The sequence below is a fragment of the Streptomyces sp. MA5143a genome (assembly GCF_900290235.1).
Lineage (GTDB): Bacteria > Actinomycetota > Actinomycetes > Streptomycetales > Streptomycetaceae > Streptomyces.
This window is the reverse complement of the sequence record NZ_OLMK01000034.1, coordinates 171,818-287,160: the sequence shown is the minus strand read 5'-3', so window position 1 is coordinate 287,160 and position 115,343 is coordinate 171,818. Positions and strand designations below refer to the sequence as shown.

Here is a 115,343-nt window from a genome sequence, read left to right as displayed (position 1 = left end):
CCGCGGGAGTTCCGGCGGAGGTATCCGGTCGCCGCGCGGAGCGTGTCGTGGGCGGTCACGGCGCTGGCCGCGGTCCTCGTGCTGTTCGCCCTGCTGATGCCGGGCAGCGTCGAGTACTTCACGGCCGCGCAGTTCCTGCGGATCCCGGTGGAGCCCATCCTCGGCGCCGCCCTGTTGATGGCGCTGCCGCGCCGGCCGCGCCTGGTGCTCGCGGTCCTCGTCGGTGGGGGCCTGGCCGCGCTGATCGTCGTGAAGTCCCTGGACATCGGCTTCAACCAGTTCCTCGGCCGCGGCTTCAACATCGTCCTCGACTGGGGGCTCCTCGACGACGCCGAGTCGTACGTGGAGGACACCCTCGGCCGCTCCGGTGCGCTCGCCGCCGTCATCGGCCTCGTGACCGTGGTCGTCGCGCTGTTCGCCGTCATGGCGCTGGCGGTGGTCCGGCTCGCGAACCTCCTGGTCGGGCACCGGGAGCGGGCCATGCGCGGCACGGTCGTCGCGGGAACCGTGTGGATCACCTGCGCGGCCCTCGGCCTGACACCCCTTCAGGACACGCCGGTCGCCTCCCGGAACACGATCGGGTTCGTGCAGGACCGCTGGGCCCGCGCGCGGGAGACCCTCGCGGACGAGGCGGCGTTCGCCGAGGAGGCCAAGAAGGACGCCTTCGCCGACGTGCCCGCCGACCGGCTGCTGACCGGGCTGCGCGGCAAGGACGTCATGATCACCTTCATCGAGAGCTACGGCCGCGCCGCCCTGGAGGACCCGGCGATCGCGCCGGGGGTGACGGCGACGCTCGACGAGCGGAACGAGGCGCTGCGCAAGGCAGGGTTCGCGGCGAGGAGCGGCTGGCTCACCTCGGCGACCTACGGCGGCAGCAGCTGGCTCGGCCACTCCACCTTCCTGACGGGGCTGTGGATCGACAACCAGAACCGCTACCGCACGGTCACCGCTGGCGAGCGCCTCACCCTGCCCGGCGCCTTCCACAAGTCGGGTGCCTGGCGGACGGTCGGGGTGGTGCCCGGCGTCCAGTACAACTGGCCCGAGGGCGACTTCTACGGCTTCGACAAGGTCTACGACTCCCGCGACCTCGGCTACCGCGGCCCGAAGTTCAGCTGGTCCACGATGCCCGACCAGTACGCCCTGACCGCGTTCGAGCGCCTGGAGGCGGCCAAGCGGGGCGCCAAGCCGCTGATGTCGGAGATCATCCTGACCTCCAGCCACCAGCCGTGGGCGCCCCTGCCGAGGATGGTCGGCTGGGACGAGGTCGGTGACGGCTCCGTCTACCGGGCCGTCGAGAAGGCCGGCAAGGACCCGGCGGACGTCTTCACCGACCCCGTCAAGGTGAAGGAGGAGTACGGCAAGTCCGTCCAGTACTCCCTGCGGAGCCTCCTCGAGTACGTCGAGAAGTACGGCGACGAGAACACCGTCCTCGTCTTCCTCGGCGACCACCAGCCCATGGCCAGCGTCAGCGGCAACGGCGCCGACCACGACGTACCGGTCACCCTCGTCGCCCACGACCCGAAGGTCCTCGACCGCATCGACGACTGGGGCTGGTCCGACGGCCTGAAACCCGGCGCCGACGCCCCTGTCTGGCGCATGGACACCTTCCGCGACCGCTTCCTCACCGCCTACGGCACCGGCGGTCAGCCGCCGAGTTCGAAGATCCCGTAGCCGAAGCCCTCCGCGGTGATTCCGTCGGCGGTGAGCTGCACGCCCCGCGCCTCCAGGGGCCGGGGTGTGCCGACGTGCGGCTTGTGCGGGCAACTCGTCTCGTTGCGCTGTGGGTTGATCACGACGAGGTGCCGTCCCCCGCGCAGGTACACGAACGGGTACCCGAGGTGCAGCACCTCCGTCGAGCCGCCGGGGCCCAGGTCGGGGGTGTGGCGGCGGAGGGCGATCAGACGGCGGACGAGGTGGAGCAGGGACGTGTCGTCGGCGCGTTGGGCGGCGACGGTCGGGCGGTCGGGGGACGGGTCGACCGGCAGGTAGAGGTGGTCGGCCGGCGCGGTGGAGAACCCCGCGTTCGGGCTGCCGTCCCACTGCATGGGGGTGCGGGACCCGGCCCGGTTGTAGCGGGGGCCGAGGACGCTGCCCTCCTTGTCCGGCAGGCCGGGCACGTAGCGCATGCCGATCTCGTCGCCGTAGTAGATCGCCGGAAGCGTCGGCCAGGTCAGCTGGAAGGCGAAGGCGGCGGGGAGCTGCTCGGCCGTGCGGGGACCGCAGTTGAGGCGGGAGAAGTCGTGGTTGGCGGTGGGCAGGGAGATCGTGCCCGCGCCGTCGACGGCCGTGGTCGCCTGCTGCCACGCCTCGACGAAGGGGCGGGGCGAGCCCTTGCCGCCGGCGTCGAAGAAGCAGTCGAGTGGGTCCCATGTGTCGTTGACGGTGCCCTCGCCGTTGCTCCACAGCGAGCGGAGGGCCAGGCCGTCGGTGGGGCCGCCGAAGTGGAGGAAGAAGTCGGCGTGGAAGCCCGCCGGGATCGACACCTCCGGCTCGCCCCACTCGGCCAGGAGCACGGCGTCCGGGTGGGCCGTGTCCAGCCAGTGCCGCAGTTCCGTCCAGACCTGCGCGGTCTCGGTCCTGCCGGGGTCGTCCTTCACCAGGGACGCGGCCATGTCGACGCGGAAGCCCGAGACGCCGAGGCCCAGCCAGTGGTCCATGATCGTGCGCAGGGCGGCACGGTTGGCGCGCGGGCCGTCGGCGTCGACCGGCAGCCGCCACGGCTCGGCCGGGTCCTCGCGGGCGTAGCCGAAGTTGAGGGCGGGCTGGGAGTCGAAGAAGTTGGGCAGGTACGCGCCGGGCCGGGTGCCGGGGGAGTCGACGAAGCCGTCGGGCCGGCCCTCGGCCGTCCAGATGTAGCGGTGGTCGTCCGGGTCGTCCGCGGACGCCCGGAACCAGGGGTGATCGACGGAGGTGTGCCCCGCGACCAGGTCCAGCAGGACGCGGATGCCCCTGCGGCGGGCCGCGTCGACGAGCGCCGCCAGGTCGTCGTTCGAGCCGTAGCGGGGGGCGACGTTCAGATAGTCGGCGACGTCGTACCCGGCGTCGCGGAACGGCGAGACGAAGCAGGGGTTCAGCCAGACGGTGTCGACGCCCAGCCAGGCCAGATGATCGAGTTTCGCGGTGATGCCGGCGAAGTCCCCGATGCCGTCTCCGTCGGAGTCGGCGAAGGACTGCGGGTAGATCTGGTAGAAGACGGCGTCGGCCAGCCAGGTCGGGGCAGGACGGAACGAAGTCATACCGTCGACCCTAGGCGAGGGCGCTCGCCGTCCGCTGCCCCGAGCCAAGGGCCTGTCGTTTGGAACATGCCGGCTTCGAGCCAGGGCACTTTGACGGCTGCCGGTGAGCGGGGTTTGGTGCGTGCGGCTGCAAGGCGGAGGAGGGAGTCGACGCGATGGGGGTCCCCCCCCGCGCGAGGTTGTTCGAGCGTGGGGGAGTTGGCGACCGACGACAACGCGGCAGATGTGCGTGCCAAACCCCGCGGCCCAGGCGTGATCCAAACGACAGGACCTGGGCCTAAGCTGAGCCGATGTTCACCCCGCAAGGCCCCAGCCTCCGCGAACTCGCCGTTCAGGCACTCTCCTCCGTCGAACACGGCTACGACCTGCTCGCGCCGAAGTTCGACCACACCCCGTTCCGTACGCCGGACAGCATCCTCGACGCGGTGGAACGGGCCCTGACCGCGCTGGGCCCCTTCGAGCACGGCCTCGATCTGTGCTGTGGCACGGGAGCGGGTATGGAGGTGCTGCGCGAGCTGTGCCGGGAGAGCGCCACCGGCGTCGACATCAGCGCCGGGATGCTGGCGGTGGGCAGGGACCGGCTCACCGCGGGGGCCCGCGACCGGGACCGGGACCGGGACGGTGACGCCGCCGGGGCTCCCCGCCTCTCGTGGGTGCGCGGCGACGCCCTCGCGTTGCCCTTCGGGTCCGTCTTCGACCTGGCCGTGAGCTTCGGGGCGTTCGGGCACTTCCTGCCGGAACAGCTTCCGGGCCTGTTCGCGCAGGTCCACTCCGTGCTGCGGCCGGGCGGCCGCTTCGCGTTCCCGCTCCCGGCGCCCGCCCCGCCCCGCTCGCCCTGGTACTGGGCGGCCCTCGGCTTCGACACGGCGATGCGGGTCCGCAACGCCGTCTGGCGGCCACCGTTCGTCATGTACTACCGGCCGTTCCGTCTCGGTGTCGTACGGCACGAGCTGGAACGGGCCGGGTTCGACGTCGAGCTGTTCGCCCTGTCCGAGTTCGGGCCGCGCCCCGACGGCAGCCCGCGCTGCCGGATGGTCGTGGCCACCCGCCCGGACACCCTGGACCCCGGGGCCGGGCGGTAGCGGCTGCGGCGGCCGGTCAGAGGGCGCTGTACAGGGCGTCGACGAGCGCCATCTTGCGCGGGTCGTCGGCGATGTGCGGGCCCATCCGGTTCATGACATAGCCGAGGGAGACGCCCGCCTCCGGGTCGGCGAGGCCGCAGGAACCGCCGTAGCCGTCGTGGCCGAAGGCCCTGGGGTTCGGGCCGTACGAGCCGTGCGCCCCGCTCAGCCACACCCCGAGCGCCACCTCCGTGTCCCGGCCGAAACCGGCGCCGAGCACCAGGTCACGGCAGCTGCCCTGCCCCTCGCGGACCCGCTCGGCGGCCTCCGGCGACAGCACCCGGTGCCCGCCCCAGCCGCCGCCCAGCGCCAGGATCCCGTAGAGCGCGGCGACCGCGCGAGCGGTGCCGTGACCGTTGGCGGCGGGAACCTCGGCGGCCCGCCACGCGGCGCTGTTGGCCTCGGTGGCGCCGACCGGCGGGTTGGCGAGGGCGGCCAGCGCGGTCGGCGTCAACTGCGCGAAGACGGCCGCCTGCTCACTCGTCGTCGCGGCCGGCGGATGCACCAGCTCGGCGGCCCGACCGGCCTCCTTCTCCGGCAGCCCGATCGTGAAGTCGATCCCGAGGGGCCCGGTGACCTCCCGCTCGAGGAACGCGCCCGGCAGCAGCCCCGACACCCGCCGGACCACCTCACCGACGAGGAAACCGAACGTCATCGCGTGGTACCCCGACCGCGTACCGGGCTCCCACCAGGGCTCCTGCGCAGCCAGCCGCGCCGCGGTCACGTCCCAGTCGCACAGCTCGGCGAACGAGAGCGGCTCACGCGGCCCGGCCAGGCCCGACCGGTGCGACAGCAGATGACGTACGAGGACGCCGTCCTTGCCCGCCGCCGCGAACTCGGGCCAGTACGCGGCCACCGGGGCGTCCAGGTCGAGCAGCCCCCGGTCGGCGAGGAGGTGCGCGCACAGGGCGGTCGGGCCCTTGGTCGTCGACCACACGTTGACCACGGTGTCCCGCTCCCAGGGCCGGGTGCGGGCCCCGTCGGCCCATCCGCCCCACAGGTCCACCACGGTCTCCCCGCGCAGCGTCACCGTGACCGCCGCCCCCAGCTCGTCGCGCTTCCCGAAGTTCTCCTCGAACGCGGTCCGCACGGCAGCGAACCGAGCGTCGCAGTGACCTCGCACCTGGGACATGAACCCACCCACCCCTTCCACCGCCGGCACGGCTCCCGGGCGTCACCCGTGGCCCCCTGGACATACCGCTGAACATACCGACTGGTCGGACCGGGTGGAACCCGTGAAACCGCCCGGATCCAGCAAGGAGACGGTGCCGCGTCACGCCGAACCGGGCGGGGGCCGCCGGAGCTCACGCCGCGTCGAGGACCGACACGCGAGGCGTGTTCACGCCGCGCCGAAGAGGTGTGCCGCGGCAGGTCTGCCGGCGTCGGCACCGGTGCACCGGGAAAGGCGCAGGTGGGCGGTGATCTGCTTTCCCCGACCGTGCGGTGTCACCGCGACGTGGTCGCTGACCGTGTGGACGAGGCGGAGTCCGTGGCCGCCGACGCGGTACCGGTCGCCGTTTCTGACCGTGGGGTGGGCGGGCGAGGTGTCCCACACGGTGATGGCCAGCGCGTCCCCGCTGAGCCGAAGGACGAGCCCGCAGGGGCCGGGCGCGTGCCGCAGGGCGTTGGTGACCAGTTCGCTGACGACGAGTTCGGCGTCCCGCGCCAGGGGCGCCGGGACGGGGGTGCGGCCGGTGTGCGGGGCATGGGCGAGGAGCGTGCGCAGCAGACGCCGGGCATCGGCCGCGTGGGCCGCGCCAGTGGCCCAGGTCGCGCCGGAGCGCAGCGTGAGGTGCTCGTCCGTGACCCGCTCATCTGCCGCCTGCTTCCTAAGCGGGATGACCATACGGGGCTCTTTCGTTGTGATCGCCGTTCTTCGGCGGCTTCCGCCAAGCGGGTACCCGTGATCCGGACCGCGCATTCAGGGGTACCCGGTCGGCGCACGCACCTCGTCGGCCCCGACGGGACCGCGGGCCCTCAGAGGCGTGAGGCCAGCCAGCGCAGCTTGGTCGCCTCCTGGTAGGGGCCGCCGCCCTCGTGGTCGTTGAACTCGTAGACCTCGATCTGCTTGTCGTCCTCGGCCCACGCGTTGAACGCGGCGAACACCGTGGACGGCGGGCACGTCAGGTCCTCCAGGGCCGCCGAGAACAGGGCCGGTGCCCGGCCGCGCGCGGCGAAGTGCACACCGTCGAAGTAGGCGAGGGTCCGCTGGACGTCCGCCGCGCGACCGCGGTGCGTCTTCAGGTACTTGCCGATCTCGCGGTACGGGTCCCGGTCGGTGATCGTCGTGGAGCGCGGGAAGTCGCACAGGAACGGCACGTCGGGAGCGATCCCGACCAGGTCGGAGACCAGTCCGCCGACCGCTATGGAGATTCCGCCACCCTGGCTGGTCCCGAGGACGGCGGTGCGCGAGGCGTCGGTCAGCGGGTGGGAGCGGGCGGCCTCCACCGCGCGGACGCCGTCCGTGTAGACCCGCCGGTAGTAGTAGTTCTCCGGGGCGTCGATGCCGCGGGTCATGAAGCCGGGGAAGGCGGGCGCGCCGCCGACCGGGTCCGGGGTGTCGCCGCCCCCACCCCAGGCGCTGCCCTGGCCGCGGGTGTCCATGACGAAGTGCGCGTAGCCGGCCGAGGCCCACAGCAGATGGGTGTGGGGCAGCCCCCGGCCGCCGCCGTACCCGATGAACTCCACGACCGTGGGCAGCGGCGCGGTCGCCCCGGCGGGCAACACCAGCCAGCCCTTGACGCGGTGGCCGCCGAAACCGGCGAAGGACACGTCGTACACGTCGACGGTGGTCAGGTGGGTGTCGACCGGCTCGAAACGCGCGTCGAGGTCGTGTTCGCGGGACTCCTGGAGCGTCTTCGCCCAGAAGGCGTCGAAGTCCTCGGGCTCCGTTGAAGCGCTTCGATAACCACGAAGCTCGTCCAACGGCAGGTCGAACAGGGCCATGAAGGACCACCTTTTGAGTTCTCGGCGCGGATGATCACACCGTACGTGCGCCGCCGCGGACCGCCAAGAGCCCCTCGGCTCCCGGCAGTCAGCGGCGGCCACGGTGTCGGAACCCGGTGGCGTGCGGTCAGCGCTGGTCGGTGCCGATCAGCGCCCTGACCGCGAAGTCCTCGCGAACCCGCGCCAGAAGAGCTGTGGACGAGGGTCGGCAGGAGGGTGGACGCGGCGATCGATCGGTCCGGCCCCGTAGCGCGGCCAGCCCCGGTGTTCGCGTTCAGGCCCGGTGGTGTCCCCAGTCGGGGCCCGTGCGCGCCCACTCCTGTTCCCATTCGGCCATCCGGCGCCGGATCATGACGCGGCGCGCGGTGAAGTGCCCGGCCAGCACGATGCCGGCGACGCCGGCCGTGGCGCACGTCCCCAGGGACAGGGTGTGCTGCCAGATGGCGGTGTTCGTCGGCGGGGCCGGCACGCTGTGGCCCGCCGCGTCCAGCCACACGTCGGCGCGGTCGCCGCGCTTCGTGCCGGCCGGGACCCGCGCCTCACCCGTCCGCGAACCCCCGTCGGGCTCCGTCCAGCGGGCCCGCACCCAGTGCATGGACGGCTTCTCGCCGTGCGCCGAGGGCGTCACGGCCGGGGCGTTCTCGACGACCACCGCCGTGACCAGGTCCCGCTCGGCTCGCTGCGCCGCGGCGTGCGCCCGCGCGTCCCCGTGCGCCCACCGGCCCACCAGGAAGCCGGCCGCCGGGGCGCCGACGACCAGCAGGATCAGGACGATCAGCATCGTCCATCCCTCGACGACGTCCGAGCGTCGACGCAGCGGATTGCGCCGCCATCGCCACCCGAACAACCGGCCTCGCATCTCACCCTCCCTCACCGGTACGGCCTCATGTACGAGAACCCCGGTTAGGACTGGTCCGCACTTCCGGTGTACCCGATAGAAGCCGTGATGGCATGGTTTGCGCCAGAAATCATGGCGCCGGGACCGGGCCGAGGACCGGTACGGAGGGGTGGGAGCCGGGTGGAGGTGGGCGAGAGCCGGGGCGGAGGTGGGCGAGAGTCGGGGCGAAGGTGGGTGGGGCCCGGGATGGAGGTGGGCGGAGGGCGTGGCCGGCGGGCCCGGCCACCGCGCCGGGCCCGGGCCGCGGCCCCGGGACCGTTCATTCGCCGTCGGGCGGTGTCGGGTCGGCCCGGCGACGGTGGTCCGGGGTCAGCCGAAGCGTTCGATGCGGATGTGGTCCACCGGCTGGCCCTCCTGGACCAGGAGCCGTGACGCGTGCTCCGCGAACGCGTTCGAGCCGCACACGTACGCCTCCCAGCCGTCCGCCGGCCGCTCCGCCAGCAGCGGTGCCAGATGGGCGGCTGACAGCCTGCCCACCGGCACGCCCTCGGGCGCCCGGCGCGTGAACACGGGCGTAGTCTCCGTGCCGTACTCCCGCGCGTAGATCAGCTCCTCCGGCGCCCGCGCGGACACCAGCAGCCGCAGGGGCACATCGAGGCCGCGCGCCCGGTGGTGGCGGATCATCGACATCAGCGGTACGACACCCGAGCCGGCGCCGATCAGCAGCGCGGGCCGGTCACCGGGCCAGGCGAAGAACCCGCTGAGCGGGCCGCGCACCTCCACCTCGTCGCCGGGCCGGGCCTCGGTGTGGAACCACCCGGAGACCTCGCCGCCCTCCACGTGGTCCAGGGTCAGCTCGATGTGCCCCGTGTCGTCCGGCGGCGACGCCAGCGAGTAGTGGCGCTGGGCCCGGTATCCGTCCTCGGCGGTCAGCCGCAGCATCAGATGCTGGCCCGGGAGGTGCCCCGCCCAGCCCGGCACCGCGAACCGGAACGTGGCGACCCGTGCCGTCTCGCGCCGGATCTCCGTCAACGTCGCCGTCTGCCAGAGCGTCGCCGTCCCGCTGCTCACGGCGATCCGCCCGGGCACGGCGAACCGCGTGGGCGGCGTGAACCCGGGCGCGGACGTCCCGCCGGCCTCCGCGACCGTCGCGGACGTCCCCGGCTGTGTCGCCGTCGCTGTCTCAGTCACCGGAGTACCGCTGCTCCTCCCACGGGTTGCCCCGCGCGTGATAGCCGTTCTGCTCCCAGAAGCCGGGCTCGTCGTGGTCGAGGAGCCGGATGCCCGCGATCCACTTGGCGCTCTTCCAGAAGTACAGGTGCGGTACCAGCAGCCGGGCCGGGCCGCCGTGTTCGGCGGGCAGCGGCTCACCCCCGTACTCCCAGGCGATCCACGCGCGCCCGCCGGTGAGGTCGGCGAGCGGCAGGTTCGTGGTGTAGCCGCTGTGGGAGTACGCGACCGCGTGCGTGGCACAGGCATCGGGCCGCACCGCGTCCAGGAACACGTCCAGTGAGACACCCCCGAAGCGCACCCCGAACTTCGACCAGCTCGTCACACAGTGGATGGCACCCTCGTACACCGACCCGGGCAGCGTGTGCGCCGCGTCCCAGTCCCAGGTGTGCGGCCGCTCCACCAGCCCGTCGATCCGGAACGTCCAGTCGGCGGGCGTCAGGTCGGGCGTGACCTCGGCGGACAGTACCGGCCAGTCGTCGCCCGCGTCGTACTGGCCGGGCGGCAGCCCCGGATCGCTGACGCGGGGGCGCCCGGTGAAACCTCGGGTGACGTTCATTCGAGTCCAACACGACGACGGCGGTGACAGCTGAGCCATCCAACCGTACGCGTCCGGAGCGGGTGCTCGATCATCGGGGCGGGCCGTGATCATTGCGGCCGTATGAACTCTTCCCCGCGCCGGGAATAGCGGCTCCGCGATCCCCCTTGCCGCTATCGGCCGGCCCGGTCGCGAACGCGCCGACGGCCGGATGACAGCGGAGGAGAACGGAGAGCGCATGACCGAGTACGCGAGCGACCTCAGGGGCGCGGACACCGTGCCGCACGTCGGGGACGCCGTGCCCGATGTCGCGGACACCCTGCCGCACGTCGCGGACACCGTGCCCCACGTCCTCGACAACCCCGCCCTCGCCTCCCTCACCGGGCCGCACGCCCGTTTCGCCGAGCGGTCCGGCCGGGTGCTTCGCTACCCCGTCGACGTCTCGCCGTGGCTCGCCCTGCCCCACCACCCCGACGCCCGCGACTGGGCCGACCTGGCCGCCCTGGCCGGTCCCGGCTCGGAGGTCGCGGTCCCCGCCTACAGCGGGCGTTTCCCGGCCGACTGGGAGGTCACCTTCGACCTGGAGGGCGTCCAGTTCGTGGACGACGGGATCGCCGCCGCCCCGGACGCCGAGGCCGTACCGCTCGGCCCGGCCGACGTGCCCGAGATGCTCGACCTCGTGGAACGCACCCAGCCGGGCCCCTTCCTCCCTCGCACGATCGAACTCGGCACCTACCTCGGCATCCGCCGGGGCGGCGCGCTGATCGCGATGGCCGGCGAGCGGCTGCACCCGCCGGGCTGGACCGAGATCAGCGCGGTCTGCACCGACCCGGCCTTCCGGGGCGAAGGGCTCGCCACCCGGCTGATCCACGCCGTCGCCCACGGCATCCGCGAGCGGGGCGAGACCCCGTTCCTGCACACCGCCGCGATCAACACCACCGCCATCCGCCTCTATGAGTCCCTCGGCTTCCGGCTGCGCCGCACGACCCGGTTCATGGCGGCCCGCGTGCCCGTGGTGGAGGCGGGGGAGGAGCGCGTCGGTGTGTGACGGCAGCGGTCGAGGGCCGGGCTCGTGCGGGGGCGCGGCGCTCCGGACGGCCCGTCGTGACCATGGGGTAGGGTGACCGGGCCAGTCGCCACGGGACCGAGGAGGTGAGACCCATCACCGCTGTGTCAGGTCGGGTGCTCTCACCTCAACACCGCGCGGTGAACGGCCGGTAGGCCACCGCGGGAGCGCCCTTCGGCCCACCGAAAGGCTCTCGGCTGTCATGCCACCTCTCTCCACCGCCTCCGTCGTCGCGGCCCTGCGTGCCGCGGGCTGCGTCTTCGCCGAAGAAGAGGCGGAGTTGATCCTCGCCACCGCACGGACCCCGGACGACGCCACCGCCATGGTCGACCGCCGTGTCCTGGGCGTCCCCCTCGAAGTCGTTCTCGGCTGGGCCGAGTTCGCCGGCCTGCGCATCGCCGTCGACCCCGGTGTGTTCGTGCCCCGCCGCCGCACCGAGTTCCTCGTCGAGCGGGCCCTCGCCGCCGTCCCCCATGCCTCGGTCGTCGTCGACCTGTGCTGCGGTTCGGGGGCGCTGGGCGCCGCCCTGGCCGCGTCGCTCGACGGCGCCGAACTCCACGCCGCCGACATCGACCCGGCGGCGGTGCGCTGCGCCCGCCGCAACATCGCCCCGTACGGCGGCCACGCCCACGAGGGCGACCTGTTCACGGCGCTCCCCGCCGGGCTGCGGGGGCGCGTCGACATCCTCGCGGCGAACGTGCCGTACGTCCCCACCGGCGACGTACCGCTGCTGCCCGGCGAGGCCCGCGACCACGAGCCGCTCGTCGCCCTCGACGGCGGCGCGGACGGCCTCGACGTCCTGCGCCGGGTCGCCGCCGAAGCACCGAGGTGGCTCGCCCCCGGCGGCTGTCTGCTCGTCGAGACCAGCGAACGCCAGGAGGCGCACGCCGTCGAGGTCCTCCGAGGCGCCGGCCTCCTCGCCGGGACGGCCGTCTCGGAGGAGAGAGCCGCCCACGTGGTGACCGGCACCAGACCCACGGGCAGCTGACCGGCACCGACTCACGGGCAACTGACCGCCACCAGCCGCGGACCTACGGGCGGCTGACCGGCTCCACACCGACGGGCACCTCGTGTGGTCTTGCCCTCAGCCATTGTGCAACTAGTTGCACAAACAGCGTGGCGTCGTCTACAACCTTGGTGACGACGCCACGCATGGAGGCCCCGATGAGCCGTTACCCCCACCTGCTGAGCCCTCTCGACCTGGGCTTCACCACGCTCCCCAACCGTGTGCTCATGGGCTCCATGCACGTCGGCCTGGAGGAGGCGGAGCGCGGCTTCGAGCGGATGGCGGAGTTCTACGCGGCGCGGGCGCGCGGGGGAGTGGGCCTCATCGTCACCGGCGGCATCGCGCCCAACGAGGCCGGCCGCCCCTACGAGGGCGGTGCCAAGCTCACCACCGACGCCGAGGCCGACCAGCACCGCGAGATCACCGACGCCGTCCACCGCGAGGGCGGCCGTATCGCGATGCAGATCCTGCACTTCGGGCGGTACGCCTACCACGCCGACCTGGTCGCCCCGAGTGCCCTCCAGGCCCCGATCAGCCCGTTCGTGCCGCACGCCCTCACCGACGCCGAGGTCGAGCAGACCATCGACGACTACGCTCGGGCGGCCCGACTCGCCCGGCAGGCCGGGTACGACGGTGTCGAGATCATGGGCTCCGAGGGCTATCTGATCAACGAGTTCATCGCCGCCGGGACCAACCACCGCGACGACCGCTGGGGCGGCTCGTACGAGAACCGCATGCGCTTCCCCGTGGAGATCGTGCGCCGGGTGCGCGAGGCGGTCGGCGAGGACTTCATCGTCGTCTACCGGCTGTCGATGCTCGACCTGGTGCCCGGCGGCTCCAGCCTCGACGAGGTGGTCACCCTGGCGAAGGCCGTCGAGGCCGCGGGCGCCACCATCATCAACACCGGTATCGGCTGGCACGAGGCCCGCATCCCCACCATCGCGACCTCGGTGCCGCGCGGCGCGTACACCTGGGTCACCAAGAAGCTCATGGGCGAGGTGTCCGTCCCCCTCGTCACCACCAACCGCATCAACACCCCGGAACTGGCCGAGGAGTTGCTGGCCGACGGATACGCCGACATGGTGTCCATGGCCCGCCCGATGCTCGCCGACCCGGACTTCGTCAACAAGGCCGTCGAGGGCCGGCCGGAGGCCATCAACACCTGCATCGGTTGCAACCAGGCCTGCCTCGACCACACGTTCAGCGGCAAGATCACCTCCTGCCTGGTCAACCCGCGCGCCTGCCACGAGACCGAGCTGGTGCTGTCGCCGACCCGGCTGCGCAAGCGGATCGCGGTCGTCGGCGCCGGCCCGGCGGGCCTCGCCTGCGCCGTGAGCGCCGCCGAACGCGGCCACGACGTCACCCTCTTCGACGCCGCGAGCGAGATCGGCGGCCAGCTCAACGTGGCCCGCAAGGTCCCCGGCAAGCAGGAGTTCGACGAGACCCTGCGCTACTTCCGCCACCAGCTCGACACCCACGGCGTCGACGTACGGCTGGACACCCGGGTCGCAGCCGACGACCTCACGGCCTACGACGAGGTTGTCGTCGCCACCGGGGTGACCCCCCGCACCCCCGAACTGCCCGGCGTCGACCACCCCAAGGTCGTCGGCTACCTCGACGTCCTGCGCGACGGCGTCGCCGTCGGTGACCGGGTGGCGATCCTCGGCGCGGGCGGTATCGGGTTCGACGTCGCCGAGTACCTGACCGACGGCGGGGAGAAGACCAGCGAGGACCCGGCCGCGTACTTCCGGCAGTGGGGTGTCGACATGGACTACCGCGCCCCCGGCGGCCTCGCCGCCCCCGAGCGCCCTGCCCCGCCGCGCTCGGTCCACCTCCTCCAGCGCAAGACCTCCAAGGTCGGCGCGGGCCTCGGCAAGACCACCGGCTGGATCCACCGGACCGAGCTGAAGCACCGGGGTGTCGTCATGGTCCCCGGCGTGCAGTACGACCTGATCGACGACGCCGGGCTGCACGTCACAGTCGACGGCGTCCGCCAGGTCCTGGAGGTCGACACGGTCGTGCTCTGCACCGGCCAGGAACCGCGCCGCGACCTCTACGACACCCTCGTCGCCGCCGGACGGACCGCGCACCTCATCGGCGGCGCGGACGTGGCCGCCGAACTGGACGCCAAGCGCGCGATCAAGCAGGGGACGGAACTGGCGGCGCGGCTGTAACCCCTTCCTAGGATGAGCGCATGTCACTCCCGCACGCGATCCTCACCGCCCTGCTCGAAAAGCCCTCGTCGGGCCTGGAGCTGACCCGGCGGTTTGACAGGTCGATCGGCTACTTCTGGTCGGCGACGCACCAGCAGATTTATCGCGAGCTGGGGAAACTGGAGGGCGAGGGCTACATCCGCGCCCTGCCCGCCGAACGGCCCGCCCGGGGGCAGAAGAAGAGCTACGAGGTCCTCCCGGCGGGCCGTGAGGAACTGGCCCGCTGGACCTCCGCCCCCCAGGAGCCCAGGCCGTGGCGTGACGCCCTGTTCGTCCGGCTGCGGGCCGCGGCGGTCGTCGGCACCACCGGCCTCGAGGACGATCTGCGGCGCCATCTCACCCTGCACGAGAGGAAGTTGGCGGAGTACGGGGAGATCGAGAAGCGGGACTTCGGGCCGGGCAGGGACTCCGCCCAGGACCGCCTCCAGCATCTGATCCTTCGGGCCGGCATCGACCTGGAGACGTTCTGGACCCAGTGGCTGCGGAACGCCCTGACGGAGTTCGAGCGCCTCCCGGACGGCGGAACTTCGGATGGCGGCGCTTCGGAAGGCGGCGCTTCGAAAGGCGGAGTGTCGGACAGCGGTGGGGGAGCGGCGGACGGCGGTGGGGGAGCCGCGGCCGAGCTGGCGTAACCCGGCCCGGCTCGTCGGAGCGGGAGCAGGCGGTCGTCCGTTGTCGCCCGGCGACCGCCCGCCCGGTCCTCACAGCCGGTGCGGCTTGGCCCGGCGGCGCAGGTACCAGACCGCGGCCACCGTCCCGGCGGCCATCAGCGCGCCACCGCCCACCAGGGTGACGGTGCCGTACTCCTCGCTGGCCCCGCCCATACCGCCCATGACGCCCCGGGAGGGCGAGGCGGTCGCGGAGATCGTGGGCGTGGCGGCGGTGACGATGACGGACTGGGTGCCCGCCGTGGTCCCGTCCCGGCACACCACGATCACGGTGTAGGTCCCCGGGGTCACATTGGTCCACGAGGCCGACTGGCTGGTGCTCGTGCCCACGAGGGTCGCCTGGCGCCCCTGGGAGAAGTTCGCCTGCCCGCTCGCGAGCAGGGAGGCCGTACCGAACGCGCCGTTGGCGCTGTTCGGGCAATCGCTGGTGGTGACGGTGACCGAGGACCCGGTGGTGCTCACCGAGATCCCCGTGGGGACGGCGGCCGACGGCGTGGCCAGGGCGATCGGCAGCGCGGCGGCCGCCATGGTCAGGCCGGAGCGGAGGAGTAGCTGAGACATACGCATGGGTCTGCCCTCCGGCGGCACGGTCGGCGGCACATCCCTTGCGCCGCCGGTGAACGGAGGACCCGTGCTGCCTCAGGGCGAGCCAACGTGCCGCACGCCGTGTCCGCATGCGGACAGCCACCGGGCAGGTGACGGATTCCGCCGTGCGGGGGACGCCCTTCACCCTCCGGTGGTCACCGTCCGCTCCCCCGAGAACCCGCCCCAGGTGCCGTCCGGCAGCTTCGCCCGGATCCGCACCCGGTGGGTCACCCCGGCCTCCCGGCCCGCGTAGAAGCTGTACGTGGCCCGGCCCCGCGGCGGGTTCCCGCCCCAGACGAGTGTGGTGGCCGGCCGCCCGTCGAGCTGGATCTCGTACTCCGTGACCACCCCGTCGGCGCGCGGCGGCACCCATGACAGTTCGATGGAGTACGCCCCGTCGCTGAGGCGCGTGCCGGCGCGGAAGGCGGTCGGCGCGGTGCCCGCCTCCTCGCCCGGCCGGCCCTCCTCCTGCCCGTCCCTCCGCTCGGTGGTGAGCGGCACGGCCCCGCTCACGGGTGAGAGGTTGTCCGCCGCGTCCCGCGCCCGCACGGTGAACGAGTAGCGGGTGCCGGGCCGCAACCCCGTGACCACGGCCGCGGTCTGATCTCCGCCCACGCTGTGGATCTTCGAGTCGCCTTGCAGGATGTCGTACGACACCACGTCCCGGTCGTCGGTCGACGGCTCCCAGGACAGCTGGACCGCCGTGCTTCCGAGCACCCGGCCGTCGAGGCGGGCGGGGCGACCGGGGGGCCGCCGGTCTGCGGTGCCGCCGGCGGGAGTGGTGGCCCGCACCTCGGCGCTGGGCGGCCCGAGGTCCCCCGCGGTACTGCGGGCCCGGACCGTGAACACATACGTGGTGGAGGGTCGCAACCGGGTGACGTCCACCATGTGTGCGTCGCCGGGCACGTTCCTCACCTTCCGCTCGCCGCGGTACACCTCGTACCGGGCGACCTGCGGCTCGCCGGACACCCGGTTCCACATGACGTGCACGCTGGTCGCGCTGCCCGCGGCGGCGGTGACCCCCGGGGGAGCGGGCGGCATCCGGCGACCGGGGCTCTCCCGCATCCCGCAGGAGACGGTGAGGAGCAACGAGCAGCAGACGGCCAGAACCGGCAACGACACCGGCAACGACACCAGCACGGGTACGCGTCGCACGATCCAGCCCCTTCGATCGTCGGTCGGCTCCTCGGAGGAAGGAGCACCGGCGGGACGGGTGAGCAGGTGTCATGACGCACCCCGGCCACCGGATTGGTCTGTACCTATCCTCCGTATGTATGCCACGCCGACGCGCCCACATCAAGAGGGTGGGGGTGAGGTGAAGGGGTGGTCGCTCGGTTCACGGCGCGGCCCGGGGCTACGTATGCTGGTGTTCTGACGCGGCATGAACTCGCCCGCACGGCTGGGGAGTTCACGCCGTACGGCGCGGGCCGCTGTCGTCGCCCACCCCGCGCCGGCCAGGGCGGCCGAGCGGCCGGGGCCGAGACCGGACCAGGCCCTCGGCCGCGTCCTCGTGCGGAGGACGGTGTGCACCGTCCGGCCCCCTCCCAGTGGCCTTCCTCTCCCGCCCCCTCCACCTTGGGGTGGTGAATGACCGTCAGTGTCCCCCAGGAGAGGGTCCCTTATCGTGCGTGTCCGGTCGTTGACGCTGGCCGCCGCCGGCGCCGTCCTGCTGGCCCCCGCCACCCTGCCCGCCCTGGCCCATCAGCAGCGGTCCATAGAGGGTGAGGGGGCCGTGACGGCCGCGGAGCTGCTGGCGAAGGTCCGCGGCTGCGTCCGGGTGTCGACGGGGCTCTACCGCAGCGACGCCGGTGCTCCCGCCGACATCCCGGTCTGCGGCATCGACGGCGCGGTGTTCTGGAAGGCCGACATGGACATCGACTGCGACGGCCGCCCGAGCGCGCGCTGCAACCGGGCCACCGACCCGTGGTTCCAGCCCACGACCTCCTACCACCAGTCCGACGGCCGCTACCTCAACGCCGCGGCTCTGCCATTCATCGTCCTCCCCGCCCCGAGCTCCCTGTGGGACTACCGCAAGCACGACATCAAGGGGGGTTCGGTCGCCGCCGTCGTCCACGGGGACCGCGTCCAGTACGCCGTCGTCGGCGACAACGGCCCGCGGAACATCATCGGCGAGGCCTCGTACGCCACTGCCGAGGGCCTGGGCATCCGACCCGACCCCACCACCGGCGGCGTCCCCTCCGGGGTCACCTACATCGTCTTCGAGGGCACCAAGGTCTCCCCGATCGAGGACCACAAGGCGGCGGTGGAACAGGGGGAGGCGCTGGCACACGAGTTCGTACAACCCTGACGGCGGGGACCGGACGCGGCCGTACGGGGGAGAGCGCGCGGAGAGGTGTGAGCCTACGTCAGGGGCCTCGCCCGCCCTGGAGTGAGCGAGCGGGCGGGCGGGCCCCGGCGCTGTCATTCCTTCCGGTACGCGTACGCCTCCGTCGCGGCTGCGGCGACCGCCGCGAGGTCGGCACCGGTGGAGGCGGTGACGACCGCGGCGACGGCGCCCTCGACGAACGGCGCGTCGACCAGTCGGGTGCCCTCGGGGAGTTCGTCGCCCTCGGCGAGCAGAGCCTTCACGGTGAGGACGGCGCTGCCGAGGTCCGTGAGGACGGCGACCCCGGCGCCCCGGTCCACGGCCGCGGCAGCCGCCGCGATCAACTCGGCGCTGGTGCCGAGCCCGCCGTCCGCGGTGCCGCCCGCCGGGGCGACCGGTACATCGGCGCCCGCGCCCGCGAGCCGCCGTGCCAGCTCGGCCACGGAGGAGGCCACGGCGGCGCTGTGCGAGACCAGTACGATGCCGACCGACTTCTCGTCAGCCACGGGTGCCCTCCGCTGTGTCGGCGAGCGCCGCTACGAGCAGTGCGGCGGACGTGGCGCCGGGGTCCTGGTGCCCGATGCTCCGCTCACCGAGATAGCTGGCACGCCCCTTGCGGGCCTGCAACGGTGTGGTCGCCAGGGCGCCCTCCTCGGCGGCGGTCCGTGCCGCGGCGAAGGACCGGTCGAGCGCGTCGACGGCCGGGACCAGCGCGTCGATCATCGTCTTGTCGCCCGGTGCGGCCCCGCCGAGCGTCATCACCGCGTCCACACCCGCCCGCAGCGCGGCCGCGAGGTCGGCGTCGCTCACCTCGGCCGCGTCGCCGAGCGCCTTGCCGGTGCGCCGCAGCAGCGTGCCGTACAGCGGACCGGACGCCCCGCCCACCGTGGAGATCAGCTGACGCCCGGCCAGCACGAGCACAGCTCCGGGCGTGTCCGGGGCCTCCTTCTCCAGGGCGGACCGCACGGCGGCGAACCCGCGGTGCAGATTGCTGCCGTGGTCGGCGTCCCCGATCGGTGAGTCGAGCGCTGTGAGCCGCTCGGCCTCGCGTTCCACCGAGGCCGCTGTGGCCGTCATCCAACGACGGAAGAAGTCGGCGTCGAGCACGGAATCTCCTTGCGTGGTACGAGAGTCAGTGGACTGAGCCTTGAGCCGTACCCCCCGCACGTAACCGTACGGGGGCCGACGGGTCACATCCCCCAGCGCAGCCCCGGCGTTTTCACCGGCGCGTCGTACAGCCGGAGCGTCTCCTCGTCGATCTGGCACAGCGTCACCGAGGCGCCGGCCATGTCGAGGGAGGTGACGTAGTTGCCGACGAGCGTGCGGGCGACGGCGACACCGCGCTCGGTGAGCGCGCGCTGCACCTCGGCGTTGAAGCCGTACAGCTCCAGCAGCGGTGTGGCGCCCATGCCGTTGACGAGGAGCAGGACAGGGTTGCGGGGGCTCATGTCGTCCAGGAGGGCGTTCACGGCGAAGTCGGCGATCTCGCGCGAGGTCATCATGGCGCGCCGTTCACGCCCCGGCTCGCCGTGGATGCCGACCCCCAGTTCCAGCTCGCCGGCCGGCAGATCGAAGGTGGGGCTGCCCTTGGCCGGGGTCGTACAGGCGCTGAGCGCCACGCCGAAGCTGCGGGAGTTCTCGTTGACCTGCCGGGCCAGGGTCGCGACCCGTTCCAGGGGCTGCCCCTCCTCGGCGGCGGCGCCGGCGATCTTCTCCACGAAGAGGGTGGCACCGGTGCCGCGCCGCCCGGCGGTGTAGAGGCTGTCGGTCACGGCGACGTCGTCGTTGACGAGCACCTTGGCGACCTGGATGCCCTCGTCCTCGGCGAGCTCGGCCGCCATGTCGAAGTTGAGCACGTCACCGGTGTAGTTCTTCACGATGAACAGCACACCGGCGCCGCTGTCCACGGCCGCCGCGGCCCGCACCATCTGGTCCGGCACGGGCGAGGTGAACACTTCCCCCGGGCAGGCCGCCGACAGCATGCCCGGCCCCACGAACCCGCCGTGCAGCGGCTCGTGCCCCGAACCGCCCCCGGAGACCAGCGCCACCTTCCCGGCGACCGGCGCGTCCCGCCGCACGACCACCCGGTTCTCCACATCCACCGTCAACTCGGGATGAGCAGCAGCCATACCCCGCAACGCGTCCGCGACGACGGTCTCCGCGACGTTGATGAGCATCTTCATAGGTGCCTCCTGGAGAGGATGGGTCAGGCTCAGGACCTGCGTTGACGCCGACTTCAGTGATGGCCCGTCAGGTCCAGCGGGTGATTGGTCGTATGGCGATTGCAGCTCCTGTTGACGGCAGTATCGGCCTTGCGGCAGCGAAGGTCACGCAGCCGGTGCACCGAGCGGCGACGGATGGGCCCTCGACAGCCGTCCGTCCTCGCGCGTTGTTCCTGATCGAGGTGCCCAAGTCCTTGATGTCTGGCCGAAATCGCTGCCGGGCAGTGGCCAGATCTCCGACGGTGAGACAATCCGGGCCGAACGGCCCCCGCCGGACGAGCGTCCCGGCGAGCGCGACAGCCGGCACAGTGCGAGGAGCCGAGGTACATCCGGCGATGCTCACCGCCCGCCGGTCGGCGGCTCACACGGCGACGATCTGCCACTCCTGGTTGGAACCGGTGTTGGCGGGCCACTGGATAATCCGGGTGCGGTCGGCGGTGGCGCCGTTCTCCGCGTCCGCGCACAGACCGCTCTTGACGTTGAGGAGGCGGTGGTAGCCGCTGGTCGCGGGGACGAGCTTCCACCACTGGTGGGCTTCCGCCTTGTCCGTCCACTGCTCGAGCACCTGGCCCTGGACGGTCGACCCGCCGGGCGAACCGAGCACCTTTCCGCTCTTGACACAGACCAGGCGGAAGGAGCCGTCATGGTTCGGCTCGAACCTCCACTGCTGGTTGGGTCCGCCGGTCCACGGCCACAGAATCGCCGTGGCGCCGTCGAGGGGCGACCCGTCCGTGATGTCGAGCACCTTGCCGCTTCTGCGGTTGACCAGGCGGAAGACGCCGGTGAGCAGGCCGACGGTGATGGTGGTCCGGCTGCCGGCGGTGAGCGGCACCACCCGGGCGTGATTGCCGAGCGAGGAGGCGGCGACGGTCGCGGCGGTGCTCACCGAGGTCATGCCGCGGCGGCAGACGAGGGTGATGTCCTGGGTGATGTCCGAGGTGAGGACAACGGTGGCGGTACGGGCGGCGGTGTCCCAGGTCAGGCTCTCGACCAGGATCCGGTTGCGGCCCCGTACCCCCTTGATGGTGCCCTTGGCGAGCTGGTCGGGCAGGGCGGGGAGCAGTTCCAGCAGACCGGGGCGGCTGTACACCAGCGCTTCGGAGAGCATCGCGGGCAGGGCGTGGGCCGCGTCCGCGTTGTAGGTCGTCAGATCGGGGTTGTGGGCGGTCATCAGCGACGTGAAGACCATGTTGTTGCCGAGGATCTTCCTGATGTTGCTGTAGACGCCGGCTCCGTCTTTCAAACGGGCGCGGGCGAAGGCCCGGTGGATGGCGCCATGGGCGGCCTTGGTCTCGTCGCCGCGCAGGTCGAGCGCCTTGCGGGCGTTGAGGACGAGGTCGGGCTTGTCCTCGGGGTTGATCTCGTGCAGCGGCCAGGCGCCGTACATGTGCTGGGCGTGGTTGTTGTTGTAGTGGTCGCTCAGGCCGGGCCAGGCCCATTCCGCCAGGGCGCCGTCGCTGTTGACGCGGTAGGAGGGCAGTTTGCCCAGCAGCGCGGTCCAGCGGGCCACACCCTGCCCGCTGCCCTGCTCGGCACCCAGCGTGTTCGCCGCGTCGATGGCCGCTTGGAGGGCGTGCCTGCCCGCGGCGATTTCGCCGGTGGCGTTGACCGAGAGGTACTGGTTGGTGTTGCCGGGCTTGTTCTCGACGGAGAAGCACGGTACGAAGACGACCTTGCCGCCTGCATCCGTGCGGGTGAGGAAGTCCTCGTAGAACAGGGCCAGTTCCATCAGGGCGGGGGCCAGCTTGGTGCGGTAGAAGTCGTCGTCCCCGGTGACCTGGTAGTACTCCAGGAGCGGGTAGAGCAGCCAGTCGGCGCCCCCGGTCCATGTCTGCCCCGGGAAGCCTCCGTCGAAGTGGAGCATGTGGCCGGACTCGCCGTCGGTCCGTATGGGGGCGAGGAAACCTCGCGTGCCGTAGATGTTCCTGGCGTTGGTTCTCCAGTCGCCGAGCTGCCCGAGGACCAGGTCGAAGTAGCCCTGCATGGCGTCGGTGAGGTCGAGGATGTTGCCGCCGGCGACCTGGAAGTTGACGTTGGCGTCGGTGGTGAAGTCGTCCGCCCAGGCACCGTTCCAGGTGCCGGTCCAGATGCCGGTCAGCCGGGGTGGCAGGATGCCGCTGGAGCTGACGAAGAAGTAGCGGCCGGAGTCGTAGAGCCGTTCTAGCAGGGCCATGTCGATGACCGTCCGGTCACTGTTCTGCCGGGCTGTCAGTTCGCTGGTGGACAGCTGCCGGTCCGCGGCGGAGACGTTCAAGTCCAGGCTGGAGCGGTCGTACATCGCCGAGTGCAGTGCCCTGTGGCGGGACAGCAGGGTGGCGTAGTCCGCGGTGAGGGCGGCCAACGCAGTGTGCAGCGGCTTGGAGTCCCAGCCGGTGGCGGTGTCGTAGCGGCCCAGCTTGGTCAGCAGCAGCACCTTGGTGGCCCGGGCGACTACCAGGGTGGAGCCGCTGACGGTGACCGAGGCGTTCGCGCCGGTGACGACGACTCGGGTGACGCCCTCGTAGCCGTACGCGCCCTGACCGGAGGGGTAGGTGCCGCGCAGGTTCAGATAGCCGTCGCCGCCGCTGACCGTGGCCGTGGTGGCGAACGTGACGCTGGTCGGGGTGCCTTCGAGCGCGGTGTTGACGCTGAGGGTGGTGTCCACGGTCCGCGCGGTCGCCGGCAGCAGTTCATGGACGATGACCTTGTCGGCGCGGGAGGCGAAGGCGTGGCGCTTCCAGGTGCCGTACTGGTCGGTCCAGGTGTGGGTGACCTCTCCGCTGCGGAAGTCGGTGATCCGGGCGTAGTCGTTCACCGTGGTCATGCCCGGTGTGCTCAGCTGCAGCTCGTACCCGGGGTGGTACGTCTGCGTCCAGCGCAGGTTCCAGCCCGAGGCGAAGCTCGACTGCGCCCCGGCGTAGTCCCCGGCCAGCGCCTTGTCCCGTACGGACGCCAGACGGCCCGAGATCACCGGTGGCAGTGTGTCGCGGGTACCGTTGGGCAGCACGAACCGGTGGTGGTTGACGATGACCTTCTCCAACGTGGGCGCCCCATACAGGACGGCGCCGTACTCGCCGTTGCCGGTCACGAAACCGTCGGTCCACGCCGACGCGGTCCTCGTGTCGTAGGTGCCCCGCTCGGGGAGGTTGACCTGGGGCGGCACAGCCGCGGCAGCCCGCCCGGGCAAGAGCCCGGGAAGCGTGACGGCCCCGGCTGTGAGTGCGGCGGCGGTCAGGAACCGTCTGCGGTCGAGAGGCTCGTCGGACAGGCCCATGGCGTTGACTCCGGATGCGTTTCAGGGAGAGGGGGCGGGGACGCACCGCACCGCGGCGCGCCCCCGATTGGCGCCGTTACAGCGCGACGATCTGCCAGTCCTGGTTGGCCCCGTCGGTGGGGGGCCATTGGATGATCGGGACGTTGTCCTGGGTGGAGGCGTCCTTGACGTCGGCGCACCAGCCGTTGCGGACGTTGACGAGCCGGTAGTAACCGCTGGTCGGGGAGGGGACCAGCTTCCACCACTGGTTGTCGCCGTCGTCGTCGGTGGCCTGCTCCAGGGGCGCGCCCTGGGCGGAGCCGTCCGGGCTGCCGAGGACCTTTCCGCTGCGGACGTTGGACAGCCGGTAGGAGCCGTCGCTGTTCGGTTGCAGTTTCCACTTCTGGTTGGGGCCGTCGGTCGCGGGCCACTGGATGATGGCGGCGCCGTCGAGGGTCGAGGCGTCCTTGACCTCCAGGACCTTGCCGCTCTTGCGGTTCACGAGCCGGACGGTGCCGATGTCCGCGGCGAAGGGCCGGTCGAAGACCTCCAGGCCGCGGATCGAGGCCCAGACACTGCTGGGCAGTCCGGTGACGGTCACCCGCACATACCGTGCCTGTGCACGGAAGGCGGAGATCTGCACCTGGCTGGTGCTGGTGGTGGCGGTGTGGTCGGCCAGGGTGGTCCAGTTGGTGTTGTCGGTGGACCCCTCGATCTTGTACCGGTAGTTCTTGCCGTCGAGTTCCCAGGCGATACGGGTGCCCGTGAGGGACTTGGTCGTGCCCAGGTCCACCTTCAGCCAGTGGCCGGTGTTGCCGTTGCTCGCGCACCAGCGGGTGGCGGTTGACCCGTCGACGGCCTTGGCCGCGGTGTTGCCCTTGGAGGTCTCCTCGCTGCTGGCGGTGGACGTCTTGCCCGCGGCGATGTTCGCCGGCTGCACGGAGCGGTCCAGCGTGACGCCGACGATGCTGTCCTCGGGGAAGCGGGTGCGGTTGATGCCGGTGACGGCCACCCTGCCGTCCGCGCCGGCGGTGTACGGCAGGTCGGTCCCCGTGGCCACGTCGAATACGCGGGTGACCTGCGCGTCACCGACGGAGGGCGTGGTGAAGGAGGTGCCACTGTAACCAGGCAGCAGATGGACGTAGAAGGTGTCGTCCTTGTAGGTGAAGCCGTACTGGCCGTCCACCGGTTCCCACGGTCCGCTGCGCGTGCTGTAGACGGCCTGGCCGCAGGTGGACAGGAAGGAGCCGACCCTGCGCACTGTGGCGGCCTGGTCGGCGGGGATCACTCCTGTGCGGTCGGGGCCGACGTTGAGCAGGACGGTCATGTTGCGCACCCAGGAGTTGACCAGGATGTTCATGATGTTGCCGTAGCTCATCACGGGTGCGCCGGCCTTGTAGCCCCAGGTGCCGCATATGGTGAAGTTCTTCTCCACCACCCGCCCGGTACGCATGGCGCCGGTGGGGATCGAGCCGCCTTCCTCGCTGAGGTAGTCGCCCATCCAGCCGGAGCGAAGGTTGACCACGATCTCGGGCTGGTGCTTGCGGACGACACCCATCACGCCGAGGGGTTGGCCGGTGGCGGGGTCGGTCTCGCTGAAGGCGGTGTCCACCGGCCACTGGTTCGTGCTGTCGCGGAGCTTGCCGGGTTCCCAGAAGAAGGCGGCGTCCGCGTCCGAGCCGCGCTGACCCAGCCAGCCGCCGTCCCAGTAGATGTCGTCGATCTTGCCGTACTGGGTCATCAGCTCCTTGACCTGCTGGTACACCTCGTTCTTCATGATCCGCGCGTTCTCCTTGTGCGCGGGATCGGTGGTGTAACCCCACTTGTTGGGCAGGCAGTTGGTGCCGGTGACGTCGTAGTAGCCGGGGTAGCGCCAGCTCATCGGGGAGTAGTAGAGACCGACCTTGAGGCCGGCGTTGCGCACGGCGGTGACGTACTCACCGACCAGGTCCCGCTGCATCGGTGCCTGGCCGGCGTGGAAGGCGTTGGGGTGGGTGGACGGCCACAGGGCGAAGCCGTCGTGGTGACGGGTCGTGAGCACGGTGTACTTCGCGCCCATGTCCTTGGCCAACTGGGCCCAGTCGGCCGGTTCGTAGGCGCTCGCCGTGAACTGCTCGCTGGTCGCGTCGGTGAAGTACTTCTTGTAGTTCTCGGGCGTGACGGCGGCGTTCTCCATGTACCACTCGCCCTTGGCGGGCCCCGAGTAGACGCCCCAGTGGAGGAACATCCCCAGCTTGGCGTCCTGCAGCCACTGGATCCTCTCGTCGGACTGCTGCTCGATGCCCAGGTCCACTTTGGGGATTCGCAGCGGGAGGAGGGGCAGCGGCGGGGCGGTGGTGGCGGCGTGGGCGGGCGTCGCCAGCGTTGGTGAGACGGCCGCGGCAACCGTCATGGCGGCCATGCCGGTCAGCACTCTTCGGCGACTGATCGGTTCGTACATGTTCTCTCCTGACCTTTCACAGAACAGCACGGGCGGGTGATGCGACTCAGGGGTAGGGCGAGTAGGCCGAGGCGCTATGACGGTGCGACAGATGCCGCCACCCGTCAGCGATGGGATGAATTAAGAGGCAACCAGAGTGCTCTTGTCCATAGTTGAGACAGATGAGCCTGGGAGTTTGGTTGCCATCTCGGGATGGCGGGCGCCTGACATCGGATGTCTACCTTGGGGTAGCCATTGACGGGGTCGCACCCGGAACCTACCGTCCTGCGACAGATCCGAACAGGCTTCAACATCGAACGGGCTGTCACTTGAAGCGGAGTGCCGATGCTCAGACATGCGTTCACACCTCTCCTCGCCCTCCTCCAACGGGACGCAGTTCACCGACACCGCGGGGCCGGCGACGCCGACCTGTAGATCTGGAAGGTCACCGCCGACTACACCGGCTACGACAGCCTGGCCGCCAACCCGTGGGCGGGCACCTTCCGCGAGGCACCGGCGCCCTCCATGGGCGGCAGTCGACACCGCAGCCGGCACGGTCACCGGCGTGGGCGGCGGCCCTTACTACAACCTGGTCGCCCGGCACAGCGGCAAGTGCCTGGACGTCAAGGACGCCTCCACAGTCAACGGCGCACTTCCTGCGACGACGGAGTCCGGTGCGGAGCTTGGCTTCGCGCGCCTTCCCACCAGCGCGCCGACGGATCCAGGCCCCTGGGCCGTCGCCCGCCCAGAGCAACACACCCACCCACACAGGAGAATGCAATGCGCGTACCGCGTGTCCTCCCCGTCCCAGAAAGAACCGAACGGGCCGCCCGCGCTCGGGGCCAGGGTCTGCGAACCTCCACCGCTGTAGCCGCACTGTTCGCGTCGCTCGCGGCCGTCGCCGTGCCCGTGGGTACGGCGCAGGCGGTCGACACCAGCGTCACCGTCGACTTCGCCACCGCCGGGGGCGCTCCGACCTACCGTGCCTCGGGCACGATCTACGGGATGATCGAGGACGGCTCGCTGCCGCAGGAGCACTTCTACAAGGACATCAAGTGGAAGTTCATGCGGGCCGGAGGCGCCCAGCTGGACAACCCCGGCGGCTGGGTCGCCGGCAAGTACGACCGCCGGTGGAACTCCACCCGGGCTCAGTACCAGCGCACCAAGTCGCTGGGAGGGACGTTCGTCATCCTGCCGCACGATCTGTGGGGCGCCGACGGCACCACCAGTCCCACGTTCCCGGGTGACAACGGCGACTGGTCCCAGTTCGACGCCTTCTACGATCGCCTCCTCGCCGACGCGAAGGCGGCCGGCATGACCGACGTCATGTGGGACATCTGGAATGAACCCGATATCACTAGCTTCTGGGGACGGTCGCAGGCCCAGTACCACGAGATGTGGAAGCGGTCCTACCAGCGGATCCGCGCGGCCTTCCCCAACGCGGTGATCGTCGGCGCCAGCACGTCCGGTAAGCCGGGGTCGACCGGCTCCACCTGGTGGAACACGTACCTGGACTATGTCAAGGCCAACAACGTCGAGCCGAACGTCTACAGCTGGCACGACCTGCCCGGTGACCCGGTCGCGGACTCCAACGCGGTCAAGTCGAAGTTGGCTGCCCGGTCGATGACCACCAGTCGTCCGTTCCAGGTGAATGAGTACGCCAACACCGGCGAGCAGACGCCGGGCCGTGGTGGCTGGTACATCTCTCGTCTGGAGCGGGCCGGGGCGGACGGGCTGCGGGCGAACTGGGCCATGGGGGCCGGTCTGCACGACTTCCAGGCGAACCTGCTCACCAAGACCGGCACCCAGTACCTGCCGCTGGGCGAGTGGTTCCTCTACCGCTACTACGGTTCCCAGACCGGCAACGTCGTCAACTTCGTGCCCGGTGCGAACACCGACGGTCTGGCGACGAAGGACAACGCCGCCAGGAACGCCAAGATCCTGCTGGGCAGCAACGGCAACACGGGCAACGTCACGGTCAGTCTCAACCGCCTCGACACCACGAGCGTGGTGGAGAACGGCCGGGTCCGGGCCGTCGTGCAGCGCATCCCGAACAACAACGGCGGCGCTGTGAGCGGCCCGGTGACGGTTTCCGACCAGGCCCTGACCGTGAGCGGCAACTCCGCCTCGGTCACGGTCCCGTGGACGGACTCCAGGGAGGGCTACACGGTGACTCTGCTGCCGCCGTCGAACACGACGGTCTCCACCGTCGCGGTGGCTCAGCACAGTGGGCAGTGCCTGGACGACACCAACCTGTCCACCGCCAACGGTACGCAGTACCAGCAGTACCACTGCGAGGGCGGCTACCAGCAGATGCTCGACCTCAAGCCGGTCGCCGGCAAGGTCGACACCTACACCATCGTCAACCAGCACAGCGGCAAGTGCCTGGATGTCGCCCATGCCTCCACCGCCAACGAAGCCGCCGTCATCCAGTACACCTGCACCAACAACACCAACCAGCAGTTCACCCTGCGCCCGGTGACCGCACTGGGCAACAGCAGGGACTACCAGCTCGTCGCCGTCCACAGTGGCAAGTGCGTAGATGTCACTGAGATCTCGACGACCCCCGGCGCCAAGCTCCACCAGTGGACCTGTGACCCCGCAGGCGCCCTCACCAACAAGCGCAACCAGATCTGGCGTTTGCAGGGCATGAGCTGACCTGAATTGCCAGACCCATGTGTTCCGGCCCCACCGCGTCGTCGGTGGGGCCGGAACAGTCATGTGACTGTCGGAGACGTCGATTCGTACGCGGGTCTCGACGGGGGTGTACGCCCCTGCCTCGTTCGCGGGCGGGCGGCCGACCCGGTGCCTCGGGCCTGCGAGACGGCACCTTCTTCGAGAGCCCCGACGGCCTCGACGCTGCGTCCCCCGACTCCCTCCTTCGGAGTGTGAACCCATCGAGACTCTCTTCCGTGCTCATGATAGATCGGATCTCTTGTTTGGTGCATGGAGTGGGAGGAGGGCTTCTGTTCGGCAGTCTCGCGCGGGCTGCCACGCGGAGCGGGTCGGCTGCCCTGCTCTGTCAGAAGCGTTGACGCCGAACAAAATCGCCCATACCTTCGGCGCCCGAGGCCATGATGATTGCCTGGACGCTCGGCAACTTGACTGGCTGGACGGCCAGTTCGGCATGTCAGACGCTGGTTGCGCCAAGGTGTCGCTCATCCACCACCTTCTCTCTTCAACGAAATCCGTCATAAACAAACGACTGAGGAGAACGGATGCTGACCCACGGACACTCGCCCACTGGGCGCGACCTAGGCCGCCGCCTACCGCGGACACTCGCCCTCGTGTGCGCGCTCGTCATCGCAATGATCGGATCCATGCTCACCGCCGCCCCGGCTCAGGCCGCGACGTCGATCACCCTCGACGGCACCTCGGGCGGGCGTACCTTCGACGGCATCGGTGCCATCAGCGGTGGCGGGGGAAACAGCAGACTGCTGATCGATTACCCGGAGCCGCAGCGCAGCCAGATCCTGGACTACCTCTTCAAGCCCAACTACGGCGCCAATCTGCAGATCCTCAAGACGGAGATCGGCGGCGACACCAACTCGACCAGCGGCGCCGAGCCGAGCATCGAGCACACCAGGGGCACGATCAACTGCAACGTCGGCTATGAGTTCTGGCTGATGGAGCAGGCGGTCACCCGCAACCCCGACATCAAGCTTGCCGGCCTCGCCTGGGGTGCGCCGGGGTGGATCGGCGGCGGTAACTTCTGGACCGCCGACATGATCGACTATCTGATCTCCTGGCTGGGCTGCGCCAAGTCGCACGGTCTGAACATCAGCTACCTGGGCGGCTGGAACGAGCGCGGCTACAACATCGGCTGGTACAAGAACCTGCGTTCGGCGCTCAACTCGAAGGGCTACTCCTCGGTCAAGATCGTGGGTTCGGACGACCACAGCTGGGAGATCGCCGACGACATACTCGCGGACCCCACGTTCGCCTCTGCCGTGGACATCATCGGCGCCCACTACCCGTGCGGCTGGCTCTCCCCCCAGACCTCCTGCCCGAGCTCCGCCAACGCCAAGGCAACCGGCAAACAGCTGTGGGCCAGTGAGAACGGCTCGCACGACTACAACAGCGGCGCCGCACCCATGGCTCGCGCGAACAACCGGGACTACATCGACGGCAGGATGACCGCGACCATCAACTGGCCGCTCATCGGCGCCATGACGCCCAACCTGCCCTACGCGACGACGGGCCTGATGGTCGCCAACCAGCCCTGGTCCGGCTGGTACTCCACGGGCCAGAGCCTGTGGGTCACCGCTCAGACCACCCAGTTCACCTCGCCGGGCTGGAAGTACCTCGACGGCTCCACCGGCTACATCGGAGGCAGCGCCTCCAACGGCAGCCACGTAACCCTCAAGTCCACCAACAACCGCGACTACAGCACCATCATCGAGACCACCCAGGCCTCCGCGGCGCAGACGCTCGACTTCACGGTGACCGGCGGCCTGTCCACCGGGACCGTCCATGTGTGGTCGACCAACGTCAACTCCACCGACTCCTCGACCGCGATGGTGCGCCGCAGCGACATCACCCCCTCCGGGGGCACCTACTCGCTCACCGTCCAGCCGGGGTACGTCTACACCATCACCACCACGACAGGGCAGGGCAAGGGCACCGCCGCCAGTCCGGCGAAGGGCTCGCTGGCACTGCCGTACGCCGACTCCTACGACAGCTACGCGACCGGCACCCAGGCGAAGTACGTCCAGGACCAGCAGGGCGCCTACGAGGTCGTCGGCTGCGGGGGCGGACGCTCCGGGAAGTGCGTCCGCCAGATGTCGGCCCAGGCGCCGATCACCTGGGCGCCCCTGTCACACCCCTACGCACTCTTCGGCGACCTGGGCTGGAAGGACTACCAGGTCTCCAGCGACGTGCTGCTGGAAAGCTCGGGCTTCACCGAGCTGATAGGCCGCGCCACCTGGCAGCACTCCTTCGGTCCGGAGGGGCTGAACGGCTACTACCTGCGGGTCAGCAACACCGGCGCCTGGTCCATTTCGCGCAACGACACCGACAACAACTTCGTCACGCTGGCCAACGGTACGGTCGCCGCGCTGGGCACCAACTCCTGGCACAACCTGAGGCTGGGCTTCTACGGCAACAGGATCACCGCCTGGATCGACGGCGTGAAGGTGGGGTCGGTCAACGACAGCACCTACGCCGACGGGCAGGCCGGCTACGGCAACAGCCAGGGACAGACGGGCCAGTTCGACAACCTGTCGATCGGGTCGACCACGAAGGTCGTCGGCGTCGGGTCCGGCCGCTGCCTGGATGTGCCGGGCTACAACGAGACCAACGGCACCCTCATGCACCTGTGGGACTGCCATGCCGGTGACAACCAGCAGTGGACCTTGACCTCGGCCAAAGAGCTGCGGGTCTTCGGCGACAAGTGCCTGGACGCGAAGGACCATGGCACCTACAACGGCACACCCGTGGAGATCTGGTCCTGCAACGGCGGCGGCAACCAGCAGTGGACCGTCAATGCGAACGGCACCGTGATGGGAGTCGAGTCCGGGCTCTGTCTCGACGCCGTCGAGGGGCGCATCGCGAACGGCACCGGCATCCAGCTCTGGTCGTGCCACGGCGATACCAACCAGCGGTGGACGCGGAGCTGATCCGAGCCACACACCGGCTGCCGCCGGCGCGACCGCGGCCTTAGCGCCTTGCGGGGAAGGTCGCCTTCGGTCGGGCCCCGAGGCCCGAAGTCCACCCCGATGTCCACCCCGGCGACGCGGCAGTTGCCCCATCCGGCAAGACCGAGGTTCCGCCCGAGCCGGCCTTTCCGGCGGCTCGGGCGGGTTCCCCTGGCGCGCCCCCTCCACACAACAGGGAAGCAGGACTATGAGAACGTTTCGGAACAGGACGGCCTCCATGGGAGCCGCGGCTCTCGGCGTCGTAGGGCTGGTGCTCGTCCCGGCCGACGCGGCCACCGCCGCCACCGGACCGCAGGACGGCCATGTGTACGCGCTGACCGCAGCACACAGCGGCAAGAGCGCACAGGTCCAGTCGGCTTCGACGTCCGACCAGGCTGCCGTGGTGCAGAACACCCCCTCCGGCGGCCCGAGCCAGCTGTGGCAGGCGGTTGCCCACGGCGGAGACGGGTCGTTCTCGCTGGTGAACATCAACAGTGGTAAGTGCATGGACGTGAGCGGAGCGTCCACCGCGGCGGAAGCGCGAGTCATCCAGTGGTCGTGCACCGGCAACAGCAACCAGCGCTGGACCTTCAGCGGCTCCGCGATCGTTTCCGTCAACAGCGGAATGTGCCTCGACGTTCCCGGCAACTCCACGGCCGACGGCACGGCGCTCATCCAGTGGCCGTGCTCAGGAAACCCCAACCAGCAGTGGAACCTCACCGAACGCCCCCGGGTCGTGGCCTTCGGCCCCAGCATGACCGCCGGCGGTGAGACCTTCTCCGAGCAGACGCTGCGGATGGTCGTCCACACCGGTGTCGCCGGTTCCGGGGTGCGGATCCGTCTGTCCAACCTGCGCAGCACCACGCCGCTGTCCGTCGGCGCCGTCGATGTGGCCGTGCGCTCCAGCGGCGCGGCCGCGGTACCCGGCACCCACCACACCGTGACCTTCGGTAGATCAGGCAACCCGACCGTCCCCGCCGGGGCGGAACTCACCAGCGACGTCATCCCGATGACGGTCACCGCGGGGCAGGACCTCCTGGTGAGCGTGTACCTGCGGGGCAACACCGGCGCCTCCACCTTCCACCGTGACGCCTACCAGACCTCCTACCGGTCGGTGGCCGGTTCCGGCAACCACGCCGACGAGGACACCGCCACCAACTTCACGACCTCCATGTGGAGCTGGCACTACCTGTCGGGCGTGGACGTTGTTCCGGCCGCAGTGACCACCGGAACCGTGGTGGCCTTCGGCGACTCCATCACCGACGGATACGACACCACCTTCGACGCCAACCGGCGCTGGCCGGACCGCCTGGCCGACCGGCTGCGGGCGGAGAGCGGCGGCCAGCGGTTCGCAGTCGCCAACGCGGGCATCGGCGGCAACATGGTGCGCGCCGATGCCGGTTGGGCTCCCCAAGGCCTGGCCGCCAGGGTCCGTTTCGCACACGACGCCCTCGGCCAGCCGGGCGTACGAAACGTGATCTTCATGGAGGGCATCAACGACATCAACAACAACCCCTCCCTTACCGCCGACCAGCTGATCGCCGGTTACCAGGACATCATCGCGCAGGCACACGCCGCCGGCGTGAGGATCATCGGCGGCACCATGCTGCCCCACTCCTCGCAGAACAGTGCACAGGCCGGCATCCGGACAACAGTGAACAACTGGATCCGCACCAGTGGCGCGTTCGACGCCGTCGTCGACTTCGACGCCGTCATCCGGGACCCGAACAACCATGCCCGGATGTTGCCCGCTTACGACAGCGGCGACCATCTGCACCCCAACGACGCCGGAATGGCGGCCATGGCGAATGCCATCGATCTGTCCATGCTGCGCTAGGGGTTCCAGTGGGAATCGGTGAGAGGTCAGTCCTGCGGCAGCGGCTGCTCGGCCCAGATCGTCTTGCCTCGCCCCGTCTGCCGGCTCCCCCAGCGATGGGTGAGCTGGGCGACCAGCAGCAGTCCGCGGCCACCCTCGTCGAAGGCGTGGGCCCGGCGCAGATGCGGGGAGGTGGAACTGCCGTCGGAGACCTCGCAGATGAGGGTGCGGTCCCTGATCAGCCGCAGTTGGATGGGCGGTTCGCCGTACCGGATGGCGTTGGTGACCAGTTCACTGACGACCAGTTCGGTGACGAATGCCGCCTCCTCCAGACCCCAGGCGGTCAGCTGCTCGGTGGCGGCCTGGCGGGCCGCGGCCACGCGTTCGGGGTCCGGTGCGATGTCCCACGTTGCGACCTGGTCTGTGCCCAGCGCCCGGGTGCGGGCCAGCAGCAGTGCGACGTCGTCGCTCGGCTCCTCCGGCAGGACCGCCTTGAGCACCGTATCGCAGAGCATGTCGAGCGTGCCCGCCGGCGCGGACAGCGCCCGGCACAGCTCGGCGGTGGCGTGATCGACGTCGCGGTCGCGGTCCTCGATCAGGCCGTCGGTGTAGAGGGCGAGCACCGAGCCCTCGGGCAGCTCCAGCTCGGTCGCCTCGAAGGGCAGGCCGCCGACGCCGAGCGGCGGGCCGGCAGTCATCTCCACCAGGGCCGCGCTGCCGTCGGTCTGTAGCACCGCGGGCGGCGGATGGCCGGCCGCCGCGAGGTTCAGCCGCCGCGAGACCGGGTCGTAGACGGCGTACAGGCAGGTCGAGCCGAGCTCCGCGACCTCGCCGTTCTCGTCGGAGGCGAGGTGGGTGACCAGGTCGTCGAGGTGGGTGAGGAGCTCGTCGGGCGGCAGGTCGACGTCGGCCAGGGTGCGCACTGCCGTGCACAGGCGGCCCATCGTCGCCGTCGAGGGGATGCCGTGGCCGACGACGTCGCCGACGACGAGGGCGACGCGGCTGCCGGAGAGCGGGATGACGTCGAACCAGTCGCCGCCGATGCCCGCGAGTGAATCCGATGGCAGATAGCGGTGGGCCACCTCGACGGCGGCCTGTCCGGGCAGCCCCCGTGGCAGGAGACTGTGCTGGAGGGCCAGGGCCGTGGCGCGCTCCCGGGCGAACCGCCTGGCGTTGTCGATGCACACGGCAGCCCGGCTGGCGACCTCTTCGGCGAGGACGATGTCGTCCTCACCGAAGTCGTCCGGGTTGGCGATCCGCATCCCTACCACCACGCCCAGGGTGGTACCGCGGGCCCGCAGCGGTGCAGCGAGCATCGAGTGTGCGCCCTTGCGGTACGCCCTGCCCGCAGGGCCACGCGCGTTGCGCTCGGCGACCCAGCGCACGAAGTCCGGCTCGCCGGCCTGACTGAGCACGGCCCGCCCGGCCCTCAGGGCTTTCGCCGGCGGAGAAGACGGTGGATAGGTGTTGGTGTCACCCACGGGTACCTCGGCCTCTGGTGTTCCCTTCATGCCTGACCCGTGTGCGACCCTGCGCAGGACGATGTCCCGCAACGGGATGTCGGGCAGCCCCTTGGCTTCGAAAACCCAGTCCAGCAGGTCGACGCTGGCGAAGTCGGCGTATCGGGGCACCAGCAACTCGATCAGTTCCTCGGCAGTGCGCACCACGTCCAGGGTCGTGCCGATCGAGGCCGCGGCCTCGTTGAGCAGGGCAAGGCGTTGCCGGGCCCAGTACTGCTCGGTACTGTCGAATGACGCGATGCCCACAGCCTGGAGCTCACCGTCAGCGTTCCGCAGCGGCCACATGTCGGTGGTCCAGGAGTGCTCCCGGTTCAGTGCGGGGGCCCCGGTGAAGCTCTCGTAGCGGACCGGACGGCCTGTGGCGACGACTTGACGCAGATGATCAAGCCAGCCGCGGTGCGCTGAACGATCCTCGACGCTTTCCGGAAAGTGCTGTCCCACCAGCGCCTCCTCGGGCACGCCCATGATCCGGCAGGCCACCTCGTTCAGTCGCATGTAGCGCTGTGTGGTGTCGAACACGGACATGGGCAACGATGCCTGCTGGAAGGCTTGGCCCGCCGCGGTCGGCTCCGGCCCGCCGGGGGGATCGACGTTGATCACGTACCCGCACCGCTCTCCTTTCTCACCGAGCACGGCGTGAGCGGTGAGTACGAGGGGAACGGACGAGCCGTCCCGATGGCGCAGCACGACGATGCCCGACAGGTTCGCGACGGTGTCGGTCCTGATCTCCTCAGCCAGCAGTTCGTGGGCCGGACGGTTCACCACCTCGTCGGCTGCGTATCCCACCAGGTCGCGTGCACCGTCACTCCAGGCTGTGACCACACCCTGCATATCGACGATCGCCGCGGTATAGCCCTGTCCCATGAGTTCAGCATTGTTCCTCTGTCCGGCCAGTTCAACTCAGACAGAAACACGGCCGTGGGTCGACTGACTGCCGTCACTCGTGCTCACGCGGGTCCCTGGGATCACCCAGCGACGTCGCCGCGCCGGTGGGCGAGGCGGCTCCCTGCCCGCTCGACGCCGGTGGTGCAGCTGAGCGCCCGCGGCGCCACTGTCGGCGTCGCGCGGTTCTGCCGTCACAGCGACCCGGTTGCCTTCGACGACGAGGACCTGATCCTCGCCCAGGAGATCGCGGCCAGGGCGGCCGTGGCCATCGACCGTGCCCGCCGCTACGCACGCCGGAGCCACGGCGTACGGCGGAACGGTCCGCCGTACGCCGTCTCGTGCCGCTACCTGCCCGCCGGTGCCCAGGCTGGTGTCGGCGGCGACTGGTACGACGTGATCCCGCTGTCCGGGGCCGGGTCGCCCTGGCCGTGGGCGACGTGGTCGACCACGGCATCCACGCCGCCGCCACGACGGGGCGCCTGCGGACCGCGGTCCGCACCCTCGCCGAGAGTGAGCGGCGACGGAACCGTTGATCGTTTCGACCCGCCGCTGGGCCTGGGCGGTCTGCCGTTCGAGGCGGCGGAGGCCGACCTGCCCGAAGGCGGTCTGCCGGCCCTGTGACGTGGCCCTGCGAGGTGGCCGGGCACGGAAACCGGTCCGCAGCCCGATATGGCATCAGCATATGGTCGTAGTTCCATTTGCTGATGTGAGCCCAGGATGTCCCCTGTTAGCGTTCATCAAGAACTACCGAAACTCGGCGGCAAAAGGCGAGTAAAGGGAGCGACGAGATGGACCTGGCGCAACTGGCCGCGGAAATGCAGCACTCGATCGGCGTGGATTCGGATTTCTTCTATGCCAACTCCCACCCGGACCTGGTGGTGGAGCTGCCGTACGCGCCGTGGGTCGGCCGCGGCGAGCGGGTGGTCGGACGCGAGATGTGCAAGGCGCACATGGAGGAAGTCGGGCGCAGCCTTCCGGGCCTCCGTTTCCTCGACCTTCGCGTGACGCCGCTGGCGGAGGCAGATACCTTCCTGCTGGAATACATTGGTTTTTGCCCATCACTGGATGGCTACCGGCTGCCGTACATCTGCATCTACCGCTTCAAGGACGACAAGCTCATCCTGTTCCGCGAGTACTGGGACACCAGCGAGGGCCTTCGCGTGTTCGGCGGAAAAGGAAACATTCCGGAGTCCGTGACCCGTTGATCTATCCAAGGAAGTCAGTGCAGGGCGAACCGACAGCCCGGTCACGCACTCACGAGCGCTGAAGAACCAAGGTTGAACAGCTGGCGAGTTGGACTTCCCGGACACCGACTTGCCCGCATAGTCAGAAGACCCGGAGAAAAGGAAGCGATGATGATCCATCACTTATCGATTTCGGCTGCGAACCCCGAGAAGGTCGCCAGGGTACTGGCCGAACTCATGGGCGGAGCCGTTCTGCCGTTCCCGCCGCACCCAGGCGCTTTCATGGCCTTCGCCTGCGACGACAACGGAACCGAGGTGGAAGTCTACCCGGCCGAAACCGTGCTGGTGCCTGGGGCCGACGGTACCGCGTTCGAGAAGGCGCCGCCCCCCGATCGAACCGTGACGCATTTCGCGCTGAGCGTCGCGATTACACGCGAGCAAGTCTTCAAGATCGCAGAGAAAGAGGGCTGGCGTTGTCAGTCGGTGAACCGCGTCGAATCGTTCCCGCTCATCGAGGTGTGGATCGAGAACCGGACGCTGGTTGAGGTACTCGTGCCCGAGGAGGCGGAGATCTACCTCGAGGTCACCGGCAGGATGGCTGAACGACTGTCGCAGATGCGAAGCGAGGCCGACGGCACCCGCTGATGGTGAACCTGGCGCTGACCGCGTGCGTGACGCTGGTGGTCGGGGGCCACTCGATCGCGACGACCCGGCAGCGGGTGGCCCGCGCCCCGCAGACGAAGCCGGCCCGTGTCGGTGCCCGGTACGACCCGCTGACCGGCCGATACCTCGTACCCAACGAGCGGACCTTCCCCGTGTGCCTCCAAGGCGTACTCGGCCACGTTCCCCTTGCCGAGCACGAAGCCGCCCACTACTCAGGTCGAACAGCCCGACTCGTCTGCCGCTAACGGGTGGTGGTGCCCGTGGGGGGATTCATTGCCTGTTCCCAGTCCTTGTCCGGGATCTTGGAGCGCAGGTATTGCAAGGACCCGTCGACGAGTCGGCGGGCGCGGTCCCGGTCCGCGCCGATGAGGGTGCCGCGGTGTTTGAGGACGCGTCCGTTGACCAGCACGGTGTCGACGTCGCCGCGGCCGGACTGGAAGACGATGTGCCCGATCGGGTTGCTCATGAGGGTCATCGCCGGGGTGTCGGTGCGCAGCATCACGAGGTCCGCGCGTTTGCCCGGGGTGATCGAGCCGATGAGGCGGTCCAGGCCGAGCACCCGCGCGCCACCCAGGGTGGCGTACTCGAGGACGTCGTGGGCGCGCAGCGCGTTGTAGGCCACCGACTTGCCGGCTTCGTGCGCGCGCAGGTGGGCCAGTCCTCGGTCGGCGTTCAGGGTGGCGCGCATGGCGGAGAACATGTCGCCGCTCCACCAGACCACGGTGTCCATCGACAGTGAGACGGGGATGCCGTACTGCCGTGCCTTCGCGGTGGACGGGTAACCCTGCCCCGCGTTCAGCTCGCTCTCCGCGGAGACGGACAGCTGGGCGCCGCTGTCGGCGATGATCCGGTAGGCGTCGTCGCTCAACGAGGACGCGTGGACGAGGGTGTACGACGGTGACAGCGAGCCGGTCTCGTCGATGAACTTGATCTGTTCGTCGCCGACGATCCCGAAGAGGCCGGCGTGGGTGGTGACCGGCAGATCGCGGTCACGGGCGAACTTCAGGGCCTGGCGGGCGTCGTCGGTGTCGCCGCCGATGTCGAGCGCCATCTGCATGGTGACGAGTTGGTCCGGCCGGCCGCTGAACCGTGTCTTGAGCATCCGGTCGACGCGCCCGTCGACCACCCAGCCGAGGTTCGGGGCGAAGGCGTTGCCGTAGGCGAACCGGGCGCGTCCGGGCACGGCGGACAGGGCGTCCACGGCGGCGTCGGCGTGGTCGGGGGTGCGCAGTCCGTGGGACCAGTCGGTGACGGTGGTGACCCCGTCGTCGACGGCCTCGACCATGCCGAGGTAGTTGGCCGCGTAGATGTCCTCCGGCCGGAAGAGGTACCCCCACTTCTGGATGATCCATGCGAAGTAGTTGCCCAGGGTCCAGTCCGCTCCCACCCCGCGCAGCGCGGACTGCCACATGTGCCGGTGGGTGTCGACGAAGCCGGGCAGCAGCAGGGCTCCGGCGGCGTCGATGACGGTGGCGTGCGGGGGCGCCGGCAGCCTCTTGCCCACCGCCTCGATGTCGGTGCCGCGGACCAGGACATCGGTGTCGGGCAGCACGCCGCGGCGGGGATCCATGGTGACCACGGTCGCCCGGCGGAAGAGGACGGGCCGGCCGGACTCGAAGGCGAGCGCCCCGGCCTCTGGGGGCCTGGATGCCGCGGCCGCGGGGGATGCCGTGAAGGCGCCGGTCCCTGTCGCGGCCCCGACGGCGAGGGCTCCCGCGAGGACGTGCCGACGGCTGGCGGCCCTCGCCTCGCGGTCGGCGGGCCCGGCGACTGTAGACGCGGCCGGTGCGGTGTCCGGCGCTCCGGCGGTCGGCGCTGGGTCGGTCACATCCGCTGTGTTGTCCATCGGACACTCCTCGCTGTGCGGTGGTCTGGCTCTTGAGGTCAGGGTTGGTTCTGATGCTTGAACCGTGTGCGGAAGCGGAGGTCAGGCGGCCGTCGTGACGGCCGGGTCGCGGAGGCCCGCCAGGGCGGTGCTCCAGGCGACGACCTCGTCGAACAGCGCGTTCAGGTGGGATTCCTGGTGGCTGCCGGGCCTGAAGAGGGAGTAGTTCTCGAAGTCGGCGGCGAGAGTGAGTGAGACCTGCCGGCGGACGTCGGCCAGCTTCAACTGACCGGCGATCTGGCGCAGGTGTTCCACGGCCCGGACACCGCCGGCCGCGCCGTAGGAGACGAACCCGACAGCCTTGTCCTGCCACTCGGCGTACACGTAGTCGAGGGCGTTCTTGAGCACCCCCGGGATGCTGTGGTTGTACTCGGGCGTGACGATGACGTACCCGTCGAAAGACGCGACCTCTGCCGCCCACCGACGGGTGTGCTCGTTCTGGTACTGACCCGACGAAGCGGGCAGCGGTTCGTCGAGGTGGGGCAGCGGGTGGTCGCGCAGATCGACGAGTTCGTAGTCGGCGTCGCCGCGCCGGCCGGCGATGCCGTGTACCCACAGGGCGACCTCTTCGCCCCTTCGGTTGGGGCGGGTGGTGCCCAGGATGATGCCGATCCGGGTCATCGGAAGACTCCTTCAGGGAAGGGAGGCGGGAGCGCCGGGTCCTGCGGGGTGAACCACATGCTCTTGTCGTCGACCTGTGCATCCGGGCCCAGGTGCGGCTTGTTCTGAACCCGGACGACGGATGGGCGCGCGGTGCGCTGCCGGGTGTGCATGGTCTGCCTTCACCCCATCGAGTTGATGTGTCATCCCGAACCTAGATCTCGGCGAGGTGACACGTCAACTCGATCCGGTATGCTGTACGCCGTGACACAGGAGCAGGAGCAGAAACGGCAGGAACAGCGAGGACTCAGCGAGCGCGAGGTCAGCACCTGGCAGACGTTCTTCCGGATGCAGGAGGTCCTGCGCGGACGCATCGAGCAGCAACTGCAGGCGTGCAGCGGACTCTCGACCGCGGACTACACCGTCCTCGTCGTGCTCTCCGGCGCCGACGACGGCCGCCTGCGTGCCTGTCACCTCGGCGTGCTGACGGGCTGGGAGAAGAGCCGTCTGCACCACCAGCTCACCCGCATGTCCAAACGGGGCCTCGTCGAACGTCAGAGCGGCGAGGGCCGTGCCGCCTATGTCGCAGTCACACAGAGAGGGCGGGAGGCGTTGATCGAGGCAGCCCCACAGCACAGCGACCACGTACGCCGACTGTTCATCGACTGCCTCAGCCCGCAGCAACTGGACCAGCTCGCCGACATCTCCACCACTGTCCTGGCCAACCTTCAGAAGCCCGAAAACGCTGGGGGCGGCTGCCCCGACGAGGAGTGAAGGCCGTCAGCAGCCGACGCGCCCGATGCGTCGGGTGAGCAAGGGAGGCGCGCTGTTGTCGCCAGGTGCTGGTGGTGCAGCCAGGCGGGGAGGGTGGGACGTCGACGGCGATGATCGTGGTTGCCCCCGCCACCCGTGCGGCCATCACCGCGCTGAGGCCGACCGCGCCGGCGCCCGTCACGGCGAAGGTGGAACCCACCCCGACGCCCAGCGCACGCAGTACCGTTCCGGCGCCGGTCTGGATGCCGCGGCCGAGGGGTCCGAGAAGTGCCAGTGGGGCGTCGGGCCGCACCTTGACGGTGTTGCGTTCGTTGGTGACGGCGTGGGTGGCGAAGGACGACTGGCCGAAGAACCGGTCGTGGAGGTGCCGTCGCCGTCGGCGGGCCGCAAGGCGTGGGAACCGTCGGGGCGTTGGCCTGCGAAGTTGACGGCGTTGAAGTGGGCGCAGCTCGCCGGTGATCCGTCGAGGCATGGGCGGCAGCGGCCGCACGGCAGGAAGCTGACAGCGACGTGGTCCCCGGGCGTGACCTTCTCCACAGCCGTGCCGACCGCTTCCACGACGCCGGCACCCTCGTGCCCCAGGACGACCTTTCAACCGTGATGCGCGGTTCCGTATGTATTTCCGGTTCCTTTCCCGCGCTACTCGGCCTGCGTCCTGCGCATCGGAATCACCAGGCAACGCGTTGTCAGGCCGGCCAGGCGACGAAGCCTCCGACGAGGCTTCCGTAGGCGAGGTGTGCCGCCAGGGTGACGGCTGGGGTGCTGGGGCCGTAGTTGAGCATGAGGAATCCGGGTGGCTCCAGCAGGGCGACGTCGGGGGCGCTGGTCTGGGACGTGCCCATGCGGGGGTGGACGAGGGGCAGCAGGATGTTGACCAGTGCGGTGGCGGCGAACAGGCCGTGGACGAGGCCGAAGACACATCCCAGCCACCAACTGCTGTAGCCGATGGCGGCGAAGACCGCGTAGTACAGCAGGGCGAAGATCTGTCCGTTGATGAAGTGGGCGCCGTAGCCGAGGGCCTTGGCGCGAGTCCGGTCGCTGGTGAAAGCGGTCCCCAGCAGGAACGGCAGGTCAATGCGGGTCAGATTGAGTGCGTTGGCTGCGCGCAGACCCGTGGTCAGGATCAGGGTGCCGGCGAACCCGCCCGCCAGGGCCGCCCAGATGCTCATCGCGCCGCCTCCCCGATCGCGCAGGCCGCGCTGATCAGGGCCAGGTGAGTCAGGCCCTGGGGCATGTTGCCCAGGAAGGCACCGGTCGGCGGGTCGATCTCCTCGCTGTAGAGGCCCACGTCGTTACCGAGCGCCACGAGCTGCTCCATGAGGGACACGGCCTCGTCGGCACGGTCACAGCGGGCGAGGGCTTCGGCGAGCCAGAAGGAGCAGGCGAGGAAGGCGCCCTCGCTGCCGGGGACGCCGTCAGCGCCGAGGTAGCGGTGGACGTAGGGGCCGTCCCGCAACGCCTGCTGGACGGCGGTGAGGGTTCTGCGCATGCGCGGGTCGCCAGGCGGACGGTAGCCGTGCAGCAGCCCGAGCAGCAGACTGGCGTCCACGTCGTCACTGTCGGCGGAGCGTACGTAGCTGTTCAGCCGCGCAGAGAAGCAGCGATCGTCGACGAACTCGGCGATCGCCTGTCGCGCGCGGTGCCACCGGGCCGCGTGCCGGTCCGGGATCAGCTGTCGGCGGGCGAGGTCGAGGGCGCGGTCGAGGGCGATCCAGCACATCATCTTGGACTGAGTGAAGTGTTCAGGGGCGCTGCGTACCTCCCAGATGCCCGCGTCCGGCATCTGCCAGACCGCGCAGACGAAGTCGGCGGTCTCGGCCAGCCGGCGGGCGATGTCGGCGTCGAGCCGATGGCCCGCGGCGGTGTACAGCCAGGCGGTCTGCAGCAATTCCCCGTAGGTGTCCAGTTGGAGCTGGTCGGCGGCGGCGTTGCCGACGCGTACGGGCGCCGAGCCGCGGTAGCCCGCCAGGGGAAGCGTCTTCTCCGGTGCGTGGGAGCCGCCGTCGAGGCGGTACAGGACGCGCAGCCGGGGGTGGGTGAGCTGGGAGGCGTGCATCAGCCACCAGAAGTAGCCGGTCGCCTCCGGTGCGCAGCCCAGCTCGAGGAAGGCGTTCAGGGTGAAGGCGGAGTCGCGGATCCAGCTGAAGCGGTAGTCCCAGTTGCGTTCTCCTCCGAGCTCCTCGGGCAGAGAGCACGTCGCGGCGGCGGCGACCGCGGCGGAGGGGGCGAAGACCAGGAGCTTGAGGGCGAGGGCGCTGCGCAGCACCGCCTCGCGCCAGGGGCCCGCGTATGAGCGCTTGTCCGCCCAGCGCCGCCAGGCGGCCATGGTGAGGTCCAGACGGGCCTCGCAGTCGGCGCGCGGGGGAAGGACCAGGGGCTCCTGGTGCGCGTACGGCAGCGCGAGCAAGGCCCGGGTACCGGCTTCGGCCCGGAACCTGGATGCGACGGCCCCGCCGGTGAGCTGCGGCTGTCCCGCGTTCCAGGCGCAGACCGCGACGGCATCGGGTCCGAAGGTGGCCACCGGGACGCCGGCACGGTAGGTCACGTGCGGCGTCCGGGCACCGTAGCCGAAGCGCGGCTGGACGCTCCAACGCATCGGGACGCTGCCCGCCAGGCCCTCGATCCGCCGGACCAGCTCCCGTCCGGGCGCCAGGGCGTCGGGTGTGGAGATGGTCAGCGCGTCGGTGACCCTGACCGTGCCGCCCGCAGTGGTGAACGTCGTCTCCAGGACGTTGGTGCCGGGCAGATACCGGCGGGCGGCGCCGCAGGGAACGTCGGGCCGGAGGAGGAACCTGCCGCCGCGGACGGGGTCGAGGACGGCGGCGAACAGGGTCGGCGAGTCAAGATCCGGCCAGGCCAGCCAGTCCACCGAGCCGTCCCGTGCGATGAGCGCGACGCAACGGCCGTCGCCGATCACCGCGTAGTCCCGCAGCGGCGCGTACCCGTCCAGGCGTACCGGCCGCCCGGCCGCGGCCCCTGACAGGTCTGGCGGGCCCGCCAGACCTGTCAGGGGCCGACTCCAGGGCTTGTCCGGCGGCGGCGACGCAGGCCCAGAAGCGGACGGTGTGGATGTCACGACTACACCCTCCCGGTAGGGAGTGCGGCGGCCTCAGGCGCCGGGTGACGCCAGCGGCGCGTCTGGTGGACGGGTCCGTCCGTTCGGCTTCGCCGAGGGCGGCCTGCCTGAACCTGATCGTAACTGGACAGGTGGTTGGTCGGCTTGGCTCGTTCGGCTCTGTGGCGGCTGCCGGGACCCTGTACCGCCCCTGTGGCTGGATCGGCTCGCTCCACCTGCCCGTCCGCGTCCCCGGCATTGGTGAACGGTGCGGCTGTCGGCCTGGCCGGTGTGCGGATGCGGGCCACTCGCCTGCCAGAGACGATGGAGCGACAGGCAGGCTCTGGTGCGGGCCGCGGATGAGCAGCAGCAGGACGCCCGTCCGCTTGGCGCGCGGGAGGAGCGGCAGCGTCATGGGCCCGTTGAACACACTGAGTGATGCCGGAGTGTCGATCTGGCTGGACGATCTCAGCCGGGAGCGGCTGGTGTCCGGGAGTCTGGCAGACCTGGTCGCGCGGGACCGGGTGGTGGGGGTGACCACCAATCCGACGATCTTCGCCAACGCCATCACGAGCGGCGACGCGTATGACGAACAGATCCGTGACCTGGCCGCCCGCGGAGTCGGGGTCGGTGAGGCGCTGCGGGCGCTGACCACAACCGACGTCCGGTGGGCATGCGACGTGCTGCGCCCGGTCTACGACGCGACGGACGGCGTCGACGGACGGGTCTCCATCGAGGTCGACCCCCGGCTCGCGCACGACACCGCGGCGACGATCGCTGAGGCGCGGGCGCTGTGGTGGCTGGTCGACCGGCCCAACCTGTTCGTGAAGATCCCGGCCGCCCGGCAGGGCCTGCCGGCGATCGCCGCGTGCCTGGCCGAGGGAATCAGCATCAATGTCACGTTGATCTTCTCCCTGACCCGCTACGACGAGGTCGTGGACGCCTTCCTCGACGGGATGGAGCGCGCCCGCGACGCGGGCCGGGACCTCTCCGGCACCGGTTCGGTGGCTTCGTTCTTCGTCTCCCGCGTCGACATCGAGGCAGACGCACGCCTGGACAAGATTGGCACGACGCAGGCAGCCGAGCTCCGCGGCCGTTTGGCGATCGCCAACGCACGGCTGGCCTACCAGCACTACGAGCGGATTCTCTCCTCACCCCGCTGGCAAGCCCTTCGGGCGGCCGGGGCCCGTCCGCAGCGTCCGCTGTGGGCTTCGACCTCCGTCAAGGACCCCGCCTACCCCGACACCCGCTACGTGTCCGAACTCGTCGCACCCGGCGTGGTCAACACCATGCCGGAGGCCACCCTGCGCGCGGTTGCCGACCACGGCCGAGTACCGGCCGACTCGGTCCGCGCCCACTACGACGACGCTGAGCAGGTTCTCACCGGTCTGCGAGCCGTCGGCGTGGACTATGGCGACCTCGTGCAGACCCTTGAGGACGAGGGCGTGTCGAAGTTCGACGCCAGCTGGGAGCAGCTCTCCGAGCAGCTCGCGGAAACGTTGCGGCACCGACCCGCAGCCCGGGAAGAGAACTGACGATAGGCGACGCCGTATGCGAACGAGCCGCGGGCGCTGGCTGCGGGGGAGGCGCGTCTGGTGTCCGAGGCGCTCGCCGTCCACCGGGAGAACTACCCGGGCGTGAACGTGAAGCGCGAGGTTGTCCAGGGTGGGACGCGGGAAGCGTTGATCGAGGCGAGTCGCGCAGCCCAGCTGCTGGTGGTCGGTGCGCGCGGACGCGGTGGTTTCGCCGGACTGCTGCTGGGGTCGGTGAGCCAGGCCACGCTGCATCACGCACACTGCCCGGTCGCGGTGGTCCGCGGCGCCGCCGACAGCCCCTGATGCAGTGCTTCGGGTGAGGCACAAAGAAGTGAGCGGTCGGCGTGCGGCCTGGGCAGCCTGATCGAACTGACCCGGTGGCTCAAGCCCGCACATTCGCACCGAACCCGACGTCGAAGCGGGCAGAACGCAGGCCATCGAAGTGGGCCGTCGCCAGTACGGAGCCGTCCCCGGCCAGCAGCCGGGCACCGGACACCGTATCCGGGTCGACACGCGTGGGCGCTCCCCAGTACCCCCGGCCGGTGTCGTCGAGGGAGAACTCCCCGATGTGGACCGACGTACCGTCCGTGCGTTCCAGTCGGCAGCTGACCTTTTCGGCCGCCGGGTATCCGTCGCGCGAGCCGGTGGTTTCGGAGTCGTCTCCGGCCTCGGGGTCGGATGCGGTCCCGGCCCGGTCGAGGTGGACCGACATGTAGACCCAGCCCGGAGATGCGGCATAGGCGAAGATCCGGCCCACCGGGCGGTGGTCGGGGGTCAGCAGAGGCGCTGTGAGCAGGTCGTGCTCCGAGCCGGACGGCTGCGAACTCCGCGAGGAGGGAGCCGACGCTCCCTCGATGGCCGTTCCCACGGCCCAGCCACCGAAGCCGAACCCGAGGGCGATCGCGGCGGCGGCCGCGACCGCCATACCGGCCCGTGGTCGCCGCCGTCGCGCCGACCGGTTCAGGCCCAGCCCGTCCGTCACCCGTGTCTCGAAGCCGGCGGGCGGCTCGCTGCCCGGAAGGAGGGAGAGCAGTCCGTCTCCGACGAGCGTCAGCTGCTCGACGTACTCCCGGCAGGTGTGGCAGCGGTCCAGGTGGGCGATGGCCTCGGCGCGTTCCTGACCGGGAAGGATACCCAGCGCCACTTCGTCGGCGACGGCCCTCAGCCACTCGCAGTCCCTGTCAGTCATGATCGGCTCGCTCGGATCCCAGAACCGTCCGCAGGTTCCCCATCGCCGACCTGATCCGTGTCTTCGCCGTGCCCAGAGGGATCCCTTCGAACTCGGAGACCTGTCGTGCGGTCATCCCGTAAATCCCGGCCATGACCACGGCACGCGCCTGCTCGAGCGGCAGGTCCGCCACCGCGGCGCGTACCCGGGATGCCGCCTCGTCGGCCAGTGCCCACTCTTCGGGTGTCCGGGTCACGATGCCGAGCAGAGCGTCGAGGTCCTCGGGGGAGACGGGCGTCGCCTTGCGCGCGCGGACGGCGTCGATCGCCAAGTTGTGCGTGATGGCCCCCAGCCAGGTCTTCACCGATCCGCGCCGGGTGTCGTAGACCTGCGCATGACGCCAAGCCCTCTCGAAGGCCTGCTGGGCGATGTCCTCGGCGAGCTGGAGGTCGCCGACGACAGCAATGGCGATGCCGAAGACCATGCGCTGGAACCGGCGGACGAACGCGAGGGTGATCTCCGGGTCGCCGGTCGCCATTCCCGCCAGCAGCGCCTCGTCCGAGAGCCGCCCGAGTGGTAGGCCCAATCTCCGCATACCAGTGGATACGGCGAACCTCGCCGAACGGATTCCCCCAGTTCCACCCGGGACCACGGCCCCATTCTCCCGCTCGGTCCCGCCTGCCGGAAATCCCCTGGTGGTGGTCCGTCCGTATACCTGGACAGGAACGACCTCTCATGGAGGGCCGAGACATGACGGCGACTCTCATGACGCTCATGACCTTCGCGCGCAGGACGGTCGGGCCCGGGCTGGCCGCCGGGGCACTGGCGGGCGTCCTCGTGGCGTGCGGGGGTGGATACGGCAACGGTGGCGGCTCGTCACCCTCAGCTCCCGGGAGAAGTGGCAAGCCGGGAACCACCCAGGTGGACGTGAAGCTGGTCGACTTCAAGATGCGGCTGTCCGCGAAGACGTTGAAGGCGGGGGCCTACACGTTCGTCGTCAAGAACGACGGCCATCACGACCACGCCATGGAGATCGAGGGCTCCGGGACGGAACAGAAGACGCGGACGCTGGCCCCCGGGGAGTCGGCGAATCTCACCGTCTCGCTGAAGGACGGCACGTACGAGGTCTACTGCCCTGTCGACGGACACAAGGACCTGGGCATGAAGACCGAGCTCACCGTGGGCGGCAGCGCCTCAACGGGCACCGGCACCCACACGACCGACGGCCATGGCTACTGAGCGCACGGTCGCGCTCCTCGCCCTCCGGCTGGTCGCGGCGGGAACGGTCGTGGCCATGGGCGCGATCCACCTCCACCCCTGGTACGGCGGCTACCGGCATCCGGCACACCGGTGGCCCTGATCGTCAGCCTCACCTCCGGTACGCAGTACGAGTGAATGAACCGACGGTTTCGTTCGGGGCCGGTGCCGGGTCATTACGGTTGCCGAAACGGACCCTGGGGCTGAGCGGGATGCCCCGGGGGCGGCAGACGGATGAAAGGGCGCGCCCGATGCCGGGGTTGGGGAAGGCTCTGAGTGCGCTCAGGCCCCGGTCGGGCCGCCGCCGTCGGACCTGGGACGCGGTCGGCGTGGCATGCCTCGTGGGAACGGCGCTGACGTTCGGCGGGTTGTGGGCCGCCGCGAACGGGACGGTGCGGATGCTGACTTTCGGGCCATCTCTCGGGTGCTGGGGGTTGGCAGCCTCCATGGTGCTCCGCGCGAGGGGAACGGGCGGACGGGTGCGAACGCGTCTGCTGTTGTTGGCGGGTTCCGCCGTCGCCGCGGGCATGTACCGGGGAGCGGTCGCCGTGCTGTCGTCCCAGCCCTCGGCTTCGGGATGGGACGCGCGATCGCTCCTGGGTTCGGTGGTCGTCATCGGAGTGACGCTGACGGTCGGCCTGGGGATGGCGGGCATGGTGGTCGCGGCCGACGCCGGCACAGGCCGGCACGTACTGCTGCGCCGCGTGCTCGACGGGGTCGTCACAGCCGGAGCCGTCTTCATGACGGGATGGGTGCTGTTGCGCGGGGCCGGCGACGGCTGGCGACTGGGGACGGGGCTGGTCGGTGTCCTGTGGACCGCGGAGGTCGTCTTCCTCAGCTTCCTGTTCGCCCTGCGCCGTCTCGTGCGGAGCGACCGGAGAGCCACCTTGTGGGTCTCCATCGCCGGGTTGTCCCTCACCCTGGCCGGCGACACCCTGCGCCTGTGGGCCGGCGGTCCGGGCGGCAGCGGGCTGATGTCCGGACCGCTGGTCGACGCCTGCGTCACCGCGGGACTGCTGGTGGTCGCCGTCGGCCCGTGGGTGCCTGGCGGGTCGAGCGCTCTCGGAACCGCCGAGCCCGCGCTGCGCTGGGGGATGGAGGGAGCGGCGGCGTTCGTTCCCCTGACGGTGTGCACGGCCACAGCGCTGGGATATGTGCTGGCTCCGCTTGCCCGGGACCCGGTGCCGCTGCTGGCCGGCGGCACGGCACTGCTGTGCCTCTGGGCTCGTCAGAGGTTCCTGCCGAGCGAGAACGCCAGAAACGACGACTGACCTGTCGTACCCCGCCGCACGCGGTCCTCGGGATTCAGCCACCCAGTGGCGTGATTTATTTCTCTAACTTCTCGGGTTACGTCAACTGAGTAATTCGAGCCAAGAGGCGGAGTGGAGGCGCATTTCTCAAATCGCGTCCTTTACCTACGCTATGTGTTCCGATGGGGCGGGATCACTTACCGAGCGTGGTTGCGGCGCCGGTCTCCTCGCATGTGACGCAAGCCATAGCTAGGGTCAAAAACCCCATTCTGAAAGGTGCATGGATGTACATAGGGGGCGTCGATGTTCTCCCATGTGAACGGAGTCAGATATTCCGCCGCCTTATCCGCGTGATGCTCAATTGACTCCCCTCTAACCATCTCTTGACCTTTATTGGCCGATACTCATAGCCTTCACGTCACCATCGGCGCCGCCGACCATGCGCGCTGGAAACGGGCCCGAGTGTCTTTCGGGTGACTGATCTGAATCATGGGGGATCGCGTGTACGACGTCATTGTTGTGGGTGCCCGCTGCGCCGGCTCACCGGTCGCCATGCTGCTGGCACGCCTCGGCCACCGGGTCCTCGTGGTGGACCGGTCCTCTTTCCCCAGCGACACCGTCTCGACCCACTACATCCATCAGGCGGGGCTGCTGAAGCTCCGGGAGTGGGGACTGCTCGACGAGATCGTCGAGGCGAAGACCCCGGCGATCCGCACGATGCACTACAGCTACCGGGGCATCGAGCTCAACGGCTTCGCCGACCCCGTCGACGGCCTCGACGCCATCTACTGCCCGCGCCGCACCGTGCTCGACGAGATCCTGGTCAACGCCGCCCGCAGAGCCGGCGCCGAGGTGCTGGAGGGCTTCACCGTCTCCGACGTCATCGCCTCCGAAGGCCGGGTGACCGGCATCCGGGGACGCGAGGGCGACGGACCGGAGCGCGAGTTCCGGGCCTCGGTGGTCATCGGCGCGGACGGCTTCCACTCCACGGTCGCCAAGAAGGTCGGCGCCGAGCTGTACAACGTCCGCCCCGCGGCCGGATTCATCTACTACTCGTACTACAGCGGCCTCGACTGGGGCCTGCACCACAAGACCGGCTTCAACGAGCGCTGGTTCGGCAGCTGGCCCACCAACGACGGGCTGAACATGCTGGCCGTCATCTGCACCCGGGCCCAGCTGAAGGACTTCCGCACCGACGTGGAGGCCCGCTTCCAGGCCGTCTTCGACGACGTCCACCCGGAGATGGGCGCCCAACTGCGCGACAGCGGGCGGCGCGAGGAGGACTTCCGTCCCATGCGCTACCCGGACAACTACTACCGCCGCGCCCACGGCCCCGGCTGGGCTCTCGTGGGCGACGCCGGCTACCACAAGGACCCCTACACCGGGTGGGGCATCACGGACGCCTTCCTCCACGGCGAACTGCTCGCCGAACGCATCCACCAGGGACTGTCCGGCGAGCGGCCGATGGACGAGGCGCTGGCCGAGTACAACAAGGTGCGAGACGAGGAGAGCGCCGGCGTCTACGACTTCACCACCACGCTCGGCGAACTCACCGAACTCCCGCCGTTCTTCAAGGCGACGATGAGCGCGATGAGCGCCAGCCAGGAGTGGACCAACAAGATGCTCGGCCTGATCGGCGGCGTCGTCCCCGACTACGAGATCTACGCGCCGGACGCCCTGGAGCGTCTCTACGACGCCGCGGGCGTACCCGAGGAGGAGCGGGTCTACGACCCGGCCGCCTGACCGGGCGGGCGGCGACCGCCCCAGCGGCGACCTCCCCGGTGTCCGTCGCCGGGGAGCGGCCACCCCCACCGGGTGATCGGGCCCACCACCGCGTCCGGTTCGACCACGGTGTCCGGGCCCCGGCAGCGCCGCACCGCAGTCCCGGAGCCATGGCACCCGGCGCGCCGCACCGGCCTCCGTCGCCCGCCCCTCGCACCCGCGGCCGCACGGCCCGTGCGCTGTGCCGCACATGCCGAAGGAGCCCGGGGAGGCCGCGTCACGCCGACGCGGTGGCGGGATCGGCGCCGTCAACCGCCGATCGCCGTACCGCCGCCCCCACCCCGACCATTCCGCCCTTCCCGGGCTCCGAGCCGCCCCGGCCCGCCGCCTCGCGCGCAGTCGCGCCACCGACCACCACCGGCCGGAGCGGGCGCACTCCTGGGGGCCGTCGCACCCCCGTGCGTACACCCCGTGGGCCGGGCCCGGCGCCCTCCTCCACCGCCTTCCCGCACCTCACCCCGAGGGAGCCCAGCAGATGACGCGCGCGTCCAGCATGTTCGACCTCATCAGCGAGCAGACCGAGCAGAGGCCGTACTTCGAGTCCGGTGGCATCGGCCGGTCGCACGAGTTCTACACCGGCGAGGAGCAGTTCCAGCGGGAGATGTCCCGCATCTACGGCCGGCACTGGCTCCCGGTCGACCATGTCTCCCGCCTGAAGGAGAAGGGCGCCTACAGCACCCTGAACATCGGCAGCGGCTCCGTCCTCCTCCTCCACGGCGACGATGGCATCCAGGCGTACCACAACTACTGCCGACACCGGGGCTACAAGCTCGTGGAGGAACCCAGCGGCAAGCGGCAGAGCCTCGTCTGCCTGTACCACTGCTGGGTCTACGACCGGAACGGCCGGCTCAAGAGCCTCAACGGCACCTACTTCGACCACTTCTTCGAGAAGGAGAAGAACGGTCTGCTGCCCATCCGCACCGAGATCCGCCACGGCGTCGTCTTCGTCACCTTCTCCGACGACGCCCCCGACCTCGACGAAGTCCTCGGCGAGTTCGGGGAGTTCGCACGGGTCTACGAACTCGCGGACCTGGAGTGCGTCCAGGCCAAGGACTACCCCGTCGCCTCCAACTGGAAGCTCGTCGCGCACAACGTCAACGAGAGCCTGCACTTCCCGACCGCCCACAAGGACCTGCACCGCATCACCGACTTCGACGACGCCGGCACCTACGACCTCAGGGGCGACATCGTCGGGGCGTGGCAGTCCATCCGCAGCGGCTTCAACTCCGTGTCCATGACGGGGCACAGCCGGCGCACCCCCCTGCCGCTCGTGCCCGAGGCGGACCGGCAGCGGATCAACTGGATCACCATCCTTCCCAACCTCCTGTTCGGGTTCACCGCCGACTACGTGATGATGCAGTGGGTCTGGCCCGAGAGCCCCGGCACCTGCTTCGTACGGCACTTCTGGCTGTTCCACCCCTCCGAGACCGCCAAGGGCGACTTCTCCCACGAAGCCGTGTTCGCCCTGTGGGACAAGGCGAACTACGAGGACTGGGAGATGTGCGAGCGCACCCACCGCGGCCTGTCGAACCCGCTGTGGAGGCCGGGGCAGCTCTCCCTCGACGAGGAGGTCGTCTCCCAGATCGACGCCTGGGTCGCCGCCCGCACCGCGGACCACACGCGGGGCACGGAGGCCACCGAACCCGCCCGCCCCGCCGCCGTGGCAGAGGGGGGAGCATGACGACCACCTGCTACGTCATAGGCGGCACCAGGGTCCTCACCCGGTGCACGGAGAAGCTGCTCGACGCGGGCGTACACGTCGAGGGAGTCCTCAGCGACGACCCCGCGGTCGTGGCCTGGGCCGGCGCACACGACGTGCCCGTGCTCGACCCGCACGGCGACCTCGCGGCGACCCTGTCCCGCCGGCCGTTCGACTACCTGCTCAGCATCGTCAACTTCCGCATCCTGACCGGGGACGTCCTGGACCTTCCCCGGGTCGCCGCCGTCAACTTCCACGACGGCCCCCTGCCCCGCTACTCCGGCAGCCACGTCCCGGCCTGGGCCCTGTACGAGGGCGCCACCCGGCACGCGGCGACCTGGCACCGGATGACGGAGGCCGTGGACGCCGGCGGCGTCCTCCTCGAACGCTGGTTCCCGGTGCGCGACCACTCCACCGCGCTGTCCCTGACGTACGAGACCGCCGAGATCGGCATCGACCTGTTCGACGCCCTCGTCCCGCACATCGTGGCGGGCACCCTGCCCGACCCCGTCGACACCTCTGACCGGGAACGCCGCTTCTACCGGCGGTCCGCGCGCATGGCCTCCGGCGGCCTCGTCCACGCCGGCACCCCGGCCGCGGAGGCCGCCCGTATCTCCAAGGCCCTGGACTACGGCAGCTTCCCCAACCCGCTCGGCATCCCCACCCTCGTCACCGAACAGGGCGCCGTCCTCACCCGGCAGATCAGACTGATCCCCCGCGAAGAGCCCCGCACGGACACCGTGGTGCAGTCCGTGACCACCTCGGCGCTCACCCTGTCCGCCCCGGACGCCGACCTCGTCCTCAGCGACTTCGCCGCCGTGGACGGCAGCGCCCTCAGCGGCCAGGCCGCCGCACAGCGACTCGGCGCCGTCGAAGGCGCCTCCCTGCCGCCCGTGAGCGAGGAACGGCTCGCCGCCGTCGCCGCCGCCCAGCAGGCACTGCGCCCCCACGAACCCTGGTGGCGGGCCCGGCTGCTGGACGTGCGCCCGGCCCGACTGCCCGTCGACGACTTCAGCGCCGGCGCGGCCCACTACGGCCGCTACGAACTCGCGTTCGTCCCGGGCTCCCGCGAGGAGACCATCAGCGTCGTCCGTGCCTTCCTCGACACCGTGGCCGAACGCGCCGACGAACCGGTCTTCGACTTCGCCTGGTCGCCGTCGGCCGCCCGCGCACGCGCCGAGGACACCCACGGCATCGCCGCCGCGCGATTCCCCGTCCGGTACGACGGCGACAGCGCGGGCGCCCTGCGCGCCAAGCTCGACGAGGCCGCGGCCCGGAACGGCTACACCGCCGACCTGGAGGTCCGGCTCGGCCTCGCCGGGCGGCCCCTGGGGAGCGGGGAGCCCACGTTCACCGACGTGATGGTCCTCGAACGCGGCGCGGGCGAGGAGGCGTCCGCCGAACCGCACACCGAGATCGCGCTCCTCTGCCTCAGGGACGGCCCGCCCACGGTCTTCGTCCGGGACACCGCCATGGCACGGGAGGAGGCACTCGCCCTCACCGAGCGGATCGAGGACCTCGCCCTCGCGGCCCTCCTCCACGGCGACGACACCCCGCCCGCCTCCCGGACCGGCGCCACCGTGCCGCCCTCCCGGACCGGCGCCACCGTGCCGCCCTCCCGGACCGGCGCCACCCTGCCGCCCTCCCGGACCGGCGCCACCGTGCCGCCCTCCCGGACCGGCGCCACCCTGCCGGCCCCCCGGACCGGCGCCACCTCGCCCGCCGCCGTGTCCGACGGCGACGTCCCGGCGCCCGCCGAGAAGACGACGGAGCGCGGTGGCACGACCGTACTCGACCTGTTCGCCGCCACCGTCGCCGCCCGGCCCACGGCCACCGCCGTCCGCAGCGGCGCCCGCACCCTCGACTACGCGGCCCTCGACGCCTGGGCCGACGCGATCGCCGCCCGTCTGCACGACCAGGGCATCGAGTCCGGGTCGGTCGTCGGTGTCCTCCTCGACCGGGACATCCCGCTGCTGCCCGCCCTCCTCGGCATCCTCCGCTCCGGGGCGTCCTTCCTGCCCCTCGACCCCGGATACCCCACGGACCGGCTGCGCGGCTACACCGAGGTCGCCCGCTGCGACCTGATCCTCACCGACCCCGCCACCCACGCCCTCGGCGCCTCCCTGGGCACCGCCCTGCTCGTACCCGAGGCGGACGGGTCGGCACCGGCCGTGCCGCCGACCGTCACCGCGGACGACCTCGCGTACACGCTGTTCACCAGTGGATCCACGGGCACCCCCAAGGGCGTCGAGATCGAGCACGGGGCGCTCGCCGACTTCCTCACCGGGATCGGCGAACGGCTCGGCACCTCCGCCGACGACGTCGTCCTCGCCCATACGACGGTCGCCTTCGACATCTCCCTGCTGGAACTCCTGCTGCCCCTGACCGTCGGCGCCGAGGTCGTCCTCGCCTCCCGCGAGACGGCCCGCGACCCGCGGCGCCTCGCCGAACTGGCCGACCGGGTGACCGTCGCCCAGGCCACCCCCAGCATGTGGCGGCTGCTGCTGGCCACCGGCTGGACCCCGCCCGCCGGCCTCACCGTCCTCTCGGGCGGAGAGGCCCTGCCCCGCAGCGTCGCCGAGAGCCTGCACGCCACGGCCCGAGCCCTGTGGAACCTGTACGGCCCCACCGAGGCCACCATCTGGGCCTCCGCCCACCGCGTCACCTCCGTCGGCACCTTCGTCCCGCTGGGTGAACCGCTGCCGAACCTGCGGCTGCACGTCCTGGACGAGCACCTCACCCCCCGCGCACCCGGTACGGAGGGCGCGCTGTGGATCTCCGGCACCGGCCTCGCGCGCGGCTACGCCCACCGGCCCGACCTCACGGACGACGCCTTCACCGTCCACCCCGGGACCGGCGTGCGCATGTACCGCACCGGCGACGAGGTACGGCTCCACGCCGACGGCGCCCTGGAATGGCTCGGCCGCGCAGACGCCCAGGTGAAGGTACGGGGCAACCGCATCGAGCCCGCCGAGATCGAGCAGGTGCTGGAACGGCTCCCCGGTGTCACCGCGGCCGTCGTCGCCGCCGCACGCTTCGAGGGCCGGGGCGAGCCGCGTCTGACCGCCTACCTGGTGGGCGACGACCTGCCCGCGAAGGACCGGTTGGACGAGCACGTCGGCGCCACGCTGCCCGAGTACATGGTGCCGGACGCGTACGTACGGCTCGACGCCCTGCCCCTGACCGACAACGGCAAGGTGGCCCGCGCCCGACTGCCCCGGCCCACCCGCGACACGATCCTGCGCACGGACACGACGACCCTCGCCGCGGACCCGACGCCGGCCACCGAGGGTGCCGTCCTCACCGGCGAGGCGCTGACGGTGCTCGTCGCCCGGGTCTTCGGCGAGGTGCTGGGGCAGGCCGACTTCCCGGCGGACGCCAACTTCTTCGATCTCGGCGGTGAGTCGGCCAACGCGACCGTCGCCGCCGTGCGCCTCGGCCGGGAGCTGGGCGCCGAGATCACCGCCCCGTCGGTCTTCGCGACCGGTACCCCGGCCAAGCTGGCACGGCTGCTGGCCGACGAAGGCGTGGTGCGGGTCGCCCCACCGGCCTCGCGGGCGCGGACCACGGTCGACGCCGCCGAGATCGTACCGGCGACGGCAGAAGCAGGGCAGGGGCCCCGGACCGACGTGGCGGAATCGGCACTGACCGAGGCCCGGCCGGGGCGGGAGAAGACGCCCGAGGCGCCGCTGGGGGAGGCGCCGGAGGCGGCGCCCGAGGGGGCGTTGGCCGTGGTCGGGATGGCGTGCCGGTTCCCCGGTGCCGCCACGCCGGACGAGTTCTGGCGCAACCTGGCCGACGGGGTCTCCAGCGTCGGTGCCGCCCCGGCGGGCCGGCGCGGCTGGGACCGGCTGTGGACCGGCGCCGAGGCGGACGCGATACCGGCGGGCTGGGTCGACGGCGTCGAGTACTTCGACCCCGCACGCTTCGGCCTCAGCGACCGCGAGGCCCGCCGCCTCGACCCGCTGCAGCGGATGCTGTTGAGCGTGACGGCCGAGGCGCTGGAGAGCGGCGGCCACGACCACACCTCGCTCGGTGGTGACACCGGCGTCTTCATCGGCACCATCGCCAGCGACTTCCCGGAGCTGGTCGCCCGGAGCATCGGCCACAGCGACCCGCACGTCGCCACGGGCACCGCGATCTCCATGGTCGCCAACCGGCTGTCGCACGTCTTCGACTGGTCGGGACCCAGCATGGCCGTCGACACGGCGTGCTCGTCGTCCCTGGTCGCCCTCCACCAGGCCGCCGTCCACCTGAGGTCGGGCGACATCGACGCCGCGGTGGTCGGCGCCGCCAACCTGGTGCTGACGCCGGACAAGACCCGGTCCTTCGCCCGCAACGGCATGCTGTCCCCGCAGGGGGTGTGCCGGGCGTTCGACGAGGGCGCCGACGGCTATGTCCGCGGAGAGGGCTGCGGCGTCGTCCTGTTGAAGCGGCTCGCGGACGCCCGCCGCGACGGTGACCCGGTCCTCGCCGTGATCCGCGGCACCGCCGTCAACCACACCGGTGGCAGCGCCGGCTTCCTCACCGCGCCGAGCAGACCCGCCCAGTCGGCGGTGCTGCGCAAGGCGCTCGCCGCCTCCGGCGTCGCCCCCGGAGACATCGGCTACGTCGAGGCGCACGGCACCGGCACCCAACTCGGCGACCTCATAGAGCTGGAGGCGCTGCACGCCGTCCTCGGCGGGTCCGCGCGCCCGGTCGCCGTGGGATCGGTGAAGACGAACATCGGCCATCTGGAACCCGCCGCCGGTATCGCCGGGCTCATCAAGACGATCCTCGCCCTCCAGGCCGGAACCATCCCGCCGTCCCTCCACCTCACCGACCCCAACAAGTCGTTCGACTTCGCGGCGTCACCGCTGTTCGTGGCCGACCGGCCGCTGCCCTGGGAGGGACCGCGGATCGCCGGCGTCAGCAGCTTCGGTTTCGGCGGCGCCAACGCGCACGTGGTCGTCGAAGCCGCGCCCCCCTCGCTCGACGAGGCCGCGGACCGTGACCGGCTGCCCCGGCTGGTGACCCTCTCGGCCGTGTCGGACGACACGCTGCGCACCCTCGTGGACCGCTTGGTGCTCATGCTGCGCTCCCCGTACTGCCCGTCCCTGAGGGCGCTGAGCGAAGCGAGCCGCAGGCGTACGGCGGCGGGGCACCGGCTCGCCTGCGTCGTCGACAGCCTGGAGCAACTGGAGGACAAACTACGGCTGTTCCTGGCCGGTGTGGACGACGCCCGCTCCCTCCACCTGGGGGTGGCCGACGGCTCGTCGAACACGGGAACCGCTACGGTCCGGGACGGGGAGGGCCGGGAGGAACTGGAGGCGACGGCACGGCGGTTCGTCACCGGCGCCGCCCTCGACACCGGTCCCGGACGGGCGGGCGTACGCTTCCCGACCGCGCCCCACGACGAGAAGTACCTGTGGCTGGAACCGGCCGCCCCGGCGACACCCCACGAGGTCCCGCGCGCCGACGTACCCGCCGGGGCCGCCACGACCGGGCGTACGACCCACTCCTGGGCGCGGCTCCCCGAGGCCGACGAGCACGTCGTCCTCGGCAGGCCGACCCTGCCCGGCGCGGCCTACCCCGGCAAGGTCGCCGAACTCGTCGGCCGGGAACAATTCGGCCTGCGCGATCTGACGTTCCGCAAGGCCGTCGAGACGCCCGCCACACTCTCGGCCGAACGCGACGGAACACGCCTCGGCTTCCGGGACGGCGACGGAGCGCTCGTCGCCACCGCCGAACTGACCGAGCCCGAGTCCCCGGCACTCCGCGTGCCGCCCGCCGACGACGGCTTCACCCCGGTCGAACTCGGGGCGCTGTACCGTGCCTTCGCCCGCGACGGACTCGCCTACGGCTCCGCCTTCCGGACGGTCGCCGCGCTCTCCACCGCACCGGGGCAGGCGACGGGGACGCTCCGCGCCACGTCCGCACCCGAGGGCGTGGTCGACGCCCGGCTCCTCGACGGCGCCTTCCAGATCGCCCTCGCCGCGTGCGGCGCGCAGGGCCTGTACGTGCCGTTCGCCGTGGAACGGCTCACCGTCCTCGGCCCGGTCCCGGCCACGGCCCGTGTCCACGCCCACCGCGAGAGGGAAACCGGGCCCGACTCCGGCCTGCTGACCGCGAGTCTGGTGGTCCTCGACGGCGACCGTCCGGTGCTGGAGGCCCGCGGCATCACCTGGAAGCGGCTCTCGGGCACGCCCTCACCCGGTGGCCCGAGCCCTGTCACGGTCCGCGGCGCCGACGCCGCTCCCGCGAGGCCCGCGGTACCGGCCGCGCGGAGCAACGGTCACCGTCCCGTGCCCGCCGCGCCGGGTCCGGGCCGGGGACGGGGTGACGGCCTCGACGCGACGCTGGCCCGCTGGGTGGCGGACGCCCTGGAGAAGGGGGTCGACGAACTCGAACCGGACCGCCCGTTGCAGGAGCAGGGGCTCGACTCCGTCCTCGCGGTCGCCCTGGCGCAGGACATCCGCACCCGGCTCGACGTCGACATCCCGGTCACCCTCGTCCTGGAGACCGGAACGGTCGACCGGCTCACCGCCGAACTCCGCGAGGAGTACGGTGTCACCCTCGCGCCCGGCGCCGCCGACGGCCCCGACACGCCGACACACCCGACAGAGCCGGACACGACTGCGACCCCCGGAGCCCAGTGGGAGACATCCGGCGACCCGGTCGCACCGAGCCTCACCCCGGTCGCACCGAGCCTCACCCCGGTCGCACCGAGCCTCACCCTGGCCGGGACGGCCCTCGCCCCGGCGGAGCCGACCGTCGCGCCCGTCACGGCCACGGTCGCGCCCGTCACGGCCACCGTCGCGCCGACCTTCCCGCCCGCCTTCGCTGTCGGCCCACCGGCCGTCGACCCGGCCGGGCCGACCCTCGCTCCCGCCGTGCCCGCCGCTCCCGCCGCCGTCGGTGCCGACCCCGAGCGGCACGCCATTGCCGTCATCGGCGTCGACGGAGTCTTCCCGAGCGCCGCCGACCCGGGGGAGTTGTGGCGGGTCCTGCTCGACGGTGAGGACTGCCTCCGTGAGGTACCCGCCTCCCGCTGGGACATCGACGCCTACTACGGCACCGACGGCGAGCCCGGCACCGTCTACCTCAGACGGGCCGGCTTCGTCGACGGGCTCACCGACTTCGACCCCGGCTTCTTCCGGTTGTCACCCGCCGAGGCCCAGTGGATCGACCCGCAGCAGCGGCACCTGATCCAGTCGGCCTGGCGCGCCCTGGAGGACGCGGGGCTGGCCGGCAGGCCGCACCGCTCCACCGGCGTGTTCGTGGGCGCCAGTTACCAGCACTACCGCGACCTGGTCGTCGACGACGTCGTGCAGACCGCGGCGGGCCTCGGCAACCACAACGCGATCCTCGCCAACCGGCTCAGCTACTTCCTCGACCTGCACGGCCCCAGCATGACGGTCGACACGCTGTGCTCGTCGTCGCTGGTGGCCCTGCACACGGCGGTGCGCAGCATCCGCGCCGGAGAGTGCGAGCAGGCCATCGTCGCCGGCGTGCACCTGGGGATGTCGCCCCAGTACTTCCAACTCGGCTCCCGCCTCCGGTCGTTCTCGCCCACCGGCAGGTCACGTGCCTTCGACGCGGGCGCCGACGGCTTCGTCCCGGGCGAGGGTGTCGTCACGGTCGTGGTGAAGCCCCTCGCGGCGGCGCTGCGCGACGGGGACCGGGTACGCGGGGTCATTCGGGGCACCGCGGTCAACCACGGCGGCCGTACGAGCGGTCTGACGGTGCCCAGCGGTGCGGGGCAACAGGAGGTCGTGGCGGCGGCCCTGGCGGACGCGGGCGTGTCCCCGGAGTCCATCGGTCTGGTCGAGGCACACGGCACCGGAACGGGGCTGGGCGATCCGATCGAGGTGGAAGGGCTGATGCGGGCGTGGCGCCGCTTCACGGCACGGTCGCAGTTCTGCGCGCTCGGCTCGCTGAAGAGCAACATCGGCCACCTGGAGCCCGCCGCCGGACTCGCCGGGCTGGTCAAGGTCCTGCTGGCGCTGGAGCACCGGGTGATCCCGCCCACGGCGAACGTGACCCGCCCGAACGACCACATCCGCTTCGAGAACACGCCCTTCTACCTCGCGGACCGGCCCGTCGAGTGGCCGCGGGGGAGCGGGCCGCGCCGGGCGGCGCTCAGCGCGTTCGGCATGGGAGGCGTCAACGCCCACGTCATCGTCGAGGAAGCGCCCGACACGCCCGCCCCCTCGGGCCCGGCGCAGGACAGCCATCTCCTGCGTGTCACCGGCGCCGACGAGGCCGCCGTACGCGCCCTGGCCACCGCCTACGCCGACCACGTGGCGCTCACCCCCGAGGACCGGCTGGGGGACGTGGCCTTCACCGCCAACACCGGCCGGGCCCCCCAGCGCCACCGGGTCGCCGTACGGGGCGCCACGGCCCGCGAGCTGGCCGACCGCCTCCACGACGTAGCGGCCGGCCGCACACCCGTCGTCCGGCACACCGGCAGGGCCGTCACCACGGCCTTCCTGTTCACCGGCCAGGGCTCCCAGTACCCCGGCATGGGCCACGGCCTGTACACCACGGAACCCCGCTTCCGGGACGCGCTGCACGCCTGCGCCGACCTCCTCGTCCCGCACGTCGACGTCCCCCTCCTCGACCTGCTGTGGGGCGACGCCCAGGACCTGCTGCAACACACCCGGTACGCGCAGCCCGCCATCGTCAGCGTCGAGGTGGCCCTGACCCGCTACCTGGAGGCCACCGGGGTGCGCCCCGACGCCGTCGCCGGGCACAGCCTCGGTGAGCTCACCGCCGCCTGGTCCGCCGGGGTGCTCTCGCTGCCCGACCTGCTCCGGCTGACCGCCCTGCGCGGGCGGCTCATGCAGGATGGGCCCGCGACCGGCGCCATGGCCGTCGTCCACACCGACACCGACACCCTCGTCGACGCGCTGCGCGGCCATCCCGGTCTGGAGATCGCCGCCTACAACGCGCCGAACGCCCACACCGTCACCGGTCCGGCCGACGCGCTCGCCCGCTTCCGGGAAGACACCCCGCACCGCACCCAGCTCCTCCCGGTCAGCCACGCCTTCCACTCCGCCGACATGGAACCGGCCGTCGCGCCGTTCGCCGAAGCCGTGGCCGCGACCGCCCTCAAACCGCCCGCCGTCCCGTTCGCCTCCACCCTCACGGGGACCTGGCACACCCCGGACTCCGCCGTGGACGCCGCGCACTGGGCGGAGGCCATCCGCCGGCCCGTCCGCTTCACGCAGGCGCTGGCCGCCCTCGCGGAGACCGCCCCGGAGGCCGTCTGGGAGATCGGCCCCCACCCCCACCTCACGCCCCTGGCCCGAACGACACTCACCGAGCCGCACCCCGTCTGGCTCACCACCCTCCAGCGCGGGCGGGGCGACCAGATCCAGCTGCACAACGCCCTCGCCGCCCACCACAACCTCACGGGCGCCGACCTGAACTGGCCCGCGCTCCACGAGGACAAACGGCACCGCACGACCACCCTGCCCGTCTACCCGTTCCACCGAGAGCCGCTGGCCGCGCCCCCCGCACGTCGCCGCGCAGTGACGAACGCCGTCAGCCACCCGCTGTTCGACCGCCACTACGAGCACCGGAGCGAGGGACAGTGACGCAGCGAGCCGAGACGTACGAGAAGACCTTCGCGGGGAGAGAGCCCCTCATCGCCCAGCATCGCGCCGCGGGCACCGGACTGCTGCCCGCCGCGGCGCAGTTGGAGATGGCGATGGTGGGCGTGGCCCGGCTCGGGCCGTTCGCACCGCTGGAACTGACCGACGTGACCTTCCTCAGGCCCCTCACCCTCGCCGACGACGCCACGGCGGCCGTCCGCCTCGACGTCGTCCACGACCCGGACACCCGCTTCGAGTTGAGCACCGTCACCGCCGGGGAACGCAAACAGCTCTCCACCGGCGGCGGCCGACCCCTCCCGTACGGCACACCCACGGGGGCCGTCCCGCGGATCACCGTCCGCCGCTCGATCACCCCGGACGACCTGTACGCCGGCTGGTCGCGGGCCGGCCTGCGGTACGGGCCCGACTTCCGCACCGTCCGCGAACTCACCGTCGGCGAGGGCACCGCCCGCGCCGTCCTGCGCAGCGACGCCGAACCCCTGCCCTGGTTCGCCCACCCCCTGCTGACGGACGGCGTGTTCCAGGTCATGAGCTGCGCCCTCCAGGACCTCGACGCGGCGACCGGGCCGCGGCCCATGCTGCCGATCGGTGTCGCGCGTGTCGCCGTCCACACCGATCTGTCGGCCCTGGCGTCCGGAGCCACCGTCCTGGCCCGCCGCACCGGGGTCGAGGGCGCCTACTCCACGGGTGACGCCCTGGTCCTCGGGCCGTCGGGCGAGGTCGCGGCGGAGTTCACCGGAATCCGCATGCGCGGCACCACCGAAGCGGGACGAACCGCCGCCCCGAGCGGGCGCACCACGCGACTCGTCTCCCGCATCCACTGGCGGGCCGTGCTCGCCCCGGCCCGCCACGCCGCGCAGGGCACCTGGGTGGTCCTCCACCACGGCGACGACCTCGGCCGGCGCACCGCCGGGCGACTGCGCGCCGACGGCGCCCGCGTGGTGGAGGTCGGCCTCGGCACACCCGCCGCCGCCCGGCCGTACGAAGCCGCCGGGGCGCTCCGGGACGACCGGCTCGTCCTGGCGCACACCGACGAGGACGCCTTCCGGCGCCTGTGGGAGGACATCGGGAACCCGGTCGCGGGAGTGGTGCACCTGTGGAACGCCGGTACGACGGACGGCGACAGGGAGGACGAGGACGCCGAACTCGGTGCCGGTCTCTACGGGTGCTTCGCCGCCCTGAAGACGCTCGGCGAACGGCAGCGCGGGTCCCGTTTCCTCGTGGTGACCCGGCATGCCCAGCCCGTGGGCCACGACGACGTGCCGGTGCCCGCCCGCGCCGCGCTGTGGGGACTCGTCCGCACGGCGGCCATCGAGTACCCCGGCCTGCGCCCCCGGCTCGTCGACCTCGACGACACCTCGGACGACGCGGTCATGGCGGAACTCGGCGACGGTCCCACGGAGACCGGAGGCGGCACCGCCGCGACGGACGACGGCCCCACGGAGGTCGGCTACCGGAACGGCGTCCGCCACGAACCCGCCCGCGTGTTCGACACGCAGGCCGGCTCCCCGGCTGCCCGGCCCGTCCGGCGGGGCGGCCGCTATCTCGTCCTCGGCGGACACGGGGGACTGGGCCTGGAGGTGACCCGCCGCTTCGCCGCGGAGGGCGCGGGACTCGTCGCGCTCGTCAGCCGCACCGGCCGACCGGGAGCCGACCACCCCCACCCGGTCGGCACCGGCCCGGCGGGATGCACCGTCGTGTCGTACGCCGCCGATGTCACCGCACCCGGCGAACTGCGCGCCGTCGTCGAACGGATCCGCGACGAGCACGGCGAGCTGCACGGCGTGATCCACGCGGCGGGCACCCTCAAGGACGGACTGATCCGGTCGACCACCGCCGAGGACATGACCGCCGTCCTGCGGCCCAAGGTCTCCGGCGTACGCGAACTCGCCGCCGCCGTCGCCGGCACGGAGCTCGACTTCGCCGTGCTGTTCGCCTCCGTCTCCGGCACCTTCGGCAACCTCGGCCAGGGCGGTTACGCCGCCGCCAACGCCTACCTGGACGCGTTCGCCCACGCGCGCGGCGCGCCGTGGCTCAGCGTCGACTGGGGCCTGTGGGGCGAGGTCGGCATGGGCACGGCGGTCGCGGACCAGCTCCGGCGCCGGGGCGTACGGCCCCTGGGCACGGCCGAGGCCCTGGACGCGCTGATCGCCGTGCTGGGCGGGGACGCCCGCCAGGTGGTCGTCGCCCACCCCGACGCCTCGGAAGCCGGGCCCGACGGGGACGAAGCGAACGCCACGGCCGTCCCCCGGCCGTCGGCCGGCGCGGGCACCGGTGACCTGGACGCCGTACACGTCGCCGAGGGACGGGAACGGGTGGAGGACGCGCTGGAGCGCTTCCTGGCCGAGCGGCTCGGCGTGTCCCCCTTCGACCGCCGCGCACCCCTCGCCGACTACGGCATGAGCTCCATCATGAGCGTCGAGCTGTCCGAGGAACTCTCCCGCCGCTGGGGCCTCCATCTCCCGGCCACCCTCTTCCTGGAGCACGGCGACTTCGCCGACCTCGCCCAGGCGTTGACGGACCGGTACGGGGCGGCCGGCGCGGTCGCACCCCCGGCCGCCGACGCGACCCCGGAACCGACGGACCTCACCGCACGGGACGCGCGGCCCAAGGAGGCCGAGCCCGTCGCGGAGGACGTACGGACCCCTGAGCCGACGTCCGGGTCGGCCGGGCGGCCCCGGCGGGCGGCCGGCGGGGCCGGGCCGGACATCGCGGTCGTCGCCGTCTCGGGCGATCTGCCCGGCGCACCGGACGTGGCCGACCTGTGGCCGCTGCTCCGCTCCGGCGGGCACGCGTTCACCGAGATCCCGGCCGAACGCTGGGACATCGACGCGCACTTCGAGGCACGCGGCTCCCACATGACGGGCACCTACTGCCGCACAGGAGCCTTCCTCGACGACATCGACCGCTTCGACCCGTCGTTCTTCGGCATCTCCGTCCGCGAGGCCGAGGAGATGGACGCCCAGCAGAAACTGCTGCTCGAACACGCCTGGGCGGTACGCGACGAGAGCGGCCTCGCCGGTCGCCGCGACATCGGCGTCTTCGTCGGCGCCACCTACACCCACCACCGCGACGCCCACGGCCTCGACACCGTCGGACCGCACACCGCCCTCGGCTCCCTCAACGCGGTGCTGGCCAACCGCGTCTCGTACGCCCTCGACCTGACGGGCCCCTCCCAGACCGTCGACACCCTGTGCTCCTCCTCCCTCGTCGCCGTCCAGCAGGCGGTCGCCGCACTCCGCTCCGGGACCTGCGGTGCCGCGATCGTGGCCGCCTGTCACGTCGGGCTCACCCCTTGGTACTACCGCAGCCTCAGCCAGCTCGGGGCCCTCTCCGAGACCCTGCCGAGGCCGTTCGACGAACGCGCCGACGGGTTCGTCCCCGGCGAGGGAGTGATCGCCGTCATGCTCCGGCCCCTGGAGGACGCCGAGCGCGACGGTGACACCGTCTGGGGCGTCATCCGGGGAACCGCCGTCAACCACGGCGGCCGCGGCAGCGCCCTGCCCGTGCCCCGCAGCGAGGCACAGAGCGCCGTCATCCGGGCCGCCCTCGACGACGCCGGCGCGGCCCCGGCGGACATCTCCCTGATCGAGACCCACGGCACCGCGACCCGGCTGGGCGACCCGATCGAGATCGCCGCGCTCACCGAGGTGTTCGGCACCGACCCGGACCGCCGTACCCCACTCCATCTCGGCTCGGTGAAGGCCAACATCGGACATCTGGAACCGGCGAGCGGACTGGCCGGACTGGTCAAGGTGCTGCTGTGCCTCAGGCACGGGGAGATCCCGCCCCTCGCGGGCCACGAGACGCCGGGAACGCACCTCGACCTCACGGGTGGCCCCTTCGTGATCCCCGCGCGGCGCACACCGTGGCACTCCGACGCGCCGCGCCGTGCCGGGATCAGCGCCTTCGGGATGGGCGGCACCAACGCGCACATCGTCGTGGAGGAGTACGCCGCGCCGCCCGCACCGGACGCCCCCGCGCAGGCTCCGCTCGGCGAGTACCTCCTGCCGCTGTCCGCGCACACGTCCGAGGCCCTGGTCCGGCGCGCGGCGGACCTGGAACGGGCGTTGCGCGCCGAACCGTCCGCCGCGGGCGCGCTGTGCCGCTCGGCCGCCGTGGGACGCGACCACCTGCGCCACCGGGCCGTGGTCCTCGGCACCACGGCCGACTCCCTGCTGGCCGGGCTCGCGCGGATCGCACGCGGAGACCGAGAGGTCCTCGGAGATCGAGCGATCCACAGGGGTGAGGAGAGCCTCCGGGGCGAGGAGATCCTCGGGGAAGGGGAGTCGCGCGGCATCGTCCTGCGTGACGGGACGGCGCTGGTCGGCGCCGAGCGTCCGGCCGACGCCGCACTCGCCGCCCGCCTGGCCCCCCTCACCTCCCACACCCCCGACCGGATCGCGGCCCGACTCACGCTCCCGGAGAACCGGTTGAGCACCGCGCTGGCCTTCTTCCACGTGGGCGGCGGAACCGTCGACTGGCGCCAGGTGTACGAGGGCGCGCCGACCCGCCGCGTCGCGCTGCCGCCCTACCCCTTCCGGGCCGAAACAGCCGTCGCGCCCGCCACGAGGACGGAGACCACGGGCCGGGGCGCACGCCAGGACACGGCCGACGTGCCAGGGATCGTCCAGCGGCTCTCCCGCGCCCACCGCGTGTTCGGTGAGGACACGCTGCCGGGCGCGCTGACGCTGGCCCTGGCTCTCCGCAACGCCGATGTCCTCAGGCGGGTCGCGTTCGTGAGCCGCGGCACGGGCTCCCACCCCCTCCGAAGTGACCTCAGCGACCTCGACGGCCCCACCCGCACCGGGCCGGTGACCTTCCGGCACGGCGGGCGGATCGTGGCCCGCCTGGAGACGGGCCGCGCGGACGAGGTGCCGGCCGACACGTTCGGCGACCACGACATCGACGCCCTGCGCGCGGGCCTCGACCGCACGCTCGAACCCACCGGTCTGTACGCCTGGTTCGCGGCCAAGGGCATGGACTTCGCCGCCCCCCTGCGCTCCCTCACGGAGGTGCGCTTCGGCGCGGCCCGGGTGCTGGCCAGGGTCGACGTCCCCTCCGGTGACGCCCTGGAGAGGGCCGCGGTCGCCCTGGACGCCGCGCTGCAGAGCATGGCCGTCCTGACGCTGGCCGATCCGGCCGCGGCGTCGGCGGCGTACCTGCCGGCGTCCGTCGGGCGCGTCGTACGGCTGGACGATCCCGCGCGGGCCACCCATGTGCTGCTCGACGCCGACGAGACCACGCCGGACGGGGTACGGCGCGGACACGCCGCCCTGTTGTCCGCGGAGGGCCGCGTCCTGGCGCGCCTGGAGGACGTGGAGTACCGCACGGTGGCGGCCGGGGTCCGGCAAGCGGTGAACGGCGCAGCCGTCACGACACCCTCGCCCTTGCCCGCGGCCGGGGCCGGGATCGAGGCCGCCGTGCTGGCCGTCGTGCGGAACGTCCTGCACGATCCGAGCGTCACACCCACCACCTCCCTCTCCTCCGCTGGCCTCGACTCCATGCTGGCGACAGCGGTCGCGGCGGAGATCGAGGAGAAGCACGGTGTACGGCTGAGTCCCACGGACGTCCTCGACGCGGCGGACTGCCGCGCCCTGGCCGCCCACGTGGCCGAACAAACCGAGGCACTCCAGCCCACCACCGCCGTCACCGCACCGACGGTCAGCGCCGCCCCCGCCGGCGAGCCCTATCCCGATCCCGCCCCCGAACTCACACCCGAACCCGCGCACCACCCCAAGGACATGGCCGTCATCGGCCTCGCCCTCGCCCTGCCCGGTGCCCGGAACCCCGAGGAGCTGTGGCGGCTGCTGATCCGCGGGGACTCGGAGATCGGGGCCGCGCCGGCCCACCGCTGGGGGACGTACGCGCAGGGCTCGGCGTCCGACCTCGGCGGCTTCCTCGACGACGTCGAGGACTTCGACGCCCGCTTCTTCGACTTCTTCCCCAAGCAGGCCGAGGTGCTCGACCCCCAGGCCCGCTGGCTGCTGCGCACGACCTGGGAGGCGCTGGAGTCGGCCGGTCTGCCGCCGCGTCGACTGCGTCCGTCCACGGGCGTGTTCGTGGGCGCCAGCTACCAGCACTACCGCGACTACAACATCCCGCCGGAACTGGACGCCCACACCGGTCTCGGCAACCACAACGCCTTCCTCGCGAACCGGCTCAGCCACTTCCTGGACCTGCGTGGCCCCAGCATGACGGTCGACACGCTGTGCTCGTCGTCGCTCGTGGCCCTGCACACGGCGGTGCGCAGCATCGGCAACGGCGAGTGCGAGCAGGCGATCGTCGCCGGTGTCCGCGTCGCCATGTCGCCGTTGCACTACGTGGCCATGAGGAATCTGCGGGCCCTGTCCGCCTCCGGCGCGTCGCGTGCCTTCGACGCGGCGGCCGACGGGTTCGTACCGGGCGAGGGCGTGGTGTCGGTGGTGGTCAAACCGTTGGCGGCGGCTCTGCGGGACGGGGACCGGGTACGCGGCGTGATCCGGGGGAGCGCGGTCAATCACGGGGGCCGCACCAGCGGACTGACGGTGCCGAGCGCTCGCGGCCAGGGGGAAGTGGTGGCCGAGGCCCTGCGGGACGCCGGCGTGTCACCGGAGACGATCGGTCTGCTGGAGGCGCACGGCACGGGGACGAGTCTCGGTGATCCGATCGAGGTCGAGGGTCTGACCCGGGCCTGGCGTGAACACACCGATCGCGCCCAGTTCTGCGCGATCGGCTCGCTGAAGTCGAACGTGGGCCATCTGGAGCCGGCCGCGGGCCTCGCGGGCCTGGTGAAGGCACTGCTGGCGATGGAGCACGGCATGATCCCGCCGACCCTGCACGTGACGCGCCCCAACGACCACATCCGCTTCGAGGACACCCCGTTCTACCTGGCCGACCGCCCCCGGCCCTGGCCGCGAGACGGACAGCCGAGGCGGGCCGCGGTCAGCGCGTTCGGCATGGGAGGAGTCAACGCCCACGTCGTCGTCGAGGAGCCACCGCCCGCACCCGCCCGTACGGGGACCGTTCACGGCCCCCACCTGGTGCGCGTCACGGCGGCGGACGAGCCCACCGTACGCACCCTCGCCGCCGCCTACGCCGACCGCTTCGACGCCGCACACGACGAACGGGAGACCGCCGACCTCTGCCACACGGCCAACGTGGGACGCTCCCCGCTGGAGTACCAGACGGCCGTCAGCGGGTGCGACGCCGCCGAACTCGCCGCGGCACTGCGTTCCGTCGCCGCCGGCGAGCTGCCGGTCGCCCGCGTCGACAGCGCGCTCACAGCCGAACAGGCCCTCGGCGGCACGGTCGCGGCCGGGGAACCGCACCGCCACACCGCCGTCGTCGCCATGGTGAGAGCCGGATACGCGCACGTCGAATGGGCCCGGCTCTCCGCACCCGGCGCACGCGTCACCGACCTCCCGACCTACCCCTTCGCCGCGCGGAAGCACTGGCACACCCGTGAGGCCACGCCACCGTCGTCCCCTGACGGAACCGCCTCTGCCGCGGCCACGGCAGGGATCGTCGTAACGGCCCACGGCACGGCGGCCGCGGCGGGGGGCGGCCCCGAGGCGCTCCGCGTCGACTGGCACCCCAGCGAGCTGCCGCTCGTCGGGGCCCGGCCGCCGCGTGGCTCGGTGCGCCTCGTCACCGCCGACACCGCCCTGCGGGCCGCCCTCACGGCCCTGCTCCGCGAGGAGGGCGCGATCGTCGAGGAGACCGGGCTGGGCGCCGACACCGTCGTCGTGGTGAACCCTCCGGACGGTCAGACCGCCGAACCGGCCGACCTCAGCGCGTTCTGGTCCGAACTGGGCTCCCTCGTCAAGGCGTTGCCCGCGCACGGGCGGCTGCTCTGGGCAGGACACCACGGCGCGGCCGTGCACGGTCCGGCCGTGCACGGGGCCGAGAACGCCCCGTCGGAACGCGCACGGCTGAGGCCCGAGGCCGCCGCCATGGCCGTGGCCGTACGGGCGGCCTGCGCCGAGAGCCGGAAGCCGTGCGCCGTCGTCGACCTGGACCCGGCGGACCCGGCCGACGTCCGGGCCCGGCAGATCGCCGCCGAGTACACGGCCCTGTTCCAGGGTCGCGACGCCGATCCGGGCACGGACCTCCTCCCCGGCACGACCGCGGCCTACCGCCGGGGCGTCCGGTACACGCCGCGAACGGCCGCCGCCCCGCCGGGCCCCTCGTACCGGCCCACCAATGACGGGTACTACCTGGTGACCGGGGGACTCGGCGCGGTCGGCCGGTATCTGATCCGGCGGCTCGTCGACGGCGGGGCCCGTCACATCGGCGTCATCGGGCGGTCCGTCCTCGACGAGACCCGCGCCGCACGGCTGCGGAAGGCCGCGCAGGGGGCCGAGGCGGCGTACCTGCCCTGTGATGTCGTCGACGCCTCCGCCCTGGCCGCCGCGGCGCGCGAGTTCGGGGCGCGTTGGGGCCGCCTGCTCGGTGTCGTGCACTGCTCCGGCGGGGTGAACCCGTTCGGGGCGATGCACCGCCGACCCTGGAGCGACGCCGCGCGCGTGATCGCCCCGAAGGTCCCCGGCTCGCTGAACGCCGTCCGCCTGGCCCAGGAGGAGGGTGCCGACTTCGCGGTCCTGGTGTCCTCGGTCGCGGGCGCCCAGCCCCGGGCCGGGCGCGGCCTCGTCGACTACAGCCTGGCCAACGCCTACCAACTCGCCCTGGCCGAGCGCGAGAACGGCCCCGTCACCGCGGTCACCGCCCACGCGTGGCCCAACTGGACCGGCACGGGCATGGAGGCGGACGCGTCGTACTCCGCCGCGCACTCCCTCGCGGCGGACGAGGCGGCCGACGCGTTCCTCACCCACATCACGTCGGGAGGCGCGGTCGTCTTCCCCGGCACGGCCTCCACGGCCACGCCGCCGCAGGCACCACCCGCACCGGCTGTCCCGGCCGCCCCTCCCGCGACGCGGGAGGCGGCTCGGTCCCGGGCGTACGACGAGGTGGCGGAGATCCGTACCGTGATCGCCGCCCGGCCGGCCGGCGGACGGAACCACGACCAGATGCGCGGTCATGTGCGGGACGCGTTCGTGCATGTGCTGGGCGAGGACCCCGGCGACCGCCCGCTCCAGGCGCTGGGACTGGACTCCCTGGTCATCGCCGAGCTGACCGCCGCCCTGGAGCGGTGCAGCGGCCTCACCGTCGATCCGTCCCTGCTGATGCGGGCCCCCACGGCCGCCGAGGTCGCCGCCGGTCTCGCCGCCGCCCCGGAGAGCTCCCCGGCGCCCGCCGAGGACACGCCGCCGACGGGACCCGCCGCCGCGGACGACCGGCGTGTCTCCGTGGCCGGGGACGGCCGGCGTGTCTCGGCCGCCGTGGACGAGCAGCGGGTCTCCGCCCTGAGCGCCCTGCTGCACCCCCTCCTCACCCGCGACCGGAACCGGTGACGCCATGACGACCGAGCCGAACGAGAGGAACACTGTGAGCGAGCTCGATGGCCGCATCGCCGTGATCGGCATGGCGGTGCGGCTCCCGGGGGCCGAGGACGTCACGGACTTCGCGACCCTGCTGAGGCGGGACGGCGTCGAGGTCGACGAGGTCCCGCCGAGCCGCTGGGCCCGCGAGCTGTACCTCGGTGACGGCGCCCATCAGGGCACGCACCACCGGGGCGCCTTCCTTCCGGACCCGTTCTCCTTCGACCACGAGGCGTTCGGCCTGACCGCCGAGGACGCCGTCCTCCTCGACCCGCAGCAGCGGGTGATGCTGGAGGTCGGGGCCCGGGCCCTTGAGGACTCCGGCTATCTGAGGACCCGTCGGCGCCTCGACGCGGGCGTGTTCGTCGGCGCCCGCATGAACGCGTACGGCTTCGACCACGGTCGCGGCCTCGGCGCCGACGGCACACGAGGACCGTCCGACAGCCCGATGGCCGGCCCCGGCGACGGGCCGCGCCCCGCCTCCCTCTGGGGGCGGTCGCAGAACTTCATGGCGGCCTGGCTGTCCGACCGGTTCGACCTCGCCGGCCCCGGCCTCGTCGTCGACACCGCCTGCTCGTCCTCCCTGACGGCCGTGTGGCTGGCCTGCCAGAGCCTCACGGCGGGGGCCTGCCAGCTGGCGGTCGTCGGCGCCGTGGACCTCCTGATCGACCCGCTCACCTTCGTGCTGCTCTCCCGCACCGGCGCCCTGTCCCCGGCGGGCCTGTGCCGGACCTTCGACCGCAGGGCCGACGGCTATGTGCCCGGCGAGGGAGCCGTCGCCCTCGTCCTGAAGCCGATGGGAGCGGCACGGGCCGACGGCGACCTGATCCTCGGCGCGATCGCCGCGAGCGCGGTCAACAACGACGGCCGCACCATGGGCGTCACCTCGCCCAACCTGGAGGCCCAGGTCGAACTGCTGGGCAAGGTGTACGAGCGGATCGACCCCTTGTCCGTGCGGTACGTCGAGGCCCACGGCACCGGCACCGCCATCGGCGACCCGATCGAGGCGCGGGCCCTCACCGAGGTGTTCGGCCGGCACGGCGTCCCCCGCAACTCCGTCGCGCTCGGCTCCCTCAAGCGCCGCATCGGCCATCTGCACTCGGCGGCGGGTCTGGCGGGCCTCGCGAAGGTGATCGTCATGCTGCGCGACGGCATCGTCCCCGCGCTCACCGTGGAGGACCCCAACCCCCGCCTCCAGCTGGCCGACAGCCCCTTCCACCTTCCCGCCACGAACGGCGCCTGGCCCGAGGTGCCCGTGCGGCGCGCCGCGGTGAGCGGGTTCGGTTTCGGCGGGACGAACGCGCACGTCGTCGCCGAAGCCGTCCCCCCGGCCCACCGCGAGGAGGGCCACGCGGCCGGGCCGTCCCGTACGACGGCGGCGCGGGCGATCCACCAGCTGCTGCCCCTCTCCGCCGACACCCCGTACGCGCTGCGGGAACTGGTCGCGCAGTGGATCGAGTTCCTGCCCACCGTGACCGGTGACCTGGACGACGTGTGCGCCACCGCGAGGCTGGCCCGTCCGCACCGCGCGGCGCGGGTCGCCGTCACCGGGGCCGACGCGACAGAGCTGGCGTCCGCCCTGCGCGCCTGGCTCCTCCGGCCCGAGGCCCCGGACGCCACCGTACGACCGGGCCGTCGTGGCGAACCCGCCGTACGGGTCCGCCCCTCGTCGGAGGAGGCACCCCCCGGCTGGCTGAGGGTGCTCGACCGGTCGGTGCCGGCCGTGCACGAGATCATGGGCCTCTTCGAGACGGCGACCGGGGTGCCCCTGGCCGACTTCTCCGGTGAACTGCTCCGGATCAGCGAGGGAATCGCCCTCACCGTGGCGCTGCGGGACACCGGAGTGCCGGAGCCCGCGGTCGACCTGCACACGGGCTGGGAGGCGCTCCGCGACTTCGCCTGGGGCCGCGTCCCCCTGGAGGAGGCACTCGCCGACGTCCTCCGCCGCGACGGCGACCCGGCCCCCGGAGCCGAGTACGGACCGGCGGCCGACGACGCGTTGTGCGGGCGCCTGGCCCGCGCCCGCGACGAACGGGAGGTCGCCGCGGAACTCGCCGCGATCACCGCCGGCCTCTTCGCCGCGGGCCAGGACATCGACTGGGCCGCGTACCAGCGGGACACCGCGTGGCGCACCCGTCTGCTGCCGTCGGCCCAGCCGCGCGGCCGGGCCCTGGACCTGCGCGAGCCGCTGCGCTCACCCGAACCCGGCGCGCCCGCCGAACTCGTGCGGGACGAGGGCCCCGCCGGTTACGTCTTCGCACGGGTCTTCGGACCGGGCGAGGCGCCCCTCGCGCAGCACGCCGTCTACCGTCGGATCATGCTGCCCGGGGTGGCGTGGCTGGAGTTCCTGCGCGAGGGGGCCGCGCTGCGCGGCGAACCCTTCCACGGAGTAAGGGACCTGCTGTTCCACCGCCCGCTGATCCCCTCCGGCGCGTCCCGCGTGGTGTGCCGCGTCGACGGTCAGGGGCGGTTCACGGTGGACGACGACCACGACGGGGGCCCCTTCGTCACCGGCCGGCTGCTGGGCGAGGCGGTCGCCACGCCCGCACCCGTGCCGGTCGCCTCGCTGCTCGGCTCCTGCGGGGAGGTGCACGCCGGGTCGGGCCTCTACCGGTGGCTGCGCCGGATCGGCTACCACCACGGCCGTTACTACCGGAACATCTCCTGGGTGGCGGCCCTCCCCGACGGCGGCACGCTCGCCCGCGTCGAGGGGGCGCGGCAGCGCGAGTTGAACGAGCCCGGCGTCGAGTTGTTCCCGGGGCTGCTCGACAGCGTCACCATCGCCGCGATCGCCCCGGACAACCCGGTGTTCGGCGCGTCCGAGGCGTCCGCGTTCATCCCCCTGTCGGCAGCGGGCGTCCACCTCCACGGCCCGCTGCACGACGCGGCGTACGTGCGCACGGAGACCGCCTTCTGGAACGAGGAGGCCTGCCGCGTCACCCAGACGGTGACGGACGCCGCGGGCCGACCGCTGCTCGTCCTCGCCGACCTGTCGTCCAAGCGGGTACCGGCGGAGGCGTTCGCCGCGACCCGCCCACCGGCCCACCGGCCCGCCACACCACCGGCACCGGCACCGGCACCTGGACCGGCACCAGCACCTGCACCGGCACCGGCACCAGCACCAGCACCTGCACCGGCACCTGCACCGGCACCGGCGCGGGACACGGCGCCGCCCGCCGACCCGGTGTCCACCCCGCCGCCCCCACCCACCGCGCCGGTCCGTCGGTCGGCGACGCCCGAGCGGGTGCTCGGCTGGTTCCTGGAGCTGACCGGGACCTCCGTGGGCGACGCCGACACGGAGTTCCTGTCGGCCGGGTTCGACTCGGTCGGCCTCGTGTCGCTGAGCGAGCGGATCTCCTCGGAGTTCGGGCTGTCCCTCTACCCGACCGTCTTCTTCGAGTACCCGACGCCCCGCCTCTTCGCGGACTTCCTGGTCACCGAGTCACCGGACGTGGCCGCCACCCTCGTCCCCCCGACGCCCGCATCCCCCTCGCCGGACGAGGCGCCGACGCCCGCATCACCGCCCGCCGCACAACCGACCGAACCGCCCACCACGCCGGCCGCCGTAACGCCCACCACACTCCTGGGCTCACCCCCGACCCCCTCCGAGTCGCCCCGCCCCCGCGACATCGCGATCGTCGGCGCGGCCGTTCGTCTCCCCACCGCGCACACCCTGGCCGACTTCGCCGACCTCCTGCGCGAAGGGCGCGACACCGTGGGCCCCCTGCCCGAGGGGCGCTGGAGCAGGCCACCGCACGGGCCTGTCCCGTACGCCTCGTTCCTGGAGGCCGTGGACGAGTTCGATCCGGGCCCGTTCCGGATCTCGCCCCGCGAGGCCCCGCTGATCGACCCGCAGGCGAGGATCGTGTACGAGACGATCTGGCAGGCCCTGGAGGACGGGGGACGAGCGGGCGAACGGGCCGCGGACAGCAGGACCGGTCTGTGGATCGCGTACAGCCACGACCACTACCACGAGGAGCGGGCACGCCACGGCGTCCCCGACGGCCGGGGGCTCGGACTCGAGGCGATGATCCCGAACCGCCTGTCGTACCTGATGGACTGGCACGGTCCGAGCGGCCTCGTCAACACCCTCTGCTCGTCGTCGCTGGTGGCCCTGCACACCGCCCTCCAGCATCTGCGCGCCGGTGACATCGACACGGCCGTGATCGGCGCGGTGCACGCCGGCCTCAGCCCCGAGTACTTCCGCTCGATGGGCGATCTGATGGCCCTGTCACCGAGGCACCGCTGCCGGGCCTTCGACAGCACCGCCGACGGCTTCGTCCCGGGGGAGGGCGCCGTCGCGGTCGTCCTGCGCCGCCACGACGACGCCCGACGGGACGGCGACCCGGTAAGGGGCCTCGTCAAGGGCGCGGCCGTCAACCACGGCGGCCGCACCACCCGTTATTCGGCGCCGAGCCCCCGAGGGCAACGCGACGTCATCGCGGAGGCCCTGCGGGACGCGGGTGTCGCCCCGGACACGATCGGCCTCCTCGAGGCGCACGGCACGGGGACGAGCCTCGGCGACCCGATCGAGATCGACGGGCTGACCCGGGCCTGGCGTGAACACACCGACCGCGCCCAGTACTGCGCGATCGGGTCGCTGAAGTCCAACGTCGGTCACCTGGAGCCGGCGGCGGGCCTCGCGGGCCTGGTGAAGGCCCTCCTCGCGATGGAGCACGAGGTGATCTGGCCGACCCTGCACGTCGCGCGCCCCAACGACCGTATCCGCTTCGAGGACACCCCCTTCTACCTCGCCGACCGGCCGCGGCCCTGGCCGCGCGAGGGGCACCCGAGGCGGGCGGCGATCAGCGCGTTCGGCATGGGTGGTGTCAACGCCCACGTCGTCGTCGAGGAGCCGCCCCGGCCCACCGGGGACACCCCGGTGCCGCAGGACAGCCACATCGTCCGTGTCAGCGCGGCCGACGAGACCACCCTGCGCGACCTCGCCGGCACCTACGCCGACCATCTGACCGGCCTCGCCGAGCACCGGCTCTCCGAGGACCACGTCACCGAGAGGCGGCACTCCGAGGGCCGACTCTCCGAGGACCACCTCACCGGAGACCCGCTCGGCGACTTCGCCCGCACCGTCAACACCGCACGCGCCGCCCACCCGTACCGCACCGCCGTCCACGGCCGCACCGCCGCCGAACTGGCCGCCCGGCTCACCGAGGTCGCCTCCGGGGCGGCCCCGACGACCCGCCACACCCGGACGGCGACGACCACCGCCTTCCTCTTCACCGGGCAGGGCTCGCAGTACGCCCGCATGGGCGAGGGCCTCAGGGCGACCGAACCGCACTTCCAAGAAGCCCTCGACGAGTGCGCCGACCTGCTCCGCCCCTGGACCGACGTACCCCTGCTCGACCTGCTGTACGGCGACGCGCGGCACCTCCTGGACCAGACGCGGTACGCGCAGATCGGCATCGTCGGCGTCCAGGTCGCCCTGGTGACGTTCCTGCGGGCCGTCGGTGTCCGCCCCGACGTGGTCGCCGGGCACAGCCTGGGCGAACTGACCGCGGCCTGGGCGGCCGGCGTCCTCACCCTGCCCGACCTGCTGCGGCTGACCGCGCTCCGCGGCGAGCTGATGCAGGCCCAGCCCGCCACCGGCACGATGGCCGTCGTCCACACCGACGCCGACGCGCTGACCGCCGAACTCCGGGCCTACCCCGGCATCGAGATAGCCGCCCACAACGCGCCCCGCGTCCACACCGTCAGCGGCCCGGCGGAGATGATGGCCCGCTTCCGTGAGCAGACCTCCTCACGCGTACAGCCCCTGACGGTCAGCCACGCCTTCCACTCCGCGGTGATGGAACCGGCCCTCGCGCCCTTCGCGGACGCCGTGGCCGCCACCCCGCTCGCGCCGCCCGTGATCCCCTTCGCCAGCGCCCTCACCGGCACCTGGCACAGCGACGTCACCGCCACCGATCCCGGGCACTGGGCCCAGGCCATCCGCCGTACCGTCCGCTTCGGCCAGGCCGTCACCACGCTCGCCGAGACCGGCCCCCACACCGTCTGGGAGATCGGCCCGCACCCGCAGCTGATCCCCCTCGCCCGCGCCACGCTCGCCGAGGCCCGCCCCGACCTCACCCTCTTGTGGATCCCCACCCTCCAACGGGGCCGCGAGGACCAGCCGCAGCTGCACGCCGCGCTGACCTCCCACCACAACCACACCGGCACCGACCTGCACTGGACCGGCCTCCACCACGGCAAACGCCAGAGCGTCACCACCGCCCCCGGCTACCCGTTCAGGCGCCGCCGGTTCTGGATCACCCCCGGCGCGCCCGATGCCCAGGGCCCCGCACCCACGACCATCACTCCAAGCAATCACACGCACGAGACGAAGAGGCCCGAGCACCATGGCTAGCGAATACGGACTGAAGCGACACTTCAACGGCGAGGCCGCACGCCTCATCGGCGGCAAGGTCCGCGCCGTACACCCCGACTTCGACGTCGAGGCGTACGCCGCCGAGGTCGAACAGCGCATCCCCGGCAAGGAACTGAAGGACCGCGTCCTCGTCCTGACCGAGGGCCTGCGCAGCCGGCTCCCCGAGGACTACCCCACGGCCGTGGCGGTGCTCCTGTCGATCCTCGGTGACGAACTCACCGAGGGCGAGGGCATGTTCAACACCAGCTGGTTCCTGATGCCGGTGGCGAGGTTCGTGGAGGAGTACGGCCGGGACCACCCCGAGGTCTCGCTGGACGCCATCGAGGAGATCACCCGGCGCCACACCGGCGAGTACGCCATCAGGCCCTTCGTCGAGGACCACTACGAGCTGACCATGAAGCGGGTCGCCGAGTGGGCCCACAGCCCCAGCCACAACGTACGGCGCCTCGCCAGCGAGGGCATCCGACCGCGCCTGCCGTGGGCCCGCACCCTCGACGTCTTCGTGAAGGACCCGCGCCCCGTCCTGGAGATCCTCGAACCCCTGCGCAGCGACCCCTCCGAGTACGTGCGCAAGTCCGTCGCCAACAACCTCAACGACATCTCCAAGGACATCCCCGACCTCGCGCTCGCCACCGCGCTGCGCTGGCTGGAGGAGAGCCCCACCCCCGAGACCGACTGGATCGTGAAGCACGCCCTGCGCACCCTGGTGAAGAAGGGCGACCAGCAGGCCCTGGCCATCCTCGGGGCGACGGGCGGCGAACTCGTCCAGGTGTCCGACCTGCGCGTCACGCCCGGCGCGGTCACCGTCGGGGACACCCTGCTCATCGACTTCACCGTGGAGAACGGCGACGACCGGCCGCACAGCGTGACCGTCGACTACGTGGTCCACCACGTGCGCAAGAACGGCCGCAGCATCCCCAAGGTCTTCAAACTGACATCGCTCCAACTCGCCGCGGGGGAGCGGCGGACCGTGCGGAAGTCCCACCCCGTCAAGGAGATCCAGACCCGTCGCTACTACGCCGGCGAGCACACCGTGGACATTCAGGTGAACGGCCTGGTGAAGGCCACCGAGCGGTTCGACCTCCGCACATGAGCGGCTTCCGGGTCCACCTCGGCGTCACCGACGCGCTGGTCCGCGACCACCGCATCGGTGACACACCGGTCGTGCCGGCAGCCCTCCAGACGGACGCCGTCCTGACCGCCTGCGACGCCCGACGGCCCGACCGCGTGTGGACGCTGGACGACGTCACCTTCCGCGCGCCGCTGAGGGTGACCGGGCCCGGCGTCGATCTGCGGGTGACCACGGCCGACGACGGGCGCTGCTCGGTCCTCTCGGCCGGTGACGACGCGGGCGGCGCGCCGGTCGAGCACAGCTCGGCGCGCGCCCGCGGCGTGCCGATGCCGCCGCCCCGCTACGTCGACGTGGGCGGACTGCGGGCGGGCTGCACCCGGCCCGTCCCGCTGACGGACATCGACGCGTGGCGGCAGGCCAGCGGCATCACGTACGGGCCCACCTACCGGGCGATCCGCTCCGCGTACCGGGGAACGGACCGCATGCTGGTGGTGCTGCGCGCCGAGGACGACCTGCACACGGCCCGGTTCGTGCCGCCGCCGCTGCTCGACAGCGTCTTCCAGGCCCTCGGCATGCTCGACGACGGAACGGCCGGGGCGTGCCTGCCGTGGTACGTGGGCCGGCTCGTGGCCCGCCGGCCCGTCTCGGGCACGGTCCTCGCCCTCGTCGAACGGGACGCGACGGCCGGGGCCCGCGCCGGTGCCGTACGGGGGCGGGCCACCGTCTGCACGCAGCAGGGCGAGGTGCTGCTCGAACTGGAGCGCATCACACTCAAGTCGCCCACGGCGGGCACCCCGACCGGCCCGCCGGCGGAGGAACGGACCCCCTCCGCCGCCGGTTCGATCGAGACCCCGGTCTGGCGGGAGGTCCGGCCCACCCGCACGCCACGGGAGCGCCAAGGCCCCCTGCTGCTGGTCTCGCAGCGGCGGACGTCGGCGTCGGGCGGACCGCCCCATATCCACCTGACGCCCGAGGAGTTGACGCCGGAGCGCCTGGACGAGGTGCTCGACGGGACGCCCGTGGGCGCGGTGGTCTACGAGGCACCGCGCGGACTCACGGACGAGGACCGGGTGGGCGAAGCCCTGCGGGGGGTCTTCGCCCTGGTACGGCGGCTGGCGTTCCGTCCGCCGATGCCGGACCTGCTCATCGTCACCTGCGGCGCCCACCGGGTGACGGGGAAGGAGACCGTCGACCCCTTCATGACCTCCCTGTGGGGCCTCGGCCGCACCCTGCGCGTGGAACACCCCCGCACCGGGGTGCGCTTGGTGGACCTGGAACCCGGCGCCGACCTCACGACGACGAACACGCCGACGGACCTCCTCGGGTACGCCGAGCCGGAACTCGCCCGCCGACCCTCCGGCTGGTACCGGCCGACGCTGGAACCTACCGGGCCCGCCCCGCTGCCGCCGAGCGGCGCCGACGCTCCGGCGCCCGCTCCCCGCTTCCGCGACGGGCGCTTCCTCATCACCGGGGGAATGGGCGGCATCGGTCTGCGGATCGCGGAGCTCCTCGCGGCCGAGGGCTGCGCCCATCTGACCCTCGTGGGCCGCACGGTCCCGGACGCGGGGGAGACACGGGCACGGCTCGACCGGCTGGGAACCCGCTGCGACCTGCACACCCTGGCCGCCGACGTCCGTACGCTGCCGAAGGCACTCGACGGCGCCGAACGCTTCGACGGCGTGTTCCACGCGGCGGGAGTGCTGCGCGACGGCCTGGCCCGCACCCTGACACCCGAGCAGGTCACGGACGTCCTCGGCCCCAAGGTCGGCGGGGTGCACGCGATCGACGACCTGCTCGCCGCGAGCGGCACCCCCGACTTCGTCGTCCTCTTCTCGTCCGTCGCCTCCGTCCGCGCCAACCTCGGACAGAGCGCCTACGCCACGGCCAACGCCTACCTCGACGGCTACGCCGCCCGCAGACGCGCCGACGGGGCCCCGTGGTTCAGCCTCGGCTGGGGCCTGTGGAGCGTCGGCATGGGCGAGGGCATCGCCCCGAAGGCCGCCGCGCACGGCGTACCGGTCCTCACGGCGGACAGCGGTGTCGCCCTGCTGCGCACCGTCCTCGGCCGTCCCCCCGCGCACTACGTCCTGTGCGCCGCCGCCCACGCGAAGGAAGAACCCATGACGGTTGTGACACCGGACAGCGGACTGTGGCTGTCGCTGACGACGGCTCTGAAGAACGTGCTGCACGTGGACGCCGTGGCGCCCGAGGACGATCTGCTGGAACTGGGCCTCGACTCCATGATGGCGGTCGAACTGGCGGCCTCCCTGTCCGCCGACGGCTTCGAGGTCGACCCGATGGTGTTCTTCGAACACAGCACGGTCGGCGCGCTGGTGAACCACCTGCGACCCTCCGCCCCGCCGTCGGCGACCGCGCCCCCCACGCCTGTAGGCCCCCCGACGACCCCGGCTCCGGTGAACACGGGCTTCACGCCTGTGGTCGCGCCGACGCCCCCGGCCCCGGAGCAGCCGGCGCCCGCCGTAGCCGCACCCCGGAGTGCCGCCGACTCCTTCGTCCCCGACTGGGACCGCTTCCGCACCCCCGCGTCCACCGGCACCGAGGAGTTCCCGGCCCCGACTGCCCCGCCCGTACCCCGGCCGGCGCCCACCCCCACCGAGGCGACAGTCGCACCCCCGACGGTCACCCCCATGCCCGCCGCTCCCGTGACCGCACCGGCCCCCCACCCACCCCGCTCCGCCCCCCGCGTCCCCCGCCGCACTCTCCCCGGTCGGCTCTCCGACCGGCCCGGCGGGACGTTCCTGGACCGGCGTATCGACGCCCTCTCCGTGGACGACCGGGTGATCGTCGCGAAGGACGAGTACTTCTACGAGCCCGTCATCGAGGAGGCGCGGGGCGCCCACATCAAGTTCGACGGCCGCTGGTTCCTCAACTTCGCCTCCTACAGCTATCTCGGGCTCATCGGCCACGACTACATCGAGCAGCAGGCGCTGCGCGCGGTGGAGCGGCACGGGACCGGCGCCCACGGGGTGCGGCTCCTCGCGGGCACCCTCCACCTGCACCGCGAACTGGAGCTGACGCTCGCCCGGTTCCTCGGCACCGAGGACGCCGTCGTCTTCTCCAGCGGCTACATGACGAACGTGGCGACGGTGGGCGCGCTGGTCGGCCCCGGCGACGTCGTCATCGGCGACGTCTACAACCACGCCAGCATCCTCGACGGCTACCGCCTCTCGGGCGCCCGGGTCATCACGTACGCGCACAACGACCTCGCCGATCTGGAGCGCGCTCTGCGCAAGGCGGGGGACGCGGGCCGACTGGTCGTCACCGACGCCGTGTTCAGCATGGACGGCGACGTCGCCGACCTGCCGGGCATCGTCGAGCTGTGCGAGCGGTACGACGCCCCCCTCATGGTGGACGAGGCACACAGCCTCGGTGTGCTCGGCCGCACCGGGCGCGGCATCACCGAGCACTTCGGCATCGACCCGGCCCGCGTCGACGTGAAGATGGGCACCCTCTCCAAGACCGTGCCCAGCGCGGGCGGTTACGTCGCCGGGTCGAGCGACCTCGTCTTCGCGCTGAAGAACAACGCGCGCGGCTGGATGTTCTCCGCGGCGGCCACCCCGGCCCAGGTGGCGGCGGCCCGGGCGGCGATCGAGGTGATCGACGCCGCGCCCGAACTGCCGCGCGAACTGCGGGCCAGGACCACCCGCTACCGGGAGCGGCTGCGGGCACTCGGCTTCGACACGCTCACCGGTGAGACGCCCGTCGTGCCGGTCATCTGCCGCAGCGCCGAACAGGCGGGCGCCATGGCCCGCCTGTGCCAGCAGGACGGACTGTTCGTGCAGCCGATCGTCTACCCGGCGGTGCCGCGCACGCTGCCGAGGCTGCGGACCATCGTCAACCTGAGCCACTCCGAGGCGGACCTGGACACGGCCGTCACGACGCTGGAGAAAGCGGGCCGCGCCTGTGGCCTCATCACTTGACAGACGCCCCGGACACGCGGCGGGAAGCCGCGTCGGCCGGGTGGCACGGCACGTCGCACGCACACACGACGAGCAAGGGGGAACCGACATGGCGGACATCGACAAGACGGCGTTCTTCTCGGCGGTGCTGAAGACCATCGCCTCGACCCGTAACCACAACAGCGACCAGGACGAGCACACCAAGGGTGTGGTGGAGCCGGCCGCGCGCATCCGCGCCGTGGAGGAGGAGGTCGCCGAACAACCGCTCACCTCGGGGCGCACCGGTGAGGTCCTGGACCTGCTGGAGACGACGTTCCGGGCCAAGCGCACCCCGGACGAGGAACGGGAGTACTACCTCCAGTACATCGAGAAGGTCTCCGGCGTCAGCCGCGCCTCGCTGGGTGTGTCCGCCGGGTGAACACGTCCGACCTCGCGTGGTACAGCCACGAGATGTGCTTCTGGCACGACCCCGGGCCCGGCTCGGGGTACGTGCCCGTCGGCCCCGGTGTCGAACCGCTCCGGCAGTTCGCGGTCGACCCCGATCTGCGCCGGGCCGAGGGGCTGGTCAAGGCGTCCGGAGTGCTGGACCGGTACACGTGCCGGACGCCGACGCCCGCCTCCGACGAGGACCTGCGCCTGGTGCACGTGCCGGAGCACATCGAGCGCGTCGAGGCGGTGTCGGCGTCCGGCGGGGGCGACGCCGGCGTGTACGCGCAGGTCAACTACCACAGCGCGCACGCCGCCAGGCTCGCGGCGGGTGCCTCGGCGCAGGCCGCCGAGCAGGTCCTGGACGGGCGGTTCCGGCGGGCGTACTGCCTCGTCCGCCCGCCGGGCCACCACGCGGAACCCGACCGGGCGATGGCCCTGTGCCTCTACAACAACGTCGCCGTCGCAGCGCGGGCCGCGCAACGCCGCGGGGCCCGCCGGGTGATGATCCTGGACTGGGACGTGCACCACGGCAACGGCATCCAGCGGGTGTTCTACGACGACCCGGACGTGCTGTACGTGTCGATCCACCAGGACGGGCTGTTCCCGGCGGCGTCCGGCCACGTCATGGAGACCGGCACGGGGGCCGGCGCCGGCAGCACGCTCAACGTGCCGCTGCCCCCGGGCTCGGGACACGGCGCCTACCTCGCCGTCGTGGACCGGGTCGTGGAACCCGCGGCGCGCGCGTTCCGGCCCGAGCTGATCCTGGTCGCGGCGGGCGTCGACGCGGGCGGCCACGACCCGATGGGCCGCATGATGTGCACCAGCCGCACGTTCCACACCATGACGTCCACGATGTGCCGCCTCGCCGACGAACTCACCGGGGGCCGCGTCGTCTTCGTCCACGAGGGCGGCTACTCGGCGTGGTACCAGCCGATGCTGGTGCTCGCCACGGCGAGCGCCATCGCCGGACTGCCCGCCCCCCAGGACCCGTTCCTGCACTCCCTGGACCATCTGCCGGGCCAGCGCCTCCAGGGCCACCAGAGCCGGGTCGTCGAGCATCTGCGGGCCCACCACCCGCTGCTGGCCCGGCGATCGGCCGGCACCCACGCCAAGACGGACGCCGACGCCGATGCCGACGCCGATGCCGATGCCGACGCCGACGCCGACGCCGGCAAGGGACAGGCGGTGGCCGATGCGTGAGTGGTGGATCACCGTGGGCCCCCGGCCCGCGCCCCGCTTCCGAGTGGTGGCCTTCCCGCACGCCGGCGGGTGGCCCTCCGCGTTCCGCTCGTGGGCGCGGTTCCTGCCCCCGGACGTGGAACTCGTCGTCGCCCAACTGCCCGGCCGGGGCGCCCGGATCACCGAGCGCCCGCTCACCCGCGTCGAACCCCTCGTCGACGCGCTCGGCGCGGCCCTGACGGAGCTGCCCGAGCTGCCGTACGCCGTCGTCGGGCACAGCTTCGGCAGTGTGCTGGCGTACGAACTGACCCGCACGATGGAGCACAAGGGCCTCGCGCCGGAGCTGCTGGCCCTCTCGGCGCGACAGCCCCCGTGCTTCCCCGCCGAGCCGCCCTTCGCCCACCTCAGGAGCGACACCGAACTGGTGGAGCACCTGCTGGACATCGGCGGCATGACACCCCAACTGCTGGACCGGGACGACCTGGTCCGGCTGTCACTGCGGGCGATCCGCGCCGACCTGGAGGCGATGGAGCACCACGAGCGGCCGCTGTCGGGCACCGGCGTGCCCATCCTCGCGCTCGGCGCGGTCGACGACCCCGTCGTCGTCGCCGAGCGGCTGCACCTGTGGTCCCTGGAGACCACCGGCGGCTTCCGGCGACTGATGTTCCCCGGCGGCCATTTCTACCTCTACGAGCCCGCGCCCGCCGCTGCCGTCGTCCACCGCCTGGTGGCCGGCCGCCCCGGCGCACCGCACGCGGGCACCCCGTACGGGGGCCGGGTCCCCCGTACGTCCGGCCGCCCGGTATCCGTTCCGGGCGGCGGTTCGACGCACCTGTTGAAGGAGACGAGTTGAGCACCATCGCCGATACCCCCCACCAGGCCGGGCCACGGGAGTGGCTGGGCCTGGCCGTGCTGGCGCTTCCCACGCTGCTGCTCTCGATCGATGTGAGCGTTCTGCACCTGGCGGTCCCGCACATCAGTGAGGCGCTGAACCCCTCGGCCGCCCAGATGCTGTGGATCATCGACATCTACGGCTTCCTGATCGCCGGCTTCCTGGTGACCATGGGGTCGCTGGGCGACCGCGTCGGCCGCCGGAAGCTGCTGCTGATGGGCGGCGCCGCCTTCGGCGTGGCCTCGGTGGCGGCCGCCTACGCGGACGGCCCGGCCTCGCTGATCGCGGCACGCGCGGCGCTCGGCGTCGCCGGTGCCACCCTGATGCCGTCCACGCTCGCGCTGATCACCAACATGTTCCGGGACGGCAGGCAGCGCGGCGTGGCCATCGCCGTGTGGGTCACCATGTTCTCCGTCGGCATCGCGCTCGGCCCGGTGGTCGGCGGGGCCATGCTGGAGTACTTCTGGTGGGGGTCGGTGTTCCTGCTTGGGGTGCCGATCATGGCGCTGCTGCTGGTGGCCGGGCCCGTGCTGCTGCCCGAGTACCGCGACGAGCAGGCCGGCCGGGTCGACCTGGTGAGCGTGGCGCTGTCGCTGGCGGCGATCCTGCCCGTGATCTACGGCCTGAAGGAGATCGCCAACGACGGGGTGTCGGCGCTGCCGCTGCTGGTCCTCGTCGCGGGCCTGGTGATGGGCGTGGTGTTCGTGCGCCGGCAGCGCGGCCTGGACAGCCCCCTGCTGGACTTCGGTCTGTTCGGCAACCCGGCGTTCCGCACGTCCCTGGTGACACTGCTGCTGAGCATGCTGGTCGCGGGCGGCACCTATCTGTTCGTGACGCAGTACCTGCAACTCGTCGGCGGCCTGTCACCGATGAAGGCCGGCCTGTACCTGCTGCCCGCGGCGTTCGCGCTGATCGTGACGTCCGTGGTGTCCCCGATCGCGGCGAGCAAGGTGCGGCCCGCGTACGTCGTCGCGGTCGGCCTGGCCGTGTCGGCGCTCGGACACCTCATGCTGGCCCTCGCCGACAGCACCTCCGGCATCGCACAGGTCGTGACCGGCTTCGCCTTCGTGTACGCCGGTGGCGGCCCGCTCATCGCGCTGGGCACCGACATCGTGGTCGGCTCGGCGCCGCCCGAGCAGGCGGGTTCCGCGGCGGCGATCTCGGAGACCAGCACCGAGCTGGGCATGGCCCTCGGCGTCGCGATCCTCGGCAGTGTCGGCACGGCCGTGTACCGCAGTGAGGTGGACGTGCCCGCGCGGATCCCGGACGGTGCCGGTGACACCCTCGCCGAGGCGCTTCAGGCCGCGAAAACCCTGCCGGCGGACGTGGCCGCGGCGTTCGTCGACTCGGGCCGGGCGGCGTTCACCGAGGGCATGAACGTCATCGGTGTCGTCGGCGCGCTGCTCGCGCTCGGTACGGCCGTCCTCGTGGCGGTCGTCATCAGGACCCCGCCCACGGGCGCCGGCGAGCAGGCTCAGGAGCCCGCCGAGAGCCCGGTCACGCCCGCGGAGCAGCCCGCCTCCTGACCGGGGACCCGCCTCCTGACCGGGGACCCGCCTCCTGACCGGGGACCCGCCTCCTGACCGGGGACCCGCCTCCTGACGGGGGAGCGGGCCACGGCCCTCACACGCCGGGGCGCTCCGTGTAGGCGGCGGCGTGCTCGGCGGTGGGGGCGATGGGGGTGATGACGTCCACGAGGACTCCGTCGGGGGCGGCCACGATGAAGTGCCGCTGCCCGAAGTCCTCGCTGCGCAGGGGGAGTTCGGGCTTCAGCCCGGACTCCTCCACGAGCCGGGCGTACTCGGCGTCGACGTCGGGCACCTCGAAGTTGAGCAGGACGCCCTGGGCGGGGCGGCGGTAGGCGTCCGGGATCGTCTCGTGGGCCGCGTCGACCAGGGCGAGCTCGTAGTACGGGGGCTCCGGACGGCGGAGGCTGACGTACCAGTCGTTCTCGAAGGTCTTCTCGAATCCGAGCAGGTCCGTGTAGAAGTCCGCGGATTCCCGGAGCCGCGGGGTGCAGATCACCGGGTAGAAGCTGGTCACGGCGGAGGGCGTCATGGTGTCACCGTTCTGAGGTGGGCACGGGTCGTTCGAGCGCGGGTGGCGTTCGTCGTGCCAACGAGGAAACGCCTCCACCGTCACGTCGCCGGCAGCGGAACGGGGGGCGCATGGCGGCCACAGTGTCGAGGCATCCGGAGTCACCGCGGGTGTGGGCCGTGCGGAGACCGCCGCCCTGGGACGAGGCGCTGAGCCTGTCGCTGCTGGACGCCGACGAACGGAGCAGGGCCCGCTCCTTCCGGCGCCCCGCGGACCGTTCCCGCTACGTCGCCACGCATGTCGCGCTGCGTCTGCTGCTCGCCGCGCATCTCGACTGTCACCCCGTGGACGTCCTCCTCGGGCGGGCGCCGTGCGCGAGGTGCGGCGGACCGCACGGGCGGCCCGTTCTCCTGGAGAGCGAGGCCGGCCCGCATTTCTCCCTCTCCCACTGCCCGGGCCTGTCGCTCGTGGCGATCGCGGGTGTGCCCCTGGGCGTGGACGCCGAGCGGATACCAGGCCGCCGGACCGTCGAGTCGTGCCTGGATCGCCTGCACCCGCAGGAGCGGCGCGAGGCCATCGCGGTCCCGGAGCAGGGCAGACCCCTGTGGTTCTGCCGCCTCTGGGCACGCAAGGAGGCCTATCTGAAGGCCCTCGGCACCGGCCTCGGCCGCGCGCTGGACCGGGACTACCTGGGCGACCGCGAGACGCCCGGGGTCCCGCGGCGTCCGCCCGGCTGGACCGTCCGCAACCTGCCGTGCGGCCCCGCGGACACCACCCACGCCGCGGCCCTCGCCGTGCCGGAGGGCATCCCGGTACCCGCCGCACCCTATGAGCTGAACTGGCCTTTCGTGTACGGGCGTTGGAGTGGCGGAGCGGGCGCGGGCGGATGACCGCCCGTGTTGACATACCGATGGTACGTCATTAAGTTCGCTCGCATACCTTCGGTACGTGACTGGAGATGGCACTCCATGCTGACCAGCCTCTGTCCGGTGATCCGCACCTGTCGCATCGAGGAGTCCCGCGCGTTCTACACCGACCTGTTCGGCTTCAAGGTCACTGACGAGACGGAGTGGTATGTCGGTCTCGGCCGGCCCGGACCGGCCTCCTGCGAACTCCTCCTCGTCGACCCCACGCACCCGGACCTCCCGGAGCCCCTGCGACGGCCGATGAGCGTGGTCCGGTTCACCCTCGAGGTGGAAGGCGGACAAAGGGAGTTGGAACGGGTCGCCTCCTGCGCGGCCCCGAACGGAGTGCGACGGTCCGGCACCGAAGGGCCGGAAGGTGACGACGTGCTCGTCACCGATCCCAATGGAGTGAAGATCCGCGTGATCGCACCGGAATGACCCCTCGGTGCGTGCGCGGGATCGCTGGTCGAGGGGGAGATCGGTCATGCCCGGAAGAATCGACGCCGAGGTCGCGGTCGCGGTGATGCGCGCCGCGGGACTCGAACCACTGGAGCCCTACCCGGGGGCCAACGTGGCCTGGAACAGCCGCTGCGTGAAGAACGCCCACCACGTCGCACCCACGTTCACGTCGGTACGCATAGGCGCCAGCGCGGGATGCCGCCACTGCGGACGCATCGCCGCGGGGGAGCGGCGACGGGCCGCCGGCCGGGCGCGGGCCGAGGCCGACATGCGCGCCGCGGGCTTCGAACCGCTGGAACCGTACCCGGGGGCCAGGGTCCGGTGGCTGTGCCGGCATGTCGTCTGCGGCCGCACCGTCCATCCGAGGCTGTTCGGGATCCGCGCCGGGAAGGGCGGCTGCCGCGCCTGCGCCGGGCGGGCCCCGGTGGACCGCGCGGCGGCCGAGGCGGAGATGCGGGCGGTCGGCATGGAGCCGCTGGAGCCCTTCCCCGGACGGGTGCGGGACCGTTGGAGGTGCCGCTGCATGACCTGCGGTCACATCGGCACGCCCGCGCTCAACAACATCCGCCGCGGTCAGGGCGGCTGCTACGCTTGCGCACACCGCGCGAGCCGCCCCCTCGACGTGGCCTGACCGTCAGGTCACCCGGAGGGCCCGCAACATCGCCACCAGGGCGTTCTGTGTGTCGTCGAGGTCGGCGGGGTCCTTCGACGCGGCCAGCCACAGTGCCGCCTCGTTCATCGCGCCCGACAGCAGATGGGTGAGTGGCTCGACCGGCTGCGCGGTGATCGTCCCCTCCTCGATCAGATCCCCGAGCACCTGCGCCAGGTGCCGCCCCGACGTCGTCTCGTTCATGGCCCGCCACTCGCTCCAGCCCAGCACGGCGGGACCGTCGACGAGCATGATGCGCTGGATCACCGGGTCCGTGGAGACGGTGAGGAACGCCTGGCATCCCGAGATCAGCTGCTCCCAGGTGTCCTCCCGGGCGTCCGCCGTCTCGGCGATCCGCTCCGCCACCTCCTCCTGCACCTGCTCCAGCACGGCCCGGAACAACTCGGCCTTGCTGGAGAAGTGGTGGTACAGCGCGCCCTTGGTGACGCCCGCCGCCCGCACGATCTCCGACAGCCCCACGGCCCCGTACCCCAGCGTCGCGAACAACCGGCGGCTCTCCCGCACCAGCGCCTGCCGGGTCCGCTCCCGCTGCTCCGCCCTGATCCCTCGCGTCATCCGCTCCCCCCGTCCTTCACGTACTGAAGGTACGTGAACTTTCCCCGCCTGGCGATCCACCCTCCGGGACCGTTCCCGATCCGTGCGACGGCGCCGAGCCCGCTCGGCATGGACGGTGATGGCGTGCGGTGGCGCGGGGTCGGAGGTATGACTGACAGGGGGCCCGGCAGCAGGGGACCGGTACCCGTGCTGCCGCCGGAAGGAGCGTCCGGTATGCCCGAGCGAGAGACCCGGGCCGGCAGTGGCTGGCAGGACGGCATCACTGCCGCGCCCGGCGGGCTGCTCGACGTGCTGCGTGTGGCGGCCCTCGTCCTCGGCAGCGACGGCCGGATCGCACTGTGGAGCCCCGAAGCGGAGTCACTCCTCGGATTCCCCGCCGAGGAGGCGCTGGGCCAGGACGCGGGCGCGCTGCTCGTCGCCCCGGAGAACCAGGAGCGGGCGCGCGAACTGTTCAGAAGCGTCCGCACCGGGGCGCGCTGGGCGGGGGTCTTCCCGGTGCGGCACAGGGACGGCTCCACCCGCCGCGTCGAGTTCCGCACCATGCAGTTGCGCGACGCCGACGGCGACATCTTCGCCCTCGGCCTGGGCGCCGACGCGGAGACCGTCCGCAATGTCGAACGCGACCTGGCGATCTCCCACATCCTGGTCAGCCAGTCGCCGGTGGGGATCGCCGTCTTCGACCCGGACCTCAGATGGCTGCGCGTCAACCCGTCGCTGGAACGCCTGAACGGAGTGCCCGAGGCGGCCGTGCTGGGCCGCCGCGTCGGCGAGGTGCTGCCCGCCCTCGACGTCGACGCCATCGAGTCACGGATGCGCTACGTCCTGCGGACGGGTGAGCCACTGCTGGACCAGCAGACGGTCGGCCACACGGAAGCCGACACCGTGGACCACGCCTTCTCGGAGTCGTACCACCGCATCGAGGACCCGAACGGACGGGTCCTGGGCCTGGCGATCTCCGTCCTGGACGTCTCCGAGCGGGAGCGGGCGGCGGCCGAGGTCGCCCAGGCGCGGGAACGGCTCGCGGTGATCGCCGACGCGGGCGTCCGTATCGGCACCACACTGGACCTGCGTCGGACGGCACGCGAGTTGGCGGACGTGGCCGTGCCCCAGCTCGCCGACCTCGCGGCCGTGGACGCCCTCGACGCCGTCGTCAACCCCGGCGGCTCCGCCGGGCCCCGCGCGGACGGCTCCCTCGACTTCTGGGCCCTCGCCCTCAAGTCGAGCCACCCCACCGACGCGATCGAGGCCGCCGACCCGGTCGGGCAGCCCGCTCTGTACAGCCCGTCCCGGATGGTCACCGAGTGCGTCCGGGAGGCACGCCCCATCCTGCGGGAACGCGTCGACGACACGGTGCTGCGGCGCATCGCCCGCGACGACGCCGCGGCCGAGACCCTGCGGAGCGCCGGCGTCCATTCGTTTCTGGCCGTGCCCCTGATGGCCCGCGGCGAGGTCCTGGGCACCCTCAGCCTGTGCCGCACGGTCAACCCCCGCCCGTTCGACGACCAGGACGTCACCCTCGCCGTCGAACTGGCGGCGCGCGCCGCCATCTGCATCGACAACGCGCGACTGTACGGACGGGAACGGGACATCGCGCTCACCCTCCAGCGCAGCCTGCTGTCCCAGGCGCCGCCGCACCACGGCGGCATGGAGGTCGCCTCGCGCTACCGGCCCGCCATCAGCGAGGTGGGCGGGGACTGGTTCGACGTGCTGCCCCTCGACGACGGCAAGATCGGACTCGTCGTCGGGGACGTGATGGGCAAGGGGGTGCACGCGGCGGCGATCATGGGCCAGCTCCGCACGGCCACCCGAGCCCTGGCCCGGCTCGACCTGCCTCCCGCCGAGCTGCTGCACCACCTCGACGGCCTCACCGCCTCCCTCGGCGACTCCGACACCCTGGCCACCTGCCTCTACGTCGTCTGCGACCCCCGCCGCGGCCGCTGCGAGCTCTCCCGTGCGGGCCATCTCCCGCCGGTCCTGGTGGGCCCGCACGGGAAGGCCGAACTCCTCGACGTCGCCGCCGGTGTCCCTCTCGGGGTGGGCGGCGTCCCCTTCACCGTCGGCGAGCACGAACTCGCCGAGGGAGCCCTGCTCGCCCTGTTCACGGACGGCCTGGTCGAGAGCCACGAGATGTCCGTCGACGCGGGACTGCACAACGTGCTGCGCGTCCTGGACGACAGCAGGCTCCCCCTGGAGCAGACCTGCGACCTGCTGCTCGCGGCCCTCACCCCCGAGCCGGACGACGACGTGGCCCTGCTCCTGGCCCGCCGCGCCAACGGCCATCGGCGGGGATAGCGGTCCCCTCGACGGAGAGAACCGTCAGGGGGACGAGTGAGCGCCCCGCGACGGGTCGGTGTCGAAGTCGTGGCGGGCCCGCTCGACCTTGTCCAGATGGCCGGCGGCCCACGTGGCGAGGTGCGCGAAGAGAGGGGCCAGGCTGCGGCCCAGATTGGTGATCTCGTACTCCACCCTGGGGGGCACCTCCGGGTGGTACGTGCGCTCGACCAGGCCGTCGCGTTCCAGTTGGCGCAGCCGCTGGGTCAGCACCTTCGGGGTGATCGTGCCGATCCGTCGTTGCAGCTCGACGAACCGCTGTCGGCCGTCCGTGTGGAGGGTCCACAGGATCGGCGTGGTCCAGCGGCTGAACACGATGTCGATGACCGCGCTGGTCGGACAGGCCAGTTCGGGGTCGGTCGTGGCCGTTGGCCCCCGGCCGGTGTCGCCCGCCATGAACACCCCTTCGGGATAGCCACTTTCCTCTAGGTACCTACTATACCGATGGTGTTAGCGTCCCCGTGTCGCCCGGAGAGCAGCTCCCGGACGACGGTCCCGCCCAGTCGGGCGGCGACAACCTGCCTTACTGAAAAGGGAGTTCTTCATGTTCGTTGTGACGGGGGCGACCGGCAACGTGGGTCGATCGCTGGTGCGGACCCTCGCGGCGTCCGGTGCGCGAGTGACCGCGACTTCACGCGGGATCTCCGACTCCGATGTGCCGGAGAGCGTCGGGCACGTACGGGCCGACCTGACCGACCCCGAGAGCCTTCGGCCCGTGTTCGACGGTGCCGACGCGCTGTTCCTGCAGAACGGCGGCCCCAGCGCGCACCTGCTGAGCCCCCGGGACATCCTCGACGCCGCCAAGGCGGGCGGCGTCGAACGGGTCGTCCTGCTGTCCTCCCAGGGAGTGGCGACCCGGCCCGGCTCGGCCTCCCACGGTGACGTCGCGCGCGCCATCGAGGACGCGGTCCGGGAGTCGGGCATGGCCTGGTCGATCCTGCGGCCCGGCGGCTTCCACTCCAACGCCTACGCCTGGGCCGGGTCCGTCCGCGCCGAGCGGACCGTCAGCGCGCCCTTCGCCGACATCGGCCTGCCTACCATCGACCCGGACGACATCGCCGAGGTCGCCGCCGCAGCCCTGCGGGAGGACCACCACAGCGGACGGATCCACGAGTTGACCGGACCCGCGCTCACCACACCCCGCGGGCGGGCGAAGGCGATAGCCGACGCACTCGGCGAACCCGTCCGCTTCGTCGAGCAGACCCCTGAGGAGGCCCGCGCGCAGATGCTGCGCTTCATGCCCGAGCCGGTGGTGGAGACGACGCTGACGATCCTCGGCGAGCCCACCCCCGCCGAACAGCGGGTCAGTCCCGCCGTCGAGCGACTCCTCGGCCGCCCGGCCCGCACGTTCGACGACTGGGCCCGACGTTACGTCGCCGCCTTCCGTTGAGCGGAACCTCCACTTTCCGGTAAGCGGAGTGCAACCGTCGGGGCGATCCGAATGTCTCCCCTGATGTCGGACATTCGCACCCTTGGGGGGAACAGAATGATCAGAAGCAGAACGGTCTGTGTGACCGCCGCCCTCGTGACCGCCGCACTGGGTGTGGCCGCAGTACCGAGCGTGGCCGCTCCGGCCGCCGCCCCGCGCGCGGCGGCCGCGTGCCCGACCGGTTGGGGCAGTCTCACCAAGACGGACTGGTCCAGCACGGCGGGCGAGTACATCACGAACGCCAGGACCGGCCGCCACGACTGCTACGACCGGTTCGTCGTCGACGTGCCGGGCGCGTCCGCCGACCAGCTCGGCTACACCGTGCAGTACGTGGACCGGCTGATCCAGGACCCGAGCGGCGAGGTCATCCCGGTCACCGGCGGCGCCGTCCTGGAGGTCGTCGTGCGGGCACCGGCCTACGACTCCGGCGCTCCCACCTACCCCGGCAAGGTCGGCAAGCCCCTGCCGGGTGTGAACCTCACCGGCTACCGCACCTTCCGGGACGCGAAGTTCGGCGGCTCCTTCGAGGGCCAGACGCAGTTCGGACTCGGAGTGCGGGCCCGTCTGCCCTTCCGGGTGGTGCAGTTGGACGGGCATCTCGTGGTGGACGTGGCCCACACCTGGTGAGCCACCGCCGCTGACCGGCCGCCGGGCGTACCGCCTCCCGACGGCCGGCGGCCGGGGTTCCCCCGGGCCCCGGCTCCCGGGCTACTGTCAGTCGGCGGCGACGTCCCAGTGCTCGATGATCTTTCCGTCGACCACGCGGAACAGGTCCGCGACGACGTAGTCGGAGCTGAAGACCCACACGAGATCCCCGTCGGCGAGGGTGTGCCCGAACCGGGTGCCTCCCCCGGCGGCGGGAGCGTCCCCGTCGGAGTCGCCGCCGGACGACCCCCCGTCCTGCGCGCCCTGCTGCAGGAACTGCTTCAGCGGGGCCGTGCCGTTGGTGATCGCCGGGTTGTGCTGGTAGTACCGGGAGTCCCACCGCTCATCGATCACGTTCACGTCACCGTCGGAGAGCCTGCGGTACGCGGAGACCGCGAACTTCCGGTTTTTCTCCTCCTGTTCCTCGGACAGCGTCGGTGCCCCCTGCGGATACCGGTACACGTCGTTGAACAGCGAGTTCCCACTGGCCGTCTTCGCAGGGACGGTCTGCGTGACGCCCCAGTGCTCGGCCACCCTGCCGTCCCGGACCCGGTACAGGTCGACCTTGGCCTGACCGGTCGCCTCCTTCGCCGGGGTCGCCGACGCGTGCCAGTGCACCGCCACCAGGTCGCGGTCGGCGGCCACGTGCTTGACGGTGGCCACCGCACCAGGAATCTTCGCCTTCACCCTTTTGAACAGCTCGACCTGCCCCTCGGCACCGCCGGGCACCGACTTCTCGTGCTGCACCAGGTCGGCGGCGACGAGCTCCTTCACCACGCCGGTCCGACCCTTGTTGAACGCCTCCGTGTACAGGCGCAGTACCAGCGCCTTGTTCCGCTTCTCCTCGGCGCCGGACGGATCGTCTGCGCCGGACGGGGCGTCGGCGGCGGAGGACGTCGTCGACGAGGCGTCGGTGCCGGTGGCGGACGTGCCGCCGCAGGCGGTCGCGAGGAAGGCGACGGCGGCGAGCCAGGGCAGAGTCTTCCGGTATTTCACGTGGGTCTCCCGCGTATGGTCAGTCGGCCGGCAGGTCGACGGGCGTCGGCGATGCGTCACAGGGGGCCGGCGCCCCGAGGGGCGTGGTCCTCACGCCCGTCCCGGTGCCCTGGCCTGCGTGTTCATCCCATCGCGACGCCTGCGGTCAGGCACTCCGCCGACCAGCGGTACGACCCCCGCCGACAGGCCGGACCCGGCCCCTCCGGTCCCGGCGCCCACACCCCCGACCAGGACGCCACACGGCCCCCCGCCCTCAGCCTCGGCGACCTCGCGGGCCATTGCCCACGTCCACTCCGCGACCCCCGCCCGGGAGCCGGGGCCTACGCGCCGTCGGCCGACGGGTGGGCGTGCGCCGACTGGAGGAAGGCGGCGGCGCCGCGGAGGGCGGCCGTGTGCGGCGCCGGGACCACCCGCATCGACGTGCGCAGGCTGCCGCCGAGCCGGTAGGTGATGTCCGGGCGCAGCGCGCCACCGCCCGCCAGGAGCACGCCCCGGCTCAGCGCGTCGGCGGCGAGGGACGTGCGGTCCTGCCGGAGCATCGAGATGACCATGGTGGCGATCGCTTCAACGATTTCCCCGGGGTCACCGGCGCGGGAGATGTCGGTGGTGCCGAGGGCCGTACGGCGGGCGTCGAAGACCAGGCCGTCACACAGCAGGACGACCTCGGTGAGATGCGCACCGATGTCCACGACCAGCAGCGGACGCGACAGGTCGGCCCGGGCGGCGAGAGCGACGGCGCGGGCCGTGGGCACGGTCAGCACCGCGCGTGGCCGCAGCACCTCCACGGCGGTGCGGGCCCGTTCACGGTAGACGGGACCGTCCAGCACGGGTGTCGTGACCACCACCAACGGGCGAGTGAGGCCGGGCAGGCGGTGACCGAGCAGCCGGTCGAGCATACGGGCCACTCCGGGGACGTCCACGATCGAGCCGCGCTGGATCGGGTACGCCGCGTCGGCGCCCAGGCAGGTCACCGTGGGCACGTCGAGGACCACGCCGCGGCCGGCGATCCACGCGCGGGTGCGCAGGCTGCCCAGGTCGAGGGCGAGGCCGGAGCACCGCCGGCACCGCGGCCAGGGCCGGTGCCCGGCCGGGAACGCGGCACGGGGACGACGGATGACGGTCATCGCCCGGCCTCCCGCACCTGCTGGCACCGCCCGCAGTAGCGGGCCTGCGGTACGACCGTCAGCCGTTCTCGGTCGACGGGGCGCCGGCACAGATGACAGGTGCCGTAGCGGCCCTCGGCGATGCGCCGCAGCGCCGCCTCGACGTCGGCGAGGACCATGCGCGCGGACGCGGCGAGCTTCACGTGGACTTCGTCCTGCGCCGGGCAGCGGCGCCGACGCAGGTCCTCGGCGCGGGACGCCGCGGCGATCTGCCGCAGCTGTTCCCGGCGGAACAGGAGTTGCTCGTGCAGGTTCTCCTGCAGCGCGGCGAGGTCCTCGGGCGACAGATGCGTGGCCTGGACGCCGATGGTCTGGTGGTTCACCACTTCACCCCTTGTGAGCAGGGCGGGAGACAGTAACGGGCGGGACGGCGGGGTGGGTCAGGCGGCGGCGCGGCGCTGGCAGGCGACGCAGTGCCGCGTGTACGGGAGGATCTCCAGGCGCTCAGCGGGGACGGGCGCGGAACAGCCCACGCACGTGCCGTAGGTGCCCTCGTCGATACGGGCGAACGCCGCGTCGATCTCCTTGAGGACCTTGCCGATCGCGTCGGCCTGCGCCGACATCAGGGGGTCCTCCGTGCTCGGCCCGCTCTCACGCAGTGCCCGGAGCTGGGCGATGCGGCTGTTGCGGGCGTGTTCGAGACGCTGCCGCGCGTCGTGCGGGGTCAGGCGTGCGGGACGGGAATCGGTCCGGGAGGGGGCGAGGCCGGTCCGGGAGGGGTCGAGGCCGGTCAGGGAGGGGTCGAGGGGCATGGGAAGGGTCCTTACGAAAGAGGGCCGGGCGCAACAGCGGCCGCCCGGTCCGGCGGCGTACGGTCGGGGGCGCCGTGTGCGCCGGCCGTACGGGCGGCTCGGTCACCTTCGACTCTGCTCGTCCGCCCGCCGAGAACCCATCGGGCGCGGGCCCCATTTCCCCGGAACCGCGCTACCCATACGCATGGGTACCCGTCGACCTCTGAAATGGGCACCATCCCCCCTCGCTTCCTCCTGGATTTCAAGGCAGAGTTGGGGGAGGACGGTCACAATCAGAGGCTTCGATTGTTCCTCAGAGTTCCACGACGACCGACAGTGGAGGGGAACGAGATCGGGTTCACGGAGGGAGGCGTTTCCCCGGTGTCGCTGTTCTGGCGGATCTTCGGGCTCAACGCCCTGGTGCTCGGCACCGCTACGGCACTGCTGCTGTGGGCTCCGGTGACCGTCTCCGTACCGGTCCTGCTGACCGAGGCGATCATCCTGGTGGGCGGTCTCGCCGTCATGCTGGTCGCCAATGCCGCCCTGCTGCGTCTGGGCCTGGCCCCGCTGGACCGGCTGACCCGGCTGATGGCCACCGTCGACCTGCTGCGCCCCGGGCAGCGACTGCCCGTGCCCGGCGCCGGCGGCGAGGTGAGCGAGCTGATCCGCACGTTCAACGCCATGCTCGACCGGCTGGAGCACGAGCGCGCCACCTCCAGCGCACGGGTCCTGCTCGCCCAGGAGGCGGAACGCCGCCGTATCGCCCAAGAACTGCACGACGAGGTCGGGCAGAGCATGACCGCGATCCTGCTGGTGCTCAAACGGGCCGGCGACGACGCCGACGAACCGCTCCGTGAGGAGCTGCGGCAGGCGCAGGAGATCACCCGGGACAGCCTCGACGAGGTCCGCCGCCTGGTACGCCGGCTGCGCCCGGGTGTACTGGACGACCTCGGCCTGGTCAGCGCCCTGACCTCCCTCACCCAGGACTTCGCCACCCACACCGGTCTGCGTGTCGTGCGCCGCTTCGACACCGACCTGCCCGCCCTCAGCCCGGAGAGCGAACTCGTTCTGTACCGGGTGGCGCAGGAGAGCCTGACGAACGCGGCCCGCCACGCCGACGCCCGCCGTGTCGATGTGAGCCTGCGCCGCGAGGGGGAAGCGGCCGTGCTGGAGATCACCGACGACGGCCGTGGCATCGAGGCCCCGTGCGAGGGCGCCGGTATCCGCGGCATGCGCGAACGGGCCCTCCTCGCCGGAGCCGCCCTGCACCTCACCTCCACCCCCGGCACGGGAACCCGGATCCGCCTCACCACCCCGTCCCCAGAAAGCAGTGACCATGCCCGCCCCGGTCCCGCCGCCTGACCCCGCCGCGGCCCAGCCGCCTGCCCCCGCCACGGCCTCGGCCTCGGCCACCGAGCCGGCGGACAGCACCACGGCCTCGGCTCCCTACAGCCACGGCCCCACGGCCTCGTCGACGCCGATCCGGATCCTGCTGGCCGACGACCACGCCCTCGTCCGGCGCGGCGTACGCCTGATCCTGGAGCGGGAACCTGACCTGCGGGTCGTCGCGGAGGCCGGGGACGGCGCGGAGGCCATCGAGGCGGCCCGCGGCCAGGACATCGATCTGGCCGTTCTGGACATCGCCATGCCACGGATGACCGGCCTACAGGCGACCCGCGCGCTGGCCACGCTCAAGCCGGGCCTACGCATCCTCATGCTCACCATGCACGACAACGAGCAGTACCTGTTCCAGGCCCTGAAGGCAGGTGCCAGCGGCTATGTGCTGAAGTCGGTCGCCGACCGGGATCTGGTCGCCGCGTGCCGCGCCGCGATGCGCGACGAGCCGTTCCTCTACCCCGGCGCGGTCACCGCCCTGATCCGCAACTATCTCGACCGGGTCCGCCACGGTGAGGAGAACGCCGACAGCCTCCTCACACCACGGGAGGAAGAGGTCCTCAAGCTCGTCGCCGAGGGCCACTCCTCCAAGGACATCGCCGACATCCTCGTCATCAGCATCAAGACGGTGCACCGCCACCGGGCGAACCTGCTCCAGAAGCTCGGCCTGCGCGACCGGCTGGAGCTGACCCGGTACGCGATTCGCGCGGGACTCATCGAACCCTGACCCTCCGCCGTCCGGCACCGGCCCAGCCAGGGCGGTGGCGGGGTGGCGGCCCGCACTCACCGGCGCGTGACACTGATGCCGCCGACTTCGCCGTTCCGGCGGTGACGGGGCGGGCCCGACCCTCCGGGGGACCGGCCGTGGGCGGCTCCTCCCTCCCGGCCTGTCACCCGACGCCGACCACCCATGACCAGAAGGGGACGACGCATGCGCCAGGCACTCCGCGCCGTCCGGGCCGCCGGTCAGTGGTTCGCCGCGGCCCTGGTGCTGCTCCTCGCCGTCCTGACGACGGCGACGCCGGCGCCGTCCGCGCCCGCCGGTCCCACCTCCCCCTCCGCGCTCGCCTCGCCCACCGCGCCCACCGCGCACTCCGCGTCTCCCCGCGCGGACGACTCCTGTGCCTTCGACTGCGCGGTCCACGTCCTGGTCCGGCAGGGACATCCCGGCGAGCGCCCCACACTCCCGGAACACCACGCCACCGACCCCCGCGACCCGGCGCTCCTCCCCGCCCAGGGGACGTACGCCCCCGCCCCGTCGGCGTACCAGGCCGCTTCTCCCGGCCGGTCGGCCCACGACCGGGACCGGGCGCCTCCGGCATCCACCGGCATCTGAGCAACCCCCTTCCTTCCTCTTTCCGTCGCGGCCGCGCAACGGCTGCCGCGGCCTGCCTGCCGGAGGCTTGTCTTGAAACGCCACAACCGCTCGCGGCGCACGCGCTCGTTGCGCACCCGTGCGCTGCTCGCCCTCGCGGTGATCGCAGGATCCCTGGCCATCGCGCTGACCGTGCCGGTCCGTCTCGGACTCGATCTGCGCGGGGGCAGCCAGATCGTGCTGGAGACCCGTTCCACGCCCGCCGCCGACGCCGGTCGCGAGGCCACCGACCGCACCGTGGAGGTACTGCGCGGCCGTATCGACGCGCTCGGCGTCGCCGAACCCACCCTCGTCCGCTCGGGCGACCACCGCATCCTCGTCGAGCTCCCCGGCGTCCAGGACCCGAAGAAGGCCACCGACGTCCTGGGCCGCACCGCGCAACTCACCGTTCACGAAGTCCTCGGCCAGGCCGAGGACACGGAGGACGCCGAGACCACCGCGGCCCCGGCCGATCCCGCCGACGCACGTGTGCTGCCCGACGAGACCGGACAGCCCCTGCGACTGAAGGCCGCCGAGCTGACCGGTCAGGACGTCAAGAGCGCCGACGCCCGCATCGACCAGCAGACCGGCGCCGGATGGCACGTCACCATCGACTTCACCGACACCGGCCGCGACCGCTGGACCGGGATCACGGCCGACGCCGCCTGCCACCCGGCGGGCGACCCTCAGCGCCGGGTCGCCATCGTCCTCGACGGCAAGATCATCTCGTCGCCGCAGGTCGCGTCCGCCGTGACCTGCGGGGCCGGCATCGCCGGCGGCACCACGCAGATCACCGGCTCCTTCGACGCCGCCGAGGCCCGCGAACTGGCCCTGCTCATCTCCGGCGGCGCCCTCCCCGTACCGGTCGAGGTCATCGAACAGCGCACCATCGGCGCCACCCTCGGCGACGCCGCCATCACCGCGGCCGCCTGGGCCGCCGTCATCGGCACATCGCTGACCGCGCTGTTCGTCATCGCCGTCTACCGGCTCATGGGCCTGCTCGCGACGCTCGCCCTGACCTGCTACGGACTGATCTCGTACGCCGCCCTGGCCGCGCTCGGAGCGACGCTGACCCTGCCCGGTCTCGCCGGGTTCGTCCTCGCCATCGGCATGGCCGTCGACGCCAACATCCTGGTCTTCGAACGCGCCCGCGAAGAACACGCCCACCGCAACCGCCCCAGTACCCGCTCGGCGCTGGCCGCCGGGTTCCGCGGCGCGTTGAGCGCCATCGCCGACTCCAACATCACCACGCTGATCGCCGCCGGCCTGCTGTTCGCCTTCGCCTCCGGCCCGGTGCGCGGCTTCGGCGTCACCCTCGGCATCGGCGTCCTCGCCTCCATGGTCAGCGCCCTGCTGATCTCCCGCGTGCTCGCCGAGTACGCCGCGAGCCGCGCCGCCGTCCACCGCCGCCCCCGTATCACCGGCATCGCGCACACCGGCTGGGTCCGTGACCGTCTACTGCGCCGTGGTCCGCACCTGATGCGGCATCCGCGCCGCTGGCTGGCGGCCTCCGCCGCCCTTCTCGTCGTGACGGCCTCGGGCATCCTGGTGCGCGGCCTCGACTTCGGCATCGAGTTCACCGGCGGCCGCCTCGTCGAGTACACCACCAGCGCCCCCGTGGACCCGGACCGGGCCCGCGCCGCCCTCGACGACGCCGGATTCCCACGCGCACTCGTCCAGTCCTCCGGTGACGGCCGGCTCACGGTCCGCGCCGAGGACCTGACGGACACCGACACGGCCGCCGTGACCGACACCGTCGCCGGGCTCGGTGGCGACGCGGAGAAGGTCCGCGACGAACTGATCGGCCCCACCCTGGGGGAAGAGCTGCGCAGCAACGCCCTCATCGCCCTCAGCCTCGCTCTCGGCGCCCAACTCGCCTATCTGGCGTTCCGTTTCCGCTGGAGGTTCGCCACCGCGGCCGTCGGCGCGCTCGCCCATGACGTGCTGATCCTCGCCGGAGTGTTCGCCTGGCTCGGCAAACCCATCGACGGCGTCTTCCTGGCCGCCCTGCTCACCGTCATCGGCTACTCGGTCAACGACTCCGTCGTCCTCTTCGACCGCGTACGCGAACTCCTCGCCCGCGACCGCACCGCACCCCTGGCCCGCCTGACCAACCGGGCGATCCTGCAGACCCTGCCCCGTACGGTCAACACGGGGACGGGCGCGGCCCTCATCCTCACCGCCCTCGCCGTCCTCGCCGACGACGCCCTGACCGACTTCGCCCTCGCCCTGCTCATCGGCCTGGCCGTCGGCACGTACTCGTCCGTCTTCACCGCCGCCCCCTTGGCCGTGGCACTGCACCCCCGCACCCCGACGAACCGCGTGCGACGGCCACGGGGAGGACACGGATTCTCGGCAAACGGCCGTCTTGTGGGGGAGGATGGCCGCCATGACGATGTGAAGAGCACCCGACGACAGGTATCGGTGGCGCAAGGTCGGAACCTGGGAGACGGTCCAGGACGGTGAGCGACGGATCTGCGCGACGTGCGGAACACCCGTTCGCTCGTACCAGTACCGCCACTATCCGCCCGAGTCCCCCATGTTCGAGCGCTGCGTAGGACTGGCCTGGTGCCTCGGCTGCCGGATCTACACGGGGGCGATGGTGCACGTCCCGAGAAAGCGGGTCCTGGTCGACGCCTTGGCGTCACTGCCTCGCGATCAGCGGGAGCGCCTCGGACGAAGCGAGGTCGAACTGATCGAGTTCCTGGCGAGGCAACGTAGCTGACGAGGCGCTCGCCCACCCCGAGAAGCGGCGAGCACGGCCGCTTCGCAGAACCTGGCGTCCGGGCTCAGACCGCGGCGGCGGCGGCGTTCACGCCCCGCACCGAAGGGGCGGTGCCGCCGATGAAGGTGGTGATCTTGGGCAGACGGTGGGGAGTGATCTTTCCCATCGGTCCTGAGGGGGGCTTGGCAATGACCGTACCCGCGCGTCGAACACTGCCCGGGCGTCAGACTCTGCGCACGCGCATTCTGCCCGGCCCTCGGACACCGCGCACACGGCCTCTGCCCCGACGCCGAACATCGGCTGCGCACCGCCGACATCGGTTCGACCTTCGCTCGACGGCCCTGTTCTTCGTCATCCTGGCCGTGCTGATCGGCGTTCTCGGCTGGGTGGCCCGCATGGTGGCAGGCGCCGTCGAGAGGCGTCCCGGCTGGGTGGTGGTACTGGTCGTCATAGGCGTCGCCGCCCTCGTGGGCCTGCGCCGCCGCCTGCACGTGGCGAGGGCGGCGCGCCGGGCCGCGGCGGCGCTCGACGAGGCGGCGAGGGAGGCGGCCGAGGAACTGGACACCGACCTGATCCCCCGACAGTGCCCCGCCGTCGAGGTCGACCCCGGCTACGAGTCCCTGACTCCGCAGGAGTTCGAGGAGGCGATCGCCGCCCTCTGCGAGCGCGACGGTTGCTCGGACGTCGAAGTCGTGGGCGGGGCGGGGGACTTGGGCGCCGACGTCATGGCGGTGACGCCGGACGGGCGCCGGGTCGTCATCCAGTGCAAGCACTACGGCGAATCGAACCGCGTCGGCTCCCAGGACCTCCAGCGCTTCGGCGGCACGTGCTTCACGGTCCACGACGCCGATGTGGCCGTACTGGTCACCACCAGCGACTTCACGGCGCCGGCGGCGGAGTACGCCGAACAGTGCGGGATCGTGTGCGTGGACGGGGAGAATCTCAGGAGCTGGACGGACGGCACCGGACCATGCCCTTGGGAGACGGTCCCGGGGAGCAGGGCGGGCGGGTAGCGGGGCGGGGGAGTGCCGAGCCATGCGGGCCGGTGCGCGCGGCGCGCCCGGTACACCCTGCGCCGCTCCGGCTCGGCCTCGGCTTGTCCGGTCAGGCGCAGCGGGTAGCCCTGGGCGACTGGTTCGTGCGGGTGGAGGGTGTCGGCAGCGGCCTCTGTTTCCGGCCGCTCAGCCGGCGCCACCACGGTTGTGGGTCGTCCGGCTCCATCGGCGCGCCCGGCAGTGCCGAAAAAACACCGGCCCGCTCGTGCCAGCCGCGGAACACGCCTTGGAACATCTGGTGGGGTTCGTGCGGCAGGGGGCCTCGATAAGTGGCCACTGTGCTCTCCCTCGCTTGCTCCGTTACCGTTAACGTGAACGCTAACGGGATCGTCGCTCACAGAACGGATTCCGTCAACGCCCACCGCCGACGGCGCACGATCCGCCGTGGGCGGGCCGACGCTGCCTCGCCCTGGCGGGAGGAACGGTCGGGCGGTGCCGGACCAGCGGGTCCGTGAACCTGATTGACTGGGACACCGGGTGGCACAGGAGCAGAAGTGAGTGGGCAGCGTGGCCGGACAGCGGGAAACGGAAGACCAGCGGGCGCCGGGTGCGCGCACCGTCAAGCGCGTCACGCTCCGTGACGTCGCTCGGGCGGCGGGCGTGTCCCACCAGACCGTCTCCCGGGCGATCAACGGCAAGGGCGAGATCGACCCGGGCACCCAGCAGCGCGTGCTCGATGTCGCCAGGCAGTTGCGGTACCGGCCCAGCCGGTTCGGCCGGGGACTGGTCCGCCCGGACGTCGTATCCGTCGGGCTCATCGTCCCCGACGTGGTCAACCCCTTCTTCCCGGAGTTCGTGGCGGGAGTCATCGCCGCCGCGGACGAACGTGACTGGCAGGTGCTCGTGGCCAGTGCCGAGAACGACCGGTCCCGGGAACTGGCGCTGGTCCGCTCACTCGGCCGGCAGGTCGACGCTCTGGTCGGCTACATCAGCCACCCCGACGCACAGCTCGAACCGTACGTGGGCTCCGTCCCGCTGGTTCTGGTCGATCGTGGACTGGACTCGTCGCAGCACGCGTTGGTCCACGTCGACACCGCTGCCGGAATCCGGGCCGGTATGCGGCACCTCGTCGACCGGGGCCATCGCCGGATCGGCATGATCGACTGCGAGTGCGTGAACGCCCCGATGCTCCGCCGCCGCACCTTCCTCGACGTCGTCGGCGAACATGGTCTGCCCGTCGACGGGGACTGGATCGTCATGGGTGAGCAGTCCCCGGACGGGGGCGCCGCCGCGTTCGAGGCGCTGCACGCCGCACGCCCGGACCTCACCGCCGTGGTCGCCTTCAACGACCTGGTCGCGATCGGCGCGCTCCGGGCCGCCCGCCGACTCGGCGTCCAAGTACCGGACGACTGCGCCCTGGTCGGCTACGACGGGCTCAGTGTCGTCGATCTGGTCGACCCGCCCCTGACCACCCTTCACCTCGACAAGCGACGCCTGGGCGAACTGGCGATCCACCAGGTCGACCGACTCCTCGCAGGCGAACAGCCGCCCCCCATCGTCCTGACGCCGAGCCTGCGTGTGCGCGGCACGACGTGACCCTGCGGTGAGAGCCCCCTCAAGGCCGGAGGGATGCCCGGCGGCAGGCCCGGGCAGCGCCGTCTCCAGTTCTGCCCCGCGACGCGGACTCCCCACCGATCACTGAGAGGGCCCCGGACGACGATCCGGTCGAGTGCCGCTCCAGATTGACGGATTCGCCCTCACCACCGCCGGGCAGTGACCCCCAGAATGTCATGAGCACGACTACCTTCCCCCACAAGGAGGTCGAACATGCACATCCGTACGCTGACCGGCGGCTTCGCCGCCGCCGTGGTGGTGTCCCTGTCCCTCACGGGCGGCCAGGCCGCGGCCGCTCCCCCCGCCGTGGCGGACGCCACCGCCGCCCGCGTCCTCACCTACGACGCCAGCGGCTCCGCGGAGTTCAGGAGCGCGGTGGACCGGGGCGCGGCGATCTGGAACGAGAGCGTCGACGCCGTCGAACTGCGGCCGGCCGCCACCGGGCAACGCGCGAACATCCGGGTCGTCGCGGACAACGGCTGGCCGCGCGCCCTCACCACCTCCCTCGGCAACGGAACCGTCTACATGGGACGCCAGGCCGTCGACCAGGGCTACAACACCATTCGCATCTCCGCCCATGAACTGGGCCACATCCTGGGACTCCCCGACCGCAAGCCCGGACCGTGCTCCAGCCTGATGTCCGGGTCCAGCGCGGGCACCGCCTGCACGAACCCGTACCCGAACGCCGCGGAGAAGGCTGAGGTCGAGGGCAACTTCGGCGGCGCGCTCGTGGGACCGGCCCCGACCGTGCGGGCGGGGGTCATCGTGGACTGACGCTTGCCCCGCCACTCGGGAGGAGCGCCGGTGGTCCGCTGCCCACGCACACGGTGACCGCGAGCGCCAACGGACCCCAGTCGTACGCCCGCCGGAGGCCATACGGCGGGCGTGCGGCCCGGCGTACCTCCTCACGGCGAGACATCGCCCCGTAGCGGTCCCACGCGGCGGTCGACGCGCGCTCGGCCGCGTCCGGTGCCAGGGTGAGTCCCAAGGACTTGAGAAAGGGACTTGCCGTGATCACCACTGACCTCACTCCGGGCTCCCCCTGCTGGCTGGATCTCGGTGCCCCCGACGTCCGGGCCACCGCGGCCTTCTACGGGGCGGTGCTCGGCTGGGAGTACGAGCCCATGGGGGAGGTCGAGGGCGAGGACATGGAGGGCGGCATGTTCCGGAAGGACGGCAAGGTCGTCGCCGGACTCGGCAAGCTGACCGAGGAGGGCGCCCGTTCCGCCTGGATGATCTACTACACCGTGACCGACGCGGACGCCACGACCCGCACGGTCGAGGAGGCCGGCGGCACGGTGCGGGTGGCGCCGAGGGACCTCGGCGACTGGGGCCGGATGGCCCAGTACAACGACCCCCTGGGCGGTCAGTTCGCGGTGTGGCAGCCGGGGAAGAACGCGGGCTTCGAACTCGCCGACGAGCCAGGCTCGCTGTCGTGGACCGAGCTGTACACGAGCGACGCCGCGGCCGCCAAGGAGTTCTACGGCAAGGTCTTCGACTGGCGGTTCGGCGAGATGGAGATGCCGGGCGGCGGAGGCACGTACACCCTCATCACGCCCGCCGGGCTCCCCGAGGAACGCATGCAGGGCGGCCTCATGCAGCTCGGCAAGGGGGATCTGACGCTGACGGACGGGCGGCCGTACTGGCACCCGGTGTTCGCCGTCGCCGACTGCGACGCGGCGGTCGCCGCGGTCACCGCGAACGGCGGCAGCGTGCAGATGGGACCGGAGGACGCGCCGGGCGTGGGCCGTCTGGCCGTCTGCCTCGACCCCTCGAACGCGGACTTCGTGGTGCTCACCCCGGCCCCGAACTGATCGCGCGGGGCGGGCCGACTCGGCTCACCCCACGGCCCTCGCCCGGTCCAGCGGGGGCAGGTGCCGGACGGTGCGGCTCCAGGTGGCTCCCAGGGCCACGAGTCCCATGACGGACGCGATCGACAGCAGGGCGGCCCTCACACCCCAGTGATCCAGGACCAGTCCCGAGGCGAGCGGCCCGACCGGGGCCGCCGCACCGCCGATGAGCGCGAGGCTGCTGAGCACCCTGCCCTGCAAGTGATCCGGTGTGATGGTCATCTGATAGGTGTACAGAATCGCGTTGGCCGCCGGAGCCAGGAAGAACGCGGCGGCCAGCAGGGGGCCGATGGTCCACGCGGTCGGCCGGAGGGCCATCGCGGGGATCGCCGCGGCGGCGACCCAGAACATCGCCAGCACGACGGACGTGGGGCTGCGTCGTTGCAGCCGGGGAGCGGCCAGCGCGCCCAGCAGCCCTCCGGCGCCGGAGATCGCCATCATCAGGCCGATGTCGGCCGGCGTGGCGCCGCTCCGCCGGGCGGCGACGATCGCGGTGAAGGTCAGCGCGGAGAACACGAGTCCGAAGCCCGCGGCCGTCACCAGCAGGACGCGCAGGAACCGTTGCCGCCACGTCCAGCGCAGACCCTCGGCGATGTCGCGCAGGAGGGAGCGCGGGCGGCCCGGGGCTGAGGGGGCGGTACGGGCGGTGGGGGTGGTGGCGGTCGCGGCCGGGGACTTCGGGGACTTCACGGCGAGGACCGCGGCGAAGGACAGCAGGTGGGCCAGGAGCTCACCGGCGAGGGGAACCGTCCGCCCCAGGTTGAACAGCAGGCCGCCCAGCGGGGGTCCGACGATCGTGGCTCCGTACTGACGTGCCTCGTTGTGCGCCAGGGCCTGGGGCAGGTGCTCGGCGGGGACCACACGCCGTAGCAGTGCTGTCTCAGCGGGCTCGAAGAACACCCCGCAGACACCGCTGACCACCGCCACGCCCAGGAGCATCCGCCAGTCGAGGAAGCCGAGCAGTGAACCGGTGACCGTGCCGGCGACGAGCACGGCCCGCACCAGATCGCAGACGAGCATCGTGCGCCGCCGGTCCCACCGGTCGACCAGAGCGCCCGCGGGCAGGCGCAGCGCGATACCGGCGGCCATGGCCGTGGAACCGATCAGACCGGCCTGCACGGCCGAGCCGGTCAGTTGGAGCGCCAGCAGGGGATAGGCGACGGAGGCGACCTGGGCGCCCAGCGTCGAGGACAGGGCGGCGCTCCAGAGCAGGACGAAGTCGCGGTTGCGGCGCAGGGGCTGACTCACGAGGCAGATTATGTACAGAATATAAAGAACGTACAACTCCGTTTGATGATTCAAGGGGCCCGGGGGCATGGAACTCGGGCGCGTGGAGGAGAGCGTGGAGGAGGCGTGGAGGAGGGCACTGAGGAGGGCAGGAGGAGGCGTGTCGCAGGCCCGCTAATTGGGGGCTGGGCCCCCATGTGTCATCCCCCGCTCCCGCCCAGGATGGCTCACGGGCTGGACCAGCCCAGGTTCATCAGGGGGGAACAGGAGGAGCATTGAAGATCTCCATGCGCAACGCGATGCAGGCCGGTGTCACGGCCCTGGCACTCGGCGCGGCCACGGTGCTGTCGGCGGGGCAGGCCCACGCCGCGACCGGCGTACGGGTGGACTCGGTCCGCATCCATGTCAACGCCGTGGCCGGAAAGGCGAACGACCTCTCCGTCACCCGCTCGGGCAGCACCGTGACCATCAGCGACGGCGGCGACGCCGTCACCGCGGGATCCGGTTGCACCCAGGTCGACCGCGACACCGTCACCTGCCCGTACGGCAACCGCACCCTCACGCTCGACATGGGCGACCTCGGCGACATCGTCCTCGTGACCGGCAGCATCCCCGCCGACATCAGCGGGGGCTCGGGCGACGACATCATCACGATCGACTACAGGGCCACCGCGAGGACCTTCCTCAACGGTCAGGCCGGACACGACACCGTCTTCGGCGGGGCCGGGGTCGACAACATCACCGGTGGCGCCGGGGACGACGTCATGTTCGGCAGGGACGGCGACGACCGCCTGGACGCCGGTGACTTCTCGGCCGGCAACGACCGCTCCTTCGGGGACTTTGGCACCGACACCTGCACGGGGGACGCCAACGACCTGAAGGACAGCTGCGAACGCTGACGACCACGGGCCGTCACGCGGTCGGGGTACGAGGGGCCAAGGGCCGGCCGGCGACGGGTGTCGCTCTTCGCCGCCGGCCCGCGTCGACGCTCTCGAGGTCAAGGACGCGGAGCGGGCTCCTCGCCGCCCTGGTCGAGTCGGAAGGGCGGATACACATCCGTGAGCAGGGCGACGTAGGCGGCCACCCGCAGCACCCAGCGGTTCAGCCCTATCACCAGGTCGAAGAGGCCGCGCGGATACCGGTCCGTCGCGGCCAGGGCGATGCCGGCGAACAGCACCAGCAGACCGATGAGCCCTCCCGAGAACCACGCCATGTGTACGCCGCCCAGCAGGAACCCCAGCACCAGATACTGCGGGATCGCCAGCAGCCACCACTTCACCAGGACCAGACCACGGGAGAGCTGTTCCGGGTACGCCACGTCCCAGTGGGTCGGATAGTCGGGGACGTCGGCGAGGGTGAACGGCGGGTAGCGGTCCGTGCCCAGGCCGCCGTACGCGTAGTAGGCCACTCGCCAACTCCAGCGCAGGACACCGACGTTGAAGTCGAACAACGACCGAGGGTAGCGGCCGGTGAACAGGATCGCGAAGAATGCGATGACACCGACCACCGTGAACGCCACCCAGAGGAACGCCAGGACGACGTAGTGGGGGAACGCCAACAGCCACTTCACCAGCCACAGCCACCGCGAGAGCGGGGTGTCGAGCCGCGCGCTCAGTCGGGCGGGGTGAGGGGACGCGATGAACTCCGTGCTCATGTGGACCGATCCCTTCGTCGTTCGGCGACGGTCACTTCCGGGAGTCCCGGCGGTGGGGAGATCAGATGCCCTGTCCGGGGCCTCCACTCCAGCTTCCGGTCACGGGCCGACACGCGCACATGGGCTGAGAGGGCAGGGCGGCCGAGCAGCGGGTACGTCCGCCTCAGCCGAGGGTGAGCACCTCGGTCACCGGGCGGCGCGGGGTCGCCGGGCGCGAGGGGCCGTAGCCGAGCCGGATGACCATCTGCACGAAACCCGTCGCACGGGCGTTGTGCATGGACGGAGCCGCCGCAGCGTCCTCCGCTGTCACGGTCTGCTCGGGGGAGAGGCCGGGTCGCGGACCACCGGTCGACGTGCCCGTCTCCCTGTCCGCTCCGCAGCAGCAGCCTGCTCCCGATCCCCTGCACGCGAGTGGCCGCCGTCGCGCGGCGCGCCGATGCTGGAGACGGTGATGGTGGCGGCTGACCGCACTCGCCGAGGAGGTCCCGCGCCGTGCTCGCCGACCACCTCCTCGGCCCGTCCGCCGCCGACCCGCGTGAGCGCACGGAGTGGGCGACCGCCTCCGGGCGCCCCGCACCGAGATGAGGAGGACCGTGATGGCCCATACCGTGGAATGGAAAGTCCGTCTCCAACTCTTCGAGGAGGAGGGGACGACGAAGGCGCGCGTGCTGCTCGACACCGGGACCACGGAGCTCGTCGGACAGGGCGTGGCCCACCGCAGCCCCGATGACATGGACGTGCCGGAGATCGGTGACGAGCTCGCCGCGGGCAGGGCCCTGCACGACCTTGGCCGGCAGTTGGTGCGCTTCGCCGCCCAGGACATCGAGAGCGTGGGCGCGGCCGGGACCGGGCGCGGCGACCTTCCGGAGACCGGCTGGCCGCTGCCCGACCAACCGCCGACAGGGTGACGACGGCCGTGCCCGTCCGCACGGCGGGGCCGCCCGCCCCGCCGAGGGCATGGGCGGGCCGGGCCGAACACACCGGCATACGACGAAACGGCGGCCATCATGCGAGCTCAACTCGGTGACCAACTCGTGGTCGAGAGCACCACCACCGGCACCACCCGGCGCGACGGCGAGATCGTGGGACTCCACCACGAGGACGGGACGCCCCCCTACGACGTGCGGTGGTCGGACACGGACGAGGTGACCCTCGTCTTCCCCGGCCCGGACGCACACGTCCACCACATCGAACACCGGCCCGGCGGCGGACGAGAGCCGTCCCGGTCGCCCGCGCCGCCCGTGCACGAGCCGCGCACGGGCACGGGCGCTCCCGAGACCCCGTCGGGCATGCCGCCCAACCCGGGTGACATCGGCCGTCGTGTCGCGGCCGAACGGCTCCGCATGGGGCTGACCCGCGAAGAGGCGGCCCGCCGTGCCGGAATGGCACCGGAGTACCTGGCCTACCTGGAGGAACAGCCGGCCGACCCGACCAAGGCCAGCCTCATCGGCCTGGCCGACGCCCTGGACACGACCGTCGCGGCCCTGCGCGGCGCCGGCGTCGACGCGCCGCCCGGCCAGGGCCAGGCGCTCCCGCACCCCCGGCTGGTCACCCTCGACCCCGACGAGTGCCGCGCCCTGCTGTCCACCCACGGTGTGGGTCGGGTGGCGGTCTCGTCGGCCGGGGGCCCGGCGGTGGTCCCGGTGAACTACGAGGTCGTCGGCGACACGATCGCGTTCCGTACCGCGCCGGAGTCGGTCCCGGCGGCGGCCGTCGGGTCGGAGGTGGCCTTCGAGGTCGACCATGTGGACGAGGCGATGAGCCGGGGCTGGAGCGTCCTCGCCGTCGGAACCGCGCGGGTGGTCACCGACCCCGACGAGGTGCGTCGGCTGGTGGAGGGGGCCCACTCCACGCCCTGGGCCGGAGGCGTCCGCGAGATGTGGGTGGCGATCCGCCCCACCCGCGTCACGGGGCGCCGCATCGTCCCGGCGGAGCAGTGAGCCGAGGCCGCCGACGGTTCCCCGAGCCCCGTTGAACCGCCGCGAATCGGTGCCCGGGGGACGCCCGGCCGCTACGGGCGGCCCCCGGCCCCCATGCCGACGCCCGCCCTGGGCCGGGCCCGGCCCTCGCGCGTGCGCCGGCCCAGGGGCCGAGCCCGGCCGCTCCGCTCCTGCCTCCGTTCCACGGTTCACGACGGCGGGACCACTGTCACGAGGGTGGTTTTCCCTCGCTCTGCGCGGCCTGGAGGTCGGCCAGCAGTTCGGCCTGCCCGGCGAGCACCCCGGAGAGGATGGTCCGTGCCACCCGCAGCAGTTCGGCGACGTCGGGGCTGGTCAGCGAGTAGTACACCGTCGAGCCCTCCTTGCGGTTCTTGACCAGGTTGGCGCGGCGCAGTACCGCGAGCTGCTGGGACAGATGGGCGGGCTCGATGCCCACCTCGGGCAGCATCTCCGCGACCGCGTGCTCACGCTCGCTCAGCAGTTCCAGGACCCGGATGCGGGCCGGGTGGCCCAGCGTCTTGAAGAACTCGGCCTTCAGTTGGTATAGCGGCGTACTCATCGTGCCGTCGCCTCCTCGACGCGTCCGCACGGTCTCACCGGCAGGGGCCCGGCGGGTCGCATCCACTCACTCGTCAGGAACATGCGGTCCATCCTCGCCTGCCGCGCCGACCACGCCGAAACCGCGGGGAAGAAACAGAGCAGCCGGACGCGGCGCCGCAGCCGCCGAGTCAGTCGCCCGTACCGCGTTCACAGGGGCAGGGTGATCCATATGCTCTTGCCGTTCCCGTCGGTGTCCGGGTCGATGACGGCGGTGCCGCCCAGACCGAGCGTCAGTTCCATGACGGTGGCCAGCCCTCCGGTGTTGTTGCCGGCGAGAGCGCCGTACAACGGGGGCTGGTACGGGTGGCGGTCGTGGACGGCGAGGGCCAGCCGGTCCCGGTCCGTCGCGTAGATCACGGTCAGCTGCGGTGACAGCAGGGCCGCGTGCCGGACGCTGTTGGCCACCAGCTCGGCGAGGATCAGCAGGGCCGGGTCCACAGTGGGGTGGCGCAACCCGATCCCCCATTCGGTCAGGGCCTGCTCGGCGGTCTCCCGGGCCAGGCGGACGGCGGCCGGCATGGCCGGCAGGGTGAGCACATGCCGGTGCGGCAGCGCGTCCAGTCGTGTGGTCATCCCCGTACCGTCCGTCCCCGGCCCGTGTCCGCGGGCAGGATCCCGGCCGTCTCCAGATGGTGGCGGGCCGCCCGGATCGCCTCCGGGGTGGAGGCGTACTCCCGGCCGTCGTGCCGCAGCGGCTCCAGCGCGCCGACGGAGTCCAGGACCCGGCGCTGACCGGGCCGTATCCCGGAGGCCAGGACGAGAATGCCGCGCCGCGTCAGCCTCTCCACCGCGTCCTTCAGCACGAGGGCACCCGTGGCATCCATCGTGGACACGCGGGACATGCGCAGGATGACGACCCGTACGTCGGCCACCTCGGTCAGCTCCAGCAGGAAGCGGTGCGCGGCGGCGAAGAACAGCGGCCCGTCGATGCGGTACGCCACGATGTGCTCGGCGAGCAGGGCGTGCTCCTCGGCGCTGTGGTCGCCCCGGTCGAGCGGCACCCGGTCCAGACGGGCCTGCTGGGCGACGGCACGCAGGGCGAGCGCTCCCGCCACCGCCAGACCGATGATCACCGCGTACACGAGGTCCAGGGCGAGGGTCGCGACCGCGGTGAGGACGAGGATCAACGCGTCCGAGCGGGTCGCGCGGGCCATCGCCCGCAGCGAACCGACCTCGACCATCCGGACCGCCGTCGCCAGCAGCACCCCGGCCAGGGCCGCGAGCGGGATCCTCGCCACCAGGGGCGCCGCCGCGAAGACGATCACGGCGAGGATCGCGGCATGGGTCAGGGCCGCCAGCCGGGAACCGGCGCCCGTACGGACGTTGACGGCGGTCCGCGCGATCGCTCCGGTCGCGGGCACCCCGCCGAACAGCGGGGCCGCGAGATTGGCCAGCCCCTGGCCGAACAGCTCACGGTCGGGGTCGTGCCGTCGCCCCACCGTCATGCCGTCCGCCACCGAGGCCGACAACAGGGACTCCAGAGCCGCGAGCGCCGCCACGGCCACGGCCGGGGCGAGCAGAGAGCCGAGCGCGCCCGGATCGAGGAAGCCGAGCGAGGGCGCGGGCAGTCCGGACGGGAGATCACCGATGGGCGCCGCGTCGAGGTCCGCGATCTGGGCGACGACGGTGGCCGCGACGACGGCGACGAGGGAGAACGGGACGGTCGGCCACAGGCGGGCGCCCGCCAGCATGATGACGGCGACGGACACCGCGAGGCCGACCGCGATCCAGTTCGGGTTCCCCGCGAACTCCGCTACGGCCCGCCACGCCACCACCAGCACCCGGTCGCCGTCGGGCGCGGGCACACCGAGCGCCTGGGGCACCTGCTGGAGCCCGATGACACAGGCGATGCCGAGAGTGAAGCCCTCCACCACGGGCGCCGGTACGTACCGCATGCAGGTTCCGGCCCGCAGCGCGGCCAGGGCCATGAGCATCACGCCGGCCATCAGCCCGACGGTGAGCACACCCGTCGTCCCGTACTCGCCGACGATCGGCACCAGCACCACGGTCATCGCACCGGTCGGCCCGGACACCTGGAGGTCGGAACCGCCGAACAGGGCGGCGAGCGCACCGGCCACGACGGCGGTCGCCAGTCCCGCCTCGGCCCCGAGACCCGAGGAGACACCGAAGCCGAGCGCGAGCGGCAGGGCCACGATCGCCACGGTGAGCCCCGCGAGCAGATCCCGTCTCGGAGAGCGCCCCATGGCCGCCAGGTCGGCGCGCGAGGGCAGCAGCGCGGTGAGCCGCGCCGCGGCCTGGTACAGCGGAACGGACACGACTCCTCGGCTTCCCTGCGGCGCCCCGACTTCGGAGCGGCCCCATGCGCCGCGCCCGGCGGACCACGGGCACGGCAACACAGCATCTAGTGAATTGCTAAATTTTGCAATTCCGCAGGTGAGGATGGGGGAGGAGAGGGGGGAGCCCCCGGTTCACCCTAGGGCGGCTCCGGCTCCGGCTCCGGCTCCGGCTCCGGCACTGGCGGTAGCTGTGGCAGCTCCGACGCCGGTTCCGGCGGCGGACTCGGCCCGGGTGGCCTGGGCGAGGAGTCGGTGGGCGAGTTCGCGGGCCTCCTCGGCCGTCAGCGCGGCCCAGACACCGGGTTCGTCACCCTGGTCCGGCCCCACGCGCAGGGTCACCCGGGTGATCGGCCGGGCCGCCGTCAGCGTCAGGCACCTCACCGTGATCCTGCGCCCGCAGGACGTCACCAACGGGGGCTGGTCACCCGGTGAATGCCGCTCCTGCCCTGGAGCCGTCATGGGTCTCACACCTACCTCCGAGCCGCGATGGAAACCCCTCCGCGCGGGCTTCGCCCTGAAGGTCG

Annotated in this window: 80 protein-coding genes and 2 pseudogenes (1 of these 82 cut by a window edge); 47 read left to right on the top strand and 35 right to left on the bottom strand. The window is 72.0% G+C overall.

Going from position 1 to position 115,343, the window contains the following annotated elements:
* Nucleotides 1-1,671, top strand: partial view of a sulfatase-like hydrolase/transferase gene (locus tag SMA5143A_RS17735; protein WP_107463872.1) — the 3' portion only. Its footprint begins 159 nt before the window's first position; 1,671 of the gene's 1,830 nt are visible here — the last part of the coding sequence; its start codon lies beyond the left edge, outside the window; it ends in the stop codon at nucleotides 1,669-1,671.
* On the opposite strand, the gene SMA5143A_RS17730 is transcribed toward SMA5143A_RS17735, so the two are convergent.
* Nucleotides 1,644-3,236: an alpha-amylase family glycosyl hydrolase gene (locus tag SMA5143A_RS17730; protein WP_107463871.1), complete on the bottom strand. Its 1,593-nt coding sequence runs from the start codon at nucleotides 3,234-3,236 to the stop codon at nucleotides 1,644-1,646. The genes SMA5143A_RS17735 and SMA5143A_RS17730 overlap by 28 nt on opposite strands.
* 290 nt (nucleotides 3,237-3,526) lie before the next feature.
* Between SMA5143A_RS17730 and SMA5143A_RS17725 the strand changes: the two genes are divergently transcribed.
* Nucleotides 3,527-4,318, top strand: a complete 792-nt coding sequence (locus SMA5143A_RS17725) for a class I SAM-dependent methyltransferase (protein WP_107463870.1) — start codon at nucleotides 3,527-3,529, stop codon at nucleotides 4,316-4,318.
* A 16-nt stretch (nucleotides 4,319-4,334) separates the two neighbouring features.
* Here the strand turns inward: SMA5143A_RS17725 and SMA5143A_RS17720 are convergent, their stop codons facing one another.
* The 6 genes from SMA5143A_RS17720 to SMA5143A_RS17695 all read right to left on the bottom strand — a co-directional run bounded on the left by SMA5143A_RS17720 (nucleotide 4,335) and on the right by SMA5143A_RS17695 (nucleotide 9,930).
* Entirely contained in the window at nucleotides 4,335-5,489 is a 1,155-nt protein-coding gene (locus tag SMA5143A_RS17720; RefSeq protein WP_107463898.1) for a serine hydrolase domain-containing protein, read from the bottom strand.
* A 207-nt stretch (nucleotides 5,490-5,696) separates the two neighbouring features.
* On the bottom strand, nucleotides 5,697-6,203 hold the full coding sequence (locus tag SMA5143A_RS17715) for an ATP-binding protein (protein WP_107463869.1): 507 nt from the start codon (nucleotides 6,201-6,203) through the stop codon (nucleotides 5,697-5,699).
* 131 nt (nucleotides 6,204-6,334) lie between these two features.
* Nucleotides 6,335-7,303 carry an acetylxylan esterase gene (locus tag SMA5143A_RS17710; RefSeq protein WP_107463868.1) on the bottom strand — a complete coding sequence of 323 codons (969 nt, stop codon included), beginning with the start codon at nucleotides 7,301-7,303 and terminating at the stop codon, nucleotides 6,335-6,337.
* Between the two features lie 274 nt (nucleotides 7,304-7,577).
* Nucleotides 7,578-8,162, bottom strand: a complete 585-nt coding sequence (locus SMA5143A_RS17705) for an Rv1733c family protein (protein ID WP_107463867.1) — start codon at nucleotides 8,160-8,162, stop codon at nucleotides 7,578-7,580.
* A gap of 348 nt (nucleotides 8,163-8,510) precedes the next feature.
* Nucleotides 8,511-9,230 (bottom strand): ferredoxin reductase, encoded by a 720-nt coding sequence (locus SMA5143A_RS17700; protein ID WP_181361907.1) that lies wholly within the window; start codon nucleotides 9,228-9,230, stop codon nucleotides 8,511-8,513.
* 94 nt (nucleotides 9,231-9,324) lie between these two features.
* The gene (locus SMA5143A_RS17695) at nucleotides 9,325-9,930 is read right to left on the bottom strand and encodes a sulfite oxidase-like oxidoreductase (RefSeq protein WP_107463865.1); all 606 of its coding nucleotides are present in this window, start codon (nucleotides 9,928-9,930) and stop codon (nucleotides 9,325-9,327) included.
* A gap of 217 nt (nucleotides 9,931-10,147) precedes the next feature.
* Between SMA5143A_RS17695 and SMA5143A_RS17690 the strand changes: the two genes are divergently transcribed.
* The 4 genes from SMA5143A_RS17690 to SMA5143A_RS17675 all read left to right on the top strand — a co-directional run bounded on the left by SMA5143A_RS17690 (nucleotide 10,148) and on the right by SMA5143A_RS17675 (nucleotide 14,826).
* Nucleotides 10,148-10,957: a GNAT family N-acetyltransferase gene (locus SMA5143A_RS17690; RefSeq protein ID WP_258193579.1), complete on the top strand. Its 810-nt coding sequence runs from the start codon at nucleotides 10,148-10,150 to the stop codon at nucleotides 10,955-10,957.
* 220 nt (nucleotides 10,958-11,177) lie between these two features.
* Nucleotides 11,178-11,963 (top strand): putative protein N(5)-glutamine methyltransferase, encoded by a 786-nt coding sequence (locus SMA5143A_RS17685; RefSeq protein WP_107463864.1) that lies wholly within the window; start codon nucleotides 11,178-11,180, stop codon nucleotides 11,961-11,963.
* Nucleotides 11,964-12,139: 176 nt separating this feature from the next.
* A complete protein-coding gene (locus SMA5143A_RS17680; RefSeq protein ID WP_107463896.1) occupies nucleotides 12,140-14,155 on the top strand; it encodes an NADPH-dependent 2,4-dienoyl-CoA reductase in 2,016 nt (671 codons plus the stop codon).
* Between the two features lie 20 nt (nucleotides 14,156-14,175).
* Nucleotides 14,176-14,826 carry a PadR family transcriptional regulator gene (locus SMA5143A_RS17675; protein ID WP_258193578.1) on the top strand — a complete coding sequence of 217 codons (651 nt, stop codon included), beginning with the start codon at nucleotides 14,176-14,178 and terminating at the stop codon, nucleotides 14,824-14,826.
* Between the two features lie 69 nt (nucleotides 14,827-14,895).
* Here SMA5143A_RS17675 and SMA5143A_RS17670 read toward each other — a convergent pair whose 3' ends face one another.
* Together SMA5143A_RS17670 and SMA5143A_RS17665 are read right to left on the bottom strand one after the other, a co-directional pair.
* Nucleotides 14,896-15,429: a hypothetical protein gene (locus SMA5143A_RS17670; RefSeq protein ID WP_107463863.1), complete on the bottom strand. Its 534-nt coding sequence runs from the start codon at nucleotides 15,427-15,429 to the stop codon at nucleotides 14,896-14,898.
* Between the two features lie 159 nt (nucleotides 15,430-15,588).
* A complete protein-coding gene (locus SMA5143A_RS17665) occupies nucleotides 15,589-16,602 on the bottom strand; it encodes a fibronectin type III domain-containing protein (RefSeq protein WP_375136501.1) in 1,014 nt (337 codons plus the stop codon).
* A gap of 469 nt (nucleotides 16,603-17,071) precedes the next feature.
* On the opposite strand from SMA5143A_RS17665, the gene SMA5143A_RS17660 reads away from it, so the two are divergent.
* Nucleotides 17,072-17,755, top strand: a complete 684-nt coding sequence (locus SMA5143A_RS17660; RefSeq protein ID WP_107463862.1) for a glycoside hydrolase family 75 protein — start codon at nucleotides 17,072-17,074, stop codon at nucleotides 17,753-17,755.
* A 113-nt stretch (nucleotides 17,756-17,868) separates the two neighbouring features.
* Here the strand turns inward: SMA5143A_RS17660 and dhaM are convergent, their stop codons facing one another.
* The 5 genes from dhaM to SMA5143A_RS17635 form a co-directional block, all read right to left on the bottom strand.
* Nucleotides 17,869-18,279, bottom strand: coding sequence for a dihydroxyacetone kinase phosphoryl donor subunit DhaM (gene dhaM / locus SMA5143A_RS17655; protein ID WP_107463861.1), 411 nt, complete (start codon nucleotides 18,277-18,279; stop codon nucleotides 17,869-17,871).
* Nucleotides 18,272-18,880 (bottom strand): dihydroxyacetone kinase subunit DhaL, encoded by a 609-nt coding sequence (gene dhaL / locus SMA5143A_RS17650; RefSeq protein ID WP_107463860.1) that lies wholly within the window; start codon nucleotides 18,878-18,880, stop codon nucleotides 18,272-18,274. The genes dhaM and dhaL overlap by 8 nt, the downstream gene beginning before the upstream one ends.
* Before the next feature lie 83 nt (nucleotides 18,881-18,963).
* A complete protein-coding gene (gene dhaK, locus SMA5143A_RS17645; protein ID WP_107463859.1) occupies nucleotides 18,964-19,956 on the bottom strand; it encodes a dihydroxyacetone kinase subunit DhaK in 993 nt (330 codons plus the stop codon).
* Between the two features lie 400 nt (nucleotides 19,957-20,356).
* Nucleotides 20,357-23,248, bottom strand: a complete 2,892-nt coding sequence (locus tag SMA5143A_RS17640) for a glycosyl hydrolase family 95 catalytic domain-containing protein (protein ID WP_107463858.1) — start codon at nucleotides 23,246-23,248, stop codon at nucleotides 20,357-20,359.
* A 76-nt stretch (nucleotides 23,249-23,324) separates the two neighbouring features.
* The gene (locus SMA5143A_RS17635) at nucleotides 23,325-25,667 is read right to left on the bottom strand and encodes an alpha-L-fucosidase (protein ID WP_107463857.1); all 2,343 of its coding nucleotides are present in this window, start codon (nucleotides 25,665-25,667) and stop codon (nucleotides 23,325-23,327) included.
* A 759-nt stretch (nucleotides 25,668-26,426) separates the two neighbouring features.
* Here SMA5143A_RS17635 and SMA5143A_RS17625 point away from each other — a divergent pair.
* From SMA5143A_RS17625 to SMA5143A_RS17615, 3 genes are all read left to right on the top strand, one after another.
* The gene (locus SMA5143A_RS17625) at nucleotides 26,427-28,304 is read left to right on the top strand and encodes an RICIN domain-containing protein (protein ID WP_107463856.1); all 1,878 of its coding nucleotides are present in this window, start codon (nucleotides 26,427-26,429) and stop codon (nucleotides 28,302-28,304) included.
* A gap of 662 nt (nucleotides 28,305-28,966) precedes the next feature.
* Nucleotides 28,967-31,264 (top strand): ricin-type beta-trefoil lectin domain protein, encoded by a 2,298-nt coding sequence (locus SMA5143A_RS17620; protein WP_219923592.1) that lies wholly within the window; start codon nucleotides 28,967-28,969, stop codon nucleotides 31,262-31,264.
* A gap of 256 nt (nucleotides 31,265-31,520) precedes the next feature.
* Nucleotides 31,521-33,119 carry an RICIN domain-containing protein gene (locus SMA5143A_RS17615; RefSeq protein ID WP_258193577.1) on the top strand — a complete coding sequence of 533 codons (1,599 nt, stop codon included), beginning with the start codon at nucleotides 31,521-31,523 and terminating at the stop codon, nucleotides 33,117-33,119.
* A 26-nt stretch (nucleotides 33,120-33,145) separates the two neighbouring features.
* Here the strand turns inward: SMA5143A_RS17615 and SMA5143A_RS17610 are convergent, their stop codons facing one another.
* Nucleotides 33,146-35,482 (bottom strand): SpoIIE family protein phosphatase, encoded by a 2,337-nt coding sequence (locus tag SMA5143A_RS17610; RefSeq protein WP_107463853.1) that lies wholly within the window; start codon nucleotides 35,480-35,482, stop codon nucleotides 33,146-33,148.
* A gap of 132 nt (nucleotides 35,483-35,614) precedes the next feature.
* On the opposite strand from SMA5143A_RS17610, the pseudogene SMA5143A_RS17605 reads away from it, so the two are divergent.
* The 3 genes and pseudogenes from SMA5143A_RS17605 to SMA5143A_RS17595 all read left to right on the top strand — a co-directional run.
* Nucleotides 35,615-36,012, top strand: a pseudogene (locus SMA5143A_RS17605) (SpoIIE family protein phosphatase); the annotation flags it as partial.
* A gap of 279 nt (nucleotides 36,013-36,291) precedes the next feature.
* Nucleotides 36,292-36,708 carry a nuclear transport factor 2 family protein gene (locus SMA5143A_RS17600; protein WP_107463852.1) on the top strand — a complete coding sequence of 139 codons (417 nt, stop codon included), beginning with the start codon at nucleotides 36,292-36,294 and terminating at the stop codon, nucleotides 36,706-36,708.
* Between the two features lie 147 nt (nucleotides 36,709-36,855).
* Nucleotides 36,856-37,332 carry a hypothetical protein gene (locus SMA5143A_RS17595; RefSeq protein WP_181361899.1) on the top strand — a complete coding sequence of 159 codons (477 nt, stop codon included), beginning with the start codon at nucleotides 36,856-36,858 and terminating at the stop codon, nucleotides 37,330-37,332.
* A gap of 259 nt (nucleotides 37,333-37,591) precedes the next feature.
* Here the strand turns inward: SMA5143A_RS17595 and SMA5143A_RS17585 are convergent, their stop codons facing one another.
* Complete coding sequence (locus SMA5143A_RS17585; protein WP_107463850.1) at nucleotides 37,592-39,196, bottom strand: amidohydrolase family protein; 1,605 nt, start codon at nucleotides 39,194-39,196, stop codon at nucleotides 37,592-37,594.
* An 81-nt stretch (nucleotides 39,197-39,277) separates the two neighbouring features.
* Nucleotides 39,278-39,856 (bottom strand): NADPH-dependent FMN reductase, encoded by a 579-nt coding sequence (locus tag SMA5143A_RS17580; RefSeq protein WP_107463849.1) that lies wholly within the window; start codon nucleotides 39,854-39,856, stop codon nucleotides 39,278-39,280.
* 243 nt (nucleotides 39,857-40,099) lie between these two features.
* Between SMA5143A_RS17580 and SMA5143A_RS17575 the strand changes: the two genes are divergently transcribed.
* Nucleotides 40,100-40,609, top strand: a complete 510-nt coding sequence (locus SMA5143A_RS17575) for a MarR family winged helix-turn-helix transcriptional regulator (protein ID WP_258193576.1) — start codon at nucleotides 40,100-40,102, stop codon at nucleotides 40,607-40,609.
* A 177-nt stretch (nucleotides 40,610-40,786) separates the two neighbouring features.
* Here the strand turns inward: SMA5143A_RS17575 and SMA5143A_RS43940 are convergent, their stop codons facing one another.
* From SMA5143A_RS43940 to SMA5143A_RS17560, 3 genes are all read right to left on the bottom strand, one after another.
* Nucleotides 40,787-41,146: an alcohol dehydrogenase catalytic domain-containing protein gene (locus SMA5143A_RS43940; RefSeq protein ID WP_258193584.1), complete on the bottom strand. Its 360-nt coding sequence runs from the start codon at nucleotides 41,144-41,146 to the stop codon at nucleotides 40,787-40,789.
* A gap of 149 nt (nucleotides 41,147-41,295) precedes the next feature.
* Nucleotides 41,296-41,778, bottom strand: coding sequence for a hypothetical protein (locus SMA5143A_RS17565; RefSeq protein WP_107463848.1), 483 nt, complete (start codon nucleotides 41,776-41,778; stop codon nucleotides 41,296-41,298).
* On the bottom strand, nucleotides 41,775-43,685 hold the full coding sequence (locus SMA5143A_RS17560) for a glycoside hydrolase family 15 protein (RefSeq protein WP_258193575.1): 1,911 nt from the start codon (nucleotides 43,683-43,685) through the stop codon (nucleotides 41,775-41,777). The genes SMA5143A_RS17565 and SMA5143A_RS17560 overlap by 4 nt, the downstream gene beginning before the upstream one ends.
* A gap of 392 nt (nucleotides 43,686-44,077) precedes the next feature.
* On the opposite strand from SMA5143A_RS17560, the gene tal reads away from it, so the two are divergent.
* The gene (gene tal / locus SMA5143A_RS17555; RefSeq protein WP_107463847.1) at nucleotides 44,078-45,199 is read left to right on the top strand and encodes a transaldolase; all 1,122 of its coding nucleotides are present in this window, start codon (nucleotides 44,078-44,080) and stop codon (nucleotides 45,197-45,199) included.
* Nucleotides 45,200-45,211: 12 nt separating this feature from the next.
* Nucleotides 45,212-45,502: pseudogene (locus SMA5143A_RS17550) on the top strand (universal stress protein); the annotation flags it as partial.
* Nucleotides 45,503-45,581: 79 nt separating this feature from the next.
* Here the strand turns inward: SMA5143A_RS17550 and SMA5143A_RS17545 are convergent.
* Nucleotides 45,582-46,388 (bottom strand): hypothetical protein, encoded by an 807-nt coding sequence (locus SMA5143A_RS17545; RefSeq protein ID WP_107463845.1) that lies wholly within the window; start codon nucleotides 46,386-46,388, stop codon nucleotides 45,582-45,584.
* Nucleotides 46,381-46,962, bottom strand: coding sequence for an RNA polymerase sigma factor (locus tag SMA5143A_RS17540; protein ID WP_107463844.1), 582 nt, complete (start codon nucleotides 46,960-46,962; stop codon nucleotides 46,381-46,383). Before SMA5143A_RS17540 ends, SMA5143A_RS17545 begins: the two co-directional genes overlap by 8 nt.
* A 155-nt stretch (nucleotides 46,963-47,117) precedes the next feature.
* Between SMA5143A_RS17540 and SMA5143A_RS17535 the strand changes: the two genes are divergently transcribed.
* The 14 genes from SMA5143A_RS17535 to SMA5143A_RS17475 all read left to right on the top strand — a co-directional run bounded on the left by SMA5143A_RS17535 (nucleotide 47,118) and on the right by SMA5143A_RS17475 (nucleotide 86,773).
* Entirely contained in the window at nucleotides 47,118-47,606 is a 489-nt protein-coding gene (locus tag SMA5143A_RS17535; protein WP_107463892.1) for a cupredoxin domain-containing protein, read from the top strand.
* Nucleotides 47,596-47,727, top strand: coding sequence for a hypothetical protein (locus SMA5143A_RS43935; protein WP_258193574.1), 132 nt, complete (start codon nucleotides 47,596-47,598; stop codon nucleotides 47,725-47,727). The genes SMA5143A_RS17535 and SMA5143A_RS43935 overlap by 11 nt, the downstream gene beginning before the upstream one ends.
* A gap of 376 nt (nucleotides 47,728-48,103) precedes the next feature.
* A complete protein-coding gene (locus SMA5143A_RS17530; RefSeq protein ID WP_258193573.1) occupies nucleotides 48,104-48,895 on the top strand; it encodes a hypothetical protein in 792 nt (263 codons plus the stop codon).
* A 468-nt stretch (nucleotides 48,896-49,363) separates the two neighbouring features.
* A complete protein-coding gene (locus tag SMA5143A_RS17525) occupies nucleotides 49,364-50,617 on the top strand; it encodes an NAD(P)/FAD-dependent oxidoreductase (protein WP_107463843.1) in 1,254 nt (417 codons plus the stop codon).
* Between the two features lie 514 nt (nucleotides 50,618-51,131).
* Nucleotides 51,132-52,337 (top strand): aromatic ring-hydroxylating oxygenase subunit alpha, encoded by a 1,206-nt coding sequence (locus SMA5143A_RS17520; protein WP_258193572.1) that lies wholly within the window; start codon nucleotides 51,132-51,134, stop codon nucleotides 52,335-52,337.
* Nucleotides 52,334-61,936: a type I polyketide synthase gene (locus SMA5143A_RS17515; RefSeq protein WP_107463842.1), complete on the top strand. Its 9,603-nt coding sequence runs from the start codon at nucleotides 52,334-52,336 to the stop codon at nucleotides 61,934-61,936. Before SMA5143A_RS17520 ends, SMA5143A_RS17515 begins: the two co-directional genes overlap by 4 nt.
* Nucleotides 61,933-71,346 carry an SDR family NAD(P)-dependent oxidoreductase gene (locus SMA5143A_RS17510; RefSeq protein ID WP_107463841.1) on the top strand — a complete coding sequence of 3,138 codons (9,414 nt, stop codon included), beginning with the start codon at nucleotides 61,933-61,935 and terminating at the stop codon, nucleotides 71,344-71,346. Before SMA5143A_RS17515 ends, SMA5143A_RS17510 begins: the two co-directional genes overlap by 4 nt.
* A 34-nt stretch (nucleotides 71,347-71,380) precedes the next feature.
* Nucleotides 71,381-77,734, top strand: a complete 6,354-nt coding sequence (locus tag SMA5143A_RS17505; protein WP_181361898.1) for a type I polyketide synthase — start codon at nucleotides 71,381-71,383, stop codon at nucleotides 77,732-77,734.
* Nucleotides 77,727-78,848: a DNA alkylation repair protein gene (locus tag SMA5143A_RS17500; RefSeq protein ID WP_107463839.1), complete on the top strand. Its 1,122-nt coding sequence runs from the start codon at nucleotides 77,727-77,729 to the stop codon at nucleotides 78,846-78,848. The genes SMA5143A_RS17505 and SMA5143A_RS17500 overlap by 8 nt, the downstream gene beginning before the upstream one ends.
* The gene (locus tag SMA5143A_RS17495; RefSeq protein WP_107463838.1) at nucleotides 78,845-82,768 is read left to right on the top strand and encodes a bifunctional SDR family oxidoreductase/pyridoxal phosphate-dependent aminotransferase family protein; all 3,924 of its coding nucleotides are present in this window, start codon (nucleotides 78,845-78,847) and stop codon (nucleotides 82,766-82,768) included. The genes SMA5143A_RS17500 and SMA5143A_RS17495 overlap by 4 nt, the downstream gene beginning before the upstream one ends.
* 88 nt (nucleotides 82,769-82,856) lie before the next feature.
* Complete coding sequence (locus tag SMA5143A_RS17490) at nucleotides 82,857-83,165, top strand: hypothetical protein (protein WP_107463837.1); 309 nt, start codon at nucleotides 82,857-82,859, stop codon at nucleotides 83,163-83,165.
* Entirely contained in the window at nucleotides 83,162-84,376 is a 1,215-nt protein-coding gene (locus SMA5143A_RS17485; protein ID WP_308812037.1) for a class II histone deacetylase, read from the top strand. Before SMA5143A_RS17490 ends, SMA5143A_RS17485 begins: the two co-directional genes overlap by 4 nt.
* A complete protein-coding gene (locus SMA5143A_RS17480) occupies nucleotides 84,369-85,208 on the top strand; it encodes a thioesterase II family protein (RefSeq protein WP_107463836.1) in 840 nt (279 codons plus the stop codon). The genes SMA5143A_RS17485 and SMA5143A_RS17480 overlap by 8 nt, the downstream gene beginning before the upstream one ends.
* A complete protein-coding gene (locus SMA5143A_RS17475) occupies nucleotides 85,205-86,773 on the top strand; it encodes an MFS transporter (protein ID WP_107463835.1) in 1,569 nt (522 codons plus the stop codon). Before SMA5143A_RS17480 ends, SMA5143A_RS17475 begins: the two co-directional genes overlap by 4 nt.
* Nucleotides 86,774-86,870: 97 nt before the next feature.
* Here SMA5143A_RS17475 and SMA5143A_RS17470 read toward each other — a convergent pair whose 3' ends face one another.
* Nucleotides 86,871-87,305 carry a VOC family protein gene (locus tag SMA5143A_RS17470; RefSeq protein WP_107463834.1) on the bottom strand — a complete coding sequence of 145 codons (435 nt, stop codon included), beginning with the start codon at nucleotides 87,303-87,305 and terminating at the stop codon, nucleotides 86,871-86,873.
* Between the two features lie 158 nt (nucleotides 87,306-87,463).
* On the opposite strand from SMA5143A_RS17470, the gene SMA5143A_RS17465 reads away from it, so the two are divergent.
* The 3 genes from SMA5143A_RS17465 to SMA5143A_RS17455 all read left to right on the top strand — a co-directional run bounded on the left by SMA5143A_RS17465 (nucleotide 87,464) and on the right by SMA5143A_RS17455 (nucleotide 89,279).
* On the top strand, nucleotides 87,464-88,174 hold the full coding sequence (locus SMA5143A_RS17465; RefSeq protein WP_181361897.1) for a 4'-phosphopantetheinyl transferase family protein: 711 nt from the start codon (nucleotides 87,464-87,466) through the stop codon (nucleotides 88,172-88,174).
* Between the two features lie 78 nt (nucleotides 88,175-88,252).
* Entirely contained in the window at nucleotides 88,253-88,627 is a 375-nt protein-coding gene (locus tag SMA5143A_RS17460; protein ID WP_107463832.1) for a VOC family protein, read from the top strand.
* A gap of 46 nt (nucleotides 88,628-88,673) precedes the next feature.
* Complete coding sequence (locus SMA5143A_RS17455; RefSeq protein ID WP_107463831.1) at nucleotides 88,674-89,279, top strand: hypothetical protein; 606 nt, start codon at nucleotides 88,674-88,676, stop codon at nucleotides 89,277-89,279.
* Nucleotides 89,280-89,282: 3 nt separating this feature from the next.
* On the opposite strand, the gene SMA5143A_RS17450 is transcribed toward SMA5143A_RS17455, so the two are convergent.
* Nucleotides 89,283-89,873: a TetR/AcrR family transcriptional regulator gene (locus SMA5143A_RS17450; RefSeq protein ID WP_055714975.1), complete on the bottom strand. Its 591-nt coding sequence runs from the start codon at nucleotides 89,871-89,873 to the stop codon at nucleotides 89,283-89,285.
* Between the two features lie 213 nt (nucleotides 89,874-90,086).
* Here SMA5143A_RS17450 and SMA5143A_RS17445 point away from each other — a divergent pair, with 213 nt between their 5' ends.
* Nucleotides 90,087-92,165, top strand: coding sequence for a SpoIIE family protein phosphatase (locus tag SMA5143A_RS17445; protein WP_107463830.1), 2,079 nt, complete (start codon nucleotides 90,087-90,089; stop codon nucleotides 92,163-92,165).
* Nucleotides 92,166-92,189: 24 nt separating this feature from the next.
* On the opposite strand, the gene SMA5143A_RS17440 is transcribed toward SMA5143A_RS17445, so the two are convergent.
* Complete coding sequence (locus SMA5143A_RS17440) at nucleotides 92,190-92,600, bottom strand: winged helix-turn-helix transcriptional regulator (protein WP_107463889.1); 411 nt, start codon at nucleotides 92,598-92,600, stop codon at nucleotides 92,190-92,192.
* 148 nt (nucleotides 92,601-92,748) lie between these two features.
* Here SMA5143A_RS17440 and SMA5143A_RS17435 point away from each other — a divergent pair, with 148 nt between their 5' ends.
* Nucleotides 92,749-93,594: an SDR family oxidoreductase gene (locus SMA5143A_RS17435; protein WP_107463829.1), complete on the top strand. Its 846-nt coding sequence runs from the start codon at nucleotides 92,749-92,751 to the stop codon at nucleotides 93,592-93,594.
* 96 nt (nucleotides 93,595-93,690) lie between these two features.
* Nucleotides 93,691-94,260: an AMIN-like domain-containing (lipo)protein gene (locus SMA5143A_RS17430; protein ID WP_107463828.1), complete on the top strand. Its 570-nt coding sequence runs from the start codon at nucleotides 93,691-93,693 to the stop codon at nucleotides 94,258-94,260.
* Nucleotides 94,261-94,347: 87 nt separating this feature from the next.
* On the opposite strand, the gene SMA5143A_RS17425 is transcribed toward SMA5143A_RS17430, so the two are convergent.
* The 4 genes from SMA5143A_RS17425 to SMA5143A_RS17410 form a co-directional block, all read right to left on the bottom strand.
* On the bottom strand, nucleotides 94,348-95,274 hold the full coding sequence (locus SMA5143A_RS17425) for a nuclear transport factor 2 family protein (protein WP_107463827.1): 927 nt from the start codon (nucleotides 95,272-95,274) through the stop codon (nucleotides 94,348-94,350).
* 320 nt (nucleotides 95,275-95,594) lie between these two features.
* Nucleotides 95,595-96,398 carry a rod shape-determining protein gene (locus SMA5143A_RS17420; RefSeq protein WP_107463826.1) on the bottom strand — a complete coding sequence of 268 codons (804 nt, stop codon included), beginning with the start codon at nucleotides 96,396-96,398 and terminating at the stop codon, nucleotides 95,595-95,597.
* Nucleotides 96,395-96,763: a TraR/DksA family transcriptional regulator gene (locus tag SMA5143A_RS17415; protein WP_107463825.1), complete on the bottom strand. Its 369-nt coding sequence runs from the start codon at nucleotides 96,761-96,763 to the stop codon at nucleotides 96,395-96,397. The genes SMA5143A_RS17420 and SMA5143A_RS17415 overlap by 4 nt, the downstream gene beginning before the upstream one ends.
* Nucleotides 96,764-96,817: 54 nt before the next feature.
* On the bottom strand, nucleotides 96,818-97,189 hold the full coding sequence (locus SMA5143A_RS17410) for a TraR/DksA family transcriptional regulator (protein ID WP_107463824.1): 372 nt from the start codon (nucleotides 97,187-97,189) through the stop codon (nucleotides 96,818-96,820).
* Between the two features lie 360 nt (nucleotides 97,190-97,549).
* Here SMA5143A_RS17410 and SMA5143A_RS17405 point away from each other — a divergent pair, with 360 nt between their 5' ends.
* The 8 genes from SMA5143A_RS17405 (at nucleotide 97,550) to SMA5143A_RS17365 (ending at nucleotide 107,065) form a co-directional block, all read left to right on the top strand.
* Nucleotides 97,550-98,530 carry a HAMP domain-containing sensor histidine kinase gene (locus SMA5143A_RS17405; protein WP_107463888.1) on the top strand — a complete coding sequence of 327 codons (981 nt, stop codon included), beginning with the start codon at nucleotides 97,550-97,552 and terminating at the stop codon, nucleotides 98,528-98,530.
* Nucleotides 98,505-99,290, top strand: a complete 786-nt coding sequence (locus SMA5143A_RS17400; RefSeq protein WP_107463823.1) for a response regulator — start codon at nucleotides 98,505-98,507, stop codon at nucleotides 99,288-99,290. Before SMA5143A_RS17405 ends, SMA5143A_RS17400 begins: the two co-directional genes overlap by 26 nt.
* 204 nt (nucleotides 99,291-99,494) lie before the next feature.
* The gene (locus SMA5143A_RS17395; protein WP_107463822.1) at nucleotides 99,495-99,899 is read left to right on the top strand and encodes a hypothetical protein; all 405 of its coding nucleotides are present in this window, start codon (nucleotides 99,495-99,497) and stop codon (nucleotides 99,897-99,899) included.
* Between the two features lie 72 nt (nucleotides 99,900-99,971).
* On the top strand, nucleotides 99,972-102,383 hold the full coding sequence (gene secD, locus SMA5143A_RS17390; protein WP_107463821.1) for a protein translocase subunit SecD: 2,412 nt from the start codon (nucleotides 99,972-99,974) through the stop codon (nucleotides 102,381-102,383).
* A 621-nt stretch (nucleotides 102,384-103,004) separates the two neighbouring features.
* On the top strand, nucleotides 103,005-103,655 hold the full coding sequence (locus SMA5143A_RS17380; protein ID WP_308812036.1) for a restriction endonuclease: 651 nt from the start codon (nucleotides 103,005-103,007) through the stop codon (nucleotides 103,653-103,655).
* A gap of 540 nt (nucleotides 103,656-104,195) precedes the next feature.
* Nucleotides 104,196-105,233: a LacI family DNA-binding transcriptional regulator gene (locus SMA5143A_RS17375; protein WP_107463818.1), complete on the top strand. Its 1,038-nt coding sequence runs from the start codon at nucleotides 104,196-104,198 to the stop codon at nucleotides 105,231-105,233.
* A gap of 231 nt (nucleotides 105,234-105,464) precedes the next feature.
* Entirely contained in the window at nucleotides 105,465-106,025 is a 561-nt protein-coding gene (locus tag SMA5143A_RS17370) for a snapalysin family zinc-dependent metalloprotease (protein ID WP_107463817.1), read from the top strand.
* A gap of 236 nt (nucleotides 106,026-106,261) precedes the next feature.
* Complete coding sequence (locus SMA5143A_RS17365; protein WP_107463816.1) at nucleotides 106,262-107,065, top strand: VOC family protein; 804 nt, start codon at nucleotides 106,262-106,264, stop codon at nucleotides 107,063-107,065.
* A gap of 24 nt (nucleotides 107,066-107,089) precedes the next feature.
* On the opposite strand, the gene SMA5143A_RS17360 is transcribed toward SMA5143A_RS17365, so the two are convergent.
* Nucleotides 107,090-108,349, bottom strand: coding sequence for an MFS transporter (locus SMA5143A_RS17360; protein WP_181361896.1), 1,260 nt, complete (start codon nucleotides 108,347-108,349; stop codon nucleotides 107,090-107,092).
* Between the two features lie 254 nt (nucleotides 108,350-108,603).
* Between SMA5143A_RS17360 and SMA5143A_RS17355 the strand changes: the two genes are divergently transcribed.
* Complete coding sequence (locus SMA5143A_RS17355) at nucleotides 108,604-109,227, top strand: calcium-binding protein (RefSeq protein WP_107463814.1); 624 nt, start codon at nucleotides 108,604-108,606, stop codon at nucleotides 109,225-109,227.
* Between the two features lie 98 nt (nucleotides 109,228-109,325).
* On the opposite strand, the gene SMA5143A_RS17350 is transcribed toward SMA5143A_RS17355, so the two are convergent.
* Complete coding sequence (locus SMA5143A_RS17350; RefSeq protein ID WP_107463813.1) at nucleotides 109,326-109,982, bottom strand: DUF4389 domain-containing protein; 657 nt, start codon at nucleotides 109,980-109,982, stop codon at nucleotides 109,326-109,328.
* A gap of 596 nt (nucleotides 109,983-110,578) precedes the next feature.
* On the opposite strand from SMA5143A_RS17350, the gene SMA5143A_RS17345 reads away from it, so the two are divergent.
* Both SMA5143A_RS17345 and SMA5143A_RS17340 read left to right on the top strand, forming a co-directional pair.
* Nucleotides 110,579-110,890 carry a DUF1876 domain-containing protein gene (locus SMA5143A_RS17345; protein ID WP_107463887.1) on the top strand — a complete coding sequence of 104 codons (312 nt, stop codon included), beginning with the start codon at nucleotides 110,579-110,581 and terminating at the stop codon, nucleotides 110,888-110,890.
* 99 nt (nucleotides 110,891-110,989) lie between these two features.
* On the top strand, nucleotides 110,990-111,922 hold the full coding sequence (locus SMA5143A_RS17340; RefSeq protein WP_107463812.1) for a pyridoxamine 5'-phosphate oxidase family protein: 933 nt from the start codon (nucleotides 110,990-110,992) through the stop codon (nucleotides 111,920-111,922).
* Between the two features lie 208 nt (nucleotides 111,923-112,130).
* Here SMA5143A_RS17340 and SMA5143A_RS17335 read toward each other — a convergent pair whose 3' ends face one another.
* The 4 genes from SMA5143A_RS17335 to SMA5143A_RS43920 all read right to left on the bottom strand — a co-directional run bounded on the left by SMA5143A_RS17335 (nucleotide 112,131) and on the right by SMA5143A_RS43920 (nucleotide 115,278).
* On the bottom strand, nucleotides 112,131-112,481 hold the full coding sequence (locus SMA5143A_RS17335) for an ArsR/SmtB family transcription factor (protein ID WP_055542578.1): 351 nt from the start codon (nucleotides 112,479-112,481) through the stop codon (nucleotides 112,131-112,133).
* A gap of 188 nt (nucleotides 112,482-112,669) precedes the next feature.
* Nucleotides 112,670-113,095 (bottom strand): ATP-binding protein, encoded by a 426-nt coding sequence (locus tag SMA5143A_RS17330; protein WP_107463811.1) that lies wholly within the window; start codon nucleotides 113,093-113,095, stop codon nucleotides 112,670-112,672.
* Entirely contained in the window at nucleotides 113,092-114,726 is a 1,635-nt protein-coding gene (locus tag SMA5143A_RS17325; protein WP_107463886.1) for a SulP family inorganic anion transporter, read from the bottom strand. Before SMA5143A_RS17325 ends, SMA5143A_RS17330 begins: the two co-directional genes overlap by 4 nt.
* Before the next feature lie 225 nt (nucleotides 114,727-114,951).
* Complete coding sequence (locus SMA5143A_RS43920) at nucleotides 114,952-115,278, bottom strand: hypothetical protein (protein WP_258193571.1); 327 nt, start codon at nucleotides 115,276-115,278, stop codon at nucleotides 114,952-114,954.
* Nucleotides 115,279-115,343: the final 65 nt, after the last annotated feature.

What these genes read in the sequence shown, in the direction of transcription:
- SMA5143A_RS17730 (WP_107463871.1), bottom strand. Translation starts at nt 3,236, where the DNA reads ATGACTTCGTTCCGTCCTGCCCCGACCTGGCTGGCCGACGCCGTCTTC.
- SMA5143A_RS17725 (WP_107463870.1), top strand. Translation starts at nt 3,527, where the DNA reads ATGTTCACCCCGCAAGGCCCCAGCCTCCGCGAACTCGCCGTTCAGGCA.
- SMA5143A_RS17720 (WP_107463898.1), bottom strand. Translation starts at nt 5,489, where the DNA reads ATGTCCCAGGTGCGAGGTCACTGCGACGCTCGGTTCGCTGCCGTGCGG.
- SMA5143A_RS17715 (WP_107463869.1), bottom strand. Translation starts at nt 6,203, where the DNA reads ATGGTCATCCCGCTTAGGAAGCAGGCGGCAGATGAGCGGGTCACGGAC.
- SMA5143A_RS17710 (WP_107463868.1), bottom strand. Translation starts at nt 7,303, where the DNA reads ATGGCCCTGTTCGACCTGCCGTTGGACGAGCTTCGTGGTTATCGAAGC.
- SMA5143A_RS17705 (WP_107463867.1), bottom strand. Translation starts at nt 8,162, where the DNA reads ATGCGAGGCCGGTTGTTCGGGTGGCGATGGCGGCGCAATCCGCTGCGT.
- SMA5143A_RS17695 (WP_107463865.1), bottom strand. Translation starts at nt 9,930, where the DNA reads ATGAACGTCACCCGAGGTTTCACCGGGCGCCCCCGCGTCAGCGATCCG.
- SMA5143A_RS17690 (WP_258193579.1), top strand. Translation starts at nt 10,148, where the DNA reads ATGACCGAGTACGCGAGCGACCTCAGGGGCGCGGACACCGTGCCGCAC.
- SMA5143A_RS17685 (WP_107463864.1), top strand. Translation starts at nt 11,178, where the DNA reads ATGCCACCTCTCTCCACCGCCTCCGTCGTCGCGGCCCTGCGTGCCGCG.
- SMA5143A_RS17680 (WP_107463896.1), top strand. Translation starts at nt 12,140, where the DNA reads ATGAGCCGTTACCCCCACCTGCTGAGCCCTCTCGACCTGGGCTTCACC.
- SMA5143A_RS17675 (WP_258193578.1), top strand. Translation starts at nt 14,176, where the DNA reads ATGTCACTCCCGCACGCGATCCTCACCGCCCTGCTCGAAAAGCCCTCG.
- SMA5143A_RS17670 (WP_107463863.1), bottom strand. Translation starts at nt 15,429, where the DNA reads ATGCGTATGTCTCAGCTACTCCTCCGCTCCGGCCTGACCATGGCGGCC.
- dhaK (WP_107463859.1), bottom strand. Translation starts at nt 19,956, where the DNA reads ATGAAGATGCTCATCAACGTCGCGGAGACCGTCGTCGCGGACGCGTTG.
- SMA5143A_RS17640 (WP_107463858.1), bottom strand. Translation starts at nt 23,248, where the DNA reads ATGGGCCTGTCCGACGAGCCTCTCGACCGCAGACGGTTCCTGACCGCC.
- SMA5143A_RS17635 (WP_107463857.1), bottom strand. Translation starts at nt 25,667, where the DNA reads ATGTACGAACCGATCAGTCGCCGAAGAGTGCTGACCGGCATGGCCGCC.
- SMA5143A_RS17625 (WP_107463856.1), top strand. Translation starts at nt 26,427, where the DNA reads ATGCGCGTACCGCGTGTCCTCCCCGTCCCAGAAAGAACCGAACGGGCC.
- SMA5143A_RS17620 (WP_219923592.1), top strand. Translation starts at nt 28,967, where the DNA reads ATGCTCACCGCCGCCCCGGCTCAGGCCGCGACGTCGATCACCCTCGAC.
- SMA5143A_RS17615 (WP_258193577.1), top strand. Translation starts at nt 31,521, where the DNA reads ATGGGAGCCGCGGCTCTCGGCGTCGTAGGGCTGGTGCTCGTCCCGGCC.
- SMA5143A_RS17610 (WP_107463853.1), bottom strand. Translation starts at nt 35,482, where the DNA reads ATGGGACAGGGCTATACCGCGGCGATCGTCGATATGCAGGGTGTGGTC.
- SMA5143A_RS17600 (WP_107463852.1), top strand. Translation starts at nt 36,292, where the DNA reads ATGGACCTGGCGCAACTGGCCGCGGAAATGCAGCACTCGATCGGCGTG.
- SMA5143A_RS17595 (WP_181361899.1), top strand. Translation starts at nt 36,856, where the DNA reads ATGATGATCCATCACTTATCGATTTCGGCTGCGAACCCCGAGAAGGTC.
- SMA5143A_RS17585 (WP_107463850.1), bottom strand. Translation starts at nt 39,196, where the DNA reads ATGGACAACACAGCGGATGTGACCGACCCAGCGCCGACCGCCGGAGCG.
- SMA5143A_RS17580 (WP_107463849.1), bottom strand. Translation starts at nt 39,856, where the DNA reads ATGACCCGGATCGGCATCATCCTGGGCACCACCCGCCCCAACCGAAGG.
- SMA5143A_RS17565 (WP_107463848.1), bottom strand. Translation starts at nt 41,778, where the DNA reads ATGAGCATCTGGGCGGCCCTGGCGGGCGGGTTCGCCGGCACCCTGATC.
- tal (WP_107463847.1), top strand. Translation starts at nt 44,078, where the DNA reads ATGGGCCCGTTGAACACACTGAGTGATGCCGGAGTGTCGATCTGGCTG.
- SMA5143A_RS17545 (WP_107463845.1), bottom strand. Translation starts at nt 46,388, where the DNA reads ATGACTGACAGGGACTGCGAGTGGCTGAGGGCCGTCGCCGACGAAGTG.
- SMA5143A_RS17540 (WP_107463844.1), bottom strand. Translation starts at nt 46,962, where the DNA reads ATGCGGAGATTGGGCCTACCACTCGGGCGGCTCTCGGACGAGGCGCTG.
- SMA5143A_RS17535 (WP_107463892.1), top strand. Translation starts at nt 47,118, where the DNA reads ATGACGGCGACTCTCATGACGCTCATGACCTTCGCGCGCAGGACGGTC.
- SMA5143A_RS43935 (WP_258193574.1), top strand. Translation starts at nt 47,596, where the DNA reads ATGGCTACTGAGCGCACGGTCGCGCTCCTCGCCCTCCGGCTGGTCGCG.
- SMA5143A_RS17525 (WP_107463843.1), top strand. Translation starts at nt 49,364, where the DNA reads ATGGGGGATCGCGTGTACGACGTCATTGTTGTGGGTGCCCGCTGCGCC.
- SMA5143A_RS17520 (WP_258193572.1), top strand. Translation starts at nt 51,132, where the DNA reads ATGACGCGCGCGTCCAGCATGTTCGACCTCATCAGCGAGCAGACCGAG.
- SMA5143A_RS17515 (WP_107463842.1), top strand. Translation starts at nt 52,334, where the DNA reads ATGACGACCACCTGCTACGTCATAGGCGGCACCAGGGTCCTCACCCGG.
- SMA5143A_RS17500 (WP_107463839.1), top strand. Translation starts at nt 77,727, where the DNA reads ATGGCTAGCGAATACGGACTGAAGCGACACTTCAACGGCGAGGCCGCA.
- SMA5143A_RS17495 (WP_107463838.1), top strand. Translation starts at nt 78,845, where the DNA reads ATGAGCGGCTTCCGGGTCCACCTCGGCGTCACCGACGCGCTGGTCCGC.
- SMA5143A_RS17490 (WP_107463837.1), top strand. Translation starts at nt 82,857, where the DNA reads ATGGCGGACATCGACAAGACGGCGTTCTTCTCGGCGGTGCTGAAGACC.
- SMA5143A_RS17480 (WP_107463836.1), top strand. Translation starts at nt 84,369, where the DNA reads ATGCGTGAGTGGTGGATCACCGTGGGCCCCCGGCCCGCGCCCCGCTTC.
- SMA5143A_RS17470 (WP_107463834.1), bottom strand. Translation starts at nt 87,305, where the DNA reads ATGACGCCCTCCGCCGTGACCAGCTTCTACCCGGTGATCTGCACCCCG.
- SMA5143A_RS17460 (WP_107463832.1), top strand. Translation starts at nt 88,253, where the DNA reads ATGCTGACCAGCCTCTGTCCGGTGATCCGCACCTGTCGCATCGAGGAG.
- SMA5143A_RS17455 (WP_107463831.1), top strand. Translation starts at nt 88,674, where the DNA reads ATGCCCGGAAGAATCGACGCCGAGGTCGCGGTCGCGGTGATGCGCGCC.
- SMA5143A_RS17450 (WP_055714975.1), bottom strand. Translation starts at nt 89,873, where the DNA reads ATGACGCGAGGGATCAGGGCGGAGCAGCGGGAGCGGACCCGGCAGGCG.
- SMA5143A_RS17445 (WP_107463830.1), top strand. Translation starts at nt 90,087, where the DNA reads ATGCCCGAGCGAGAGACCCGGGCCGGCAGTGGCTGGCAGGACGGCATC.
- SMA5143A_RS17440 (WP_107463889.1), bottom strand. Translation starts at nt 92,600, where the DNA reads ATGGCGGGCGACACCGGCCGGGGGCCAACGGCCACGACCGACCCCGAA.
- SMA5143A_RS17435 (WP_107463829.1), top strand. Translation starts at nt 92,749, where the DNA reads ATGTTCGTTGTGACGGGGGCGACCGGCAACGTGGGTCGATCGCTGGTG.
- SMA5143A_RS17430 (WP_107463828.1), top strand. Translation starts at nt 93,691, where the DNA reads ATGATCAGAAGCAGAACGGTCTGTGTGACCGCCGCCCTCGTGACCGCC.
- SMA5143A_RS17420 (WP_107463826.1), bottom strand. Translation starts at nt 96,398, where the DNA reads ATGACCGTCATCCGTCGTCCCCGTGCCGCGTTCCCGGCCGGGCACCGG.
- SMA5143A_RS17410 (WP_107463824.1), bottom strand. Translation starts at nt 97,189, where the DNA reads ATGCCCCTCGACCCCTCCCTGACCGGCCTCGACCCCTCCCGGACCGGC.
- SMA5143A_RS17400 (WP_107463823.1), top strand. Translation starts at nt 98,505, where the DNA reads ATGCCCGCCCCGGTCCCGCCGCCTGACCCCGCCGCGGCCCAGCCGCCT.
- SMA5143A_RS17395 (WP_107463822.1), top strand. Translation starts at nt 99,495, where the DNA reads ATGCGCCAGGCACTCCGCGCCGTCCGGGCCGCCGGTCAGTGGTTCGCC.
- SMA5143A_RS17370 (WP_107463817.1), top strand. Translation starts at nt 105,465, where the DNA reads ATGCACATCCGTACGCTGACCGGCGGCTTCGCCGCCGCCGTGGTGGTG.
- SMA5143A_RS17350 (WP_107463813.1), bottom strand. Translation starts at nt 109,982, where the DNA reads ATGAGCACGGAGTTCATCGCGTCCCCTCACCCCGCCCGACTGAGCGCG.
- SMA5143A_RS17345 (WP_107463887.1), top strand. Translation starts at nt 110,579, where the DNA reads ATGGCCCATACCGTGGAATGGAAAGTCCGTCTCCAACTCTTCGAGGAG.
- SMA5143A_RS17340 (WP_107463812.1), top strand. Translation starts at nt 110,990, where the DNA reads ATGCGAGCTCAACTCGGTGACCAACTCGTGGTCGAGAGCACCACCACC.
- SMA5143A_RS17335 (WP_055542578.1), bottom strand. Translation starts at nt 112,481, where the DNA reads ATGAGTACGCCGCTATACCAACTGAAGGCCGAGTTCTTCAAGACGCTG.
- SMA5143A_RS17330 (WP_107463811.1), bottom strand. Translation starts at nt 113,095, where the DNA reads ATGACCACACGACTGGACGCGCTGCCGCACCGGCATGTGCTCACCCTG.
- SMA5143A_RS17325 (WP_107463886.1), bottom strand. Translation starts at nt 114,726, where the DNA reads ATGGGGCGCTCTCCGAGACGGGATCTGCTCGCGGGGCTCACCGTGGCG.
- SMA5143A_RS43920 (WP_258193571.1), bottom strand. Translation starts at nt 115,278, where the DNA reads ATGACGGCTCCAGGGCAGGAGCGGCATTCACCGGGTGACCAGCCCCCG.